92 protein-coding genes, 3 pseudogenes and 1 CRISPR repeat array are annotated in these 106,092 nt (G+C 72.4%); of the genes and pseudogenes, 62 read left to right on the top strand and 33 right to left on the bottom strand.

The window, feature by feature from the left end:
• From EDJALFJO_RS10715 to EDJALFJO_RS10705, 3 genes are all read right to left on the bottom strand, one after another.
• Nucleotides 1–951: site-specific integrase (locus tag EDJALFJO_RS10715; protein ID WP_088285000.1), on the bottom strand; the 951-nt coding region annotated here is incomplete at its 3' end.
• A 363-nt stretch (nucleotides 952–1,314) separates the two neighbouring features.
• Nucleotides 1,315–2,190 (bottom strand): helix-turn-helix domain containing protein, encoded by an 876-nt coding sequence (locus tag EDJALFJO_RS10710; protein ID WP_088284979.1) that lies wholly within the window; start codon nucleotides 2,188–2,190, stop codon nucleotides 1,315–1,317.
• Between the two features lie 223 nt (nucleotides 2,191–2,413).
• Nucleotides 2,414–4,210 (bottom strand): ParB N-terminal domain-containing protein, encoded by a 1,797-nt coding sequence (locus tag EDJALFJO_RS10705; RefSeq protein WP_143448476.1) that lies wholly within the window; start codon nucleotides 4,208–4,210, stop codon nucleotides 2,414–2,416.
• A 423-nt stretch (nucleotides 4,211–4,633) separates the two neighbouring features.
• On the opposite strand from EDJALFJO_RS10705, the gene EDJALFJO_RS10700 reads away from it, so the two are divergent.
• Nucleotides 4,634–5,674 carry an NAD-dependent epimerase/dehydratase family protein gene (locus tag EDJALFJO_RS10700; protein ID WP_088284976.1) on the top strand — a complete coding sequence of 347 codons (1,041 nt, stop codon included), beginning with the start codon at nucleotides 4,634–4,636 and terminating at the stop codon, nucleotides 5,672–5,674.
• Nucleotides 5,675–5,781: 107 nt separating this feature from the next.
• On the opposite strand, the gene EDJALFJO_RS10695 is transcribed toward EDJALFJO_RS10700, so the two are convergent.
• The 3 genes from EDJALFJO_RS10695 to EDJALFJO_RS10685 form a co-directional block, all read right to left on the bottom strand.
• Nucleotides 5,782–6,267: a hypothetical protein gene (locus EDJALFJO_RS10695; protein ID WP_143448475.1), complete on the bottom strand. Its 486-nt coding sequence runs from the start codon at nucleotides 6,265–6,267 to the stop codon at nucleotides 5,782–5,784.
• 107 nt (nucleotides 6,268–6,374) lie between these two features.
• Nucleotides 6,375–7,637, bottom strand: a complete 1,263-nt coding sequence (locus EDJALFJO_RS34935) for a hypothetical protein (protein ID WP_198950188.1) — start codon at nucleotides 7,635–7,637, stop codon at nucleotides 6,375–6,377.
• A 153-nt stretch (nucleotides 7,638–7,790) separates the two neighbouring features.
• On the bottom strand, nucleotides 7,791–8,168 hold the full coding sequence (locus EDJALFJO_RS10685) for a winged helix-turn-helix domain-containing protein (RefSeq protein WP_143448474.1): 378 nt from the start codon (nucleotides 8,166–8,168) through the stop codon (nucleotides 7,791–7,793).
• A 287-nt stretch (nucleotides 8,169–8,455) separates the two neighbouring features.
• On the opposite strand from EDJALFJO_RS10685, the gene EDJALFJO_RS10680 reads away from it, so the two are divergent.
• The 30 genes from EDJALFJO_RS10680 to EDJALFJO_RS10540 all read left to right on the top strand — a co-directional run bounded on the left by EDJALFJO_RS10680 (nucleotide 8,456) and on the right by EDJALFJO_RS10540 (nucleotide 36,294).
• Nucleotides 8,456–8,863: a hypothetical protein gene (locus EDJALFJO_RS10680; protein ID WP_088284970.1), complete on the top strand. Its 408-nt coding sequence runs from the start codon at nucleotides 8,456–8,458 to the stop codon at nucleotides 8,861–8,863.
• A 113-nt stretch (nucleotides 8,864–8,976) separates the two neighbouring features.
• Nucleotides 8,977–9,240 carry a WhiB family transcriptional regulator gene (locus EDJALFJO_RS10675; RefSeq protein WP_088284997.1) on the top strand — a complete coding sequence of 88 codons (264 nt, stop codon included), beginning with the start codon at nucleotides 8,977–8,979 and terminating at the stop codon, nucleotides 9,238–9,240.
• Nucleotides 9,237–9,569 (top strand): hypothetical protein, encoded by a 333-nt coding sequence (locus EDJALFJO_RS10670; protein ID WP_088284968.1) that lies wholly within the window; start codon nucleotides 9,237–9,239, stop codon nucleotides 9,567–9,569. The genes EDJALFJO_RS10675 and EDJALFJO_RS10670 overlap by 4 nt, the downstream gene beginning before the upstream one ends.
• A gap of 179 nt (nucleotides 9,570–9,748) precedes the next feature.
• On the top strand, nucleotides 9,749–9,961 hold the full coding sequence (locus tag EDJALFJO_RS33415) for a hypothetical protein (RefSeq protein ID WP_143448473.1): 213 nt from the start codon (nucleotides 9,749–9,751) through the stop codon (nucleotides 9,959–9,961).
• A complete protein-coding gene (locus tag EDJALFJO_RS33410) occupies nucleotides 9,958–10,203 on the top strand; it encodes a hypothetical protein (RefSeq protein WP_143448472.1) in 246 nt (81 codons plus the stop codon). Before EDJALFJO_RS33415 ends, EDJALFJO_RS33410 begins: the two co-directional genes overlap by 4 nt.
• Nucleotides 10,200–11,048 carry a hypothetical protein gene (locus tag EDJALFJO_RS10665; protein WP_143448471.1) on the top strand — a complete coding sequence of 283 codons (849 nt, stop codon included), beginning with the start codon at nucleotides 10,200–10,202 and terminating at the stop codon, nucleotides 11,046–11,048. The genes EDJALFJO_RS33410 and EDJALFJO_RS10665 overlap by 4 nt, the downstream gene beginning before the upstream one ends.
• On the top strand, nucleotides 11,045–12,091 hold the full coding sequence (locus EDJALFJO_RS10660) for a hypothetical protein (RefSeq protein WP_233149790.1): 1,047 nt from the start codon (nucleotides 11,045–11,047) through the stop codon (nucleotides 12,089–12,091). Before EDJALFJO_RS10665 ends, EDJALFJO_RS10660 begins: the two co-directional genes overlap by 4 nt.
• A gap of 307 nt (nucleotides 12,092–12,398) precedes the next feature.
• The gene (locus EDJALFJO_RS10655) at nucleotides 12,399–13,622 is read left to right on the top strand and encodes a hypothetical protein (RefSeq protein ID WP_143448470.1); all 1,224 of its coding nucleotides are present in this window, start codon (nucleotides 12,399–12,401) and stop codon (nucleotides 13,620–13,622) included.
• A gap of 238 nt (nucleotides 13,623–13,860) precedes the next feature.
• A complete protein-coding gene (locus EDJALFJO_RS10650) occupies nucleotides 13,861–14,217 on the top strand; it encodes a hypothetical protein (protein ID WP_088284960.1) in 357 nt (118 codons plus the stop codon).
• Between the two features lie 887 nt (nucleotides 14,218–15,104).
• Complete coding sequence (locus EDJALFJO_RS33405; RefSeq protein ID WP_143448469.1) at nucleotides 15,105–15,875, top strand: hypothetical protein; 771 nt, start codon at nucleotides 15,105–15,107, stop codon at nucleotides 15,873–15,875.
• Between the two features lie 150 nt (nucleotides 15,876–16,025).
• Complete coding sequence (locus EDJALFJO_RS10640) at nucleotides 16,026–16,382, top strand: hypothetical protein (protein WP_088284956.1); 357 nt, start codon at nucleotides 16,026–16,028, stop codon at nucleotides 16,380–16,382.
• 233 nt (nucleotides 16,383–16,615) lie between these two features.
• Nucleotides 16,616–18,721 (top strand): hypothetical protein, encoded by a 2,106-nt coding sequence (locus tag EDJALFJO_RS10635; protein ID WP_143448468.1) that lies wholly within the window; start codon nucleotides 16,616–16,618, stop codon nucleotides 18,719–18,721.
• 116 nt (nucleotides 18,722–18,837) lie between these two features.
• Complete coding sequence (locus EDJALFJO_RS10630) at nucleotides 18,838–19,080, top strand: hypothetical protein (RefSeq protein WP_143448467.1); 243 nt, start codon at nucleotides 18,838–18,840, stop codon at nucleotides 19,078–19,080.
• Nucleotides 19,081–20,214: 1,134 nt separating this feature from the next.
• Complete coding sequence (locus EDJALFJO_RS10620; RefSeq protein WP_088284948.1) at nucleotides 20,215–20,694, top strand: hypothetical protein; 480 nt, start codon at nucleotides 20,215–20,217, stop codon at nucleotides 20,692–20,694.
• A 220-nt stretch (nucleotides 20,695–20,914) separates the two neighbouring features.
• Nucleotides 20,915–22,210, top strand: a complete 1,296-nt coding sequence (locus tag EDJALFJO_RS34230; RefSeq protein ID WP_158220382.1) for a hypothetical protein — start codon at nucleotides 20,915–20,917, stop codon at nucleotides 22,208–22,210.
• 404 nt (nucleotides 22,211–22,614) lie between these two features.
• A complete protein-coding gene (locus EDJALFJO_RS10610; RefSeq protein WP_088284944.1) occupies nucleotides 22,615–23,517 on the top strand; it encodes a ParA family protein in 903 nt (300 codons plus the stop codon).
• On the top strand, nucleotides 23,514–24,110 hold the full coding sequence (locus EDJALFJO_RS33395) for a hypothetical protein (protein ID WP_143448466.1): 597 nt from the start codon (nucleotides 23,514–23,516) through the stop codon (nucleotides 24,108–24,110). The genes EDJALFJO_RS10610 and EDJALFJO_RS33395 overlap by 4 nt, the downstream gene beginning before the upstream one ends.
• 385 nt (nucleotides 24,111–24,495) lie before the next feature.
• Nucleotides 24,496–24,918: a hypothetical protein gene (locus tag EDJALFJO_RS10600; RefSeq protein ID WP_088284940.1), complete on the top strand. Its 423-nt coding sequence runs from the start codon at nucleotides 24,496–24,498 to the stop codon at nucleotides 24,916–24,918.
• Between the two features lie 680 nt (nucleotides 24,919–25,598).
• Nucleotides 25,599–25,802 (top strand): hypothetical protein, encoded by a 204-nt coding sequence (locus EDJALFJO_RS33390; RefSeq protein ID WP_143448464.1) that lies wholly within the window; start codon nucleotides 25,599–25,601, stop codon nucleotides 25,800–25,802.
• Between the two features lie 121 nt (nucleotides 25,803–25,923).
• On the top strand, nucleotides 25,924–26,478 hold the full coding sequence (locus EDJALFJO_RS10590; protein ID WP_088284936.1) for a hypothetical protein: 555 nt from the start codon (nucleotides 25,924–25,926) through the stop codon (nucleotides 26,476–26,478).
• 35 nt (nucleotides 26,479–26,513) lie between these two features.
• A complete protein-coding gene (locus EDJALFJO_RS10585; RefSeq protein ID WP_143448463.1) occupies nucleotides 26,514–27,506 on the top strand; it encodes a hypothetical protein in 993 nt (330 codons plus the stop codon).
• Nucleotides 27,507–27,565: 59 nt separating this feature from the next.
• A complete protein-coding gene (locus tag EDJALFJO_RS10580) occupies nucleotides 27,566–29,017 on the top strand; it encodes a CpaF family protein (RefSeq protein WP_369812514.1) in 1,452 nt (483 codons plus the stop codon).
• Nucleotides 29,017–30,048: a type II secretion system F family protein gene (locus tag EDJALFJO_RS10575; RefSeq protein WP_088284995.1), complete on the top strand. Its 1,032-nt coding sequence runs from the start codon at nucleotides 29,017–29,019 to the stop codon at nucleotides 30,046–30,048. The genes EDJALFJO_RS10580 and EDJALFJO_RS10575 overlap by 1 nt, the downstream gene beginning before the upstream one ends.
• Nucleotides 30,045–30,740: a hypothetical protein gene (locus EDJALFJO_RS10570; RefSeq protein WP_088284930.1), complete on the top strand. Its 696-nt coding sequence runs from the start codon at nucleotides 30,045–30,047 to the stop codon at nucleotides 30,738–30,740. Before EDJALFJO_RS10575 ends, EDJALFJO_RS10570 begins: the two co-directional genes overlap by 4 nt.
• Nucleotides 30,674–30,997 (top strand): hypothetical protein, encoded by a 324-nt coding sequence (locus EDJALFJO_RS10565; protein ID WP_088284928.1) that lies wholly within the window; start codon nucleotides 30,674–30,676, stop codon nucleotides 30,995–30,997. Before EDJALFJO_RS10570 ends, EDJALFJO_RS10565 begins: the two co-directional genes overlap by 67 nt.
• A gap of 60 nt (nucleotides 30,998–31,057) precedes the next feature.
• Nucleotides 31,058–31,264 carry a hypothetical protein gene (locus EDJALFJO_RS10560; protein WP_088284926.1) on the top strand — a complete coding sequence of 69 codons (207 nt, stop codon included), beginning with the start codon at nucleotides 31,058–31,060 and terminating at the stop codon, nucleotides 31,262–31,264.
• 68 nt (nucleotides 31,265–31,332) lie between these two features.
• Nucleotides 31,333–31,722, top strand: coding sequence for a TadE/TadG family type IV pilus assembly protein (locus tag EDJALFJO_RS10555; RefSeq protein ID WP_158220381.1), 390 nt, complete (start codon nucleotides 31,333–31,335; stop codon nucleotides 31,720–31,722).
• Between the two features lie 50 nt (nucleotides 31,723–31,772).
• On the top strand, nucleotides 31,773–32,177 hold the full coding sequence (locus tag EDJALFJO_RS10550) for a TadE family protein (protein WP_143448462.1): 405 nt from the start codon (nucleotides 31,773–31,775) through the stop codon (nucleotides 32,175–32,177).
• Between the two features lie 44 nt (nucleotides 32,178–32,221).
• Entirely contained in the window at nucleotides 32,222–32,659 is a 438-nt protein-coding gene (locus EDJALFJO_RS10545; protein ID WP_143448461.1) for a pilus assembly protein TadG-related protein, read from the top strand.
• A complete protein-coding gene (locus tag EDJALFJO_RS10540; protein WP_088284918.1) occupies nucleotides 32,659–36,294 on the top strand; it encodes a LysM peptidoglycan-binding domain-containing protein in 3,636 nt (1,211 codons plus the stop codon). Before EDJALFJO_RS10545 ends, EDJALFJO_RS10540 begins: the two co-directional genes overlap by 1 nt.
• 37 nt (nucleotides 36,295–36,331) lie before the next feature.
• Here the strand turns inward: EDJALFJO_RS10540 and EDJALFJO_RS10535 are convergent, their stop codons facing one another.
• Nucleotides 36,332–37,231, bottom strand: coding sequence for a helix-turn-helix transcriptional regulator (locus EDJALFJO_RS10535; RefSeq protein ID WP_088284916.1), 900 nt, complete (start codon nucleotides 37,229–37,231; stop codon nucleotides 36,332–36,334).
• Between the two features lie 456 nt (nucleotides 37,232–37,687).
• Here EDJALFJO_RS10535 and EDJALFJO_RS10530 point away from each other — a divergent pair, with 456 nt between their 5' ends.
• Genes EDJALFJO_RS10530 through EDJALFJO_RS10520 form a run of 3 tightly spaced genes read left to right on the top strand, consistent with a single transcriptional unit; the run spans nucleotide 37,688 to nucleotide 38,738 of the window.
• Nucleotides 37,688–38,029 carry a hypothetical protein gene (locus tag EDJALFJO_RS10530; RefSeq protein ID WP_088284914.1) on the top strand — a complete coding sequence of 114 codons (342 nt, stop codon included), beginning with the start codon at nucleotides 37,688–37,690 and terminating at the stop codon, nucleotides 38,027–38,029.
• 59 nt (nucleotides 38,030–38,088) lie between these two features.
• The gene (locus EDJALFJO_RS10525; protein WP_143448460.1) at nucleotides 38,089–38,343 is read left to right on the top strand and encodes a hypothetical protein; all 255 of its coding nucleotides are present in this window, start codon (nucleotides 38,089–38,091) and stop codon (nucleotides 38,341–38,343) included.
• Nucleotides 38,340–38,738 carry a hypothetical protein gene (locus EDJALFJO_RS10520; RefSeq protein ID WP_088284910.1) on the top strand — a complete coding sequence of 133 codons (399 nt, stop codon included), beginning with the start codon at nucleotides 38,340–38,342 and terminating at the stop codon, nucleotides 38,736–38,738. The genes EDJALFJO_RS10525 and EDJALFJO_RS10520 overlap by 4 nt, the downstream gene beginning before the upstream one ends.
• 230 nt (nucleotides 38,739–38,968) lie before the next feature.
• Here the strand turns inward: EDJALFJO_RS10520 and EDJALFJO_RS10515 are convergent.
• The 3 genes and pseudogenes from EDJALFJO_RS10515 to EDJALFJO_RS10510 all read right to left on the bottom strand — a co-directional run.
• Nucleotides 38,969–40,308, bottom strand: a pseudogene (locus EDJALFJO_RS10515) (transposase); the annotation flags it as partial.
• A 1-nt stretch (nucleotide 40,309) separates the two neighbouring features.
• Nucleotides 40,310–40,499, bottom strand: a pseudogene (locus tag EDJALFJO_RS35490) (transposase); the annotation flags it as partial.
• Between the two features lie 145 nt (nucleotides 40,500–40,644).
• Nucleotides 40,645–41,040 carry a hypothetical protein gene (locus EDJALFJO_RS10510; protein WP_088284907.1) on the bottom strand — a complete coding sequence of 132 codons (396 nt, stop codon included), beginning with the start codon at nucleotides 41,038–41,040 and terminating at the stop codon, nucleotides 40,645–40,647.
• Between the two features lie 648 nt (nucleotides 41,041–41,688).
• On the opposite strand from EDJALFJO_RS10510, the gene EDJALFJO_RS10505 reads away from it, so the two are divergent.
• The 9 genes from EDJALFJO_RS10505 (at nucleotide 41,689) to EDJALFJO_RS10465 (ending at nucleotide 51,526) form a co-directional block, all read left to right on the top strand.
• A complete protein-coding gene (locus tag EDJALFJO_RS10505; protein ID WP_143448458.1) occupies nucleotides 41,689–42,345 on the top strand; it encodes a hypothetical protein in 657 nt (218 codons plus the stop codon).
• Between the two features lie 414 nt (nucleotides 42,346–42,759).
• Nucleotides 42,760–43,893, top strand: coding sequence for a hypothetical protein (locus EDJALFJO_RS10500; RefSeq protein WP_143448457.1), 1,134 nt, complete (start codon nucleotides 42,760–42,762; stop codon nucleotides 43,891–43,893).
• On the top strand, nucleotides 43,890–44,201 hold the full coding sequence (locus EDJALFJO_RS10495) for a hypothetical protein (RefSeq protein WP_198950187.1): 312 nt from the start codon (nucleotides 43,890–43,892) through the stop codon (nucleotides 44,199–44,201). The genes EDJALFJO_RS10500 and EDJALFJO_RS10495 overlap by 4 nt, the downstream gene beginning before the upstream one ends.
• A gap of 4 nt (nucleotides 44,202–44,205) precedes the next feature.
• Nucleotides 44,206–45,192, top strand: coding sequence for a hypothetical protein (locus tag EDJALFJO_RS10490; protein WP_198950186.1), 987 nt, complete (start codon nucleotides 44,206–44,208; stop codon nucleotides 45,190–45,192).
• Nucleotides 45,189–46,712 carry a hypothetical protein gene (locus EDJALFJO_RS10485; protein ID WP_143448456.1) on the top strand — a complete coding sequence of 508 codons (1,524 nt, stop codon included), beginning with the start codon at nucleotides 45,189–45,191 and terminating at the stop codon, nucleotides 46,710–46,712. The genes EDJALFJO_RS10490 and EDJALFJO_RS10485 overlap by 4 nt, the downstream gene beginning before the upstream one ends.
• Nucleotides 46,709–48,229, top strand: coding sequence for an SCO6880 family protein (locus tag EDJALFJO_RS10480; RefSeq protein WP_198950185.1), 1,521 nt, complete (start codon nucleotides 46,709–46,711; stop codon nucleotides 48,227–48,229). Before EDJALFJO_RS10485 ends, EDJALFJO_RS10480 begins: the two co-directional genes overlap by 4 nt.
• 116 nt (nucleotides 48,230–48,345) lie before the next feature.
• Entirely contained in the window at nucleotides 48,346–48,693 is a 348-nt protein-coding gene (locus EDJALFJO_RS10475; RefSeq protein WP_143448455.1) for a hypothetical protein, read from the top strand.
• A 111-nt stretch (nucleotides 48,694–48,804) separates the two neighbouring features.
• Nucleotides 48,805–50,385 (top strand): ATP-binding protein, encoded by a 1,581-nt coding sequence (locus EDJALFJO_RS10470; RefSeq protein WP_088284897.1) that lies wholly within the window; start codon nucleotides 48,805–48,807, stop codon nucleotides 50,383–50,385.
• A gap of 1 nt (nucleotide 50,386) precedes the next feature.
• Entirely contained in the window at nucleotides 50,387–51,526 is a 1,140-nt protein-coding gene (locus EDJALFJO_RS10465) for a M23 family metallopeptidase (RefSeq protein WP_088284895.1), read from the top strand.
• A 49-nt stretch (nucleotides 51,527–51,575) separates the two neighbouring features.
• Here the strand turns inward: EDJALFJO_RS10465 and EDJALFJO_RS10460 are convergent, their stop codons facing one another.
• Complete coding sequence (locus EDJALFJO_RS10460; protein ID WP_088284893.1) at nucleotides 51,576–51,830, bottom strand: hypothetical protein; 255 nt, start codon at nucleotides 51,828–51,830, stop codon at nucleotides 51,576–51,578.
• A 471-nt stretch (nucleotides 51,831–52,301) separates the two neighbouring features.
• On the opposite strand from EDJALFJO_RS10460, the gene EDJALFJO_RS10455 reads away from it, so the two are divergent.
• Complete coding sequence (locus tag EDJALFJO_RS10455) at nucleotides 52,302–52,904, top strand: RNA polymerase sigma factor (RefSeq protein WP_158220379.1); 603 nt, start codon at nucleotides 52,302–52,304, stop codon at nucleotides 52,902–52,904.
• A gap of 103 nt (nucleotides 52,905–53,007) precedes the next feature.
• On the top strand, nucleotides 53,008–54,717 hold the full coding sequence (locus EDJALFJO_RS10450) for a hypothetical protein (RefSeq protein WP_143448454.1): 1,710 nt from the start codon (nucleotides 53,008–53,010) through the stop codon (nucleotides 54,715–54,717).
• An 85-nt stretch (nucleotides 54,718–54,802) separates the two neighbouring features.
• On the opposite strand, the gene EDJALFJO_RS10445 is transcribed toward EDJALFJO_RS10450, so the two are convergent.
• Nucleotides 54,803–55,096 carry a hypothetical protein gene (locus EDJALFJO_RS10445; protein ID WP_143448453.1) on the bottom strand — a complete coding sequence of 98 codons (294 nt, stop codon included), beginning with the start codon at nucleotides 55,094–55,096 and terminating at the stop codon, nucleotides 54,803–54,805.
• 409 nt (nucleotides 55,097–55,505) lie between these two features.
• On the opposite strand from EDJALFJO_RS10445, the gene EDJALFJO_RS10440 reads away from it, so the two are divergent.
• The 4 genes from EDJALFJO_RS10440 to EDJALFJO_RS36075 all read left to right on the top strand — a co-directional run bounded on the left by EDJALFJO_RS10440 (nucleotide 55,506) and on the right by EDJALFJO_RS36075 (nucleotide 60,107).
• Complete coding sequence (locus tag EDJALFJO_RS10440; protein ID WP_198950183.1) at nucleotides 55,506–57,542, top strand: type IV secretory system conjugative DNA transfer family protein; 2,037 nt, start codon at nucleotides 55,506–55,508, stop codon at nucleotides 57,540–57,542.
• The gene (locus EDJALFJO_RS10435; RefSeq protein ID WP_198950182.1) at nucleotides 57,539–58,108 is read left to right on the top strand and encodes a hypothetical protein; all 570 of its coding nucleotides are present in this window, start codon (nucleotides 57,539–57,541) and stop codon (nucleotides 58,106–58,108) included. The genes EDJALFJO_RS10440 and EDJALFJO_RS10435 overlap by 4 nt, the downstream gene beginning before the upstream one ends.
• A gap of 173 nt (nucleotides 58,109–58,281) precedes the next feature.
• Entirely contained in the window at nucleotides 58,282–58,692 is a 411-nt protein-coding gene (locus tag EDJALFJO_RS34220) for a hypothetical protein (protein WP_088284883.1), read from the top strand.
• Nucleotides 58,689–60,107 (top strand): hypothetical protein, encoded by a 1,419-nt coding sequence (locus EDJALFJO_RS36075; RefSeq protein WP_088284881.1) that lies wholly within the window; start codon nucleotides 58,689–58,691, stop codon nucleotides 60,105–60,107. Before EDJALFJO_RS34220 ends, EDJALFJO_RS36075 begins: the two co-directional genes overlap by 4 nt.
• 30 nt (nucleotides 60,108–60,137) lie before the next feature.
• Here EDJALFJO_RS36075 and EDJALFJO_RS10420 read toward each other — a convergent pair whose 3' ends face one another.
• Complete coding sequence (locus tag EDJALFJO_RS10420; RefSeq protein ID WP_143448451.1) at nucleotides 60,138–60,773, bottom strand: hypothetical protein; 636 nt, start codon at nucleotides 60,771–60,773, stop codon at nucleotides 60,138–60,140.
• Between the two features lie 275 nt (nucleotides 60,774–61,048).
• The gene (locus EDJALFJO_RS34215) at nucleotides 61,049–61,222 is read right to left on the bottom strand and encodes a hypothetical protein (RefSeq protein ID WP_158220378.1); all 174 of its coding nucleotides are present in this window, start codon (nucleotides 61,220–61,222) and stop codon (nucleotides 61,049–61,051) included.
• A gap of 1,002 nt (nucleotides 61,223–62,224) precedes the next feature.
• Here EDJALFJO_RS34215 and EDJALFJO_RS10415 point away from each other — a divergent pair.
• From EDJALFJO_RS10415 to EDJALFJO_RS10380, 8 genes and pseudogenes are all read left to right on the top strand, one after another.
• Nucleotides 62,225–63,391 carry a hypothetical protein gene (locus EDJALFJO_RS10415; protein ID WP_143448450.1) on the top strand — a complete coding sequence of 389 codons (1,167 nt, stop codon included), beginning with the start codon at nucleotides 62,225–62,227 and terminating at the stop codon, nucleotides 63,389–63,391.
• A gap of 67 nt (nucleotides 63,392–63,458) precedes the next feature.
• Entirely contained in the window at nucleotides 63,459–64,328 is an 870-nt protein-coding gene (locus EDJALFJO_RS10410) for a hypothetical protein (RefSeq protein WP_088284875.1), read from the top strand.
• Nucleotides 64,329–64,612: 284 nt separating this feature from the next.
• The gene (locus EDJALFJO_RS10405) at nucleotides 64,613–65,812 is read left to right on the top strand and encodes a type I-U CRISPR-associated protein Cas7 (RefSeq protein ID WP_088284873.1); all 1,200 of its coding nucleotides are present in this window, start codon (nucleotides 64,613–64,615) and stop codon (nucleotides 65,810–65,812) included.
• A gap of 1 nt (nucleotide 65,813) precedes the next feature.
• Nucleotides 65,814–67,424, top strand: coding sequence for a type I-U CRISPR-associated protein Csb2 (gene csb2 / locus EDJALFJO_RS10400; RefSeq protein WP_088284871.1), 1,611 nt, complete (start codon nucleotides 65,814–65,816; stop codon nucleotides 67,422–67,424).
• Nucleotides 67,421–70,489: a type I-U CRISPR-associated helicase/endonuclease Cas3 gene (locus tag EDJALFJO_RS10395; protein ID WP_088284869.1), complete on the top strand. Its 3,069-nt coding sequence runs from the start codon at nucleotides 67,421–67,423 to the stop codon at nucleotides 70,487–70,489. The genes csb2 and EDJALFJO_RS10395 overlap by 4 nt, the downstream gene beginning before the upstream one ends.
• Nucleotides 70,486–71,547 carry a hypothetical protein gene (locus tag EDJALFJO_RS10390; protein ID WP_088284867.1) on the top strand — a complete coding sequence of 354 codons (1,062 nt, stop codon included), beginning with the start codon at nucleotides 70,486–70,488 and terminating at the stop codon, nucleotides 71,545–71,547. The genes EDJALFJO_RS10395 and EDJALFJO_RS10390 overlap by 4 nt, the downstream gene beginning before the upstream one ends.
• A pseudogene (gene cas1 / locus EDJALFJO_RS36345) lies at nucleotides 71,486–72,955 on the top strand (CRISPR-associated endonuclease Cas1); the annotation flags it as partial. The gene EDJALFJO_RS10390 and the pseudogene cas1, both read left to right, overlap by 62 nt.
• Before the next feature lie 65 nt (nucleotides 72,956–73,020).
• A CRISPR array of direct repeats spans nucleotides 73,021–74,293; the repeat unit is 36 nt; unit sequence GTCGCCGTCCCTTCGGGGACGGCCCTTCATCGAGGC.
• A 280-nt stretch (nucleotides 74,294–74,573) separates the two neighbouring features.
• Nucleotides 74,574–75,653, top strand: coding sequence for a tyrosine-type recombinase/integrase (locus EDJALFJO_RS10380; protein WP_088284865.1), 1,080 nt, complete (start codon nucleotides 74,574–74,576; stop codon nucleotides 75,651–75,653).
• Nucleotides 75,654–75,809: 156 nt separating this feature from the next.
• Here EDJALFJO_RS10380 and EDJALFJO_RS34920 read toward each other — a convergent pair whose 3' ends face one another.
• The 5 genes from EDJALFJO_RS34920 to EDJALFJO_RS10350 form a co-directional block, all read right to left on the bottom strand.
• Complete coding sequence (locus EDJALFJO_RS34920; RefSeq protein ID WP_088284863.1) at nucleotides 75,810–76,661, bottom strand: response regulator transcription factor; 852 nt, start codon at nucleotides 76,659–76,661, stop codon at nucleotides 75,810–75,812.
• Between the two features lie 1,306 nt (nucleotides 76,662–77,967).
• Entirely contained in the window at nucleotides 77,968–78,540 is a 573-nt protein-coding gene (locus tag EDJALFJO_RS33375) for a hypothetical protein (RefSeq protein WP_143448449.1), read from the bottom strand.
• Nucleotides 78,541–79,169: 629 nt separating this feature from the next.
• A complete protein-coding gene (locus tag EDJALFJO_RS10365; RefSeq protein WP_088284859.1) occupies nucleotides 79,170–79,661 on the bottom strand; it encodes a nitroreductase family deazaflavin-dependent oxidoreductase in 492 nt (163 codons plus the stop codon).
• Between the two features lie 565 nt (nucleotides 79,662–80,226).
• Entirely contained in the window at nucleotides 80,227–80,706 is a 480-nt protein-coding gene (locus EDJALFJO_RS10355) for an isoprenylcysteine carboxylmethyltransferase family protein (protein ID WP_233149787.1), read from the bottom strand.
• Nucleotides 80,707–80,723: 17 nt separating this feature from the next.
• Entirely contained in the window at nucleotides 80,724–81,989 is a 1,266-nt protein-coding gene (locus EDJALFJO_RS10350) for an NAD(P)/FAD-dependent oxidoreductase (RefSeq protein ID WP_158220377.1), read from the bottom strand.
• Nucleotides 81,990–82,136: 147 nt separating this feature from the next.
• Between EDJALFJO_RS10350 and EDJALFJO_RS10345 the strand changes: the two genes are divergently transcribed.
• Entirely contained in the window at nucleotides 82,137–82,676 is a 540-nt protein-coding gene (locus EDJALFJO_RS10345) for a TetR/AcrR family transcriptional regulator (RefSeq protein ID WP_198950180.1), read from the top strand.
• 152 nt (nucleotides 82,677–82,828) lie between these two features.
• On the opposite strand, the gene EDJALFJO_RS10340 is transcribed toward EDJALFJO_RS10345, so the two are convergent.
• The 5 genes from EDJALFJO_RS10340 to EDJALFJO_RS10320 form a co-directional block, all read right to left on the bottom strand.
• Nucleotides 82,829–83,287 carry a hypothetical protein gene (locus EDJALFJO_RS10340; protein ID WP_088284849.1) on the bottom strand — a complete coding sequence of 153 codons (459 nt, stop codon included), beginning with the start codon at nucleotides 83,285–83,287 and terminating at the stop codon, nucleotides 82,829–82,831.
• A 175-nt stretch (nucleotides 83,288–83,462) separates the two neighbouring features.
• The gene (locus EDJALFJO_RS34915; protein WP_198950179.1) at nucleotides 83,463–84,425 is read right to left on the bottom strand and encodes a nitroreductase/quinone reductase family protein; all 963 of its coding nucleotides are present in this window, start codon (nucleotides 84,423–84,425) and stop codon (nucleotides 83,463–83,465) included.
• Nucleotides 84,422–85,450: a CoA-binding protein gene (locus EDJALFJO_RS10330; protein WP_198950178.1), complete on the bottom strand. Its 1,029-nt coding sequence runs from the start codon at nucleotides 85,448–85,450 to the stop codon at nucleotides 84,422–84,424. The genes EDJALFJO_RS34915 and EDJALFJO_RS10330 overlap by 4 nt, the downstream gene beginning before the upstream one ends.
• 111 nt (nucleotides 85,451–85,561) lie before the next feature.
• Nucleotides 85,562–86,197 carry a hypothetical protein gene (locus EDJALFJO_RS10325; protein WP_143448447.1) on the bottom strand — a complete coding sequence of 212 codons (636 nt, stop codon included), beginning with the start codon at nucleotides 86,195–86,197 and terminating at the stop codon, nucleotides 85,562–85,564.
• A 333-nt stretch (nucleotides 86,198–86,530) separates the two neighbouring features.
• Entirely contained in the window at nucleotides 86,531–87,154 is a 624-nt protein-coding gene (locus tag EDJALFJO_RS10320; RefSeq protein WP_369812513.1) for a TetR/AcrR family transcriptional regulator, read from the bottom strand.
• A 209-nt stretch (nucleotides 87,155–87,363) separates the two neighbouring features.
• On the opposite strand from EDJALFJO_RS10320, the gene EDJALFJO_RS10315 reads away from it, so the two are divergent.
• On the top strand, nucleotides 87,364–87,747 hold the full coding sequence (locus EDJALFJO_RS10315; RefSeq protein ID WP_143448446.1) for a DUF1761 domain-containing protein: 384 nt from the start codon (nucleotides 87,364–87,366) through the stop codon (nucleotides 87,745–87,747).
• Nucleotides 87,748–87,948: 201 nt separating this feature from the next.
• On the opposite strand, the gene EDJALFJO_RS10310 is transcribed toward EDJALFJO_RS10315, so the two are convergent.
• The 9 genes from EDJALFJO_RS10310 to EDJALFJO_RS10270 all read right to left on the bottom strand — a co-directional run bounded on the left by EDJALFJO_RS10310 (nucleotide 87,949) and on the right by EDJALFJO_RS10270 (nucleotide 102,252).
• Complete coding sequence (locus EDJALFJO_RS10310) at nucleotides 87,949–92,943, bottom strand: multicopper oxidase domain-containing protein (RefSeq protein WP_143448445.1); 4,995 nt, start codon at nucleotides 92,941–92,943, stop codon at nucleotides 87,949–87,951.
• A gap of 13 nt (nucleotides 92,944–92,956) precedes the next feature.
• Nucleotides 92,957–93,838: a DUF2182 domain-containing protein gene (locus tag EDJALFJO_RS10305; protein ID WP_088284839.1), complete on the bottom strand. Its 882-nt coding sequence runs from the start codon at nucleotides 93,836–93,838 to the stop codon at nucleotides 92,957–92,959.
• Nucleotides 93,835–94,578, bottom strand: coding sequence for a DUF1326 domain-containing protein (locus EDJALFJO_RS10300; protein WP_088284836.1), 744 nt, complete (start codon nucleotides 94,576–94,578; stop codon nucleotides 93,835–93,837). The genes EDJALFJO_RS10305 and EDJALFJO_RS10300 overlap by 4 nt, the downstream gene beginning before the upstream one ends.
• Before the next feature lie 11 nt (nucleotides 94,579–94,589).
• Nucleotides 94,590–96,338 carry a hypothetical protein gene (locus tag EDJALFJO_RS10295; protein WP_143448444.1) on the bottom strand — a complete coding sequence of 583 codons (1,749 nt, stop codon included), beginning with the start codon at nucleotides 96,336–96,338 and terminating at the stop codon, nucleotides 94,590–94,592.
• A 405-nt stretch (nucleotides 96,339–96,743) separates the two neighbouring features.
• Nucleotides 96,744–97,724 (bottom strand): ABC transporter substrate-binding protein, encoded by a 981-nt coding sequence (locus EDJALFJO_RS10290; RefSeq protein ID WP_088284832.1) that lies wholly within the window; start codon nucleotides 97,722–97,724, stop codon nucleotides 96,744–96,746.
• Nucleotides 97,725–97,774: 50 nt separating this feature from the next.
• On the bottom strand, nucleotides 97,775–98,374 hold the full coding sequence (locus tag EDJALFJO_RS10285; RefSeq protein WP_233149785.1) for an ATP/GTP-binding protein: 600 nt from the start codon (nucleotides 98,372–98,374) through the stop codon (nucleotides 97,775–97,777).
• Nucleotides 98,358–98,774: a DUF742 domain-containing protein gene (locus EDJALFJO_RS10280; RefSeq protein ID WP_198950177.1), complete on the bottom strand. Its 417-nt coding sequence runs from the start codon at nucleotides 98,772–98,774 to the stop codon at nucleotides 98,358–98,360. The genes EDJALFJO_RS10285 and EDJALFJO_RS10280 overlap by 17 nt, the downstream gene beginning before the upstream one ends.
• Nucleotides 98,771–99,193 (bottom strand): roadblock/LC7 domain-containing protein, encoded by a 423-nt coding sequence (locus EDJALFJO_RS10275; RefSeq protein WP_088284829.1) that lies wholly within the window; start codon nucleotides 99,191–99,193, stop codon nucleotides 98,771–98,773. The genes EDJALFJO_RS10280 and EDJALFJO_RS10275 overlap by 4 nt, the downstream gene beginning before the upstream one ends.
• A complete protein-coding gene (locus EDJALFJO_RS10270) occupies nucleotides 99,190–102,252 on the bottom strand; it encodes a nitrate- and nitrite sensing domain-containing protein (RefSeq protein WP_158220376.1) in 3,063 nt (1,020 codons plus the stop codon). Before EDJALFJO_RS10270 ends, EDJALFJO_RS10275 begins: the two co-directional genes overlap by 4 nt.
• Before the next feature lie 648 nt (nucleotides 102,253–102,900).
• Between EDJALFJO_RS10270 and EDJALFJO_RS10265 the strand changes: the two genes are divergently transcribed.
• The 3 genes from EDJALFJO_RS10265 to EDJALFJO_RS10255 all read left to right on the top strand — a co-directional run.
• Entirely contained in the window at nucleotides 102,901–104,136 is a 1,236-nt protein-coding gene (locus tag EDJALFJO_RS10265; RefSeq protein WP_369812512.1) for a glycosyltransferase, read from the top strand.
• Nucleotides 104,129–104,575, top strand: coding sequence for a hypothetical protein (locus EDJALFJO_RS10260; RefSeq protein WP_088284823.1), 447 nt, complete (start codon nucleotides 104,129–104,131; stop codon nucleotides 104,573–104,575). The genes EDJALFJO_RS10265 and EDJALFJO_RS10260 overlap by 8 nt, the downstream gene beginning before the upstream one ends.
• A 102-nt stretch (nucleotides 104,576–104,677) precedes the next feature.
• Nucleotides 104,678–106,092 (top strand): right-handed parallel beta-helix repeat-containing protein (locus EDJALFJO_RS10255; RefSeq protein ID WP_088284821.1); only part of this gene is annotated, 1,415 nt, incomplete at its 3' end.

Genomic DNA, 106,092 nt, shown 5'->3' with positions numbered 1-106,092 from the left:
GCAGGTGTAGATCGAGGTGGTCGAGGCATGGTTGTGGCCGACCTGCTCCTGGACGAACCGCGGATCCCAGCCGTCCTCGATCAGGTGGGTCACGTAGGAGCGGCGCAGCGAGTGGAAGTCGAGCCCCGGCTCCAGGCCGAGCGCATCGCGGTAGCCGGCGAGCCTGTGGTTGATCACCTCCAGCGCGACCCGGGCGCGGCGCTCCGAGGGCCAGGCCGCGGGATGGTCCTCGGCCCCGAACAGCGGCCGGACCTCGGTGAACCACTGCTCGAGCACCTCGACCGTCCACGGCCACACCGTCAACACGCTGCGCCGCTTCGGCGGTGAGCCGCGCTGGGCCTTGCCGTGTCTGACATAGACCACCCCGTACTCACCGAACTCCGCACCGTCGGGATTCGGCCCGAAGTCGGCAGCATCGAGCATCCGGGTCTCGTTACGACGCAGCCCGTACCCGTAGGCGACCTTGATCATCGTAGCGTCCCGGAACGCCGCCACCCAGCCCTTGCGGCCCAGCCGCCGCTTGAGCGCGACCTGCTCGTCTGCATGGTCGAACAACATCTGCAGCTCGACCCGGGTGAACGCCCGCTTGCTCGGCGCGGACTCGACCTCGGCCACATGCGCGGCCGCGTTCACCTCGTTGATCACCTGGATCGGGTGACTGCCGAACCGCCGCTCGCACTCACCCGCCCACCCGTAGGCCGGGTCGATCACGTAGCCGCAGAACCCGCGCAGAGAGACCTGGTAGCCGCGCACCGTGGACCGGCTGCAATGCCGGATCGCACGCAGGTCGGCAAACCACTCGTCGGCCAACTGCGCGGACCACTCCCACGGGAACGTGCCGCAGTGGTCGGCGAAGGCGCGGACCTGGTTAAGCCGGTTCCGGATCGTCACCACGGCCAGGTTGCGGGCCAGCATCTGGTTGCGCCAGCCGTCCAGCATCGCCTCGAACACCTGCTGCTCGGGGTGCAACAGCGCCACCCCGTCCAGCACCAGCACATGGCTCGCGACCGACGGTGCAACGCCCTTCCGGACCGTCAACAGACCCTCCCAGCCACTCGCAGTCACTGCGAGATTATCGCATCAGATGCGATGACCCGGAATCCCCGCAGGTCAACCTGGCACCCTCTGCTTCGCTGGAGCGGGGCACCCTCAGAGCTCCCCGCGAACGTTCACACTGACCGGCCGCTGACCTGCACCGATGCCGAGAATCAGGTCCGAACAACCGCCGTGACGTGATCGCATCAGATGCGATTCGACACGGTCACTGCCAGAGTGCAAGAGGTGTGTCGGTGCTGAGGTCGCAGGGCGGCCTGGTCAGGCGGTCGCGGACTTGCGGCGGGAGACGGTGCGGGCACTGGTTCGCAGGAGCAGCGCGATGCGGCGGTCGGACAGGCCTCGGGCGTGGAGCCTGCGGACTGCCTCGAGCTGCTCGACAAGGGTGAGCGTGACGGGTTCGCCAGCCATCGCGCGCTCGACAGCGACCTCGTCCACTGTGACGTCGCCGCCCGCCAGGTCGTCGTCGCCCGTCAGGTCGTCGGTGTCGTCGCTGTCGCCGGCAGGCCAGCCGAGTCGGTCGGTGACCGTCGCCGCTCGCGACCGGCGGCGGGGCTGGGGCGTGAGGCTGCGGAATAGGGCGACCACGGCGTCGGCGGTGCCAGCGGTCACGCGGGCACGGGCGAGGGTGGCGGCCAGGCTGGACGTGGTGCGGCCGAGCAGACGTGCGAGCACCGGCAGGGGGTGGCCGGCCTCGAGGAGGTCGGTGAGCAGGGCGTGTGTGCGGCCGGCCGGGACGAGGGCGCCGACGGCGGGCCGGGTGAGCGGGACGGCGAGGATCGCGGCGGCGGTCTCGGGGCGGATCCGCGCTGTGGGGGTGCCGGTGCGGCGGTCGCCGTAGACGAGCTGGCGGACGGTGCCGCTGCCGACCCCGGACAGGCCGACGATCCGATTGATGCCCACCCCGGCTGCTCGAAGGCGCTCGATGTGTCGGCGGGCCGGGGCAGCGTCGACGAAGGGCTGCCACCGCCCGTACGCGACGGCTCGGCGGCGGGCTGCGGCGTCGGCGCGGTTGGCCTCGCGGCAGTCGCTGCAGCGGCAGCGGTCGGCGACGTAAGCGGCGCGGGTGCCGTGCTGGTGGTGGGCCCGGGGGTGGTGGCAGGGCCGCCGGACGGCGTCGGGCGTGGGGTGCGTCATCGCTGCTCCTGGCGGTGACGGGGCTGTCACCACAGGGCAGGCACGGCGCGCTGCCGCACTCGGGCGTGCACTCGGGCGTGCACTCGGGCGTGCTCTCGGGCGTGCTCTCGGTCGTGCTCTCGGTCGTGCTGCGGAGCGTGTTGTCGGGGGTGGGTGTGAAGATGCGTGGACGGGGAGGGCGCCGTTTCGGGCGGCGCCCTCCCCGTCCACGTCTACCCGCGGGTCACTGCCCCGACGGCTCCCCCGGCTCGTCGTCGACGTCCGCGGTGTCGGCGGTGTCGGCGGTGTCGGCGGTGTCGGCCTTGTCGTCCGGTTCGGTCGTCGCGCCGCAGGCGAGGTGCTCGACGTCGCTGAGCCCGTAGCCGAGCCCGGCGATGTGCTGCAGGTACCGGGTGGTCCGGGAGTTGGCGTGCCGCCAGTCCTCGCGGCTGCTGGCGTCTTCGTAGGCCGCGAGGACAAGCACCAGGTGGATCACCTGGGCGCGGGCGTCGGTAACGGTCTTCAGGAGCGTCTGCAGCCGGTCGCTGCGGCCGTAGCTGGTGCCGCCGAGACCGAGCAGGTCAGCGGCCAGGTGGTTACCGCCGATGCTGGCGATCGTGTCGGCGTCATGGGCGGCCGCCACGGCCAAGAACGTGGCCGTCTGCTTCGGAGGGGTCTTCCTGGCGGACAGCGTCTTGAGCCAGGCGCGCCTGACCTTGGTCGATGACTCCCACGCGCGATTGTTAACGATCACGCTGCGGCGCTCCGCTCGGGCGACCTCGCGCTCGTCGTCCGTCATCTCGGCGGACGTCTTGCGCTGGCTGCTCTGGCCGCCATACCTGTAGCGGTCGTGGTGGCCGTGGGCGGCCGGGTCGGTGCAGATGTAGACCGGCCGGTACTGGTAGGACCCCCCGGTGTCCTCGTCCTCGACGTCGTCCTCGTCGTCCGTCTCGTCGTCCTCGTTGTCTGGGCCGGTGTCGCCGTCCTGCTCGCCGTTCTCCCCGGTGCTGGACGGCATCGCTGTCTCCGTGTCCGGCGCGTCGTCCTCGTCGTCCTCGTCGACCCACTGCCTGGCGACGTAGGCGGCGTGCCCCGGGCAGGTGGCGTGGCCCTCGACGGTCAGCGGCTCTCGGGTGTCCGGGTCGTCGGTGAGGGAGTCGAGGCGCTCGGCCTTGCCGGTCATCACGTCACGGCCGACGACGCGTAGGCCTGTAGCCGCAAGGGGCTGGGTGGCGGCGGCGATCGCTTCCTGCTCGTCGCGGTGGTCCCGGGCACGCTGAGCGACGTGGTCGAACCCGCCGGTCCTGGCGGCGGCGACCAGGGACTTGACGACGTCGACGTCCGCGTCGAACTCGGCGATCACTGCCGCCTGCTCCAATGTCAGGAACTCGTAGCGTGCGGTGGCGGCCTTGGCCAGGTCGGACCCGGTGACGGTCAGGGCGGCGTTGACCTCGGTGCGGGGCATCCGGGTCCGCTTGGTGATCTGTGCGGCGCTGACGCCGAACGCTGCGAGTTGGGCGACGACGTCCGCCCTTTCACTCGCTGAGAGCGCGGTCCTATGAGCATTTTCGGCGTATTGGGCGATGAGACGCCCGATCTGGGTGGCGTCGTCGTCTGCCTCGTCGGCAGCGACGATGACCGGCACCGTCGGGCGTCCGGCCTCGACGGCCGCCAGCGTGCGGCGGTGGCCGAGCCGCACGCGGATCGCGCCGTCGGTGGTGCGGACGGCGACGATGGGCTGCAGGACGCCGTGGTCGCGGATGCTGGCGACGAAGTCCTTGTCGAGGCGGGCGTCGTGCCGGATGTTGACGTCGACCAGCAGGGTGGTCGGGTCCAAGTCCTGCACCAAGGTGGTGACGGTGCTCGTGGTCGCAGCCATGACGGCTTCCCTCCTTGCCAGAAGCCGGCGGCAGCTCTGGTGAGCCGCGCTGGTCTTCCGTCTTCCGGCAGGACCAAGGAGCGGTGGCCTGACCGCAGGGCAAGGCTCGCGTAGCGACCGGCGAAGCCGGCTGGGCCTTGCCCTGCGGTCAGGCCACCGCACAGTGGGGAGGCCGGGAGACGGAAGACCAGCGTGAGCCGGTGAGATGTCGCGATGCCCAGCAAGGAGGGATGCTTCGGTCTCTCCACAGGGCAACGCCCTCGGCGTCGGGGCACCTGCGCGCGGTTGTAGCCCGTGCTTCCCAGGGTCGACCGCCGGATTGGCGGCACGTGGTCAGGAGGGGTCTCGATCCGCGAACAGTTCGTGCCACGTCGGCTTGGCTTGGCCCGGCGCCGCCTCCTTGTGGCTGCACCTCGTGCAGACGAGGAGCCATCGGCCGTACGCGTCGCGCTCGTTCGGCAGGTGCTTGAAGTCGCAGTCCTGGCGACAAATTGGGCATCGACGGTGCGTGTAGCGGGCACGACTCACGCCTCGGACGCTAGCTCGGACCGTGCCCGTTCGGGTCCGATCCCCGAGCATGGACCTATGCGACTGCTCGTTCTCGGCGGCACCGCCTTCGTTGGTCAGGCGGTCGTGACCGATGCCCTGGCTCGTGGCGTGAGTGTGACGACGTTCAACCGTGGACGCACGGGCGAGGACGTCATCGGGGTCCGACCTGTTCGCGGTGACCGGCTCCGCCCCGATGACATTGCTGCCTTGGTCGCGCAGGGCCCGTGGGATGCCGTCATCGACACTTCGGGGTACGTACCGCGCAACGTCCTCGCCGTTGCTCGTGCGCTCGAGCCGGTCACTGGGCATTGCGTCTTCGTCTCGACCGTCAGCGCCTACGCCGGATGGCCCAACGAGGCGCTCACCGAAGCTTCCTCTCTGTTGAAGTGCCCGCCTGACGCCGGCCCCGACTACGGCGTCGACGTCGAGGACGGACCGACCCGGTACGGCTACCAGAAGGCCGGATGCGAGGCGGCCGCGCTCGAGGTCTTCGGCAAGGATCGGGTCACCGTGCTCCGGCCGGGAGTCGTGCTCGGACCCCGGGAGTACGTCGGCCGGCTTCCGTGGTGGCTGCTGCGAATCGCAGCCGGTGGCACGGTTATCGCCCCAGGTGACCCGGAACGCCGGATCCAGCCCGTCGATGTCCGCGACCTGGCCACATTCGCGGTGACCGCCGCCGAACGGCCTCTCACCGGCGCCTTCAACGTCGCTGCGCCGCTGGAAGGGAGCACATTCGGTGGACTCCTCGCGGCGTGCGCTGCGGTGACAGGGTCGTCAGCGCAGACTGTCTGGGCACCGGACGACGTGCTCGCCGCTGCGGGTGTCCGGCAGTGGTCCGAGCTGCCGCTGTGGCGCACTGCCGCCGGCGTCTGGCGGGTTGATCCGGGGCAAGCGCAGCAGACGGGCCTGCGATGCCGGGACCTTGCCGACACGGTCGCTGACACCTGGCGATGGATGAGCAGCCACCCCTCGATCGCGCCGGCGACCAGTGAACGGGCCTCCGAGGTAGGACTCACGATCGAGCACGAGAGAGCGGTGCTTCGGCTATTGGGCCGGACCGTGGCCCCGCCGCTCTAGAGGCGACGTGTCGTGTAGCCGAGCCCGTGCAGCAGTCGCCGTTAGCGGCAGCCGCATAGCGATCCGGGGAGCGACCCGGCGTCCGCAGCGTGGGGGCCAGGGCACACCTACTGCCGGCGGTTCCACAGGCCGGTGCCGGCCAGAGAGTCCAGTACGGCCCGTTCAAGGTGTTCCGCTGCGCCCGTGGAGTTCTGCGCAGCCCAGCAGACCTCGAGCTCGGCGCGGTCGACCGCGGCCAAGGCCCAGTCGTTGACTGTCCACCTGGCGCCAGCGTCGACCGCGTCCGCCCGGGCCCGGACCCAGGTGGTGTCCTCAAGGGCACGGTCCATGCACGCCGCGCCGAGCCCGCTGTGCGGTGCCCTCCCGCGGGCGTACACCCCGAGCCGGCCCCTCAGACCGTGCCCGCTGCGCTCCCCCGCCATCCCGGCGTACACGACCTTCCTCGAGCCCCGCGAACGGGCCACGTACACGCCCGGGGACGTTGGTGCCTGCCTCACATCGCTCACGGTCAGCGGCACCCAATCGCTCCACTCGACCAGAGCGGCCCAGGGCTCGACGGCGTCCGGGGTTCCTCCTGGCAGGGCGGCGTTCACGACCGTCAGAGTAGATGCCCGGCAAAGATGGCTCCGGCGGACCTTGCGCCAACCGGGTCGGTGACCCGCGGGTCGGTCGGTCAATCCTCCTACGGCTGCAGTGGTTCCTAGACCGTCAGGCTTCCTGCGTCGACGCACCACGTTCGAGTCGCTTCGGCGATGGGGTGTCCCCCGTCGCCGTGTCCCCGCAGCTGGCGGCGGAGTCGCTGCATCCGGCTGGTGAGCGCGGCGCTGCGTTGCTGGGCAGGCAGCTGCAGCACGGGCACCAGCGTCTCCGCCGCACCTGTCAGGTCCCCCTGCATGACCAGCGCCGTTGCAAGGTCGAGCCGTGCGCCGGCGGCAAGGGCGACAGGCAGTGCGGCGAGCTCGTACGAGGCGAGCGTGCGGGCCACTGCAGCGGCGGCCCGCGCGCCGTCTCCCACCTCGAGCCAGGCCGCGCCGGCGCAGGCGTCGGCGCGAGCGGGTCCGAACGCGAACTCCCCGCCGATGTCGTCCTGGAGCTCGTCGTGGTCGTCACCGGAGCTCTCTGCCGAGCGTGCTGCCGCGGTCAGGGAGGCGGCGACCGCATCGGCGTCGCCGGCGACGGCGTGAGCCCGGGCAGCGATGTAGAGCAGCCTGACCCGCTGTGGGCCAGCGTCGACGGCCGCAAGGCCACCCTCGATCGCTCTCAAGGCAGCGGTTGTCTTGCCTGCCCAGAACGCCAGGGTGGCCCGGAGACCGAACGTCCATGCGACCAGAGAGGAGTGCCCGGCCAGGTCACCGAACTCGGTCGCGCTGCGAGCGAGTGTCCCGGCCGCCCGTGGCTGCCCGAGGTCGAAGGCCATGCTGCCCATGAGCGCCGCTGCTGCTCCGACGACCACGTGCAGGTCGCTGAGCTCACTTGGCCGGCGGGTTGCCTGGCGCAGTCCGACGGCCGTGTCGCGAACTGCCTTGATCTCCAGGAAGACCGCCGCCGGCGGATCGGCGTTGTAGCGATCGGCCACCTCGATCAGACGCGACCGAAGCAGCGACAACACGTGAGGCCCGACTCCGACGGTGTACTCGAGCGCGTCGGTGGAGACCTCGCGGGCGCTTCGCTCCACGAGGATGGCGTCTACGACCGCGGGTCGAGCCTGATCGCGACCGGCTGTGCTGCTCGCGGCGGCCACCCGCCGGTGAATGCCCGCAGGGGCGCGCGACAGCCGGGTGTCGAGCGCGGCTTGGTTCACCGGGCTCGGAGTCACGTCGGGGCTGGCGTGCCATCCGGCGACGGTGCGTGGCGCGACACCGAGCTCGGCGGCGAAGGCCTCGTTCGACAGACGCAGGGCCTTCTGCAGCGCCGTCGCGAGGGCGCCGGTCCAGGCCTCGATGGCCGGTGCATCGTCGTTCACGGACCTGCCTCCCCTCGTGGCGTCCGCCGGGTGTCGGTGCAGGGTCCTGGTGCAGTGTCGCTGCACCGGGACTGCATTGAGACTGCATCGGGACTGCACTGCTGCTTCATGGTGATCGCGTCGGCCGGCGGCTTGACTCGATGCTGTGGCAGATCACCGGTCGGTTGACTCCGGCGGCCCTTGGGACTCCAGGGTCGCCAGGAGTGGCACGACGTTGTCCCGCCACGTCTCGAGGGCCGCCAGACGGGCCTCGAGCTCACTGATGCGTTGGGTGTCGCGTTGCGCGTTGGGTAAGTCCGGCGAACTCTCCCCTGGGACAGCGAGGACGTACACGCCTCGCCCCGCAATGCTCTCGACGAGTCCCTCGTCTCGGAGGATGCGCACGACCGACGCCGCGGTCATCGACGCGATGCCGTGCTTCTCCTGGATCTCGGCGCGGGTGGGTAGCCGATCTCCGATCTTCAAGCGCCCGGCCCGGATGTCCGCCCTGATCTGGTCGGCGATCCGGCCCGAGACGGTCGTTGCCGCCATGGGCACAGCAAACCATGGCTGTTCGAATCTGCCTAGGCAGGGCTATTGACCCATAACCCTGACTATGGCTGACTAGTCATGCCTAGCCCAATTGGCCAGGCGGTCCCCGCCCGGTGTTACGAGCACCGGACGGGGACCTTGATCCAGACCGCGTTGGAGGTCAGGACCCGATGCAAACCATGCCAGCACCATCGTCGATCACCTCAGGACAGCTCTGGCGGCTCGCGGGCCCATCGCTCGGCGACCCCGTCCAGGTCCACCACTGGTGGCAATACGCGGTCCGAAGCGTGCACGAGCCCCGCACCATCGACGCGAGCTGCAACCCGCTCGCCGTCACCAACCTGCCCCGCGCCCTCGCCGAACTGTCCACGCGTGCCGAACGCAGCGACGTCGAGCAAGTCCTCCTGCGGCGGATGATCACCGTCAGCCCGGCCGAGCAGGTCACGACGTTTGGTGCATTCGACGCACCTCCGCTCCTGGACGCCGAGACGTCCTTGTGGGTCTACGGCCTGCAGATGGACGGCCGCATGCTGCCGGACCTCTTCGAGTCCGGGGAGCAGGCGTTCGCTCTCGTCCAGAGGGCACGCGGTCGGGAGCGGGTGCTTACGCGGCGGCCCGCCGAGCCGCACCTCGCCCGGTCCATCAAGTGCATCCGCCACGCAGCGTGGGTCTACCCCGCTGCAGTCGTCGCCTGACGCCTTCCGCGCCGCTGAGCGCGAGCCACAGTCGTCGACGGCTGACATGCCCCAAGGGGTTGGCCGACGCGGCGACCACTCGATACGACCTGAGAGGTCAGCCCATGCCCAGGATGGAACCCAAGGACTGGCGGCACGCCGCGGCGTGCCTGGACAAGGACCCGGAACTCTTCTTCCCGATCGGGAACACCGGCCCGGCGGTACTTCAGATCGACGAGGCCAAGGCCGTCTGCCGCAGCTGCGTCGTCGTCGAGACCTGCTTGAGGTGGGCACTCGACACCGCTCAGGACATCGGCGTCTGGGGCGGCCTGTCAGAGGATGAGCGACGTGCCCTGAGGCGTCGACCGAACCGTGGCAGCACGGGGGTGGCGGCGTGACCGCCCCGTCGCTCGAAGCCCTGGCTGGCCACGACCTCCGACCACACGCCTGGCGTTGCGGCGGCTGCGGGCGGGTCTACTGCATCTGCTCGCGGCACCCGGATCCTGACCTGTCTGCCCGCTACGAGACGCCGGCTGCGCTTGGGGACGACGTCGCGGCCGCGGTTGCGTTGCGAGACGCGTTGAGCGGGCTGCTCGTCCATCTCGACGCGTCGCAGTCCAGCGCGGCCGCGCGGCTTCTGGCTTGGTCGGACTCCTGGCCCGCCGCGCAGAAGGCTGCTCTGGCAGCGCTTTTGGCCGCGGCCCGCGCCGCCGGGGGTGTCCGATGAGGAGCTACGGCAACGGAGGGGCCGCTGTCGGCGGCCGCGTCGGGTGCGAGGTCCCCACGCAACCGTTCCAGCGGCCCACGTCCTGGCCCGTGCTGCAACGCGGCGAATCGACCGGCGTGCCATCGCTGTCGGGTCCGGGCCACCAGTCGCCGCCGGCGTTCTCGCTCGACGCTGCCGCTGTGCCTCGGCAGCGGGCACGCGGGGTCGCGCCCGCACGCAGCCGCAAGCAGACCAAGCAGGCCCTCGCCCGAGCCGCCTCCGTAGCGATCCTCAAGGCGCAAGGACAGCCCGTGCAGGCGATCGCCGAGCAGCTGGGCATCAGCCCGTACGCGGTCCGGCAGGCCGCAGCGCTGATCGTCCCGGCAGCGACCAGCGCTGGAGGTGCCCGATGACCGGGACACCCGCTGCCGGGGCGACACGTACACGGTCCGGCCTCGTCGTCTCCGCCGGCGACACCTTGCGTGGCGCACTCCCGATCGGTGGCAGGGAACGGCTCCAGACGGGCGCCCCGGTCCCGACCAGCCGGGCGAGCCGCGCCCTGCGGCGTCCCGCCGGGTACGTCGCCGCAGCTGTCGGCGCGCTCGTCGCCGGCGCGCCCCAGATCGTCGGGGCTCTCGAGGGGTGGCTTCGATGACCGCCGCCCACGATCCGCAGCAGGGCGTGTCCACATCCGGTGGGCTGACGGTCAACGTCTCCGCCCGGCCGGTTCCCGCAACTGCTCAACTGGCATCCCAGACAACGGGTCGGCCGGTGCCGCTGGTCGAGGTCGGCGGCCGCGCGGAGGACCTCACACAGTTGCTCCGCACCGTCACCGCTCTGGTGTCGGTGCCGGCCGCCGGCATCGCCGGGTTGCTGCTCTCCGGGCCTCAGGCCTGCGTGACCGCAGCAGGTGTGGCCGGCGCCGTTGCGTTATACGGCGAGCACGTCTCGCGGTACCCGCGCCGGCGGGTGCCCTCCCCCGCTGCTCGGGCAGCGCTGTGCGCGCACTGCGCTTCGACGCAGGTGGGTGTCGTGTCCGCCCGTAGCCGCCGGTTCCCGGCGCGCACCCTCCTGCGGGCTTGGTGCGGGGGTTGTTGGACGCGGCACGGCCGGGCCACACAGGTCGACGCCCTGTGGTGGCTGCCGGCCTCGTTCACCGGTACCTGGGACGCATTGGACGACGTCGTCGACGAGCTCCTGCCCGAGGTCTGTAGCAGCTGCGACGGCCAGCAGGGTCCGATCGAGTTCGCCGTCTGGGCCCAGGGCACGTCAGCCGCGGTCGCGGACCTGCTGTGCGCCTCATGCGCTCGGGTGTCGGCAGCCAGCCGCCGGGACGGGGAGCAGACGCCGGCGGCGGCGCCGCTGGGCGGTTTCGCCCGGACCGGGGACGAGCTGCTCGGCCTCGTCGAGGCGGCCCGCGTGGTCCGCCGGCCGATCTTCGACGTCGTCGACGGCGTAGACGTCGGTGCGGGCTTCGGTGGAGGCGGTGACTCGCGATGAGGGTCTCTTCGTTGGAGCGGTTGTTGGAGCGGTGGCTGGAGCCGTTCACCGACCGGTGGGTGCGCCCGAGGCGGCTGCAGCCGTGGCGGGACGCCGCCTGCCTGGCTGACCTCGGTGAGCTGACCGCCCGGTGGCTCGAGGGGAGTGTGCTCGAGCAGCCGGCGTACTACGGGCCGGTCGACGTCGACGAGGACATGGCTCCCGGTCTGACGGCGGCTCTGATCACCGCCAACCGGACCGGGCTGGTCACCGAGAACAGCCAGGCCGGCTGCGACGAGGTCGAGGACGACGGATCGACCTGGCGCCAGCTGGCGTGGGTGTCCGGGTGGGCCACGCCAGGCCTGGTGCAGTACCTCGCCAGTGCCGCCGAGAGCCGTGACGACGTCGAGGTCGTCGCGTTCACCCGGCTGCCGGACCACGAGAGCGCCGGCGCGGCCAGGGTCCGGACCGAGGACGAGCTGGTCGTGACGTGGTCCGACGGCCAGCCGTTCACCGTGGACGGCCCGCGGGGCCAGGGCGACTACCACTGGCTCTACGAGGGTCTGGTGCGTCCGTCGGCGCTGGCCGAGCTGGACGCCGCCGTCCAGGTCGCCGTCGTCGACCCGGTCCCGGGCCGCAACACGCTGTGGGACTGGCTGGAACGGACGCTGCGCCACGTTCACGCCTCACCGACCCCGGTCAGCGAGCATCTCGCCCCGCCGCGGCCGATGCCCGCCGCCACCAGCGGCCCGGACAGCGCACAGCCGGCACATCGCGGCCGTGGCACCGCCGCGGCGGTCTGCGAGTCGTGCCGACGTCGGCCCGCGACCGCCCAGGTCGCCGCGGACGGCGTGGCCCCGTTCGCTGTGTGCGGCGGCTGCGCTCCCCCGCGACCGGCGCAGCCATCCAGCACGCCGACGGCCGCACCCGCGAGGCCTGTGACGGCCGTGCCGGGGAGCCTGCGTCTGCCCCGGCAGGGCGCAGACGTCGTTCGGACGTCCTCCGGGCTCGCGGTCTCTACCGGGCGTCCCGCGGCCGGGTTCCACGGGCGGGGCCCTCGATGAGGCCGTCCTTGATTCCTGCCCCTCGCCGTCCGGTCGACGACGCCCGGCCACGGCCCCGCCCGGTCCCCCGACAGGGACCCGGTCCTGGCCAGCTGCCTGGAGGACTCCGATGACGACACTGACCACCCCCCTGGCTCCGGATCATGGGCCTGACCTCGGTCCTGATCTGGGCACTGCCCCCGACCCTGGTGCCCGGCCGATCCGCGTCCGGCCGGCTCCTCAGACCGAGCCCTTCGTTCGAAGCCGGCCGCTGCCGCAGCCGGTCCACCCGCTGTCCCCTGCAGGCACGCGTGGGCGCCTGGTGGACGTGACGACACGGGCCGGGGTCTCGGTGTCGGCCCCCGCGCACGAGGCCGGGGACCTACCGGACGGCGTCCTGCCGGTCGCGGGCCGCGACCTGACGCTGCTGGTGTCCGTGGTCGGATGCGCAGCGGCCTCGGAGGCCGCGTGGAACGTCGGCAGCGCGACGCTCAACCTGCTGCACCTGCCGTTGCCACTGGCGATCGGGTTCCCCCTGGTGCTCGAGGCGGCCGCGATCTCCTGCGCGGTGCAGGACCTGCGCGACCGCCGGCAGGGCATCCGGTCCCGGGCGCTGGCGGCCGGCACCTACCTGGGGCTGGCGGTCTCCGCGGCGGTCAATGCGGCGGTCGGCTGGGCCGGGCACGGCGTCGCCGGGCTGCTCGAAGTGCTGCCGCCGGTGGTGCTCGCCGGGCTGATCCACGTGCACGGGAACCGGGCGGTGCGGGCCTGGCAGTCCCGGGCGGTGCTGCGTCCGGCATGGCAGGCCGAGCAGCTGCGGCAGGCGCAGGTCGACTCGGCCGCCGAGGTGCTGCCGCTGCTGGCCGGCACCGACAAGCACGGCCAGGCGACCACCGACCTGCTCCGCCGACGCCTGGACTCGCGGACCCTGACCCCGGCAGGAGCACTCCTGGCCGCCGGGTGGCACGCCCGGCACCAGCGCGGCCTGACCGACGCCGAGCTGCGCCGCCTAGAGATCGTCGCCGCCACCGTCTGGCCCACCGGGGTGCCCACCGACCTGCCTGCTGTACTCCCTGCCGGGGCCGGCACCCCGATCCGGGCACGGCCCGGCACGAGCGCCCCGGCGGTGCGGCGTGCCCCGGCGGCCCGCGCCGGGGCGCTGACCTCAACGGCCCCCGGCAGTGCCGGGCCGGTACCTGCCCCGGCACAGCCCGGCACCCGGAGACCGGCATCCTCCGGCACCCAGAACCCGGCAGCCGGGGATGCCGCGGCACTCGCCGCCGCGGCGCAGGGTGCCGCGGCACTAGCCGCCGGGGCACCGGTGCTGGGTGAGGTCCGGCGGTCGGCGTCGGACGACGAGCTCGCGGCCTTGGTGGCACAGGCACTCACGGGCAACCCTCGCGCCGGCGAGGGCACTGTGCGGGCGCTGCTCGACCAGACCCCGCTCACGGCCCACTCGCGCCGGATCCGCGGCGCCCTGGCCGCTGCCCGCACTGCCTCTCCAACCGGGGCCGTCGCCGGCGCGGGGGTATCGGGAGGCACCGATGTCTGACAGTGCCCGCAGCTGCTCGACAGCGGCCCGGACTGGTCCCCTCCCCCATTGGGCTGCCGCTGTTGCGGCGACAGTTGCCCTGTCCACCGGTGCGTCCACTCGTCCAGTCCGCCGTCCGCTCTCCTGTCCACTTCGCCGTCCACTCATCGGCCCAACGCGCACGCACGTGCGCGCGTATCAAGCGGGCCCGCGGTGGACAAGTGGACGGTGGACGGCGCGTCGCCACCGAGGAGAGCACGTGACGAGCCCGTTGCGGCAGCAGGCCGCGTCCCGGATCCGGGCCGCCACCGCCCAGATCACTGCGACAGCCGAGGCACGGCTGGCCGACCTGTCGACCCCGGGACGGCGGACCCGGGCCCGCCGCGCCGCCGAGCAGGCCGCCCGACGAGAGGTCTGGGCGTGGCGGGCCGCCGAGATTGCCCGGGTCACCGCCGCGATCCGGGCTGAGACACGGGCCGCTGAGAACGAGGCCAGCCGCCGTCGCAGCCAGGCCCACCGCGCCGCGACCAGAGCCCGGGCCGCGAACGCCCGGATGGACCGACAGGCCCGGCACACCGAACGCGCCCTGTACGAGGAGCAGGAGAGATCGCTATGAGCGCCACGACCACCCCTGGCGCCGCCGGGCCGACCACCGGGCCGACGGCCGAGTCCGACGTGGGGCCCGGTGCCGGGGCAGACCCGACGGCCGCTACCGGTGCCGGTCTTGGTACCGGTGTTGGTGGCGGGGCCGTGGGCGCTGTCGCCCGGGGCGTCGGTGCCGTCGTCGACATCGTCTGGGAGGTCACCGAACTCCTGGCCGCCGCCGCCGCCGGGGCGCTCATCGGTGCGGCTGGCGCCGTGGTGCAGGTCTGGGTCGCCGACCGTCCACGCAGGCAGCGTGTCCGGCACCACCGTCGCCGGCGTTGGTGGGCCCGGGGCGGCTGGCGCCGGGCCGTGGTCGGAGCTGAGATCGTCGCGGTCTTCTCCGCGCTGGCCGCCCTGACCGCGCTGCGGGTCGTCGCGGCGACCGGCGTCATCGGTGCCGCGGGGGCCCGTGGTGCCCGCGCCGGATGGACCAGCCGCCGACCGTATGCGCGCTCCCGCACCCACGCCCGCCGCGAGAAGCGATGGGGCGCACCGAGCACCGCGCGCCCACCGATGGATCAGCCGCCGACGAGCGAGCCTCCGTCGGAGGGGGCGTCGGGCTGGTCGACGCGAGTCCGCGTCGACGTTGTCGAGGAGCCCGTCGATGTCGTCCAGGGCGACGTCGTCTGCGCCCACCGAGACCCGGACACGGACCAGGCCTGTTCGAGCGTGCTCCCCGCAGGCTGGTACGAGCCCGTGTGTCTGCAACACCTCCTCGCAGCCAGGAGGACAGAGACCTCGACGGGGCCGGCAGCCGGAGGACACGCGGCGGACCGAGACGACGTGGTCGTTGATGTCGAGGTCGTTGATGGCGGGGACACCAGCGAGATGGGCGAGAGCCCTCACAGCGGGGGTGCTGTGGGTGAGGACCAGACGCCTACGCGTCGCGCGGACGGCTGCCCGGAGACCGACTCCGATCGACGGTTCTTCGACCTACGTGACGCCGGCTACCGCGGCTGGATCGACCAGGACGGGTATCCGGTCGCGGAGCGCGGCACCGGGGACGGCGGGGCTGCGCGGCGGTTGACCGACGAGGAGGTCGCCGCAGCGGTCGCCGGCGGCGGTCACCACCCCGGGCCCCGGCTCGTCCCCGATGTCGGGTCTGACGGCTCCGAGAGCGAGGGCAGCGCGCACACGGCCGCTGGGCCTCCACAGTCCCCCGACGGCCACCCGGCCGGCGGGTCAGCAGAGCAGAACAACCAGCAGAACAACCAGGAGGCGCAGATGAACGACGCATCAGTGACAGCAACGCGCGGCGGCGAGCGAGTCGCGCAGGTGAGGACCAACGGCGGCACCCTCTCCTCGACCGGCCTGGGTGGGGAGCTCGCGCACGTCGACGACCTGGACAACGAGGCCGCGACGATGGCCGGGGTCATCGAGCAGGCGCAGGTCCTCGCCCAGACTCTGCAGACCTGGCAGCGGCAGCTGCCCGACAAGGCGGCCTCGGCTCTCGGCACGACGCGAGGCATCACGGCCGCGGTCACCGCGGTGCGGGAGGCCCCGTCAACGAGCCAGCTGCGCGAGGCGCTCACCGCGCTGCGCGAGGAGATCAAGCGCGGGCTGGAGGCCGGGGACCGGCTCGCTGCCGGCGGTGTCAGCGGCGAGGTCGCCGGCATCGTCCCCCGCTGACACCGGTAAGTCCCCGGGGTGGTCGTCCCGGAAGGCACCCGGGACGACCACCCGCCCAGCACACCAGATCAGAACAGATCAGCACACCAGCTCGGGACTCAGCCTCGGCCGACCGGTTCGAGGACCAGCGACACGAAGGGAACGAACGAGATGCAGGACACGATGACCCGGGGCGGCCGCGCTGACCTCGGCGGAGAGATCGTCACGGTCGCGGACCTGGACCGCCAGGCGGAGACCGCGAGCACCCTGCTCGAGCAGCTCGAGCTCATGACGCGGATCGCGCGGGACTGGGCGCAGGAGCTCCCGGATCGGCTGCGGGCCGCGACCTGGAGCGTGGAGGCGGTCACCGCGGCCGCCGCGCACGTCGCGGAGGCGGCGGAGGACCTGACGGCCCTGCAGGAGAACGTCACGGTCCTGCGGTCAGCGATCTCCGACGCCGAGCACGTCGGCGCCGACGCCAGCGCCGCACAGGCCGAGGGCCAGGCCGAGGGCCTGTTCAGGGACTGACCAGGCTCAAGAACTGACCGATCTGGGCGGTGACCCGATCGGGAGCCACCAGGTCCCTCTATGGGGTGGCGGGACTAGCCGCGCGGCTCGTCCCGCCACCCGGGGCCTGCTGGACGAACGGGCAACGACGAACGTGAAGGAGAGTGCGCGTGGCACGCCGCAGGTCCCGAGTCGCAGCGGGCGTCAACGCGTTGCGCCGTCATCGGCGTCGTCTGACGACGCGTGAGGGTGGGGTGCCCTCGCTCGGGCAGACGGTGGCGGTCGCCGTCCACGAGGCCACTCCTCGCACCATGAAGGGGCTGGCGGCGCAGGGCGCGGCGGTTGCCGCACTGTCGACGGTTTCGGCGTCGTGGCGGGCCCGGGCCGCGCTGATGCCGGTGGCGGCGACCTGCGCGGCGGCTGGGACGAGCGCGGTGTGGCCAGGGCAGACGGCGCTGGGCCTGGGGGCGCTGGCCGTCGCCGGTGTGGTCAGCAGCCGGTCAGGCCCCGCTGCCGCGACTGGGGCGGCGGCCGGAACGAGCGCAGTATGGACGGCACGGGACCTGCGGGCCTCGGGGCTGGCCCGGTGGGCCCTGGGTGGTCTGGCGTGGGTGGGAGCCGGTGCGCTCGGTGGGCACGAGGCGCTGGTGTGGTGGCAGGACGGCGCCCTGCTCGCTGCGCTGATCGCGCCGGGGGCGGCGACCTGGTGGCGGGCGTCGCGGCTGCCCGAGGTCGTCGACGTCGACCAGGGCCCGGCGCGGCCGCCGACGTTGCCGCCGCCCGCGCACGTCCTGCGGGAGGTGTTGACCACGATGACGTGGACCGAGGGGACCTGGCTGACCGGTGGTGCTGTCGTGGAGGTCCTGTCCCCCGCCGCCGGTGTCGCGGTCGCGCTCGTCGAGCTCCCGCACGGCACGCACTCGGCCCGGGCCGCGGGTGCCGACGTCCGGCTCGGCCTGGAAGCGGTGCTGTCCGCGGCCGGGCGGGCGATGCCCGGGCTGGGCGCACTGGACCCGAGCACCGTGCAGATCGAGCCCGTCGGGGTCGAGCACATGCGGGTCAGCGCGTCCTGGTCCCGGGCGCTGGATGCCGGTGCGCTGCCCTGGAAGCCTCCGGCAGACCTTGAGGTCGGGCGGGTGTGGCTCGGTCACGACGACGCCCGGGCGGACCTGGTCGTGCCGTCCTGGTACCGCGGCGACGACGGCAAGACGTCGGTGGTGCACGTCTGGGTGATCGGCCGCACCGGCGGCGGGAAGTCCACGACGATCCGGTCCTACCTCGCTCCCGGCATCGAGGCCGGGAACACGGCGTTGATCCTGCTCGACGGCAAGGGCGACTCCCTCGAGGACCTCGCGCCCTACTCCCTGACCGGGCACGTCGCCCGCGACGGCGACTCCTGGCGGCAGGGCGTCATCCTCGCCTACGCGATCATGGTCGCTCGCCAGCAGCGACTCGTCGCCGGCGACCCGTGGCGCGGGCCGACCCCTGCCGACCCGCTCATCGCCCTGATCATCGACGAGTGCGCGACCGTGGCCACAGGCCTGACCAAGGCCGAGATCAGGATGATCTGCGAGATCGGCCGGCTCGGTCGCTCGCTCGGCGTCATGACCCTGCAGTCCGGGCAGATCCCGCTCGTCGATAGCCTGATCGGCGGGTCCGAGTGGCGGTCCCAGGCGCGGCTGGTCATCGGGCACGGCGTCCAGGACAAGACCCACAACCACGTCGCGACACAGTCCGGCGCCGAGGACAGCGGTGAAGCGGTCTCGCTGCTGGGGCTGCCGATCGGCCGCGCGGCCGCGCTGTACGACGGGGTGGTCCTCAGCCGCCGCGCCAAGGTCGCCCTGATGACCGAGGCAGACCTGCAGCGGGTCGCCGCTGCGGAGCCTGCCGTCCTGCACCCCGGCGACCGCTCCCCCGAGGTCCAGGCGCTGCTCGAGCTGGCCGGCAGTTGGGCCAACAGCCGTCCCCAGTCCGTCGTCGACCTCGGCGATCTGCTCGCCGAGTGGGTCGACGTTGACCCATCACCAGTGGTCACCGACGCCCAGCCCGAGATCGGACCAAGGGACGCCAGCATCGACCTGACGACTCTTGACGGTCCGGAACCCTTGCGGAGCGGCACCCGCGTTCCTGCTCCTCGCGCGGCCGTCGCGCCTGCGCAGGACCGGGGCAAGATCCGAACGTGGATCCTGTCCCACCTCCTCGTCCACCACGGCCTGACCCGTTCCCAGCTGGTAGCGGCTGTCGAGGCAGCGGGGTGGTCACGCTCGGGCGCCTACAAGGCCATGAACGAGGTCCTCGACGACGGTGCTGTCATCGAGGAGGGCGGCCGACTGACTCCGGCCGCGCTGTGGCAGGCATGAGAGCCCTCGTGGCTCCGGGTGTCATCGGCCCGCGCGGGCGCATGTTTTGGATGCAATCTTTCGACACGCCGCCACGCGTCCAGAGTTTGCGTGCAAACAACCGGTTGGATCGCCGCATGGCTGCAATCAAGGGTCGTCGTCACCGCTCCGGCGTCAGTCAGGCCGTCGCGCTGCAGGTGCGCGTCCAGCCGGCTCAACGCGCGAAGGCGGAGACGGCAGCTGCGGCACTCGGGATCAGCGTGGCCGCATACATCGACCGGCTCCTCGCTGAGGAAGTCCTCGACGAGGCGGGCCGCCCCCTGTGGTGGACCCAGCCGGTGCCTGCTGACCAGGAGGAGTTGCCGCTGAAGAGCGCCTAGCCCTCTAGGACAACTGAACAAAACGAAGAGCCCGCCCTTGGCGGGGCGGGCTCCTCGACTCGCTTCAGCCTCACACGCGGATTTGGGTTTGGCCGCCTAGTCGCGTGAGTGGCTCTGACCGTCACGCCCTCTCGGGTGTGCTGGAGGTCTGCCTTGAGGGTAGCCGCGGCTACCGACAACGACCAGTCACCCCACGGATTTCGGCATGTCGATCCTCGACACACCGCTCCGAAGACGCCCCGCAGACCCAAGCGGCGGGGCCGGTTCGGGCCCCGGGGGCATCTGAAGCTCGTCGTCGGCCTCACCCTGCGAGCCCGGGAGCAGCACCCGCTGGTCCGGGCCGCCGCGGTCCCCGTCGGCTCCGTGCGCGCCGGCACCCAGACCGCGTGGCTGGACGCCGTCGAGGCTCACCCCGACTTCGCTGGGCTGCGAGTGGACGCCTGGGCCGCGGTCCTGGCGGTCGCGCGGTCGCTGGCCTGGCACGCCGACTGGCGCACGATGCTGTCGCGCCCCACCCACGCGGTCCTGGCCGAGCGCGCCGAGGTCAGCGTCCGGACTGTGGCGCGGGTCCGGGTACGTCTGCAGGCGGCGGGCCTGCTCGGCGTCGTGACCCCAGGAACGACCCGGGATTTGGTCGACCCCGACGCCGGCCCCTGCGCCCAGTGCTACGTCCTGACCGTCCCGGTGGCCCTGGCCGACCACAGCCCTATCGCAGGCCTCCCGCCGGCCGATGACGAGCAGTGTGACCAGCAGCCGCGTGAGCAGGCCGCGGCTGCTGGCTCCCTCGCTGTCCTTTCTCCTGTGGACGGAACTGTCATCCCCTCGAAGCCCACCTTTGGTGGGCTGGTTCAAGAAGCCCCCGCACGCGCGCGACGCGCCGGTGCACGTGCGCGCTCCGCGCGAGGGGCCGACTTAAGAACGACCTCGGATCAGCCGGCTGCTCACGACCACGTGCAGTCCAGTCCAAAGCAGGCTTTGGACGAGCACGGGCCGGCTTCCGGACGCTCTCAAGTTGATCATCCGGCTGGTCGTCCTGGACGTGGTGGTTCGATCGAGTCACGGCGTGATCGGTTGTCTGCGCTGGAGGCGGCTGCCCGTGGCCGGGGCGTGATCTGGCCGGCTGGTCGGCGGCCTGTGGACCGGGCGGAACGGACCGCGGCCGCGGCCGAAGCTCGCCGGGTCGACCCGGTGCTGCGCCGGGTGTCCACCGCTCACGTCGCCGCGCTGCTGCGGGACTGGCACCTGGCCGGCTGGACGCTCGCCGACGTCCGGACGGCCTTGCAGGTCCGCCCGGACGGCAGCCCCTGGCCGCACACGCTCACCGACCCCGCGGGCGACGTCCGCCACGTCCCCGGCTGGGTCCGGCACCGCCTCGCCTCCTGGCGGACCGACCCCACCGACCCCGCCTCTGCGCCGGCCCTCTCCCCCCGCCAACGCGCGACGGCGGCCGCCGACGCCGCACGCGCCGAGCACGCCCAGCTCCAGGTCGAGCTGGCGGCCATGGCGGCAGCCGCGGTTCCCCCCGCCCTCGCGATCCCGGACTGGGCCGAGCTCCGCGCCCGGCATAGCGCCCGGCTGCGAGAGGCACGGCGCCGCGTCGTCGACGCGCCCTAGACGCGTGCCCTAGACGGCCTCGGGCCCTCAGGGGCCGGGACCCTGCGCCGGGCCGCAGGGCGTCCAACTCCGCCCGGGTGTCCAACACCGCGTGTCCACGGACGAGTATTTCCGTCAATCAAAAAACGTATAACGTAGTAGACGTTAACGATAGACGCTAATATGAACGTAAGTAGTTGGGTGCCGGGACGCGGCAACAAGCGGAAGAGTGGTGGGCGTGATGAGTGAGCACGAGGGCGACGACTCGCGGGCCGGGGCGTCGGCGAGCACGACCGGCGCCAAAGCCGCAGCCACGCAGCCCCCCGCGCCCGCTGACCACGTCGACGTCCGGAACGGCGTCCTGGACGACGCGAGCAGCACGAACGCCGCGGGTGGTGCGGACCGGGGTGGGTGCCAGTTCCCCGGCGGCTGCTCGGTCCCGCTGCCTGCGCCCGCGCCGCGTGGCCGGCCCGCGCGGTACTGCGGCACGGTCGTCCTGGGGGTGCTCCACAACAGGGCCAATGCGCTCACCCGCCGTACCCAGTTGGCCAGGGCCGGCATCGACGCCGAGCGCGCCGTCAGCGAGCCGGTGACCGTGGCCCGGGCGTCGGCCGGCGACCTGGTGTCCAGGCTCGAGGTCGCCGTTCGGGAGCAGGCCGCGATCTCCGAGCGGCTGGTCGGTGAGCTGCGCACCATGGGCGACCCGGAGGCGTCCGCGGCGCAGGCCGCCGCCGCGACCGAGACCGCCCGTGCCGCCGCCGCCACCGCCCGCGCGGAAGCCGGCGCCGCGGCAGCTCGTGCCGAGCACGCTGAGGCCACCGCTGCGCAGGCCCTCGCCGACGCGGCCGACGCCGAGGCCGACGCAGCCGCTGCCGTGGAACGGGCCGACACCGCCCACGCAGAGACACTGGCCGCTGTCGCTGCCCTGACCGACGAGCGGACCGCGCACACCACCACGCGGGCTGCTCTCACCGCCGAGCTCGAGCAGGCGCACACCGCCATCGACCAGCAGACCGCTCGGGCAGAACGAGCCGAGGCCGAGCAGGACCGGCTGACCACCCAGACCCAGAGTCTCGCCGCCCAGCTCCACGACGCCCACGACACCGTCGACCAGCTCCGCGCGGAGCTGTCCCAAGAACGGGCCGCGGCCGCAGCCGCAGCCGCCCGGGCAGCGGCCGAGCTACGTGCAGCGCGCGACACCATCGCGGACCTCAGGCAGGACCTCACCTCTGCCCGGGCCCAGATCGAGTCTCTCCACGACCAGCTCCGCGCCGCCGACCAAGCCACCTCCGAGCAGTCCGCCCGTGCCAGCCGTGGTGAGGCCGACGTCAGCCGCCTCACCGCAGAGTTGGCGGCCCGCACCACAGAGCTTGCCGACAGCCGCGCCGCCATTGACGCCGTCCGGGCGGAACTGGCACAGGCGCGCACAGACGCCGCATCGGCGGCAGCGCGTTCAGCCGCGCAACTAGAGGCAGCCGAACGACGAGCCGAGACAGCCGAGGAACAGGCCGCAGACTTGCGCCGCGCGCGCGATTGATCGACACCGATTGGATCCCGCCAGAGGCCCGGAATCAGGACAGGACGTCCAGAGAGTCACACCGCGGCAGTTCAGGGGCGCAGCGTCGCACGTGAGGGCTCCTAGGGGCGGTTCCCCCGCCCGGCCAGTCCCCCGGCCGCAGGCACCGGCGCGGCCGGCGAGCAAATAAGGCTGTAAGGAAGTAGTAACAACACTGTAGGTAAGCAGTAAATCAATGTTAGACACGCTTCCCTACTACAGGGTGAACGCAGTAGAACCACTGGGCCTGTCGTAGGAGGGACGTGACACTTCAGCCGAAAGCACAACTGCTTCTCACCCAACTCCGACGTCCGTGCACCACGAATGCAGCTGCAAGTAGGCGATCCTGACGCAGTTGTTGCGTTGGTTCTGGCACGGTAGGTCACATGAATCGAAGCGTCGCTGTGGCCAACGGCAAGGGTGGGGTGGGCAAGACCTCCACCGCGTGCAACCTCGCGGGCCTGACGGCCGCAAGCGGGGCCCGGGTCCTCGTGATCGACAGCGACCCGCAGGGCCATGTCGCCCTCAACTTCGGCTACGACATCGAGCGACAGACCGACCAGGGCGCCTCGATGCTCAAGGCCGTACTGACCGGCGGCCTGCCGGACGTCACGAAGGACGTCCGGCCCAACCTCGACGTGATCTGGGGCGGCGAGCAGCTCGAGGAGCTGGCCATCCACTTGAACGTGCGCCGGATGTCTGGCCGTGGCGGCGCCGGCGCGTACTCCGAGACGATCAAGGCGATCGCGGCGCAGTACGACTTCGTGTTCGTCGACTGCCCGCCCGGCGGTCACATCCTTCAGGAGGGCGTCTTCGGCGCTGCCCGGTGGGTCCTGGTGCCGGCCAAGACAGACAAGGGGTCACTCGCGGGACTGCGCGACATCGCCCGCCGCTTCGACGTCGCCCACGAGATCAACCCCGACCTCGAGCTCCTCGGCGTCTTCCTCTTCGGAACCCAGTCATCGGCTCGGCGCGTGATCCGCGAGGCTCGCGCCGACATCCTCAAGGAGCTCGAAGGCCTCGACGACTCCATCGTGCTGACCTCCTTCATCCGCCAGGTAGAGGCCGCCGCACGGGACGAGCGCGAGATGGGCCTGCTGGCACACGAGCTCGAGGCAGCAGCAGAAGAGGCCGAGCCCTGGTACGTCCAGCGCCAGAACGGCAAGTCAGACGCCCTCGTCGTCGCCCGAAGCTCGAGCAGCCTCGCCGGGGACTACTCCGAACTGGCCCGCGAGGTCCACGACCGGATCGCCAAGGCCGAGGCACTGCTCGCGGGGACCTCGGCATGAGTGGCAGCCCCGCGGACCGCTTCCGTGGCGCGGCGACGAAGCGTGCGCTTGGGCTGACCGCACCCCCCACAGCAACTCCCGAGGACCAGCCCCCGCAGACTCCCTCGCTCCCGGTCACGGCAGGCGCCCCGGCCACCAGGCCACACATCGTTGACCCGCTCACCGCGGACCTCTTCACCGGGCCAGTTGCACAACCCGAACCCGCCTCGCCGCCGTCGCCTCCCCGGCAGAAGCGGCAGTCGAAGAAGGAGACATCACCCGCGCGGCGGACGAGGGTGCCCGTCTACGTGCCCGGCGCAGTGCACGCACGCCTCGCCGAACGCACGGCCGACAGCGGCGAGACGTACACAGCCGTCGTCCTCGACGCGGTCTCCGCCCACCACGGGACCCTGAAGACGCGGTACGAGGCTCGAAGCACAGGCCTCTTCGTGGGGAGCGGCCGGCGTCGGCGGACAGGAAAGGCAACGACGCAGATCCAGCTGCTGCTGCTCCCTGAGGACCTGGAGACACTGACCCGGCTTGTCGCCGAGTCGGGAGCGGACAACGCGTCGGTCTACGTCTCCGACGCACTCGACCTGTTCCTCGACGCCTAACCACATCCCCGGAGGCGAGGGTGTGTCGTCGTGCCACACACGTCGCAGTGAGGTCCAGCACTTAGGGCTTGACCGAGCACCACGACTCCCCGTTGACTACGCCAACGATCACCCGCGTGATCGGTCGCACGGCCCTGCGACCGATCACACGACGCTTGTGATCGGACTGTCGCCTGTCTGGGAAAGGATGCGAGTCGTGACTCGCCGGGGGAGTAGGGCCGCCTTCGTCGCCGCTATGTGCGGCGGCCTTCTGCTGACTGCATGCTCTGGCGGAAGCGAGCCACGCATCCAGCCAGCGCCGACCTCCACCACGCCGACCCAGACGTCGTCCCCGAGCGTGAGCCCATCTGTCGATCCGGCAGCTCAGCCGGCCCTTGACGCTTACATGGCGTTCTGGGACGCCGCGAACGATGCGCAGCGTGATCCTGCAACCTTCTCGAAGGACGAGGAGAGTGCGAAGGCGTTCACCTCCGTCGCCTTCGATCCGATCAGGATCGCGTACATCCAATACATCGCAGGCCTCGCCAATGAGAAGACGGCCTTCCGTGGTACCCCCGGTCGTCCTCGCGTCAAGGTGCAGTCGGTCGATCTGGCTGCCCAGCCCTACCCGATGGTCGTGCTGGCCGACTGCCCCACCCCCGAGCCAACCTGGCGCAAGTACCTGGTGAAAACCGGCGAGGTGGTCCCGGAGGCCAACGGCAGCGTGCCCCCGCCGTACAAGCTCACGGTTGAGGTCATCAAGGTTGACGGTCGCTGGGGTGCCTCCAAGGTCACCGCAGACAAGAGTCGGACATGCACCGCAGTCTGAAGCTGACGGCGGCCGTGATCGTGGCCTTCGTGGCGGTCGTTGTCCCAGCACACGGGGCACGGGCCGGAGGGCAGGCGGCTGACTGCGATCCCAGGACTGGAAAGTGCACGATCGAAGTCGTCACCCCTCCGACGCCGGGGACGGGGGGTGGCGGTGGCTCTGGAGGTAGGAACGAATGCCTGCGTGGCGGTACGCCGGTCTCCTGTACCTCTTCTGGCGGCACCTGGTCCAACCAGCTGCAGTGCTACCTCTCGCTCGCTAGCCCGCAGCCTCCGCTGACGGACCCGGTGTGGGCCGGGCATACAGATGGTGCCGTGTACTGGTGCACCACGAACCAAGGGCTCGCTCCGACATCCAGGCAGGTGTGGCTGGCGGCTCCCCCTGCCGGCCCGACTCCTGAGGAGCTTGCCCGGCGTGCCTTGGACTCCTTGACGATCCCGCGTCCGGTGATGCGGAGGTCGCCGTCTGAGTCGAACACCGATGCCGGGGTCCCGTACACGTGGGTGAACTTGTGGACCTGGGTCTGGACGGACCCGGCGTCGTGGACTCCGCTTTCGGCGCGCGCGGCGGCGGGCGCTGTCTGGGCGGAGGTGGCCGTCACCCCGGCCCAGTTGTCGTTCACGCCGGGGGACGGCAGTGCGGCTGTCGCCTGTCCTGGTCCTGGGCGACCTTGGCGGGAGGTGGACGGGAACGCGGCTCCTACGGCCGGTGGCTGCGGGTTCCGCTACGGGCGGGTCTCTGCGGCACCGGTGACGGCGACGCTGTCGATCGAGTGGACGGTGACCTGGCGCGGCTCTGGCGGTACCGGAGGGACGATGCCGGCGATGCAGTCGCAGGCGTCGTCGTCGTTCGTCGTCGAGCAGATCCAGGTTGTGACCCGGTGACGGAAGGAACTGTCCGGTGACTGCCATCGCAACGGCTACTGCCCCGCCCACGGCGCCGCCTGGTGTGCGGGCTGCTGCGTTGCCTACCAGGCAACGTCGGCCGGGTTGGGTGGCTCTGGGTGTGGCTCTGGTGGTGGGGTTTGCGGCGATCGGCGCGTACCTCTACACCGCGGCTGGGGCGAAGACCGCTGTGGTCGTTGTGGTCCGTGAGGTGCCCGAGGGCCGGCAGATCGTCCGGGCTGACCTGTCGACGGTCGCTGTGGCCGGTGGGGTGACAGCGATCGCGGGTTCGGGGTTGGAGTCGGTGGTCGGGCAGACCGCGGCGGTGCGGCTGTTGCCGAACATGCTGCTGCAGCGGTCGATGGTCACCTCCGGGGCGGTGCTCGCGGCAACGGAGGCCCAGGTCGGTGTGGTGGTGAAGCCGGGGCAGATCCCCGCGGACGGTCTTCGTCCCGGGGATGTCGTCGAGGTGGTGGCACTGCCGTCGGCGTCGTCGGCCAAGCCGGGCCCGCCGGAGCTGCTGGTGGAGCGTGCGCGGGTGTTCGCGGCGCGTGAGGACCCGAGCCAGCTCGGCGGGACGCTGCTGACCCTGGTGGTGCAGAAGACGCAGGCGGTCCCGGTGGCCGCGGCCAGCGGCGCGGGCCAGATCGCGCTGATCAAGGTCGCGGCGCAGTGATTGTCGCGGTCTGCGCCGACAAGGGGTCCCCTGGGGTGACGACGCTGGCGACGGCGTTGGGCATCGCGTGGCCGGGGGAGCGGATGCTGCTCGAGGCCGACTCGTCGGGCGGTGACCTCGCGTTCCGCGCGAAGCAGCCCTCTACCGGGCAGCTGCTGGCGGCCGACCCTGGGCTGCTGACGCTGGCTGCTGATGCCCGGACCGGTCTACCGGCTGCGGACCTCGCCCGGTACTGCCAGGCGACGGCGTGGGGGCTGCCGGTCGTGCCGGGCCCGGCGGGTGCGCAGGCCTACCAGCCGATGCGGGCCCTGTGGCCGGCCGTCGCGGGTGTCGCCGCGGCCTGGCCGGGGACGGTGATCGCGGACCTGGGCCGGTTCCAGCCGGGCAACCCGGCGGCGGCGTTGGCGCGGGCGGCGACCGCTGTGCTGGTGGTGACCCGGGTCAGTGTCGAGGACCTGTATCACCTGCGGGAGAGGGTGAACGAGCTCGCGCACACCCTCGGCGACCCGCGGCTGCAGCGGCATCCGGTGGCGGTCGTGGTGTCCGCGCCGCGCAAGGAGGCCGCGGCAGCGGTGCGTCAGGTGGCGCACATGCTGCAGGCGGGCGGGTCACCGATCCCGGTTGCCGGGTACGTTGCGACCGACCCAGTGTCGGCGGCTTCGCTGCGCGCCGGGGAGTTGCCCAAGCGGGGCGCGCGCAGCGATCTGCTCGCCAGTGCCGGTGAACTCGCGGCGACGCTCGGCAGCTGGTGGCCTGAGCTCATCGCGCTGTCCGCGTCGCCTGCTGCGGCGATCGCTGCTCCGGTGCTGACGCGGTCTGCGGCAGCGACTCCCACTGACGCAGGCACTGTGCCTGGGGCCTGGCCGCCGCCGTCCGGGGTCCCCGTCCCGGTCCCGCACGCCGCAGCGCCCCATTCGTCAGCGCCGCATTCGTCAGCACCGCGCTCGTCAGCACCGCCGGCCGCAGCGGTCGGTGTGGCCGACCACCCCCGTGCGTCTGCGGCTGGTCGGCATGAGGCGGCCCGGTGACGGCGCCGGCGTTGAACTACGGGCTGGTCCGCCGGTTGCAGGCGGAGGTCGCCGACCGGATGACCGCCACGAAGCAGCAGTACGAGCAGCAGGGTGTGGCTGCGCTGGCCTCGGCGGACGAGCGGCAGCTCGCGTTGAGCTTCGCCCGGGACGCCGTGCAGCGGTACATGCAGGAGCAGATCGCGGCCGGGCAGGAGCTCCCCGACGGGTCGTACGACGTGCGGCTCGTCGAGGCGATCGACGCCGCGATGTACGGGGCGGGTGCGCTGCAGGCGCTGCTGGACGACCCCGGTGTGGAGAACATCGACATCAACGGCTGCGACGAGGTCTGGGTGACCCGCGCGGACGGCAGCAAGGTCCGCGACCGGCCGGTCGCGGCCACGGACGAGGACCTGGTCGACATCGTCCGCAACCTCGGCGCCTACGCCGGGCTCAACGCCCGCCCGTTCACCCCGGCCACCCCCGAGCTGGACCTGCGACTGCCCGACGGCTCCCGACTGTCGGCGATCATGGTCGCCTCGGAACGGCCGTCGATCTCCATCCGCCGCAACCGGTTCCCGCAGATGTTCCTCGACGAGATCCCACCCCAGGCCCGAACCACCAACAGCCGAAACACCGGCCGCGGCGCCGACGACGGCAGCGGCAGCGGGGCGGGCAGGGCGACGACGCTGGTCGAGCTGGGCACGGTCGACGAGCAGCTCGCGGCGTTCCTGCGGGCTGCGGTCCTCGCCCGCTGCAACATCATGGTCGCCGGTGCCACCGACTCCGGCAAGACCACCCTGCTGCGGGCACTGATCAACTGCATCCCGCCGCACGAGCGGCTGATCACCGTCGAACGGGCCCTGGAGCTGGGGCTGCGCCGCCACCCCGAGCTGCACCCCGATGTGGTGGAGATGGAGGAGGTGCTCGGGTCTCCGGACAGTGCCGGCGGAACCGGTGGCGGGGTGAGCATCGGGCAGCTGGTGCGCCGGACCCGCCGGCAGAACCCGTCCCGGGTGATCGTCGGTGAGGTCCTGGGGTCGGAGGTCGTCGAGATGCTCTCGGCGATGAGCCAGGGCAACGACGGGTCCCTGTCGACGATCCACGCCCGGGACGCCGCCGACGTCTTCGGCCGGCTGGCGACTTACGCGGCACAGCACGAGGGCCTGTCCTTCGACGTCTCGCACTCCCTGATCGGCTCGACGCTGGACTTCGTCGTGTTCGTCCGCAAGAACCCCCGCGCCGGCGGCCGCCGCGCGGTGATGGAGGTCCTGGAGGTCACCGGCTCCGCCGACGGCCGGGTCACCCGGTCCCGGATCTTCACCGAAGGCCAGGACGGCGCCGCCGTCCGCGACATCGAGATCCCGATCAGCCGGCTGCGCAAGCTCGAGGAAGCCGGCTACAACGACGCCCCAGGCTGGACCCACACCAGCAACACGCACGCCAGCAACGGGTACGGCGGCAACACCTACCGCGCCGACGGGTATTCGGGCCGTGGGTACGCCGATGTCGGGTGGAGCGGGGGTCGCTGATGCCCGGCCTGCATCTGGGGGTGCTGGCGGCGGCGTTGTGCGCCGCGGGGGTCGCGGCCGGGCTGGTCCTGCTGGTCGCCGGGTTGCGTGGCCGCCCGGTCGACGCGGGCCGCCCGGACTCGCGGCCAGACGCTCGTGTTGTGCAGCGGCTGGGGCAGGCCCGGGCGTGGGTGTCGTCGCCGGCGGTGTCGGGCCGGTTCGCGCTCGGCGCCGTCGCCGGGGTGGCCACGGTGCTGTTCACCGGGTGGCCGGTGGCCGCTGCGGCGGTCGCGGTGCTGCTGGCGTTCTGGCCGCAGCTGTTCGGTGGCCGTAACGCCGAGCAGGGGCAGATCGCCCGGCTCGAGGCGCTGGTGGTGTGGACCGAGTCGCTGCGGGACACGATCGCCGCGCACGCCAGCCTGGAGCAGGCGATCCCGGCCAGCACCGCGACCTGCCCGCCGCTGATCCGTCCCGCGCTGAGTCGCCTCGCCGGGCAGATCCGCGCGCGGGCCCCGATGGACACCGCCCTGCTGGGTCTGGCCGCCGAGCTCGACGACCCGAGCGCCGACCTGGTGTGCGCCGCGCTGATCCTCAACGTCCGACGCCGCGGGGACCGGCTCGCCGAGGTCCTCGGCGGCCTGGCGGCCGCGGCCCGCGAAGAGCTCGACATGCGCCGCCGGGTGTCCGCCGGCCGCGCGGGACTGCGGCGCGGGGTCCAGATCGTGATCCTGATGACCGTCGTGTTCGCCGGGTTCCTCATCCTGTTCGGCGGCGACTACGTCAAGCCGTACGACACCCTCGCCGGGCAGATCGCCCTGCTCGTCGTGGTCGCCCTGTTCGCGACCGGCTTCGCGTGGATGCGCAAGCTCGCCGCCGACGACCCGGTCGCGGCGTTCCTCAACCGACCCGGCAGACCGGCCTGGACCGACCCCGCCGAGGTCCGGCTCGTCGCGTCCCTGACCGGCCTGTCCGCCGCCGCGGTGACCAGCCGGCTCGGCGCAGACCACTTGGCGGACCGCTCGGCGGGCGTCCACTCGGTGGGTGTGCGGTGATCGCCCTGGCGGTGGTCGGGGCCTGCCTGGGGGCGGTGGTCTTCGCGCTGATCTGGCGCCTGGCTGCGCCTCGCCCGTCGGCGTTGGTGCAGCTGGGCCAGTTCGACGCGCTCCACAGCCATCCCGGTAGCCAGCGCGCTGGGTACGACCGCCTGGCAGTCGGCCCGGCTGGCGCGATCGAGGCTGCGGGCCTGTCAGGTGCTCTGGGTCGTGCCGGGGCGTGGCTGACCACCGAGCTCGCCCGCCGCGGCATCACGTTCACCACCTTGCGGCAGGACCTCACCCTGACCGGGAACACCCTGGAGTGGGCGCTCGGGCGAAAGCTGCTCGCCGGTGTCGCCGGGTTCCTGCTCGTGGCCGCGACCGCCGTGGGACTGCAGGTCGCGACCAGCTGGTCACCGCCGTCCGGGGTGACCACCGTCCTGGCGCTCGGGGCCGGGGTCGCGTGCTCGTTCCTCACCGACCTGGAGGCCCGCCGGCACGCCGCGGCCCGCCGCCAGGAGTTCCGCCGCGCCCTGGGCGCCTACCTGGACCTGGTCGCCCTCGAGATGGCCGGCTCCGCCGCCCCCGCCGAGGCGCTGCCGAGGCGCTGCCGAACGCTGCCCGGGTCGGCGCCGGCTGGCCGATGGCCCTGCTGCGGGACACGTTGTGGCGGGCCAACCTGTCCGGCGTCGACCAGTGGGACGCCCTGACCGAGCTGGGTGAGCGGATCGGGGTCGCCGAGCTGCGTGACCTCGGCACCCTGGTCCGGCTCGTCGGTCGTGACGGCGCCCGGGTCCGGCAGACCCTGACCGCCCGGGCCGCCACGATGCGCCGACGCGAGCTCGCAGAAGCCGAAGGCCTGGCCGGTCAGAAGGACCAGTCGATGCGCCTGGCCCAGGTCCTCATCGGGTTCGGGTTCATCGTCTTCATCTCCTACCCCGCCATCGTCGCCGTATTGGCGTTCTGAAACACACCTGCCACCCAGGGGACCGCCCCTCACCCAGGTCCCTCGAAGAAGGAGAGACAGATGCTCGAGATCCAGATGGTGCGAGCCTGGCTCGCCACCACCCAGCAGAAGCTGCAGCGACGTGACCGTGACGGCGTCATCGAGGACCGCGGTGACATCGTCCAGACCGTCATCATCGTCGGACTGTTCGCCGCAGCCGCCATCCTCGTGGTCGGGATCCTCGTGGCCAAGGCGACCCAGGCAGCGAACAGCGTCAAGACCCAGTGACCTCTCGACGACGAGCAACCCGCTGGCCGCGAGCAACCTGCCAGCGGGCTACCTGCCGCCGGTGCGCAGTGCGGGGCGACGCGGGGTACTCGATCGTCGAGGCCGCGATCGTCCTGCCCGTCGTGGTGCTGCTCAGCATGCTCGTCGTCCAGTGGACCCTGATCTGGCACGGCCGTCACGTCGCCGAGGCCGCCGCCCAGACCGGACTGCGCACCGCCCGCGGCTACCAGGCCACTCCGGGCGCCGGCGAGCAGGCCGCCACCGGGTACCTGCGCGCGGTCGCACCGAACCTGCTCAGCGCCCCGTCCGTCGACGTCACCCGCACCCCCACCACCGCCACCGTCCGGGTCCACGCCCGGGTCCTGGCCGTCATCCCCGGCCTGTCCGCCGTCGTCTCCGGCGGCGTCGACGTCGAGGAGAGCGCCTCAGGACCCGTCGAGAGGTTCGTGGCTCCGTGATTCGGCCCAGACAGCGCGAGCAGCGCGCGGGCCGCTCGGATGACGGGTTGATGGCCCTGGAGATGGCGATCCTGGCGCCGCTGATCATCGTGATGCTGCTCGTCGTCGTCGCGTTCGGCCGGGTCACCCACGGCCGCGCGATGGTCGACCAGGCGGCCGCCGCGGCGGCCCGATCCGCGTCTCTGGCGGCCACCCCGGGGCAGGCATCCACCGTCGCCGGCCGGGACGCTCGGGAGACCCTTGCCGGCGCAGGGCTGTCCTGCGCCGGCGCCCGGGTCAGCCTCGATACCAGCGCCTTCCGGCCTGGGGGGCAGGTCACGGCCGACGTCACCTGCACCGTCGATTTGTCGAGCCTGGCGTTGGCCGGCGTGCCAGGGCGACTCACTCTCACGGCCTCCTCGACGGCACCCCTGGAGTCCTACCGCGACCTGTCCGGCGCCGGAGGTGCACCGTGACCCAGTGCCGTGTGCCCCAGGGCCGCACGCCCGCAGGTCGCGACTTGACGCGCGGCGGGGGAGCGGGGCGCCAGGACCGAGGGTCCGTCGCGCTCTACATGGCGCTGATCATGGTCGGGTTGCTGGTGATGGCCGGGCTGGTCATCGACGGTGGTGCCGCGATCGCTGCTCGGGCCCGGGCCGCCGACCTCGCCGAGCAGGCCTCCCGCGCCGGCGCAGACGCCCTGTCCCCGGCGTCACTGCGCGGCCCCAGCCCTGACGCCCTGGCCGTCGACCCGGTGGCGGCCCGGGCCGCGGCCACCCGGGTCCTGGCCCTGGCCGGCGCCACCGGAGAGATCCAGGTCAACGGCCTCGACGTCACTGTCACCGCGCACGTCCCCCGCCGCGCCGTGGTCCTGAGCGCGGTCGGTGTCAGTGACCTGACCGGGACCGCCGCAGCGACCGCGACCGTGCTGCACGGAACCACTACCGGAGGTCCCTGATGCCGCACTCCCAGCTGCTGCATTCCCAGCGGAGCCCCGCACGGTATCTGCGGGCGGCCGCCGCACTCGTCGTCCTGCTCGTCCTGGTCGTCGGGCTGCCGGTGGGCCTGGCCGCGACAGTCGGGAACCCGCTGCAGGCCTGGCCCGACCTGCGCGCCGGCGACCTGTCCGACACCGCGGTCGTCGCGGTCCTCGCCGCGGTCGCCTGGGTCGCCTGGGCACAGTTCGCCGTCGCCGTCCTCGCCGAGACCCTCTCCGTCCTGGCCGGGATCCGGCTGCCGGCCAGGCTGCCCGGGCTGTTCCCCAGCCAACGGCACCTGGCGCACCTGCTCGTCGTCGCCGCGTTCGTCATCGCCCCCCTGCACCTCGGGGCCCCGCCATCCGCCGCCTCGAGCAGCGCGCGGGGAGCGGCGGCCAGACCGACCGCAGTCGCCACCGCCCCCGCAACGTTCGTCGCTGCCGACCCCGCCGAGCAGACCGGCCCGCGCGGTACAGGGGCGGGCCAGGCCGTCGAGACCCGCCAGGCAGCGACGCGGCAGGCGGTCTACACGGTCAGCGACGACGGGCCCGGGACGTACTGGGACCTCGCCGAGCGGTTCCTCGGCGACGGCCTGCGGTGGCAGGAGATCTGGGACCTCAACAGCGGCCGCCGCCAGAGCGACGGCGCTGTGATGACCTCCCCGGATCTGCTGCGCCCCGGATGGACCGTCACCCTCCCCGCCGGCGCCGACCTCCCGCCCGGTGACGAGGCCGTCACCACGCCCGGAAGCGATGACAGCACCGGGACAGCGGGCACGCGAGACACCCCCGACACGGCCTCGGACGAGGTCACGGTCCGGCGTGGTGACACCCTGTCGGGGATCGCCGTCGAGCACGACGTCGCCGACTGGCACCGCCTCTGGCAGGAGAACCAGAACAGCCCCCAACCCGGCGGCCGCACCTTCACCGACCCCGACCTCATCCTGCCCGGCTGGACCATCGACCTCCCCGCAGCCCAACCCACGGCCGGCCGCCCGAGCACCCCCATCCAGAAGCCCGCACCCACCAACGACGGCAGGCAGAGCACAGCCCAGCCGGACCCGAGCACGTCACCGCCTTCGGCCCAAGCCCCGACCGTCGCCCCGACCGCCGCGCCCACGGCAGGCACGGAAGCCGCGCCCGAGACCGCGCCGAACCCTGCGACACGAGCCGATGACACGGATCGTGGTCGAGGCGCCGCCGCGTCGACGACCACCGGTGCAGGTGCGCCACAGGCCACGCCACCCCCCGACACCACCACCGTGACAGCGGGGGAGGAGTCGTCAGCAGACGCCGAGGCCCCGGCTGGTGACTTCTCGTTGGCCGCCACCTTGTTCGGGGCAGGAGGGCTCCTGCTGGCCGGGGTCAGCGCCGAAGCCCTGCGCCGTCACCGGCGCCGCCAGCAACGCCACCGTCGTCTCGGCAGGGCCATCGCCGCGACACCCCCGCAGCTGTCCGGCACCGAGCGGGCCGTCACCACGGGCGCCGGTGTTGCCGACGTCCGGTGGCTGAACGAAGCCCTGCGCGGCCTGGTCCACCTCCAGACGCCCGGCCCCGACAGCCCACCAGACGGATCACCGGATGCATCAGCGGCCGGGACTGAGCCGCGGGGATCGCTGCCGGACGTCGTCGCGGCCCGGCTGTCCGCCACCGAACTCGAACTCGTCCTCGCCGAGCCCCGACCTCAGGCGCCCGGCGCATGGACCGTCCACGCCGCAGGGACGCGATGGACCCTGGACCGCGGCGCTCCGACCGGTTTCGACCCGGCCGCCGCGGGCCGGCTGCTCGCGCCCTACCCGGCGCTGGCCTCTGTTGGGTACACCGCGGGCGGCGAGTACTGGCTGCTCGACCTGGAACGCGCCGGGTCTGTGGCCCTGACCGGCGACCCCGCACGCTGCCTGGACCTGGCCCGGTTCATCGCCGCCGAGCTCGCCCACAACACCTGGTCCGAGCAGCTCGCCGTCACCCTGGCCGGGTTCGGCGACGAGATCGCCGACCTCAACCCCGACCGGGTCACCGTCACCACCGACCCCGCAGCGGCCGTTACCCGGTCCTTGACCCAGCTCCGCAACGTCGCCTGGGCCCTGAAGTCCGCCGGCATCGACGTCCTGACAGGCCGCCTGCGCGACGTCGCAGCCGACCTGCTGTTCCCCCAGGTCGTCCTGCTCGCCGACCTCCACGACCCCGACCTCCTCGAGGAACTCGCCCCCCTACTCGCCGCCGTCCACGGCGGCCGAGACACCGGCCGAAGTGACGGCCCAGGCGACGGCCCAGGCGACGGCCGGGACTGTGGTGGTCATCGGACGGCGGCCGCGGTCGTCCTGACCGGCCGGTACCTGCCCACCAGCGACGCGGCCTGGCAGCTGCGCATCGACGCCGACGGCGCGCTCCACATCCCGGCCCTCGGCCTGGACCTGGTCGCCCAGCAGCTGCCCGCGCACGAGGCCGCCCAGCTCGCCCAGCTCCTCACCGTCGCAGCCCGCACCGACGACCGGCCGATGCCCGACGCACCCGGCGACGCCGGATGGCAGGGCTACGCCGACCTGGCCGGCGCGCCACGCCACGACATGTTGACCGATGCCGTGACCGCAACCGACCCCGGACCGGCCGGTGCGGCGAACGTCGAGCGGACCGCGCGGCAGGCCGGGGACGCGACCACCGGGTCGGTGCGCCCAGACCGGGTGCTGCCGCTGCCGCCGGCTGCGTACCTGGAGAGCACAGCCACCACCTGCGATGACCTGACGACCCTCGCTCCCGCCGTCGACGACACCGCCCGGCGACGGGTCGGCGACGCCGACCCGTCCCTCGATACCGATCTCGCCGACTGGAGGGCGCAGGACTGCCCCCGGCCCCGGCTGACCGTGCTGGGCCCGCTCACCGTGCGCGCCGGGGTCGACCTGCCCACCGAGAAGCACCGCCGCGCCTGGACCACCGAAGTCGTCGCCTATCTCGCCTGCCACCCCCGAGGCGTCACCGCCGAACAGCTCGGCGAGGACCTGTGGCCGACCGACCCCCGCGCGACCACCACCTCCAAGGTCCGCCAGGCCATCTACATGGTCCGCAAACGCCTCGGCACCGACCCCACCACCGGAACCGACTACGTCCCCACCGCCATCAACCCCACCGGCGGCCCCGGCCTCTACCGGATCGACGGACTCCTCGTCGACGCCGACCTGTTCCGCCGCCTGCGCCTACGCGGCGTCGCCCGCGGCGCCGACGGCATCACCGACCTACAGGCAGCCCTCGACCTCGTCACCGGACCACCCTTCGCCGACCGCCGGCCCAGCGGCTACGCCTGGCTCGCCGACGACCCCCTCGACCACACCTACACCGGCATGATCGTCGACGTCGCCCACGTCGTCGCCACCCACCACCTCGCCACCGGCCGCCCCGACCTGGCCGCCGCCGCCGCGCAGGTGGCCCTGGCTGCTGGCAGCACGGACGACGTCGCTCTTCTCGACCTCGTCGCCGCATGCGACGCCCAAGGCAACCGAGCCCAGGCCGATCGCCTCGTTGCGCGGATCCTCGCCAACCACGACGCCGAGGTCGAAGAGGATCTGCCGCCACGCACCGCGGAAGTCCTGCACCGGCGTCGGTGGCTTGACCGCGCCGGGTGACCGGCCGCTCAGTCGTTCGCTGCGTCGATCGAGGGTGTCAGCGCCGAGAGACGACGATCGGATCCGATTCCGTGAGATACGGCACCGGCCGCAGCGCTGGGTTGAACCCCGCCGCGACCAGGGTCTGCAACGCAAGGTGCCCTTCCTCGTCGACCTCGACCGCACGGATCTCGAACTTCGTTGCTCGGCTGGTGTCTGGGTCCCCGAACTGTGCCTGCGCGCAGATGTAGGTGATCCCGTCCTGGGTGCTGCAATCCCCTTGGGGGTTCGTCACCGGGCCGCCGACGAACTGCACGAGAATCCAGACGTGGTTGCCGACCGACGTCCCTGACCGGTGGATGACGACATCGTTCAGCATCGCCACTGTGCCGCCATCGGTCGGTTGCTCGATCGTCAGCGCCTCCTCGGTGGCCGGTGTCGTGGTCGCTGGCCCGGAGGACGACACGCTGGCCACGGCTGGCACCGTGGTGTCGGCGGTGGCACCGTCCTCCCTCAGCCCCCAGACCGCTGCTGCTCCGACGAGCCCGACCACGACCACGGCGACCAAGACCCTCGGGGACATCAGACGGGGCCGGCCGAGCGACGCGGGGGAGTCGGACGGGAGGTCGATCGCCGGACCGGGGTCGGCGGGGTCGGGTGCTGCCTGCGGCCCCGGCGCCTGGATCTCCGGGGCGATCGCTGCTCGGGTGGCGTGCCAGCGTTCGGTCCATTCGTCTACGTCGCCCCCGCACACCGCGACGTATGCCAGTGTCGTGTCCAGGGTCGGCAGGGAGGTTCCACCGGCTGCCTCGGCGAGCACGGACGACGAGCGGTGCGCCTTGCGCGCCATCGCCCCGTAGGTCGGCCCCCCGGCCTGCTGCCTCAGTTCGCGCAGCCTTTGCGCGAACGCCGCGACCGGCCCGTCCGCCGGGTCGATCTCGCGTTCTGGCCTGCCCACTCGTTGATCCTTCCCCCTGTGATGAGGGCGTTCACCATCGCACGGCCGCGCGGTCATCGGAGAGCCCTTCGGCTCTTCCCGCCGCCACGTCCTACCCATTGTTTGTCCGGCTCTACGACCGGATCCGGACAACCTCCTGCGCTGATACCCCTTCCTCCAAGGGACCGCCCGGAGACGGGTACGGACGATGTGTGAGGTGAGTCGACGTGGGATCCCACAACGAGTACCCGAACTGACGGAACGAGAGAACGAGGAGGTCGCAGTGGCCGACCTGAAGTGCGACAAGTGTTTCAAGCTGCTCCACGAGTGCCAGGTATGCCGTGGGTCCGGCGGGGTCTGCAGCGCATGCGACGGCACCGGGATGGTGTGCACCGACCACGACGGCTACTGGAAGCGCTGAGGCCCCTGAGATTGACGGACGACAGACCTGCCCGGACGACCGAGGAGACCAGCGCCATGACAGTCAACGACGAGACGCAGAAGCAGGACGAGTTCGCCGCCGCATTGCGCGCCCTGCGGCACGGGGACGGCTGGGAGGGCGACGTCTACGACGTCTACACCGTCATGAGGTCGCCCTTGCTGCGGGCCGATCAGTCGCCCGACATGCCCCGGGTGATCGCCTCGGCACTGGCCCGGGTCTACGAGGAGGGCAGGATGCGTTCGATGGAGCGCATGATCCCCCCGATGGTCCACATGACGCTGATCATCAAGGCGCTGGGGCGGGCCCAGGAGCTCTCCGGGCGTCCGGCGGCGATCGCGGAGGCACAGGCCGCATTCTCCAATCTGGTCCTGGGCTGAACAGGCAAGCTCCAACGCGAGCCGGACCACAACGGTAGGACTGCGGTAGGATCGGCGTTGTGACGGACAAGCATGTGAAGATGTCGATCACGGTCCCGCAGGCGGTCGCGGACCGGATCACCGCGGCGGTCGAGTCCGGTGCCTACCCGACGGCAAGCGCGGTGATCGCCGATGCTGTGGGGACCCGGTTGACGCCGAGGGAGACCCGCGTCGCGATCGACCGGCTGCGGGAGGGGCGTCCGATCGACGAGGACGCGATGGCGTTCTGGCGTGAGCGGCTCGCCCCGGAGAGCGCCCAGGCCGCTGCGTCGTGATCGGCGGGCGGGTCCTGGACTCCACCGCGGTTCGGGCGATCGCCTCCGGTGACAGCGAGTACGCCGCGGCGCTGCTGGCGGTCGCGACGGAGCTGGGGATCACTCTGGCGGTGCCGGCGACGTCGCTCGAGGAGGCCTGGCGGTGGTCGACGCCGGCCGAGCGTCCGTGGCTCGAGCTGCTCGCGCAGGCCTCCCCGGTGGTGGTCATCGACCTGGACGCCGCCGCGGCCCGGGAAACCGGCTTGCTGGCCTCGGTCGCCGGCCAGCCGCAGAGCGAACCCGCGACGGCGCAGTCGGTCGCGGTCTCGTTGCAGCGGGACTGGCCGGTGGTGACCCGCTACCCGGACGCCGTTCTGCTGCTGAGCAGCAAGGTGCGCACCGAGACCATCCCCTGACCGCGCCGCGGGTAACGGGCGACCAGCACACGGTCTAGGAGCCTGCTGAACAAGGCCTGCATCCGGGGGGCTTGGGCGGCGAGGAGGGGGCTCAAGGCCGTCTGGCGGCGGTCACGTCTCCTTGCGGAGCGGACACGAGCTCGCCCTCCTCGCCAGGTCGAGACTGCTCCTGATGCCTTTGGCGGGTCAAGAGCTCGGTCTCGTGATGGGTGGCGGTGGCCAGTCTGGGGCTATGCCAGGACCCACTGTTCTGCGTCGTGACGTAGGCCCAGGGCCAGGAGCCGGCGCAGGTTGAGGGCGGCGACACGGGTGTGCAGCCAGGTGTTGTTCTTGCTGATTCCGCGGAACGGGACGCGCCGGTTGCCGCGGGTGAGCCAGGCGATCGAGCGTTCGACCATCGGCCGGTGCTGGCGGTAGACGGCCAGGAAGTCGGGGTCGGCAGCTCGGGCGCGGTGCGCGCGTTGCAGGGCATCGTGCTCACCGACGTTGACCTTCCGACCACGGGGTGAGGTCGTGCAGCGGGATCGCAGCGGGCAGCCTTGGCAGGCGGCGCGGAAGTAGGCGGCCCGCCTGGAAGTCATCGCACGGACGATCCCGGCCGGGCAGGTCACGCTCCCGTACTGGCCGTCGGTCTCGTCGACAGTGAAGTCCGCGATGGTGAACCCGTTCTCGATCAACGACTTCAACGGCCAGGGCTTGATGACCGCGACATGTCCGACGGCGTCCAGGGCCGCCAGCATCGACCCGCTGCCGTACGCCGAGTCCGCCAGCACCTCCCACCGGTCCAACCCCTCGGCGGGCTCGGCGGGCTCGGCGGGCTCGGCGGGCTCGGCGGGCTCGGTGAGGCCGAGCAGTCGCTGGCCGACGGCGGCGTCGCTGCTGTCGGCGCCGGAGGCCTTGGTCAGCTCCGTGCCCAGGATCAGGCCGGTGTCGGGCTCGACGACGACGTGGGCCTTGAACCCGTCCTGGCGCCGGTGCTGGGTCTTGTGCGCGTGCCGGGCCTCGGGATCGACCGTGGAGATCACCCGGTCCGGGGCGGTCCGGCGCGCGATCCGCCACCGCCCGTCGGTCCCGTCCGAACCCTCGGCCGGCTCCACGTCCTGCCCCGCGACCAACGCCAGCAGTGCCACCGCCTGCGCCGCCTCACCCTCCAGGGCCTCGACCCCACCACGGCCCTGGAGTGCGTTGCTGAGCATGTCGGTGGGCATGTCGTTGACGGCGGCGAGCAGGGCGAGGGCGTCGTTGACCAACGCCGACACCAGGTCCTCACGGGCCTGCTCGTCATCCCACGCGATGTCCGGTTTCCCGGTGCGCGTGTAGTCGTAGCCGGTACAGACCGTCGTGACGAGGTCCCCAGCGCCGGGCACCACCCGCCCGACCCGGCGGACCGCGGCGATCAGCTGGGTCACGGTGTCCTGCCGCGCGACAGCGTCATCCAGCACCGTGGAGTCCAGCGCCCGCCGCGTCTTGCCGGCCAGCACCCCGGTCGCCGTGATCACGTCCCGGACCGCGTCGAAGATCCGGTTCGGGGCCTTCGAGGCCGCCAGCCGGGCCCGCCAGTACGTCAACGNTCCACCGCAGGTCGAACGTGACCGCCTCGACCGCCTCCCGGTCCGACAGCCCGTGCAACGTCTGCAGCACCAGCACCGAGGCGACCAGCTCGGGCGGCAGACTCGGCCGGCCCCGCCCGGACAGGAACAGGTCCTCGAACACCGACGCCGGAAACAGCTTGTTGCGGTGCTCGGCCAGGAACGCGAACACACTCCCCGCCGGCAGCAGATGCCCCGCCAACGACTCCACATCCAGCAGCTCACGCTGCCCATCACTCGCACCCTGCACAAGCCAAGCCTGACCCACCAGCCATGATCAACGAAGGACCCGGCTCGGCGTCTTGTTCAGCAGGCTCCTAGAGAGGAATCGACATGATCTCTTCGAGCTTCAGTACAAGTCCGTAGGCATTGGACCGCGGACCCACCTCAAACGTCAGCCATTCCTCGCGCGCGGGCTGAATTCTCAGCAGACCGTCGCCGCTCGGAAGAACCGTGATGAACGAGAGGTCGTCGGTGCCCCAAGGCCGCCCTCCCTGAGGAACGGACAGAACCACCTTCGTCAGCATGGTCGGATCGCGCCGGAGGTCGTCCTCGCCCCACAGCTCGGGATGCTTGAGCAGACCCCGTTCTGATGCGAAGACGAGGCGCTCGTCCGTCAGCGCCAGCAGACCGCGTATGCGATGTCCGTCCGACCGGCGGGAGACCACCTGGGCGACCTTGACACTCTGCGCATCTCTGAACGCGGCCCACATGTCGGCTGCTTCATCGTTCGTGGCCAGGCGCTGGATGAGTGCCTGAATTGCTCGCGCGGAGCGACGATCGCTAAGCCAACCCACTTGCTCGTACCCTCCGCGGCTGCTGCTCCGGCTCGGACGGAGTGTCCGCCCTGGTCCGGGCGGTCTACGGCCCCTGTGATTTGGCTGCGACTGCACCCGATGGTCTGCAGCATGCCCGGCTCGGATGAAGAGGCGGGTCGCGACGCGCCGTCTTGGTCAGCAGGGGGACGGCCTGGTGGTGACAGGTATCCGGAGGCGGTCCTGCTGCTGAGCAGCGCGGCGCATACCTGCCCCTGCTGGACTGTTCCAGCACCTGGCACCCAAGTCGGGCCGGAGCCGAGCCAGCGCCTCCGTCAGAGGTGTCACCGGGTGGGTTGATGACGCAGGTCAGCCGATTGTTGGCGGTTGGCGCGCTGACGCGATGACGGTCAGGTGACAGTGCTCGTGTGACGGGTCGGGGTACTCCTCCTCGGCAGCGTCGGTGACGTTCTGACGTCCCCGACGAGGAGTGCCGAGATGTTCCGTGACGACAACGTGGCTGGTAGCTGGACCGCTCTGGTGGACCGCCTGGACCGAGCCGGGACCCTCCTGCGATGGGCAGACGCCGAGTCAGCGCTGGCTGGCGTGGGCGGGGTCGAGGACCTGGCCCGGCTGACCGCCCGGGGCAGCGACCTGGACCGCTGCGACGAGGTGCTCGGCGGCCTGGTCCGCCGCGCGGCCGCGGATGGCGGGGACGACGCCGACGCCGTCCTGGTGCTGCTCCACCTGCTCGCGTCCGGGGTCGCCACGATGGTGGGCCGGCTGCGGGACCTGGACACCGCGGGGGACCTGGTGACCGTGGTGGTGGGGCAGTTGGCGGTGGAGATCCGGCAGTTCCCGTGGCAGCGCCGGCGCCGTGCGTATGCGTTGAGCCTGCTGCTCGACACCCGCCGTGCGGTGCTGCGCGAGCTCGGGGTCCGCCGCGGTGCCGCGGCGCGTGAGGTGCTCGTCGACGGCGACCTGTACTGGTGGGAGTCGACCCTGGACGCAGTGCCTGGCCCGGAGGAGCCCGGTGCGCTGGAGGAGCTCGCTGACTTCCTGATGTGGGCGACCCGCCGCCGGCTCGTGGACGCGGACGACGTCCGCCTCGCCTGGCAGCTCGAGCAGCTCCATGGGTACGGCCAGGGCGCCGGCGTCCGGGTGGCGCAGGCCTGGGGGGTCCACGAGCGCACGGCCCGGCGCCGGCAGGCCCGGACGCTGTCCGCGTTGAAGGCGGCCGCCGCCGAGTACGCGGCGGCCTGACCGTGACCGGGGCCGGCCAACCGCTGGTCACACGGCAAGGGGGCCAGGTCGGGTCCCTGCAGTCGACTGCACGCGGATGCCGGAATCCCGGCCGGCGGGTGCCCTGTGGGCGGTGAAGGCACCCCACAAGTCCCCGGAGAAGCCCATGGTCGAGTGCACCCTGCGTCAGGCACGACCACTGGCAGGACCGTCGGCAGATTCTGGTGGGCGAGCGGGCTGCTGGGGCCGGGCGGAGCTGGCCGCCGCCGTCCCGGCCCAGCCCCGGATCCAGGCGGCCGCCGGTGCAGCGCCTGGCCACGGGGCGACGTGGTCGCCCGCCTCAAGGCGGCAGGCGGGCGACCACGCGACCGCCGAGCGGAGTATCCGCGGACGGTCGATGCACGCCGCCACAGCACCGCGGCAAGGGTGCTCGCGGTGAGGACCACGACGGCGGGCCCTGGCGTCCGCGCGGCGTCACTGGCGGGCGCCGACGTCGACCCGTCGACCGGGTCCCTTCTGTCGATCGCCCAGCTACAGGCAGCCCTGCGCGCCCGGACCGCACCCCTGGCGCCAGTCCACGAGGACGAACGGCCGCCCGCCGTGATGCCCGCCGTGATGCCCGACGCGATCTACACCGTGGTGTCCGCGCCGGTGCCAGCCACGCAGTGGGTGGGGGAGCGGGCTGGTGTCACGGTGGCCGGCGGGCCGCATCCGGGGCCGCTTCCGGAGTGGCTCGCCGAGGTGCCGGGCTCGTTGCTGGTCGTCGGTGCCCATTCGGGTGCCGGGTCCTCCACCGTGGCGGTCGCCATCGCCGAGGCCGCATCCCGGCTCCCGGCTCCCGGCACCGCTGGTTCAGTCGTGCCGCCGGGGTCGGTGCACCTGGTGGATTGCTCGCCGGCTGCTCGGGAGGGCCTGGCGGGGGTGACCGATGCCGAGCTCGGGGTCGGCGCCTGTGGCCGGTGGCGCCACGGCCGGCGCGGCCGCCTCACCGTTTCTCGCCCGGTCGACGACCTGCCGGTGACCCCACCGGACACCGACGCCCCACTCTTCGGGGCGGCCGCGCGGGAGGATGTGCGGGAGACCGGGGTGACCGTCCTCGACCTCGGCTGCCACCTGGACGACCTCGCACGGGTACCGGCGGGGCCGGTGGTCGTGGTGTTCCGGCCGACGTTGCCGAGCCTGCAGCGCCTCGAGGTCACCCTGACCAGGCTGACCGCCCTCGGCGTGACCCCGCTCGGCCCTCGACCAGTCGTGGTGGCTGCTGTCGGGCCGGCCCGGTGGCCGCGCCAGGTCCGGGCCTGCGCCGGGCCGCTGCTCCAGCAAGCCCACCGCGCCGGCCTGGTTGTCACGGTCCCGCTGAACCGCCGCCTGGCCGTCGCCGGACTCGGCTCCGGCCCGTTGCCCCGCAAGGTCACCGCGACGGGCACCCGCCTGTGGCAGCTCGCCGGCACCGCAGCACGGTCGGCCCTTGTCCTCGAGCAGCCACTGCCCGTCCAGCCGGCCCGCCAGCCGCCGGCAGCGCAGGAACCGCTCTTCCCCTTCTTCTTCGACTCTCAGGAGCAGCAGTGACCAGCCCTCACCTCATAGCGACCCAGATGGCCACCCACGTGGCCGTCCGGGCGGCCGGGGCGTGCCCGACGGCGCCCTCGGCGCAGGTGCAGTCCTACGCCGACGACATCCTCGGCTGGGTCAAGTGGGGGGTGCTGGCCATCCTTGCGGTGAGCTTCTTCGCCTGCGTCGGGATGATCATCTGGGGTCGGGTCACCCACCACCCCAAGGGCGCCCGCCTCGGCTTCGACGGCCTGATGATCTGCCTGCTCGGTGCCGTCCTGTACGTCGCGGGGTACACCGTCATCACCGGCATCACGGGCTGCTGACCCGATGACCAACCGGACGAGCCAGCGGGACAGCACCGCGGAGGCAGCGGGCGCTGCCCACGGAACGGGCCTGCCGCGAGGCAGCACGGGCGGTGGGGGCAGGGCACTGCTCGGGGTCGCGGTCGTCGGCGTGCTGCTGATCCTGGTCGGGGCCGGGCTCACCCTCGCCCCGCTCCGCAGTGCTGCCGAGGCGCCGCCGCCCGATGCGCCAGGGACCGCGGCCGGCCCGACCGGTCCCGTCGACCCGGCCGCTTCGCCCCCGTCCGTGGCGACGTCGGCCTCGACCGTCGGCCGCCGAGTGCAGCAGCGGCAGGAGGAGGACGTGGTCGCGGCGCGGGTGATGCCGTCGCTGCCGCTGTCCTCGGCCACGCCTGGGCCGGTGAGTACCCGGGACCCCGGCCCCGTGATCGTCGTCCCCGACTGCCCCGACACCGGCCCGGCCGGCGTCCAGACCGGCTGCCCGCACACCCGGGCGGGCGCGTTGGCGCAGCTGATCGCGATCGACCGGGCCGCGCTGCAGTCCGGGACGATGGCCGGCGCCCGCGAGGTCATCGCCGCCTGGGCACTGCCCGGCGGCCCGACCACGACGTCCTGGTCGGGCGTCCACGCGATGGCCGCCCTGCTCAGCCCGACCCGCAGCGTCCAGGGCCTCACCGGCACATCCGCCGGCACATCGGACCGCACATCGCCAGGCACGTCGTCAGGTGCGGCGGCTGGGATGTCGGCGGTTCCGGTCGTCCTGACGCCGGTGATGGGCCTGTTCAAGGGGCACGTCGGGGACGACTTCGTCGTGCCCTGTGTCGGCTACGAGCTCGCGATCACCATCACCCGGACCGCCCGGGTCGGGGTCTCGGACTGCCAGCGGATGACCTGGGACGGCGACCGGTGGATGATCGGCGCCGGCCCGGAACCGGTCCAGGCACCGAACGTGTGGCCCGACACCGACGCAGCCATCGACGCCGGCTTCACCGACCTGGCCTGGCAGCCATGAGCCGCGCACTGATGAGAACCGTCGCGCCGGCGTTCGGTCCGTCGTTCAGCCCGTCGTCGAACCCGGTGACTGACCCGTTCGGGTGGGCTCTGGGCACGGCGGTCAATGGCGTCGCGGACACGCTGATCACGATCCTGTCGGGTGTCTGGCAGGCCGGGTTGTGGCTGCTCGAGCTCGCGTTCCGGCTCGTCGACGCGTTCACCACCCCGGACCTGACCGCGAACGGACCGATGGGGTACGTCCTGCCGATCACGTTGTGGCTGGGCGGGTTCGTCGCCGTGGTGATGTTCTTCGTCCAGCTCGGCCTGGCGCTGGTCCGTCGGGACGGGCAGAGCATCGGGCGGGTGTTCCTCGGCCTGGCCCAGTTCGCGATCGTGTGGGCGTCGTTCGTCGTCGTCGGCGCCGGGGTGGTCGCGGCCGCGTCCGGGCTGACCCACGGGATCCTGTCGGCCACCCTGGACGTCGACGTCCTGGCCTCCTGGGAGGGCTACCGCAGCTGGCCCCGCGAAGGCGTCGACGTCGCCAGCGCGTTCGTGCTGGCCATCACCTCCCTGCTGCTGCTCATCCCGGCTGCCTTCACCGATGTCCTGGTCGCCCTGGTCCGGGAGGCAGCACTGATTGTCCTGACTGCCGTCGCGCCGATCGCCGCGGCGGGGCTGCTGAGTGACGTGAGCCGGGCCTGGTTCTGGAAGTCGCTGCGCTGGTTCCTGTCCGCGGCGTTCATTGCCCCCGGCTCCGCGCTGGTCCTGGGGATCGGGGTCCGGGTCTCCAACGGCGTCATCGCCGGCGCCGGTGCCGCGACGACCACCGCCGTCGGCACCACCGAAGCGACCACGTCGACGGCGGCCGCGGTCGGCACCGGTGTCGTCGGCGCGGCCCTGGTCGCGGTCGCCGCGATCGCGCCGCTCACCCTGTTCCGGCTGATGTCGTTCGTCGAGCCCAGCACCGTGTCCGGGGCCGCCATGCGGCAGGCCTGGGCCGACTTCAGCAACCCCGGCCGCGCCGAAGCCAGCAGCGGCGGCGGGTCGGACGGTGCGGCCGCGGCCAGCGACGGCGCCGGCCGCGCCCAGGGCGAGGCCGCCGCGTCGACCGCGACCGAGTCCCGAGTCAGCAGCGCCCTGGGCATGTTCGGCCGCGGCATGCAGCTGACCACCTCGATCGCGAACCGGGCCGTCGACCTGAGCACCGACATCCTCGGCTCCGCCGGCGTCGGGCACCCCGGCTACTCGATGACCCCCGCCGACGAACGAGCCCTCCGCAGCTCCAGCGGTAACGGTGATGGAGGCGGCGAAGCAAACGGCACCGTCGACCCGGCGACGCCGTCCGGTCCCGCGCCCGGGACGCAGCCCGGGTCTCCCGGCGCCGGCGGCCCAGCCCCGTCCGGCCCGTCAGGGGCAGCAGGGGCGCCACCCGGATCGGCTCCTCCAAGTGGTGGGGCCGCAGGCGGCGGCGCCGGAGGCGCTGCAGGGGCCGGCGCGGGTGCTGGGGCCGCGGGCTCGGTGCCGGTGGTGGTCCCGTGAGCGCGGGAGAGCCGATCCGGTACGGCGGGTGGGGACCGGACCGGCAGACCTGGCTGCTCGGCCTGACCGGCGCCGCATGGACGGCGGTCGTTGCCGCCGGGCTGCCGCTGCTCGGGGCGGTCGGCGCGCACCGATGGACGGTCGCCGCCGGGTGGCTGGCGGTCTGGCTGTTCACCGTCGCCGGGGTCGCGGTCCCGGTCCGAGGCCGCCCGGGACTGACCTGGCTTCGTGACGTGACGATGAGAGGAGTCGGTGCAGCGATGGGGTGGACCAGATGGCAGTCCCGCGCAGCGACCGGCCACCCGGGCGACCACCCCGGCGACCATGGGCGGGCTGACCTGCCCGGGGTGCTGTCCGGGATCACCACCCACGACGGGCCACCGTTCGGGCCGCTGCAGACCCGGCACGCCCTCGTCCACGACACCGCCGCCGGGACGTGGGCGGTGGTCGCGCGGGTCTGGCACCCCGGGATCGGCCTGACCGAGACCGGGCACCGGGCCCGGATGGCCGCCGGCCTCGCCGAGCTCCTCGAGGGCGCCGCCACCGCCGAGCTCGTCAGCGTCCTCGCGCTGCAGGTCCGCACCCTGCCCGACGACGGCGCCGAACGCGCCGTCTGGCAACGCAACCACCTGCGCCCCGACGCCCCCGCCCTGTCCCGGCAGGTCAGCGACCAGCTCTCCGCGGCCGTGGTCGCCGCCGCCGTGCGGCACGAGACGTTCGTGACCGTCGTGGTCCCCGAGCAGCGGATCGCCCGCGCCTCCCGGCAGGCCGGCGGCGGCATCGACGGCCGGGCCAGGGTCCTGCACTCAGTGATGGCCGAAGTCGAGGCCCGCCTCGTCGACCAGATCGGCGCCACCGGCGTCGCCTGGCTCGACTCCCCGTCCCTGGCGGCCGCCATCCGCACCGGCTTCGCACCCGGCGAACGCGCCGCCCTCGTCGACGCCGCCCTCGGCGCCGGGCCACGACTGCCGATGGCCGCCGCCGGCCCCTCGTCCGCCCCATCGCCGGCGGCACGGCACTGGGTCCACGACGCCTGGTCCAGCGTCACCTGCACCGTGCTCCTGCCGGACAAGGGCGCCGTGATGGGCGCCCTCGCCCCGGTCCTGGCCCCCGCCCAGGCGGGGGAGCGGCGCTCGATGACCGTGTTCCTCGAACCCATCCCCGCCGGCAGAGCCGACCGGCTCGTCGGCCGCGAAGCCATCTCCGCCGGCACCGCCGCCGAACTGCGCACCCGGATGGGCTTCGCCACCCGCGCCGCACACCGCCGCGACGCCGCCCGCGTCGGCGACCACGACGCCCGCCTCGCCTCCGGCAAAGCCCTGGTCCGCACAGCGATCGCCGCCGCCACAACCGTCCCATCGACCTGGTCCATAGCCGAAGCCGGCCGCGGCCTCGAGGCCACCATCCGCGCCGCCGGGTTCACCCCACTACGCCTCGACCTCGCCCAGGACTCCGGGTTCGCCGCCGCCTGCATCCCCCTCGGGGTCGGGCTACCCCGCCGACGGGGCGGTCTGTGACGTCCCTCGGATGAACTCAGGCGCGGAAGCGCGGAAGACCTCCCCTGCTAAGGCCAGGAGGCGCCCCCGCCGACACCTTGGAGTGACCGGGTTGACGAAACGTGTGGAGGGCACTCATGGACCGCCTGTCCGAGGAAGACCGCCGCGGCCTTCCACATGCTGACTGGGCGCAGCTGCACTACGAGGGCATTGAACGTGACCCCTCACGGAGCGATGGGGAGATTCACCTCGACTTCCTCTACTTCGTGGCTCCCGGGACTCTGAACCCGGTCACCCGAGATGACGGGGAGGCCATCGTCGACGTTGTCGTCGCTGACGGCCGGCGAAGCCTCGCCTTCCGAGTTGCTCGCAGCGTCAAGGCAGGCTGCGTCGAGCACGCCGTTGTCGGTTGGGACGACAGGACGGCGGGCAGGCCCGTCGCCGATCTTGCCCGGCTGCTGAAGGACTGCCCCTCGGAAGGCTGAACGCGCTCCGGCGATGGCAGGCCCACTTTCGAGGTAGCTGCCTGAAATGAGGCGCGGGATCGACCTGACGCGGTGAACTCACCGTTCGCTGCCTATTCAGGGAGGTCCCAGATGCCCCGTCGGAGCACAGGTCGGGGAGTGCAGACACTGCTCACCGACTTCGGCCATGACCTGCCGACTGCAGCACCTGTGCCGGTCCGCGAGGTAGGCCTCGGTCCGGACGTCCAGGTCGTTGCGCGCCGCGGCGTACGCCTTGCGGGCGCAGGGTGGACGGCGGTCCCAGCACCTCTGGCGGCGTTCCGGATGACCTCGGAGCAGGTCGGCGGAGTCTGGCCGCTGATCCCCGCCGAAGGGCTGCCGCCGACCGGCGCGCTGGTCGGGATCGACTGGCTGTCTGGGGGAGCGTTCTACTGCGACCCGATCGGCTGGACCCTGCACAACACCGCCGGCGTCACCAACCCCAACATGATGATCTTCGGTGCGCCCGGGCGCGGGAAGTCCAGCGCCGTGAAGACCATCGCGTTGCGGCTGATGGCGTACGGCTACCGCACTCTGATCTTGGGTGACGTCAAGGACGAGTACGAGGGCCTGTGCCGGGCCCTCGGGGTGAGCCCGCATGCCGTCGGCCCTGGGCTGCCGGCGCGGATCAACCCGCTCGACTTCGGGCCGCTCGGCCGGGACTGGACCCACCTGGGCCGGGAGGAGGCGGCGCGGCGGGCGGCGATCGTGTTCGCCCGCTGGCTGCAGCTGCTCCGCGGGCTGGTTGGGTCGCAGAAGGTGCCGTTCGGGCCGACCGCCGAGTCCGCTGTCGGGCAGATCCTGCGTGACCTCACCGGGTACGCCACGGGTGCGACGTCCCTGACTGAGATCACCATCCCGCAGGTCTGGCAGGCGCTGTGTGACCCGACCCCGCAGCTCGTCACGGGGTGCCGGTACCGGTCCCGGCAGCACTTCCTCGACGACACCCGCGGCGTCCGGGACGCCCTCGGCGCTCTGGTCCACGGGCACCTGGGGGGCTTGTTTGACGCCCCGACCACAGTCAAGGTTGACTGGCGGGCACCGATCCAGTCGCTGTCCCTGTCCCGGCTCGAGCCGCTCGGCGACGAGGCCGTCGGGATCGCCCTGATGGCGCTGAACTCCTGGGGCCGCGCGATGACTGACGTCCCGCACCTGTCCGGGCACCAGCCATCTGGGCAGGTCGACCTGCGGGTCGTGGTCCGCGACGAGGCCTGGAAGCAGATGCGCCTGGGAGAGCAGGCCGTCGCCTCCCTGGACGCCGACCTGCGGCTGTCCCGCCGCGACGGCGCCATCCAGATCGTCGTGGCCCACAAACCCTCGGACATGCTCACCGTCGGCGACGCCGGCTCGGCTGCGGTCGCGATCGCCAAGGAACTGCTCCACCTTTGCTCCACCAAGGTCCTCCTCGGCCAGGACGAGGCGATCGGCGACGAGCTGTCCGGGCTGCTCGGCCTGACCCCGATGGCCTCCGGGATCGTCACCGGCTGGGCCACCGGCGGCCGCGGCCGCGCCCTATGGGTGGTCGGCAGCCGCCAGTTCCAGGTCAGCGGCATCCTCACCGCCACCGAGACCGCCCTCACCGACACCAACAACGCCATCACCCCATCCGCGCCACGCGGCCTGTCGCCCGTCGTCCCGTCCGACGACTCCGCTGCCGGTGCGGCGTCACGCTGACGTGCGCACCGGAACCAAGGTCGGGCTGGCCGCCCTCGCGGCGGTCGTCCTGCTCGCCGCGCCGCTGCTGCTCGTCGTCACCGTGATCGCCGCGACCGTCGCCGCCGCAGTACCCCAGGTGTGCCTGCCGGGCGGCATCAGCGCCGGCGGCGCCGTCGAGGAGATGCTCGACGGGCTCTCAACGAACCCCCGGGTTCGGGCACAGCAATGGGCGAACGCCGCCGCGGTGGTCGCCCAAGGGAGGGCGGACGGCGTCCCGGTGCGGGGCCTGGTGATCGCGGTGATGACCGCGCGGCAGGAGTCGAGCCTGATCAACGTCGCCTACGGCGACATCGCGGGCCCGGACTCGCGTGGCCTGTTCCAGCAACGCGACCCGTGGGGCCCGCTCGCCGTCCGGATGACTCCGCGCGGCGCCGCGCACCTGTTCTTCACCGGCGGCCGGGCGCCGGGCACACCCGGGCTGCTGGACCTGCCCGGCTGGACGTCGATGCCGCTGTGGCAGGCCGCGAACCGAGTGCAGCGCAGTGCCTTCCCCACCGCGTACGCACGCTGGCAGACCCTCGCCACCACGATGGTCGCCACACTCCTCGAGCCGGCGACCTCCCCCGCTCCGCCGAACAGCCCGGACGCCGGCCTCGATGCGCAGCCCGTGGTCGACCCGGCCGGGCTCGTCTGCACGACCGGACCCGTCCCCGGCGAGGCCGGGGCGGTGGTCGGAGCCGGCGGCTGGGTCTCGCCGCTGGCCGCGGGCCGGTACATCCTGTCCAGCCCGTTCGGGATGCGCACGCTCGAGGGTTTGCGCCGCCTGCACGCCGGCCAAGACCTTGCCGTCCCGGTCGGCACCCCGGTCCACGCCGCGGCTGCGGGCACCGTCGTCTTCGCCGGCAACGCCTCCGGCTACGGCTACCTCGTCACCATCCAGCACCCCGACGGCGTGAGCACCCGGTACGCGCACCTGTCGGTGATCCGTGCGCGACCAGGGCCGGTCGAGGCCGGTGTGGTCATAGGGCTGAGCGGCGGCGCCCGCGGGGCTCCCGGGGCTGGGCACAGCACCGGCCCGCACCTGCACTTTGAGGTCCGCCGGGGGACCACACCCATCGACCCCGTGCCATGGATGCGCGCGCACGGTGCATGGTTGTAGGAGTTGCAGCCGGTCTCAGCTCAGACACCGCGGTAGGTGGTACCCGGTCTCATGATGACGATCCACCTGGCGCCGGCGCGGACTGCCTGATCTGGGTGATGCGCCCCTTCGTCAGGCCGATCTCGACGGCAACAGCGCTCATCGTCATGCCCCGCTCCCGCGCCGCGCGCTCGATCGCGACCTTGCGCAAGCGGGCGAGCTCGACGGACCGCTGCTGGTAGGTGCCGATGAGTTCGGTGGCCAAGCGCGCCTGGACAAGTGGGTCCTGCTCGGCGCGTACTGCCGCGAACTCATCGTTGTCCACTCCACCAAGTTTAGGTCCCTCGACCGACATGGTCGACGTCGCCGGACGCCACGTGGCGGTTCAGATAGTCCTTGCCGGGGTGCGAGATGACGCTACTGGGGGGCGGCCCCATGGCCAAGCACGTGATCTGCGGCGGGAACGTGTCGGATGCTCACACGTAGCGGTTCACGGATGACGGCGCAGGGCGCGGTCCACGTCCCCTGGCTATGGGAACGATCACCAATCTGTCGAGGTGACTGCACAGACGAGGGTGGGGCGGTGCTCGTATGTCATGAGCGAGGGCAAAGGCGGGGGCTCCACCCACGCGCGTGACATGCAAGGCGGCGTTGTTGTGTTCCGGCCGTCCGGCGCCTCGAGATCGGAGCGCCGTGCGGAGACGACTTCGTAACCGTTTCGTACGTGCATGGAGGGAGTACCGCAGTGGGCCTGCAAGGACCTCGCGAGAACGGTCGAGCAGACGGTCTCGGGAAGTTGAACGAACTGCAGGACGTCGCCGAGTTCATCCGGCACGCCGACCCCGTCTTCCGTCGGGTGGTCACGCGCTGGACCGCCGGGGACGTGGCGACGGCGGACGACGTCGTGCAGGAGACCTGGATCAAGTTGCAGCAGCACTGGTCATCCATCAACCGCAACCGTGTGGGCTGGTGCTTCAGGATCGCGCGGCGCGAGCTTGCTCGCGCGGCCAAGCGTGATGTGCGAAGGCGCGATGGAGAGCTGAGATCGGTAGAGGCGTCTGACGGGGCGGAGGCCCGCCAGCAGGACGAGGAATGCTGCAGAAGGGACGAACTGATGCAGATGCTCGGCAGGCTCCCTGCTCGTCAGCGTGCCGTACTCACGCTGGACCTGGAAGACCGGCCCGACGGTGAAATCGCAAGAACGCTGAGGATGCTGCCCTCGACGGTGCGTAGCACCCGTCGAGATGCCCTGAAGAGCGCGAAAAGGGTGCTGGAGGAACTCCGGGCCGAAGCGGTGCCCGGTAAGACAACCCAACAGCCGGAGGACGCGTCGTCGCGACCCGGCACAACACCGGAAGGAGGACCGCTGACCAAGCCTCGTCCAGGTCCGGGTCGTTGAGGTGTCTTGGGCAGACACACAAGTCGACTGGCGCGCTCCGCGGCACCAACCGAGAAGCGCGCCTGACGCACGTACCGGACCTGAGGATTCGTATGGAGGAGAAGTGACTCGCGAAGGACCGAAGTTCATCCTTACGCTCGTCGGCGCATGGCTCGGGGACCCCCGACCGCGTCGACCGCGCGGCGCCGGCGGCGACACCATCGCAAGGCGGGCCGCAGCCCGTTTCCGTGGCACTCCAAGGAAGAACGTCAACCTCATCCCTCTCGAGGGCATGCAGGAACTGCGTGACTTGGCCACCAAGTCGGCCGAGAACCTCGCGGACTGCTTCGCACAGGAGGTCGACGTCGAGCAGGTCATCAAGGACACCGCCAGAATCGCGGAGGAGCGCAACCTTCGACGCAAGCGGCAGCGATTCTCAATTGTTGCTGGCCTGGCCGCACTCACAGGCGCGATCTTCTTCGCGTTCCTGACGGGTCCCTGGCCCGTGTCGTCGACATCGAAAGCGTCCATCAGCAACTTCGTGCAACTCGGTGCGGCGGCGTTCGGAGCCACTATCTGCTGGACGATCGCGTTCCAGAAGCGTCGACGCGGCGACGGAATCAGGCACCGCATGCGCAGCGAGGTTGCCGCGTGGGTGCTGTTTGGTGCCGCATGTGCCGCCTGGGCGACTGGTCAGTCGATCTGGACTTGGTTGGAGCTGAGGGGAGGTGAGCAGGCACCGTTCCCATCCTGGGCAGACGCAGGATTCGCTCCGGCGGCCTTGTTCACCTTCGCCGGACTGATGCTCTACCCGACGGCCCTACCAAAACTCACCACTCGCTGGCGCGGGTCGGTCTGGCTCATCGAGGCAGCACTCGGGGGCGTCGTCCTTTGCTGTGCAGGCTGGGTCTTCCTCGTGGAGCCCGCCATGGGCGGGCTCTTCGGGTGGCCCGCAGTCCTGGCGGCCTTCTACCCACTCGCAGATCTGGTCAACGGCGCCGTTGCGGTGGTGGCGGTTGCCCGTGCAGCCCGAAACCTCAACCCGCTCGTCCTGCTGGCGGCCGGCATCGCAGCCTGGTCGTGCGCTGACATCGCGTTCCTGGTCTTGCAGCACACCGGGGCGTATGCCACAGCGGACCAATGGGTCGACACCGCCTGGGTCCTCGGCTTCCTCACCATCGGGGTGGCGGGCATGGCGCCGTCTGACTACCAGATCACCTCAAACCCCGGCAGGTTCAAGGAGATCGCGAATACCTTGCCGGTCCTGGCCGTCGGGACAGTCACGATCGCCGGCATCTATCGCTGGTGGGCGACCGCTGGCAGCATCGGGCCAGTCGTACTGCTGTCAGCGGTCTTGGTGGCTCTGCTCCTGCTGTTGCAGACCCGTTTCCTGTCCGAACGTGTCCGCGAGTACGACGATGCACTGCCTCGTCTGACTCAGTACTTCTCGGCAACGCAGCCCACTGGTGCATCCGCCGACGCTGCAGTCTCCCCGGTCATCGACGCGGTGGCGGACAACGTCGCCCCTCCTTCTCGCCCGACGGCGGCAGCCGCTCCTTCGTCGTGCTCGGTCCCGACCCGGGCGGAGATCCATGACCTGGTCTATCGGCTCGAACGGCAGCGGCGGCTTGCAGACGGCCGCGAAGGCATCGAAAGTGACGGCACGGACGACAACCCCAACGACAGCACGGACAACCGGTCAGAAGACCCGAGCGGCTTGTGGCACCTATGGCTCACCGTCACCGCCGGCCGCGGCTCTCCACCCGAGGCGGGTCCCGACCAGTCCTCGATACCTACCGCAACTGGGCGACCGGTCGACTCTTCAAGCCGATGACCTACACCAACGGGGCCGGGGTACTTGACGTACCCCGGCCCCACGCGCGGTCCACCTACAGGGAGGGGATCCCGCTCCGTTGCGTTCAGTGATTGTCACCGTCGCCGGTGTCGTCCGCTCCGGCTTCCTTGCTGTCATCCTGCCCGGCAGGGCCCTCACGCCCATCCTGCTCCCGGCGGGTCACCAAGTACGTCACCACAGCCACGAGCACTGCAACCTCCGACACGACCGTCAGCACGACGGAGTGCGTTGCCGTGTACATGGCGACCATGCTGGCCACCACGGTGTTCACCTGCAGCGCTAGCGACGAAGACGGCTGACCGTCCTTGCCCTGCGGTCTGCGGTCCCTACGACCACGACCGTCCTTCGACTTCGCCATCACTCGATACCTCTCTTACCGCACAGTCACCGACGCTCTGTACGAGCGCTGACGGCGGGGTGACAGTGCAGCCTTGCCTTCCCAGGGGTGGGTGACTCAAAGCACGCGTCCCCGGCTGCACGACGCGACGACCCGCCCAGGCCAACTGTCGTTGTCGCCGAACGGATCCGAGGGCCCTCGGGGGCGGTTGCTTGTCGGTCTCGGGGCAGGCACCAGCCTGCCCCGGGTCTTCGGCCGGTTCGAGCACATAGGTCGCGGGCCCGGCCCTCTGCAGCGTGCTGTCCGGATCACTAGTTCTGCCGTACCTGAGCAGGAGACCGATAACGCTGAGGGGGAGGGGCGGATGTCTGGCTACGGTTCACCGCGGCATGATCCGCGGCCGTGGGGAGGCACATGGGAGTTGCCACTGGTGGTGCTCATCGTCGCCGTGTCCGGCTTCGGGACGGCGGCGCTGGCCGGGCAGGGGATCGCGGCCGCGGTCACCGGCGGCGGCTGGGTCTGGCCGTCCGGGGAGGGATCGGCCGGCCGGGGCGTGGCCGGTCTGCTCACCGGCCATCCGGGTACGGGGCTGACCCTGGAGCAGGCGAAGAGGCTCCCGGCGGCCTGGGTCGTCTACGCCGGCGTCGCCGTCGCCGAGGTGGTGATGGTGGCGCTGAGCGCGGGCGCGGTGCTGTTCGCGCGGCGGTGGTGGCTGCCGAACGACCCGCGGCGTGGGCTGGCGTCTCGGGCGCAGGCTGCCGAGGTGCTCGGCGCCGGTCGGCTGCGCAGGGAACGCGCCGTCATGCGCCCAGACCTGTTCCCCGCACGCGGCGCCCGCCCGCCCCTGACGGCTCGACTGCCTCCGGCGTCAGGAGCGCTGCGCCGGGATCCGACACAGCTGGGGTGGCGGCTGGGCCGGTCCCGGGCACCGCACGGTGTCGACCTGTGGGTGCGGTACGACCGCACGACCGGGGTGTTCGGTGCCCAGGGGTCGGGCAAGACCCTGGACATCCTCGCGCCGGCGCTGCTCGCGCACCCGGGGGCGGCGATCGTCACGCTGACGAAGGCGGAGGACCTGCTGCTGACGGTGGGGCGGCGGCGTGGGGTGGGGCCGGTGGCGGTGCTGGACCCGTTCGGGTCCGCGCCGGGCCTGCCGGAGCTGGTCTGGGACCCGGTCGCGGGGTGTGTGGACCCGAAGGTCGCCGAGCGGCGGGCGAAGGCCTTCTCCGCCGGGACGGTGACGGGGTCGGTGAGTGGTGGCCGCGCGGATGCCGCGGCCCGCTTCTACGCGGCGGAGACCGCGAAGGTGCTGCAGGGGTTCCTGCACGCCGCGGCCCTGACCGGCCGCACGTTGGATGACGTCCTGGCGTGGGTCGCGGACCCGGCGGCCGCGGAGCAGCCGATGGAGATCCTGCGGGTGCACCCGCACGCGGCCAGGTTCTGGGACGGGCTGCTGGCCGGGGCGCTGACCGGGTCGGCGGACACGGTGGGGAACACGGTGACGACGGTGCAGCAGGCGATGGGCCTGTTCTTCCAGCCCGAGATCCGGGCCCGCTGCGTCCCCGGCCCGGGGCGCCCGGCGACCGACCTGCGGGCCCTGGTCGCGAACGGTGGGACGGCGTACTTGCTGGGCCGTGAGGACCCGTACGCGTCGGCGTCGCCGCTGCTGACCGCGGTCGCCGAGGACGTCCTGGACACCGCGTTGCGGGCGGCGACGACGTCGGTGCACGGCCGGTTGACGCCGCCGTTCCTGGCTTGCCTGGACGAGCTGCCCTCGACGGCGCCGCTGCCGACGTTGCGGGTCCGGATGGCCAACGAACGCGCCCTGGGGTTGTCGTTCCTGTACGCGACGCAGACCTGGCGCCAACTCGTCGTCGCGTACGGGGAGGACGAGGCCCGCAGCCTGTTCGGGCTGACGAACAACGTCGTCGTGTTCGGTGGCGGTAAGGACGTCCACTTCGCCCGCGAGGTCTCCGACCTCGTCGGCGCTACCCGGGTCTCGCGGCAGACCGTCAGCGACGGCCCCGGAGGGGTCGGGACCTCCCGGGCCGGGGAGGACGCCGTCATCCTGCGCCCCGAGCAGATCCGGATGCTCCCCGAACGCCAGGCTCTGGTCATCGCCGAGAACGCCCCACCGGTCATCGCCGGCCTCCGCCGCTGTGTCGACGGTGCTGCGGGGAAGGTGCTGCTCGCCGAGCAGGCCGCCGCCCGCGCCGAGGTCGCCGCCGCCCGCTCGGCCGAGCAGGACCTGGGTGAGCGGACCAGCGCCGCCGTCGACTACTCCCGCCGCCACCGCCTCTCGCCCTCCGACCGTGACCGCAGTGACGACCCGTCCAGCAACCAGTCCAGCCACCGGTCCGGCGAACACCTCGAGCTGGGCAGCCCGGTGAGCCCACTCGTCGACGATCCGGTCGGCGATCCGGTCGGCGTCGAGCGGCCGGTGCGGGTCCCGGGGAGGGCGTGGTGATCCTGCTGCCGTTCCCGCGGCCGCCGGTCGCGGTCGCCGAGGCGCTCAACGACCTGGCGATCGTTCGCAGCGGGGACGACGACGCGATCGCCGAGCTGGTCGGATCCCAGGGCCCGGCCGCCGTCCACGGCCTGCCCCGCCCCTGGGACCCGACGACCTGCTCGATCGAGCTGCGCGAGCACCTGTGGGAGTGGCTCGACGAGGTCGCCGGCTGGGTCAACCACGAGTACGCCTGGCGGTCCACTTCGCTGATCCCGCCGTGCTGGCCCCGTCACCCGCACCTGGCCCGCGAGCTCCCGGTCCTGGCGTGCCTGCGCGCGGCGGCGGGGGAGTCCCTGGCCCCGGACCTGATCGAGGACTGGCACCGGTACGCCCTGCCGCACTTCCTGGACCGGATGCTGTCTCGCCTCGGTGACGCCGGCTGCCGCAACGGCCACACCGACTGGCCCGCCGCCGGCCGCTACGACCATTACACCGACGACCCCGCGGTGACCGCCCGCCTCGAGGCCTTCTACGCCGACACCCACCCACCAGCCCGGCTGCGGATCACCGGAACCCACCCCTGACCACCCCGGCAACCCGAGAAGTCGGGCGGCGACTCGTCCACAGGGCGCGTTCTCGTCCCACTGTCCACAGGTTCGACGACGGGCCAGGGTCCGGCCGCCCGTCCAGCAGACGCTGGGAGCACCAGCCCGCCCGACCGTCGGCGGGCTCCACCGACGGTGAAGGAGCACTCACGATGTTCACCCCCCAGATGTGGCCCGAGACCCCCAGCCGCCTGCGGGCCCGCGCCGTCCTGGTGCACGCCGTCCAGGACCCCGCCCTCGACCTGGACGCCCAGCTCGCCGCCCTGAGCGCCATCGGCGAGCTCCAGGACTACATCCCGCACGGGTACCTTCTGGCCCCCGTCGACCCGATGCCCGGCACGCTCACCGACGCGTTCGCGCTCCTCGCCGCGGCCGCTCATGAAGACGTACGGCCGGACGACGACCTGTCACGGCTGAACGGGAGTGCAGACGCCGACAGCGGAAGGGGCGCAGAGGCCACGGTCAGGGACCGGCTCGCCGTTGGGCTGGCAGCCGCACACCTGCGCCGCTGGGTGGCATCGACACCATCCGGCGCCGCGGAGCCTGCTGGGCCGGGCCGATGACCTCGACCGCGGAACGCCTCGCGGCCGCTGCCGCCGCGCTCGTCGAGGTCATCGCTACCGGGCACCAGGACATGACCGACCCGCGTGACCTTGTCATCACCGCCCAGGCGCGCGACCAGGCCCTGGCCTGCCTGACGGTGTCGCACCGGTACCTGTTCGCCGGCCTTGGGCACACCGTCGACCTGACCGCCCAGGACTTCATCCGGCACCCGATGCTCGGCCTGGGGGAGGCACTGCGCAAGCGACCGGCCACCGGGCTGGCCGGGCCCTCACCCACCGACATCGCCCTCGACCCGCCGAGCCACCCCACCGCCCGCGCCTGGGCGGCCCTGGCCCGCGAGCTCGACGCCGCAACGGTCGAGATCACCCGAGCTCGACCCGACAACCCGTCCTGGGCCTGGCAGTGGGCCGGCCTCGCCCCCCAACGACCCGATGGTCAACCACCGGCCGGATCCCCGAACGTCGCCTGGGGCCTGGCCGCCGACCTCTGCGCTCTCGCAGCCGGCGTCGCCGCCGCCGACCACGACCTCGCCGTCGCCCTCCATCAAGGCGGCGATCAGTTCGCGGCCGCCCACCGAGCCCTGGCCGACCAGAGCCTCACCGACCTTCAGACCGTGGCCGGCATCGCCCAGCGGATCGCCGAGGCCGGCCCGCTCCCCGAGGACTACCACCTGCCCGTAGCGGCACCCGGCCTGCAGCCGTTGATCCCGACCACGACCGCCGACCTGGCGCCCGCGCTGCACCGGGCCGGCGAGCTCGCGCTGAACGGGCCGCCCCTGACCGTGCCACAGCACTTCGCCCTCGCCGCCGCCGCAGCGACCTGCTCTGCCGCCCTCGCGCGCGCAACGCCCGGCGCCTTGGAGTCCCCGCTGCTGGAGCTGGCGCACGCGGCCAAGAACTACGCCATGGTCTGGGGCAGCTCGAAGCTCTTCGCTCTAGAGGCCGGGTCCTGGGCACCCGCTGAGCAGGTCCGAGCGGTCAACGCCTTCCTCAGCACCTCTACGCGCAGCGGCCGGCTGGACCGCTCCACCGCCGTCCAGACCGACCTCGTCGCTGCCGCTCGGCAACTACCCAGACTGCTCCAGGCCGCCGCCGGCAACGTGCGGCTCGCCATTCAAACCAATGCCTACCTCGCTGTTGACCACGTCGGTGACCCCCGCCGACTCATCGTCGGCCGAATCGCCGTCCACCCGGAACGACGGCGTTACCAGCGTGCCGCTGACCAGGTGACTACGGTCGCGGAGGAGGCGCGCCTCCGGATGAAGCCACTGCCATCTTCGGCATCCCGGGTGACGTCTGCCCTGGCGCGCGACCTCTTGACGGCTGCTGCCCAGTCAACAAGCCGACCGGCTCACCCGGCGCTACCCCCACCGGTCTTACGCCCGCTCCCTGCACGTCGGATCAGCCGCTCTTGACCCGCCGCCGGTACCGGGCTGACGGTGATGTCAGTCCGAGACCAGGGTCCTCAGTGTGTAGGTATAGCCGAGCACCTGGGAGAACTCGCCGTCGTAGGTCGACCCGCACGGCACGCCGGGTTCGGGGTCGCTGATCGTGCGGCAGTCCGCCGACTCGTAGAAGTCGACATCCGTCGCGAACGTCGTGGCGTCAATCGGCGTGCCGTCCCAGGTGAAGGACGTTGCGCCCTGTCCGGTGAGCTCGATGGTCTTCTCGTCGAAGGGGACGTAGCCGGTGAAGGTCGACCGCTGCCGGGTGACGACGAGCTGCGCGCGCAGCACTTGCGCACCGTCAGGGACGTCGTACACGAAATGGGTCGGCGGAGTGTCGTCAGATGCGTAGCTGACCAGGTAGGCGTTGCTCGGCACGCCGTCCACCGGCCGCTTCGCGATCGACAGGACGGTCAGGTCGTAGTGGTCAGGTGTCACAGGCTGCGTCAGCCAGTGAGCGGTTTGCCCCACGCCGGCCGGTCCCGGCGCTCCTTGCGGGCCGGGGGCGCCCTTCGCGCCCGCGGCGCCGTCCGGGCCTGCCGGCCCGGGTGGGCCCTGGATGGTGATGACGCGCCAGCGGAACCGGGAGTCCGACGGCGTCTGCGCGCACAGCAGGGTCTGTGTGTCGGTCTGCATAACTGCGCCCTTGGGGGAGCATGCCTTGCCAGGCGCAGGTGCTGCGACCGCGCCGGGGGCGAATGCAATCGCCGCAGCCAGGCCGCCGGCTCCGAGAACAGCTCCCACACCCATGTACCCCAGACGCGTCACCAATGGCATAGGCGCGACGCTACTCACCGAGCCCAGGTCGTGTGGCTGGGACAGCCCGCCGCCTCGGCCGTGAACGATCCCAAGCCTGTCGCGGACCTCGCGCAGAGCCGGGTCGACGGGACCCGCTGCGCTATCACGTCCGGTCAGCCGCCGGGCGGCTGCCAGTGCTGTGCGATCGAGACGGGCGCTGCCGGCCGCCGACCACCTCGAGTGAGGCGAACGACCAACCACACGAAGCCGATGATCACGGCGGCAATGACGGCGAGGAAGAGCAGCAGCATGATCAGTTGAGCCGGATGATCGAGCAGACGAAGCAACCGAACCCCCTCTGGTGATGCCAGCCATGGATCCCCCAGCGGCCGACGGTGCCCGCACACTATTTCGCACACGTGCCGGCAGTGGGTGCTCTCGACCGGTGACGCGCCGCCGATCCAGGCAGGCGCTGCTGCGGCTGGCCCAGGTCAGCGACCAGTACGCCATCGTCTCGGCCACCTCGACGCTGTTCTCGGTCGGCCCCGGATCCGCCTCACCCGGAAAGCAGGTCGGGGCCGTGAACGGGTTCCTGGTCTCCGACGCCACCGGCCGGCACACCGGGCAGCCCACCGTGACCGGGCCGGCCGCCGCACGCGCCGTCGCCCAGCTGCCCTCCCTGGCGACGGCCCTGGCGCTGAACCTCAGCCGCGGTATCAGCGAGGAGACGTTCCTGGCCACCGACCGGATCGCTACCTGCCCGCCGCCCGGCCCATCTCGGCCCACCCCGACCGGCTCCCGCTACGAACAGGCCAGGCGACCTCCTGCTCGCCATGGCTACTCGGACCCGCGCAGCCCTGGCACCGACGGACGCCATCCACGCCAACCCCGTCCTCGCCAACCTTGCCCTGCGCCCGCCCGCTGCGCCGTCCCGTCACGGCCATGGCTGGGAGGGTCAGCGGCTGCGCGGACCTCGCGGTCGGTGCCCCGGGCGCCCGTGAGNTCCCCGACACGGCACCCACCCGGCCGGCCCACCCCGCGCTCCCACCGCCCGTCCTGCGCCCCGCACCTGGCCGCAGCCGCTGACCCTCCCAGCCATGGCCGTGACGGGACGGCGCAGCGGGCGGGCGCGACGACGGCTGCGCGGACCTCGCGGTCGGTGCCCCGGGCGCCCGTGAGGCGCGGGCCAGAGGGCGTCGTACGAGGTGTCACTTCGGAGAGTTTGCTTGGAACGTGACGTTGCGTGGTCCCGACAATCTTTACTTTCAGTGAAACTTGCCTATGATGACCGATTGCGGGGTTCCTGCAATTGTTACGTGGGCGCAAGTTTGCATGAGAGGTGGATCGTCGTGAGCGGCGGTCAGGAGCAGCAACTGCTGGAGCAGGGACTGGACCGGGTCCGGCAGATCCTCGGCCCGGACTGGAAGATCACCGAGTACAACGTCGGGATGCCGCAGCCGTCCAATCTGCCTCGCTCGGTGGCGCCGGACGCGGTCCTGAACCATGTCGTCACGGTGGAGTCTCAGGGGGCGCGGATGACGTGTCCGGTGCTTGTGGAGGTCACGACCGACCCGACGCCGGCGGCGATCTCCCGCTCGCTGGCGCCTCGGCTGGACCTGATGCTGCGCCTGACCGGTGACGCCGCGGTGCTGGTGATCGCGCCCTGGTTGAGTCCTCGCGCCCGCAAGGTCCTGGAGGATCTCGGGTACGGCTACCTCGACCTGACCGGGAACACATGGCTGCGGCTGCCTCGCCTCGGCGTGCACGTCCAGACGGTGGGGGAGCAGCGTGACCCGAACCCCTCGAAGGGGACGTGGCGGCAGCAGCTGCGCGGGGACAAGGCCGGTCGGCTGGTCCGGGTGCTCGCCGATGTGCGGCCGCCCTACCGCGGCACCGACCTCGGGAAGGCGTCCGGTCTGAGCCTGGGGTACATCTCCCGGCTGCTCGACGCGCTGGAGGACCAGCGACTTATCCGACGGGACAACCGTGCCGTCGTCTGGGTCGACTGGGCTGGTCTGCTGCGGGAGCGCGCGGGCTCCTACGGCCTGCTCAAGGGCCATCCTCCGGTCCCGATGGTCGCCCAGCGCGGCGTCGACCACGTCCTGGCCCAGCTACACATGGACCGATGGGACGAGGAGGACCACGGCCGGGTCGCGGTCACCGGCTCGGCGGCGGCGGCCAAGGTCGCTCCGCTGGCCGTGGGTGGGCAGCTGATGGTTCACCTGGAGGAGGTCACCGACGATGCCCTGCAGGCGCTGCGGCGCCCTCTGGGGTTGCTGCCGGCGGAGTCGGGTGCTGACGTGCTGCTGCTGCGCTCGACCGGGTCGGAGGCGTTGCTCGGTCGCCGCCTGGTCGACGGTGTCCCGCACGTCGCGTACAGCCAGCTGGTGCTGGACTGCCTCGGCGGGCCCGGGCGGCTCCCCGCCGAAGGGGAGGCGGTGCTGGAGCACCTGCAGTCGCTGGACGAGGGCTGGCGGCTGACGAGCCTGGGGGAGTGGGCCGAGGACCGGCGTTGAGGACCGACGCTGGGGATCGGCATTAGGCTGCTGGCTGCCACGGGAGACAACGAGCGGGAGTGACGGGGTGTCCAGGGTTCCGGTCGGGGTCGACCAGCAGATCCTCTACGTCGCTGCGCGTCGGGTTCTGCTCGACGCGCTCACGGCCCTGTACGACCACCGTGACGCCCTGATCCTGGTCGGCGCCCAGGCCGTCTACATCCACGCCGCGGACGCCGAGCTCGGCGTCGCCGCGTTCACCTCGGACGGCGACCTGGTCATCGACCCGGCCCTCCTCGGCGAGGATCCCCTCGTCGACGAGGCGATGAGCCGGGCAGGGTTCGCACGCAACATCAGCGGCGACCGCGGCAACCCGGGCCTGTGGTGGAAGCAGCAGACCCTGAACGAGCAGCCCGTCAACATTGAGGTGGACCTGCTCGTCCCGCACTCCCTGACCGACGACGGCAGGGGCCGTCGCAGCGCCAACATCCCACCGCACCCACGAGGCACCTTCCTGCGCGTGCCCGGCCTCGAGGCCACCGTCGTCGACAACACAGTGATGACGCTGCCGAGCCTCGAGCCCGACATCGACTCCCGGTCCGTCGAGACCCGGGTCGCCGGGCCCACCGCGCTGCTCATCGCCAAGGCCATCAAGGTGTCCGAACGGCTCGCGGACGCGGAACGCCGGCCCGGTCGCAGCGTCGACAAGGACGCCGGCGACATCGTGGCGCTGATGATGACCGCCGATGTCGAGACTGTCGCGGCCACCATGAACCGGCTTCTGGGTGACCCGCGCGCCGGCGACGCTACGCGCACCGGTCTCGATGCGCTGCACCGCCTGTTCGGGTCCCCGCGCACCGACGGCGTCGAGATGGCCGTCCGCGCGCTGTCGGCTGTACCCGGGGTCAGCCCGGCCGCGCTGGCGCCGGCGTTCATGGCCCAGCTACCGCAACTGTGACGGGCCCGTCGTAGCCCTGGACGCCGGGCGCTCACCCAGCGAGACATGGAAGCGGGGGTCGCCGTCTCCCGTGGTGACGGCGACCCTGCTCGCCTCATCCGGCAGCTCACACTCGTCTGCCGTTGGTGTGGCGCAGGGGGGAGGGTCGTGCCGTGGTTGCACGGAGGCCCGCGCCCTGACATCCACGATTCGGGGAGCGGCCGCAGAGTGTCGGACCGTGTGCGTAACGTCATCGTGGTTGGCCTGGATGGGGGCGTCGGTCCTCAGCAGCGAAGGAGTGGACAGTGACGGGTCTGGATCTCGACGTGCTGGTGGCGGCCGCGTCGACGGGTGGGCCGACGTGCCTGACGTCGGTGACCGAGTTGGAGCCGGCTGGCGGTCCGCAGGCGAGCGTGGCGCCAGCGAAGTTCGCGGTGCGGGGACGGGACGAGGGGGCGTACGCGTACGAGAAGCGGTACCTCGACGGGGTGTCGGCGCAGGCGGTGGTGATCGACTCGAAGCAGAGTCAACTGAACCGGGCTGAGCAGGCGTTGCAGCATGCGATCGAGGACGGGCACCCGGTGCTGTCACGGTTGCCGCGGGTGCTGCTGCGGTACGAGCGCAACGGCCAGGTGGAGGAGTACTCCGACCTGACGTTGCCGCACCGGGTGTTCGACGGCCATCTGAGGGCGGGCACGGTCGACGGGGCACCGGTGACGCAGCTGCCGCAGTACCGGGCGATCCGGGACGCGAGCCCGGCGAACGCGCGGGCGTTGCTGGATGCCTCACCGGTGAGCCTGGTGTTCGGCAGCTGGGACTCCTCGCGGGCGGCTCGGCAGGGGCGCTGGCGCAGTGTGCTGGTCGGGGAGATCGTCGGGTTCTGCGCCGATGACCGGACGGCGCTCAAGGGTGGGGCCCGAACCGACCCGGTCGGGATGCAGGTGCTGCTCAGCGAGGCGACGTTGAAGGAGCTGGCGGTCAGCCAGCAGGGCGAGCTGAGCCACAAGCTGTTCGACAAGATCTCCAAGACCAAGGGCGGCAAGCCGGTCTCCGCATCGCCATTGGGGCTGGGTGGGATTCCGCCGACCCTGGAGGCGCTGGCCGGGGTGGCGTGTCACCGGATCGTCCGGTCGCACGTGTTGAGCTTCGCGACGTTGCGGCAGATCCGGTTCGGGGCTGGTGAGGCCGGGGACGTGGCATGCCGGGCGCTGCTGTCGGCCTTGGCGCTGAACGCGTTGGCCAGGTCGGACGCCGAGCTGGTGCTGCGGGCGAACTGCGATCTTCGGGAGGCGGCACCGACCGAGCTGCAGGTCGACCAGCGTGGTGGCCGGTCGATGACGCTGGAGCCGTTGACCATCGAGGCCGCGGACGAGCTACTCGCGGCGGCTCTCGAGCGGGCTGGGCAGGCTGCCGGGGTGGTGTGGTCCGGGCCGGTGCTCGAGGTGGCCGGCAACCCCGCGATCGTCGCGGGGGCCGTGGAGGACGACACGGAGAGCAAGTCCTGAGATGACGTTCACGATCACAGCGGAACTGCCGTTGGGGACCTACCGCGGGGCGGCGGCGGACGGCCGGGTCGAGGCGGTCCCGTCGGTGTCGCGGCTGTACTCGGCGTTGTTGTCCGCGGCCGGGCTGGGGCCGCGAGCACAGTCGACCGGTGATGCGCTGACGGTCGCCGACTCGGACGCGCAGGCGTTGCGGTGGCTCGAGGAGAACCCTCCGGACGAGGTGCACATCCCGCCGTTGACGGTCAACGGGGGCCGGGTCGTGGCGTACCGCGACGACGGAACCTTGAAGAAGTCGAAGGCGTCACTAGCCACGAGGAAGCTCGGGAAGACACCTGACGTCAGCGTCGCGGTCGCCGGCCGGTTCACCTGGACGTGGACCCAGCAGCCGCCGCCGGCGGTCGCGCAGACCCTGACGGAACTCTGCCCGGACGTGCCCTACCTGGGGACCTCAGAGTCCCCGGTCCGGCTGCGCGCGAGCGGGGCACCGGGGGCCGGGGGCGAGGCGCTCCCGGCGGCCACGCACCGCCTCGACCCCGACGCCGGGTTGTTCACCCCTGGCGGTTGGGATCTGGAGCTGCCGGTGCCGGGACGGCTCGACGAGCTCACGGCCTCGCACCGGGCGGCCACGGGGACGCCGCCGTCGGTGGCTCGGGACAAGTACGGCACCGACGAGGGTTCGACGTCTGCGGTCCCGACCCGGGAGGCGGTGGCGTTGGCCCGGTACGCGCCGGTCTCCGAGGTGCTCGCTGACGTGCCGTGGCCGCAGGTGATGCTGGTGCCGATCACCCCGGCGCAGGAGCCGGCGCGCGGCGGGATCGGGGAGCGGGACCGGGTGCGGTCCGCGGTCGCGGTGCATCGGGCGTTGATCCGGATCATCGGGGACGGCGCACCACCGCTGGTCACCGGCGCGTACCCGAAGGGGTTGCGGCCGCCGACGAACCGGATCGCGGTGCACTTCCTGGACGCCTCGATGCCGGTCGATCTGCCTTCTGGTGGGGACATGTGGCTGGCGTTGATGATCCCGGCCGGGGCGCGGCCCTCGGACCTGGAGGTGCTGGCCGCAGCGGCGGACGGGTTGACCTCGTTCCGGACCTCGGCGACCACCGGGTACACGGTGAGCGGCCCGGCCCGGACCGTGTCGGGTGCCATGCTGTGGCGCGACCGCCCGACCGGCACACTGCGGCTGTGGCGGACCGCCTCGCCGGCGATCCCAGACATCCGCGGGCTCCAGGGCGGGTGGACGTTCGCGGACACGGCGCTGCTGTCGTTGGGGTTCGTCGTCCGCGACCAGCTCGGGCGGGTCCCCGGACGCCGCGACGAGTTGTACCGCAACCTGGTCGCCCGCGTCGGTGACGGGCATGCGGTGGTGCTCGATGCGTCCCCGGTGCGGACCAGCCGGGTGCAGGACTACGTCCACAAGGTCAACGACCACGCCGTCATCCGCCCCTACCGGGCCACTGTCTCGCTGGGCGACGTGGTCCCGGACCGTTGCGTGCTGGCGCTCGGGCAGAGCCGCCACCTCGGCGGCGGGCTCCTCGTCCCGGTCGACGTTCCCGAGGGCACCGCCCTGGCCGACGTCCTGCACGGCACGACCCAGGGGGGTCCTCGATGAGCGCGAGCCCTCTGGTCCGGGCGGACTTCGGGGACTTCTTCGCCGCGCTGCACGACGGGGCGGCGCCGTTCGCATGGCAGGTCCGCCTGCTCGACACCGTTCTGGACGGTGGGCGGTGGCCGGACCAGGTGGTGGCCCCGACGGGTGCCGGCAAGACCGCCGTCATCGACGTGCACGTCTTCGCCCAGGCGTTGACCGCCGGCGATCCGGTCGCCGCCCGCCCACCGCGGCGGCTGGCCCTGGTCGTCGGGCGCCGGGTGCTCGTCGACGACCAGTACGAGTACGCCAGGACTCTGGCCGACCGGCTGGTCGCACCCGAGGACCGGGTGCTGGCCGCGGTCGCGGACCGGCTGTGGCGGATGCGGGATCCCGACGCCCACTCCAACACAGCCGCCAACACAGCAGCAGACGCCGATGCCGATGCGACCGGCGACCTGGCCGTGACCGGGGTCCGCGGCCGCGGGGAGGTCTCTCCGCTGGTGCTGGGCCGGCTGCGCGGAGGTACCCCGCCGTCTCGGGTGTGGCGTGACCATGTCGGGGCCGCGGCGGTGATCTGTGCGACGCCGGAGATGTGGGGCAGTCGGGTGCTGTTCCGCGGCTACGGCTCGGACCGGCGGGCCTGGCCCCGGGAGGCCGGGTTGCTGGCCGTCGACTCGGTCGTCGTCGTCGACGAGGCGCACCTGGCCCGTCAGTTGCTGGTCACCGCGCGGCGGGTCGCTGACCTGGTTCGGGTCGCCGACGAGCCGGTGCCGTGGCGGCCGCTGCAGGTCGTCGAGACCACCGCCACCCCGGCCGTTGCCGGACCCGGCGCCACCCCCGGGGGAGAGGGGCTGCTCGCGGTCGGGGTGGACCCGCCGGACCTGGACGCCGCCCCGGTCCTGGCGGACCGGTTGACCCGGCCCAAGCCGGTGCGTGTGCTGTCTGTGGCCGGCTGGGACTCCAAGCAGGACAAGGCCCGCCGCCTGGTGGTGACCCGGATCGCCGATGCCGTCGAGGAGCTGCTGGTCGAGGACCTGCTGCCTGGCCCGACTGGCACCGAGGGCGCGACGAGCGACGGCGTCGAGGTCAGCACCGCCTCGGCGGTCACTCACACGGTGGGCTGCTTCGTGAACACCGTGCGGCGGGCGGTCGAGGTCAGCGCCGAGCTGGGCGGCCGCAGCCGGGATGGGCGTCCGCTGCGGGTGGTGACGGTCTGCGGGCAGACCCGCCCCTACGACCTGGACCGGCTCCGGCAGCTCTACCCCGGGCTACTCACCCCGGCCGGCAACCACGATGTCGACGTCATCGTGTCCACCCAGAGCCTCGAGGTCGGTGTCGACCTCGACCTGGCCGGGCTGGTCACCGAGCTCGCCCCGGGCAGCGCGCTGGCCCAGCGTGCCGGGCGGGTCAACCGACGCGGCCTTCGCACGGCCGGCCCGGTCGTGGTGATCGCACCGGACCAGGACCCGACGGCGGACACCCGGTCCGGCCCGTACCTGGGTCCTGACCTGGCCGCGGCCCTGACCTGGGTCCGGGAGCGAGCCGTTACCGACGCCGGGATGGCGCCCTGGGCGCTGCGGGACACGCCGCCACCGACACCGGCCGGCCGCCGGATCCTGCTGCAGCGTCCCGAACTGTTCGACGCGTGGCACTGGGCCCGGACCAGCGACGACCTGGCCGCCGAACCTGAGCTCGCGCTCTGGCTGGAGGAAGATTTCGACTCCGACACCACGGTCGGGTTCATCGTCCGGGACGCCCTGCCGGTGCAGGGCGACGACGCGGTCCGGCTCCTGAACGACCTGCCGGTCCAACGCCACGAGGTGTTCCCGGTGCCCTACCGGACGGCGCTGGCCACCCTGGCCCGCCCCACGGGAGCGGGCCAGACGGCGACACCGGTCACGGTGCGGGTCAGCGGCCAGGACACCACGGTGCTCACCTGGCGCACCGACCCGTCCGACCCGGACCGGGAGGTGCCGCAGCTGCGCCCGGGCGACGTCGTCGTGCTCGACTCGGGCACTGCGGTGTTCGCCGCCTCACCGGACCCCGCCCGGTTCACCCCGCCGGTCGTACGTCCCATGGCCGGTGAGGACGACGGTCCGGTCCCGGCCCGCACCGCCGACGACGTGCTGACAGGCCAGGCCGACCTCACCGGCTGGCCCCGACGCCAGACCGGCAACGTCGTGCTGCGCATCGAGGCCGGGGTCGCCGACCTCGACGAGCACCGGTTCGCGCTGCTGGCCAAGCCCCTGGCCGAGATCCTCGACGACCCGGACGCCGCCAGGCAGGCCACCGAGCAGCTGGTGGCGGACTGGCTCACCCACGACGCACCCGAGGCGTGGGCGATGGCCCCGGCCGCCCAGACCCTGCTGCGCGGACACCCCAAGCACAGCGAGGTCGTCGTCCACCGCGACGACGACGCGACGGTCCGTCGGGTGCTGGTCCGTGACCGCCGCCGAGCCGGCGCCGAAGAACACCTGCGGCAGACCTGGACCCCCACCGGCACCACCGTGACCCTGACCGCGCACCAGCACGACGTCGCGCAACGGGTCACCCGGATCGCCACCGACCTGGACGTGCCGGCCGCTGTGGTCAACGCCCTGCAGCACGCCGCCGTCCACCACGACGACGGCAAGCAGGACCCCCGGTTCCAGGTTCGCCTCGGCGCGACCGACCCCGACCAGCTGCTGGCCAAGAGCTCTGCCGCCACCACGGCCACGCAAGCCCGATCCAACGAACGGGCCTGCGGCCTGCCCGCCGGCTGGCGGCACGAACAACTGTCCGTGCTGCACGCCTGGACACCGCTGCACGAGGCCGCAGAGCACGACCTCGACCCGCTGCTAGCCGCCCGGCTCGTCGGCACCAGCCACGGCCACGGCCGGACCGGGTTCCCGCACACCACCGCCGACCTTCTCCTCGACTCCCACGGCACCGACGCCCTGACCGAGACATCCCGGGAGCTGTTCGACACCGGCGGCTGGGACGACCTCGTCGAGCGCACCCACCGCCGGTACGGGCTCTGGGGATGCGCCTACCTCGAAGCCGTCCTGCGGGCTGCCGACGGCCAGATCTCCCAGGAGGGACGATGACCACCCTCACCATCGCCGGCGCCGATGTGCGCACGCTGTTCAGCCACCTCGCGCTCTACGGCCTCGCAGCCATCGTCGAAGACGCCGGAACCGTCAGCACCCGGCTGAGGTGGACCCCCGGCATGCAGCCCCGACCCTGCCTCGACACTGGTAGCGCAGACCTCGACGACCTGGTTCGGATCGTCCACGACCACGCCCGGCGGCACGCCGCCGACACCGGCTGGGTCGCCGCAGATCTCGAGCTGGGGGGCACGCCGCGGGGTCTGATGAGCCCGCGGATCTCCGTCATCGGCGACAGCGAGGACGAATGGCTGATTCTCCGAGCGGCCCGGCACGGCGCACTCGATCACCTCACGGCGGATCGCGCGTTGCTCGACCTACGCTTCCTGCAGGCGCTCGGTGAGCCTGCGTATTGGGCGCGTGATCTGAGGAAGCCAGGCGACAAGAGTTGGCTGCAGGACAATGGGGCGAGCCGGCTGGAGATGCAGTCGAGAAACTCAGGCGCGGAGTTCGTCCGGAACAAGTTGCGCAAGCTGGCCCAAGCCGTCGCCGTCCGTGATCACATCGGGGTTCGCGCCGGCTTGGCCGGAGAACGCATTGCTGACGAGATCGGCGGGATCAAGCCAGGCTCGCGGACCCCGACCGGCCTGGCCAACCCTGGGCCGACCGATAATGCCTTGGCCTGGTGCGCGCTGTGGGGGATCTCCCAGTTCCCCCAGACCCCTCGAGTCGGGTCCGACAACCCGCCCGCAGCGGCCACCACATGTCACTTCGGCCGTGTTCATGCGGAGTGGTTCTACACGCCGGTCTGGACCGTGCCGTGGACGTCCAGCCGGCTGCGGACCGTCCTGGCCTCCCGGCAGCTGCAGACCGCCGCGACCGCCGGGCTCCCACCACGGTGGGCGGCCGCCGAACCACAGATCGCGGCGGCCCGGGCGTGGCTGGCGGCGCGTGGGGTGGTTGGCGTCATTCGCTTCCAGATCGATCAGGTCAGCGATGGAAAGGCAGCCGAGCCCCGAGCAATGCGTGGTGACGTCCTGCCGGTCGAGGCGCTGTGAAGCTGTGACCGGCATCGTCAGACAGAGCGTGGACGACCCGGCGACCAGTTTGCTCCCCATCAGCCTGGTTGCCCACCACGTGTTCTGCCCCCGCCGCGCATGGCTCGAAGCAATGGGCGAGAGCACCGACACCCAGCAGATGGCCGTCGGGATCCAAGCTCATGCCGCGAGCGACGACCCAGCGGCCTCACGGCCGAACTGCCTGCGGGCGGTCGACGTCGCCAGCGCCGAACTCGGAGTCGTTGGGCGCTGCGACGCCGTCGAGATCGACGACTCAGGTGCGGTCACCGTCGTCGAGTACAAGGCCACCCCGGTCCGACGCAAGGCCGAGGTCACCGAACCGATGGTCGTCCAACTCGCTCTGCTCGCCGCGGCTCTGGCCGAGACCGGCACGCCGGTCACCGGGGCCGCCGTTCATTTCACCGAGCACCGAACCCGGGTCGCCGTCCAGATCGGGCCCCCGGAGCTCGAGCGCGCCCGCCGGCACCGCAGCGACCTCGCCGCCCTGCTCGACGCCGGCACAGCACCCCCGCCACTCGAGGACGACCCACGGTGCACCCGATGCTCACACGCAGGTGTCTGCCTGCCCGACGAGCGCGCGCTGGCACCGGTCCACCGCAGGGTGCTGGTCGCCGACCCGGACTCCCAGGTCCTGCACCTGGCAACCCCTGGATCCCGGGCCTCGCTGCGCGCCGGCCGGATCCGGGTTACCCACCACGGCGAGGACGTCGGCAGCGTCCCCCTCGAACGGGTCCTGGCGGTGGTCGCCCACGGCAACATCGACCTCAGCGGGGCCCTGATCCGCGAGCTGTTGTGGCGTCGGTCCCCGGTGGTCTGGTGCTCCAGCGCAGGTCGCGTCATCGGGTGGGCCGCCTCCGCGCAGACCCCGAACGGCGGTCCCCGGGTCCGGCAGCACGTCGCGTCCGACCGCGGCCATCTCGACCTGGCCAGGGCCTTCGTCACGGCGAAGATCTGCAACCAGGCGACCCTGCTGCGTCGGCACGGCGACGCCCCCGACACCGTTCAGGCACTGCGAGACCTGCAGCGAAGGGCGTCCAGCGCACCCTCGCTCCCCGAACTGTTCGGGATCGAGGGGGACGCCGCTGCCCGCTACTTCGCGCAGTTCGACACCATGCTCAACGACCGCGCCCGCGCCGAGGACATCATCTTCAGCACGCGGGACCGGCGACCGGCGAACGACCCGCTCAACGCCGCCCTGAACCTCTGCTACGGCCTGCTGCTCGCAGACGTGATCCGGGCCGTGGTGGCCTGCGGGCTCGATCCGCACGCGGGGTTCCTGCACTCCAGCGGCCGCAACAAGCCAGCCCTCGCCCTCGACCTGTGCGAAGAGTTCCGAGCCCCGGTCGCCGACTCCGTCGTCCTGAGCGTCTTCAACAACGCCGAACTCAAGAGTGCGGACTTCTCCCGCGTCACCGGCAACGCACGGCTTCGACCCGACGGCCGCAACCGAGGGTCGCCGTCCCTTCGGGGACGGCCCTTCATCGAGGCGAGGACTTCGCCCTTCCGAGCGCCCTCCCGGGCGGGGGCGGTCGCCGTCCCTTCGGGGACGGCCCTTCATCGAGGCCTGCAGCCCAACCCGACCGAGGGTGCCGCGACCCGCGTCGCCGTCCCTTCGGGGACGGCCCTTCATCGAGGCGCCCCGCCCCTGGCGTGGGACGACGACACCATCGACGGTCGCCGTCCCTTCGGGGACGGCCCTTCATCGAGGCTTGATGAACGTCCCGTACCAGTAGGTGCTGGCCTCGGGTCGCCGTCCCTTCGGGGACGGCCCTTCATCGAGGCACGCCGAACCGCACCGTCGTGGCTCCCGGGTTGTCCAGGTCGCCGTCCCTTCGGGGACGGCCCTTCATCGAGGCCAGCTCAACCGAGAAGTGGAGTACCTCCGTGACGACACCGTCGCCGTCCCTTCGGGGACGGCCCTTCATCGAGGCCGGGACAACGACCTCGAGCTGCGGGCGCGCGCCATGGTCGCCGTCCCTTCGGGGACGGCCCTTCATCGAGGCACGACGTACCACGACGCGTCCGTGAGGTTGTTCGTCGTCGCCGTCCCTTCGGGGACGGCCCTTCATCGAGGCCGCACGGGCGCGTCGCTGCTCTCCCAGACGCCCGTCGGTCGCCGTCCCTTCGGGGACGGCCCTTCATCGAGGCGGCGAGACCTACTCGAGCCCGACGTTCGAGGTCCGGAGTCGCCGTCCCTTCGGGGACGGCCCCTTCATCGAGGCGGGACATGAGATGTACCGGGGTCGGCTGGCTATCCCGAGTCGCCGTCCCTTCGGGGACACCTTCATCGAGGCCAGGCTGCGGCCCGCCAGTCGGGCGGCTGGCGCTTCAGTCGCCGTCCCTTCGGGGACGGCCCTTCATCGAGGCACGCGCAGGACGAACCACTTGTCATCCCCGGTCTCGGTCGCCGTCCCTTCGGGGACGGCCCTTCATCGAGGCGCCGTCGCCGGGCGCGGGCGGGACCGGCATCGCGGTCGCCGTCCCTTCGGGGACGGCCCTTCATCGAGGCCCGAGGGACGGGGTTCGCCTGCGCGATCGCCTGCCAGGTCGCCGTCCCTTCGGGACGGCCCTTCATCGAGGCCAGACGAGCCGGTCGGCCCGGATCTGCGGGACGTCGGGTCGCCGTCCCTTCGGGGACGGCCCTTCATCGAGGCCGGGCAGAGGTGGACCTGCCGCTGGGTGTGACCGCGTCGCCGTCCCTTCGGGGACGGCCCTTCATCGAGGCGAGGCGAGGCGAGGCGAGGCGAAGAAGCCTGATGGCCAGGCAAGCGCGTCGCGTGTCGCCGTCCCCTTCGGTCTGCCGGTCGCCGTGCAGGGCTTCGTTGCGCCGACAGCGTCGGTGCTGCCTCGCGCCCACGAGAGGACCCGCCAAGCGCGTGTCCGGGAGGACGCCCCATGAGGCCGCCATGCCCCCCCTTGAGACCCTGCGACACCAAGGCTGTTGTCTAGGACTATCGTCCGGGATAATGCACGGAATCCCGGGTGATAGCACTTAGGCTTTCACCGTGGACAAGCCCTCGGAGATTGCGCCCGACGACGACGCTGCGGGGTCCGTCCCGTCGATCGAGAGCAGGGGGGAGGCGGCGTCCTCGCCGGGTGAGGTCGACCTCGCCGGCCCGGCAATCGCGCAGCTGCCGGAGGGCGAGGCGCGGTACGCGCGGGCCGCTCGGGCCGCGAACACGCTGCGCGGCTACCGCTCGGACTGGCGTGAGTTCAGCACCTGGTGCCGCCGGCACGACCTCGAGCCGATGCCCGCCGCTCCCTCGGCGCTGACCGCCTACCTGACCGCCCTCGCCATGGCCGGCGCCGGCGTCGGGACGATGAGCCGGCGCCTGTCGTCCATCCGGTTCGCGCACGCCGCCCGCGATCTGCCCGACCCCACCGCCACCTCCCGGGTCCAGACCGTCTGGGAAGGCATCCGCCGCGTCCACGGGGCGCCGCCCGACCAGGCCAAGCCGCTGATGCCGCCCGAGCTGCTCGACGTCCTGGACGCCTGCCCCAGCACCCGGACCTGGAAGACCCGCGGCCGCCCCGCCGAACCCGACCTCGCCGGCGCCCGCGACCGCGCCCTGCTCCTGGTCGGCTTCGTCGCCGCGCTACGCCGCAGCGAGCTGGTCGCCCTCGACGTCGAGGACGTCGCCGAGCACGCCAACGGGCTGGTGCTGACCCTGAACCGGTCCAAGACCAACCAGACCGGCGAACAGCCCGAGCTCGTCGTCCTTCCCCGCGCCGGGAACCCCGACCGCTGCCCCGTCACCGCCCTGCAGACCTGGACCGAGCTCGCCGGGATCACGACCGGGCCACTCTTCCGGGCGGTGGCCAAGAGCAACCGCGTCGGCGACCGGGCGCTGCACCCGGAGTCCGTCAACGACCTCGTCCAGGCCGCCGTCGCGCGGGCCGGGTTGCCCGTCGGGTACAGCGCGCACAGCCTGCGCGCCGGGTTCGTCACCTACGCCCACCTGCGCGGCGCCTCGGACCGGGCCATCGCCCATCAGACCCGACATCGATCCCTGGCCAGCCTCGGCGCCTACGTCCGCATCGAGCACGCCTGGACCGACAATGCGGCTACCACCCTCGGGTTATGACCCGGAACGGAACCCGTGGCACGAGTAGACGTGGGTGTGTCTCCGGGCCGGCGTTCCCGAGGAGGACCACGTTCGGTCAACCCTGGCCTCCGCTGCACAGCAACGGAGGCGGTCCGAGGGTGGGCGTTCGGGACTTGTCGGCCGTTGGTCCCGTAGTCAGCAGGCAGACGTGAAGCCTGTCAGGCGCCAGCTTCCGCGGCTGGGAGCGGCAAGGACGGCGGTGTGCTCGTTCCAGTTGGTGAAGTGCTCGAACCGGATGGTTCCGTCGGACCGTACGCGGTACTCGGTGTAGGGACGCCTGGGGCTGGCGACATCCAGCGCGCTGACGTCTTGGGAGGCGAGGAACGACCGGAGAGCTTCTGCGGCTGTCGGGAACGCCCGCTGGGAGTAGCGGACGGTTGGGGTGGCCTGTTCCATCCCCGCGTTCTGGTCCGAACACAAGATCGACTGTGTGGCCGGGACCGGCCCGGCGACGTCGTGGGTGGGACCGATCAGGGGGTCGAGATCGCCCACCCTGCGCGCCAGCGTCAGCAGCAGCTCGAACTCCTTGCGGGACAGATCGACCACGACCCCGTCAAGCAGAACCGACCTGCTCTGGGCATCGATGCTCAGTCCGCCGACGACGATCGGCCCCGCGGGTTCGCCCGCCGCACCCGACCGGCGCAGCACGGCACGGATCCGGGCGTCGAGATGGTCCGCGCCGAACGGCTTGACGACGAAGTCGTCCGCCCCCGCGTCCAGCGCTGCGACGACGTCGGAGCCGTTCTCGCGGGCGGTGATGATGACCGGGACAGTGGTGACCGAGCGCAGCATCGGCAGCACTCGCAGGCCGTCGACGTCGGGCAGGCCGAGGTCGAGCAGCACCACGTCCGGGGCGTCGTCCAGCACCGCCTGCAGGCCCGGCATCCCAGCCCCGCGAGATCGCACGGTGTGCCCACGATCGGTCAACGCCCGGGTCAGCGCAGAGCTGACCCCCGGGTCGTCCTCCACGATCAGGATCACTGCCACAGCGATGGACCGTACACCGATAGCCCCCAGTAGATGCACGACTGAGCGCCGCCCGACCCGCGACGACGAACGCTGCCCGGGCCAGCATGGCCGACTCCGCGAATTCGTTGCCACACTTGAGGTCTCGCAACAGTCAAGCGCGGGTCATGGCGAGGTAAACCCTGGCCAGGAACCTCGTGTGGAGCCTTGGAGCGCTCGACCGGTTCCAGACTCTGGGCCGCAGTCGCCCGTCGAGAACCGCTTCGCCTCATGGCATCACTCCCAGGCACGTCACGCGATTCCGGACCGGGCGTGGGCGGGGCATCGGTGGGTGACAAGAAGGTCACCTGAGGCACCGCGCCGGCGCGACCGCGTAGCCTTGCGTCGATGGCGCGGGCAGAGGTGCCCGCGCCGTCCCCTGGCAGGGCTCCCGGCCGCTCCCCCCGTGGCGGCCGGGAGCCCCCAGCAGTGGCCCCGACGGACCGGATGCACCTGGACCTACATACGTCCAAACTCCGGCGTCGCCGGCTGTCGTGCCAGACGCTGCAGCCACAGGCGCGAAGCCGGCGGTCGCAGGGGCCCGATGCGGGCCCGGCGTGCACGATCGCGGACACGCCGATTGTTGCGAGTGGTGGCCGATGTGCGGCTTGACGATCGGTTCGGTGATGTGGAGGTCCTGCCGATCTCGGGGTTGTTCCCGCCCGCGGGGCGATCAGGCTCAGGACGTCACGCTCGGTCAGGGTCGATGCGGCCAGATCCACCTCCGCCCTTCGGGACGGCGTCCGGCGCCGGTGTGCGCAGGGGACGTCCCAGCGGGGCTGAGGCGATCACCGCGCCCTCTTGGGCGGCCAGCCGGACGGCGCGCGCAGCAGGTCGTCTCCGTCCCGTCCTTGAGGCGGGACCCCGCAGGCGCCGGCCCGCACAAGGTCGATCACGTACGCGTCGTGATCGAACGTCGTCAAGGCGATGACGGGGACCTCGGGCAGCCCGGTTGCTGGTTCCCCGACGACCGACCGTCACATCGTCCGCGAAAGCCGAGCGGGGCCCGGATCCACTGCCTACCGAGGTTGGTCGTCGACGAGAAACCTCCGCAGTGGCGCTGGTTCGACTCTCACAGTGCCTGGGACTCTCACAGCGCCTGGACCACAGGCAGGGGCGTCCGCACCACCCAGCGGCCGACGTCGAGTAGGCCTGGCGCCGATCCGGCCGCGCTCAAGATGCAGACACGCTCGCGCCTCCCGACCAGCCCGACGCCGGGCGCGCCAGCGTGTCGCTGTCACGGCACGCTGGCGCCCACAGCTGCGCACGCTGCACCGGGCGGTGTCGGTCACGGCTGCCAGAGCAGGGTGCACCAGATCTCGTTGTTGGCGCCGATGCCACAGTCCGCCGCTTCACCGGAACGGATCTTCGTCCACACGCCCTTCTGGCGCCAGTGCCACGATCCCAGCCGGCTGAACCGCTCGTGGTAGCCCTCCAGGTTGAACGTGAAGGCGTCAACGTCGACCCCGCTGAAGTTCCCGCCTACGTTTCCCCCGGTCAAGGGCTTCTGGTCGCAGTAGGCGAGCAGAGAGTGGGCTGTGGCGCCGCCGTCCCAGTTCCAGACGTCGCACAGGCCGGTGGAAGGTCTGGTGGCGCTGAGGTAGGTCGTGTAATGCATGGTTCGGCCGGTTCGGTTGTTGACCGCGCCGCAGAGTATCCCGCCGCTGCAACCGGCAGCTGCAGCGGGCGTCGCGACCGCTAGTGCCAGGCCGGCCAGGACGAGACCAGCCGTACAGAGCGTTAGCGCTTGCCGCTTGCGAGACTTTGATCCGTTCATCAGTCGCTCCCTCAGATTGGTGACCCGGGACCGGACTACCTCGACATTCGCCGGCCACAGCCGCTCGCGCTTGCCGATCCCCACGACGCTTGCCGATCCCCTCGACGGCGAGCCGGGCGAACCCGGATCAGATGCATCGACCATACGCTAGCGAATGGTGTACATACGGGAGCGTATTGTGCCGCTGGTAGAAGTGCAACCAGTCCGAAGGAGATGACCCAGGCCGGTCGGGTGGATACCCCGCCTTGGTCCATGGCCTGCGAAGTGTGGATGAGATCGAGGCCTGATCGAGGGCTCTCGGCGGCGAGGCGTTCCTGCATGGGCACTCATCCGGTGCCGTCCTCGCCATGCACGCGGCATGGACGCTGGGGGCAGAAGGTCCGTGGCCTGAATGATGTACGACGCACCCCGGGGTTCAGGACGCAACCGAGTGGGAGGAGTGTGCGGTGCTCCGCACGCGGGGTGCAGCTTCTGCTCGACAAGGGTTGGAATGCGGACGCGACGCGGCGATTCCGCACCGGCATCGGGCGGCAGGCTGGTTCGTAGCCCTGCTGCCGCTGCTCCCGGGCCGCCCAACCTCCTCCAGGCTCTGCCGCCGGCGTGCCGGTCTCCGATGGTCTTGCGGCGGTCGCCGGAAGCGGTCGCCGGAAGCGGTCGCCGGGAGCGACTCGCGGTCCGATCGGCGTCGGCTCTTGACCGTTGGGTCGCTACGTCTACGGCGAGTTCGCGGCGGTGTGCAGGCGCACGCATTCCTGGGCGCCGAACAGGCGCAGCGCCATTCTTACGCCGGGCGGGAAGTCTTGGATCGCCTCGGCGAGCGGAACGACCTTGGGTCGATCCACGGGATGCGTCTGCCCGTCGTGGACCAGGACGGCCGAACCGGCGGCGAGCAGGTTCTTCATCCAGTCGGTGTTCGCCCCGTAGGTTAAGGCGATCACGAACCCTCCTACGCCGGCGACAGCGGTTACGGGTGTCTCGTAGAGGCTTCCGGAGCTGCGACCCTTGTGCCGCAGGATGGCCGCGATCGAGCCGGGCTGGCCGGCCGTCTTCAGTAGCCGTGGGTTGCTGACGTCGCGGGCGAACCGGCGGACCGTGTCGAGGACGGGCGGGTACTTGCGGCGCAGGCCCCACAGGAGCACCCCGGCTGCGAGTGCGACCAGCAGCAGGAGCGCGCTCAGCGCAGCTACGACCCATCCTCCGAACATGGCTCTCCTCCGTCGGTCGTTCCCACCGAATCAGTCTGGTCGGTCACACGCTTCCCGGTCGGGCATGCCCGATCTCGTCAACCGGTCAACCACGCCGCCGAGCCGAGGTCGGTGGGACCTTCATGGCCCACAAGAGGGCTGGGGGCGGTCGCTTCACGATGCGTCGCACTGTCACAGTTCATTCGTTTGTGATGTGACGGTCCACGGATGCTCGAACATCAAGGCCCGCGGGCTTCGCGGAGCGACCGGGTGCCGTGTAGTTGACGGGCAGGGTGTACGGCGAGCCGGACGCGGTGATGAACAGGTCGTTGCGTCTCGGTCCGCCGCAGGTGAGGTTGGAGGCCGGTCTCGGGGCAGGTGCTGTTCGCCGAGCACGGTGGTGTCGGGGTCGAGGCAGTGGAGGCCCGTCGTGGGCGGCGGCCCAGAGTCGGCCTCGGTCGTCGAATCCACTCGTCGCCGTTCGTGGGCCGCAACCGCTGGTCGAGTACCTCGAACCGCGACCTGACGCAGCACCGGACCGAGGTCGGCTCGGCGCTGCTCGCGCGACGTCCCCCAATGGGCTTCTTCATGGCCTGCCTCCTGGGGCTCGGGGCAGCCAGCCTGGGGTACGGCTGCGGTACTGCTGGTACTGGGCGCCGAAGCGCGCGCCCAGGTTGGGTTCCTCGTACCAGTGGGCGAACGCGGCCATCGCCAGGGCGGCGAGCACGGTGTAGGCCAGTAGGGGCAGGCTGGCGAACAGCAGGGTCTGCCCGAGCAGGAGCGCGTCGACGCACAGGTACATCGGGTTGCGGACGTACCGGTACAGACCGCGGACGACGAGGTGCCGCGTGGGAGCGACCGGGGCTGGGGTTCCGATGCCTTGCACGGCGAACCGGGTGAACTCGGCCACCAGGGACGTGAGGGCGGCGGCGATCAGTGCCACCCCGGCGGCCTGGGCCCCGACCCACCAGGTCGGCATGGGCGGGACCTGCCAGCCGGTGATCCACCGCGGCATCATCCCGGCCACGGTTCCGGGGGCAAGGAACAGGAAGACGAGGGTGCCCAAGGCCGCTCTGCCCCGGTTCATGACGCCCGCCGCCGCGGGCCGCCGACTCGCGGTGGGCCGGGATCCCTGAGATGGCCGGCAGCTCGGATGAGCCCGGTCGCCCCGATGCCGCGGACGGCGCCCCAGGGGGTCATCGAGTCCTGCCAGGGGGCGGTGCCGGTGAAGGCTGCGACGAAGGCTGCGGCCCGGTCCGGGTCGTCGGCGACCACGGACAGCAGCGCACGTTGGGCACGGTTCAGGGGCGCCAGTGCGGCCAGCCGGGCGGTGCCGTCGAAGACGCCGCGCAGGGCCCGGTCCCGGTCCCGCCAGGCCGACCGCAGTGCGGCGGCCAGGCGGTCCCGGTCGTGGCCGGCGCCGATCACCGCTCGGGCGAGGCGGTCGGCGTCGCGCAGCGCGTGGGTGATGCCTTGCGCGGTGACCGGATCCATCACCGCGGCGGCGTCGCCGGCCAGCGCCCAGCCCGGCCCGCAGGGCGTGGTGAGGCGGTGCGGCAGGTCGGGCGTGGTGCGGATCCGCTCCACGATCCGGGCGCCTCGCAGTCGTTCCCCGAGGTCCCCGGCCCTGCTCGCCGCTGCGGCGAGACCGGCCCGGACGTCGCGGCGGTACTGCTCGAAACCCTGGCGGGGTTGGGACAGGAAGACCACGCTCAGGCCGTCATTGGTGGGGAAGGCGGCCGCTGCCAGGCCGGGCCTGGTGTACAAGCGGGCGGTCCCGCCCAGGTCCACCCCGGACCAGTAGGCGTAGGAGGCGAACGTCTGCGGTGACCGGGTCCGGTAGCTGCGGGCACCGACCAGGGCGGCCACGGTGGAGTGCTTGCCGTCGGCGCCGACCACCAGGGCCGCATCCTCCCGGGCCGCGGCACCCGAGCGTCCATGGCCGACGACCCCGACCACGCGACCGCCGGACCGCTGCAGGCCGGTGACCGTGAACCCCTCGCGCACCTCGGCCCCCGCCGCCCGTGCCGCCTCGACGAGCGCCGCGTCCAACAGGTAGCGCCGTGGACTGCAGACCGCGCCCACCGTCCCCAGCGAGGGAAAGTCGGCCGCCAGCAGCACGCCGTCCAGGTCGAACTCGGCCCGGTGAGCGGGCGGTGTCCCGGCCGCGAGCAGCGGTGCCAGCACCCCCCACTGCTCGAGCAGGGCGACGCCCGGCACCTGCACCTGATGGGAGGACACCGCATCGCTGGGGAACCGGGCGCGGTCCAGCAGCAGCACCCGCAACCCGGCCCGGGCCATCAGCATCGCCGTGGCCGCACCCGCGACCCTGGCACCGACAACGATCACGTCATACGCCGATGAACCCATGTTGCGCTCCGTCGCTCATCCAACATACGTGTACGTATGTTAGCCATGCGGTAGGGTATGCACATGGTGAGATCGTCAGCAAGCCCCCGACGCCGACTGGACCGCAAGGACTGGGCGGAAGCGGCGTTGGCGGCCCTGTCGCGGGGCGGTCTGGCCGCCGTGGCCGTCGAGCCGATCGCGCAGCGGCTCGCGACCACCAAGGGCAGCTTCTACCACCACTTCGACAACCGCGACGACCTGATCGCCGCCGCCCTCGAGCTGTGGGAGCAGCGGCACACCGTGCAGGTCAACGCCGAGGTCGACGCCGCCACCGAGGACCCCCGCGAACGGCTACGGCTGGTGACACGACGGGCGGTCCGCATGGCCGAGACCGACCCGGTCGGGCTCACCCTGCTGGCCAGCGCCGACAACCCCTTGGTGGCACCGGTTCTCCAACGGGTCACCGCCGCCCGGCTGGACTACCTGGCCCGCCTCTACCGCCGCCTCGGCCACCCGCCGGCCACCGCCCGGCGCCACGCCCTGCTCGCCTACAGCGCCTACCTCGGCCACGTCCAGCTGGCCCACTCCACCCCCGACGTCCTGCCCCGCACCCAGGCCGCCCGACACGCCTACCTCGACCTGGTCCTGGCCGCCCTCGACCCGTCACCCGCGGAACCCAGGCCGTGATCTGGGCGGTGGCGACGTGATGTCCCTTACGGTTGCCCTCGACGAGGCGACCGGGTGGACAGAGTCAAACGTACGCCGACGTATGCCAACCGTATGAGAGCGCATGTCATAGCGAGTCGGAGTGCAACCAGCGGCGTGAACGTCGGGTTCGGTCAGGATGTCGGCGGTGGCGCCTCTGCGGGTGGTGTGGCGGGGCCCTCTGCTGTCCCGGTTGACGGGAGGGGTCGGTGCGTCTCGGCGTGTCGGCGACTTCGGTACAGGAGCACGGCATAGGCCACGGCCACCAGGACGTTCTCCGCCGCCGATCCCCACCGCAACCGGTGAAAGGTGTCCATCGCCCCGGGCGCCAGCAGGAGCGCCTGCGTGGCCACCCCGACGGCGAAGAACATGGACGCAGCAGCGGCCACCCTGACCGCCGACGCGTCGCTCACGCGGGAGGCGCCCAACTGGATCAGCGCGAGCGTGGCGTAGCTGATCCCCAGCACCCGCACCGCGTCCATCGCGTTGGCCGGGGCCCCGGCCGCCAGGTAGAACGTGGTCGGGCTGTGGAGGTTGAGTCCCGCCCGGACCAGGAACACCGCGCCGTTGACCGCCAGGACGACCCGAAGCACTCCCAACCCCGGGCGGCCGCTCATCGTCGCGGCCCGTCGTCGTGGCCCGTCCATCGAGGCGGCCCGTCGTCGTGGTGAGTCGAACGTCGCGGCCACCGACCGTGGGGGGGTTGCCCCTCTGCCGACGCTCTCCACGGCCTCTGGATCCGGTTGGCGGTGGCCGTGACGTTCGGCGTCATGGCCGCGGGACTGGTTCGAGCCCGTCCAGGAAGGTGAACCAGGTGACGTGGTCGGTCATGTGGTGTGCCTCGGCCAGGTCGTGCAGCTGCGCGTGCAGCTGTGGGTTCGGGTCCGCGTACAGGGTCATCTCGTGGTCGTCGGCGTACCGTTCGAACATGGTCTGCAGGGCGGGGGCGATGTGGTGGCGGTGCTCGGCCAGCGCCGCTGGGCCGGTGTAGGCCTCCCGGACCTCGCACGCGGTGCCGTCGTCGCGCAGGAACCAGTCGTAGCGCAGTGTGCCGGTGTCCAGCTCGCGGGTCAGCCGGATGCATTCGCCGGCCTGCCGCCTGAAACCGTCGAGCTGGCCGGGGCGCACACTCAGGTGGGCGCTGAGCTCCACAGGCGCCCGCGCGTAGCCCTGACCGGCCGGCTGTGACGGATGCTCCGCCGGAGTGGCGGGGGCGATCATGAATGCCGGGTACTGGTCGGCGATCCGGTCGAACTCCTCCAGTGGCGCGCGCCGGTCGACCGGGATGTGCGGGCGCGCGCCGGGGGCCGCGTCCAGGTAGGCACGCAGGATCGGTGCCCGGTCGGCGGGCGCCACCTCGACCAGCCGGACCTGCTCGGCGCCGTGCCGGCGCAGCACACCCTGACCGTCGGCCGCGCGCACGTTCTGGACCCAGTTCGCGTCCTCGCCGAGCATCGACACCAGGTAGCGGCCGCCATCATGCTCTGCCACCACGACAGGGAACGCGATGGTCTTACCGGTGCGGCGGCCTCGGACCTCCAGGGTCATCGCGTTGCCGGGTGAGAACCAGCCGGCGGCGAACACGAACGCCCAGAGCCGGTTCAACCCTCTGGCCAGCCGCTGCGGCCGGCCGCCCCGGTAGAGCCAGCGCTTGACCCCGTACAGCCGTTGGGTCCACCCGCGCCGCCCGCCCATCGTCTGCGGTGCCTGTTCCGTGGGGTGCCGGCTCATCGGTCTCCCCCTCCACCCGGTCCACGGTCGACCTGCCCGCCGGTCAGGTCAGGCGCCTGACTCGCCTGTCCTGGCCCCTGTCCTGGACCTCCACCGGTGATCGCTTCGGCGCCGGCCTCGACGCGGCGGGGGGCCTTGCCGGTCGCGGTGGCCATCCGACGGAGCAGCTGGTGGCCCGGGTCGCCGGTCGGGTCGAACATCAGGGGGCAGCCGCCGTCGATGACCATCACGCCGTGATCACGTCCGTATCGGGTGGCATCGTCCGAGACGCTGCCGGCACCGTACAGCCGATGCATCCAGACCAGGCCGATGCCGAGCTCGACGCACTGCTCGACCGTGGCCGGGGCCGCAGCCGGACTCGTGCCGATCACCACCGCGCCGACCCCGCCCGGGATCGAACCAAGGTCGGGGTAGCAGGGGTCGCCCTCCACCCGTTCGGCGTTCGGGTTGACCGCGAACACGTCATACCCGCGCTCACGCAACCGCTGGTAGACCGCGTTCGCGCCGTGCCCTGCCGGGGTCCGCGAGACCCCGGTCACCGCGACCCGCTTCACGGCCAGAAACCGTGCGGCCGCCTCGCGCTGGCCCACGGTCCCCGCTCCACCGGCGCGGCCCGCCCGGCCGTCGCGGGTGGTCGAGCCCGCGGGCCTGGTAGGCCGAGGCTGCATCGGCCGTCCCTGGTGGAGCAGCCGGCTCAACACCAGGCCCCACCCGATGACGCCCACACCGACCAGCAGGTGCAGGACCTGGATCGTCCAGTGCCAGCCGCCGGTCAGCAGATCCTCCTGGGCACCACCCAGCACCACCGCCGCCAGACCCCACGCGACGGCCGATCCCACCACGGCGATCGAGACCCGCGACGCGACCGCGACCACCGCAAGCGTCCACAGCGAGAACACCAGCACGAACGCCAGCCCGCCATGGATCCCGATCAACCAGTCGGCCCGACCGGTCCAGACCAGCAGGCCCAGCAGCAGAGTGAGCACACCCGACCCGATCAGGGCGACCCGGGCAGCGGCGGCCACCACAGTGACCCGCGCAGACCACGCAGTGTGGTGCCTGTCCCGAGCAGTGGTATTCACGCACCGACCTCCTCGATCTTGTTCTGCAGCTGCCCGGCAGCGTCCGGACGTCCGTCAGCCGCCGCGGTCGTGGCTGCCGCCCGACGTGAAGTCGCCGGGGGTGAAGTCGCCGGGGGTGAAGTCGCCGGTGGCGAGCCGGGCGCCTGCCGCGACCAACCATCCGGCGAACAACACCGCAGACGTCGCCGTCAGGCCGGGGCCGATCAGCCATGGATACGCCCCGACGACCTCGCCCAGTGCGACGGCTACGCCAAGCGCGACGACGGCCCTCCCGTACGGGGTGTTCCGCATCGCCACAGCGAGCAGGGTCACGGCGACGCCGAAGAGCAGGGCGACCGCGTGCAGACCGCCGTAGTACAGCGAGACCACCACCTGCAGCGTCGCCGGGTCGTTCGGCTCGATGCCGTACACGGGGTAGGCGAGACGGCCGTGGACGACCGTCAACGTCATCAGCACCGGGATGACCGCCGCGACCAGTCCGCACCCCCAAGCCGCCGCGCGGGGATGCAAACCCGCCAGGCTGAAGTAGAGGCCGATCACGCCCGGGATCAGCAGGACGACACCGAAGAACAGGACCTCGTTGGTCAACGCCAACCAGGATGTCTGCGTCGACCGCCACACCAGCAGCTCCGCACCATCAGGGGGCTCACCGACCCTCAGGTCGAGCAGCCCCTTGACCAGGAACAGCATCCCACTCAGCGCAAGCGCCACGCCCTCGAGCCGGTACCGCGGCCGACTCGGACGCGCTCGCGACGACAGGTCCCGTCTCACCCCCGAACTCGGCTCGAAAGGGGCGAACAACCGCTCGAAGAGCATTCATGATCACCTGCCACCTCCCTCGCCACCCGCCGACCAGATCCCCCGGTGCTACGACAGGGTGGATCGGCGCGTTCCCGTTCACCGTCGCCCACGAGCGGATCGTCGGGACCGGGCCATTCGTCCCGACGCGGGCGACCCGGGCGACCCCGGGCGACCTGGGCGACCTGGGCGATCCGGGCGACCCGGTGGGGACCGCCGCGACCGTCAGCGCGCTAGTTCTTGGGGTTGGTTCTGGGGTTGGGCGAAGCGGGCGAGGAAGGAGTCGACCGCCTGGCGGCCGATGCTTTCGAGTGCGTCGGACGGGCAGGTAGCCGTTCCGCCAGTGAGGGTGAGGCGATTCAGTGGGGCGGCGAGGGCGAGCCAGGTGAGCTGCTCGGCGGCCACGCCGGCGTCGGCAGAAGCGATCACGCCGTGCTCCATCAAGGTCTCCAGGGTCCGGCCGAGGGCGCGCACGTTCGCCTCCCAGCTGCCGTTGAGGTAAGCGTTCGCGACCTGCGGGGTGCGGGTGGCTTCAGCCGCGACCAGGGTGCGCATCCGCAGCACGGCGGGGCTGAGAACCGCCGCCTGCAGTGCGGCGGTGAACCGCATGAGCGCCGCCCTGACGTCTGCGCCGCCGCTCAGCGCGTCCTGCTCGAGAGCGTCGAGGTGGGGGCGCATGGCGTCGCGACCGCGACGGACCCAGTCGGTGACGACCGCGGCGTACAGGTCCTGCTTGGACGGGTACCGCGCATACAAGGACTTCTTCGAGATCCGCGACCGCCGCGCCACTGCCTCCATCGTGGCGCCGGCGTACCCATGGGTGAGGAACTCCTCGCGGGCCTCGTCCAGCAGTTCGACACCTGACCTGCCGGGCGGGCGGCCGCGGCGTGGCCCTGCGGACGGTGACGGACTCGGCGGTCCGGGTGCGGGGAACGTCGCGGGCTGCCCGCCCTCGTCGCGCCTACCGGCCATTCCGCCAATTTAGTACTTGACGGTACTTGTCGCAAGAACCTACCTTCGATTTAAGAACGGATCAGTATCCAAAGGGAGTGGTCGTCATGGTCGCGCTCGGTCTCATCATCGCCAGCATCGTCGCGTTCCTGCTCAGCTTCATGTACTACAGCGTGGCCCCCACCAATCCTTCCGGGCCCCAGTCGCCGGCGCGCGACTCTTCGGCCCGCCCCGAGGCCTGGCGGATTGCCGCGGAACTGTTGCGCAGCGCCCTGGTCGCAGGCCTCATGACCGGCCTGCTGAGCGCCGCAGCGTGGGACGGCGCCGGCGCCGGCGCCGTCCTGGGAACCGCACTGTGGACGCTACCCGTGGTTCTCCTGGCCGGCTCCGTCCTCTGGGAGGCGGTCCCTGCGGCAACCGCCACCGTTCACGCAGGCGACTGGCTGATCAAGCTGGTGGCTATCGGCGCTATCGTCGGTGCCTTCGGCTGACCCGCATCCGGGCGGGACGCGCCGTCCGCTGGTGATCCCCGACCGACCCGGGTGTGAGGCGCGCTGCACTGGACTCCTGCGGTTGTGCTCCCGAGCCTGGCAGGAGGCGTGCCGGCCCGGGACGCGGCCGTGGCGGGCCGGACTATCCCCGTCATCCACCAGGACAGCACGGACGCAGTCGATCGACGCGGGCGCGTTCACTCACTGAACGGGTGTCCTTCCGCCGGCCAAGAATATGATCTTCGTGAGTCTCATCCACACTGACCGGAGGCCCGCTCCCACCGCCGATCGCAGATCTCGGTCCGACGGGGTCATCGGTCCGGGACCGGGGACGTCGGGCTCGACCCGCAGGATGCCCCACACCCCTTGTGGGACGGCCCACCGGAAGGCGCCGCTGCGGTAGGCGTGGTCGCCGTGCTCGCGGGCCTGCATCTCCAGGGTGTGGACGCTGCCGGCGGTGAGCCCGGAGAGCGAGCCGACCCACGGGCCCGTCGTCCGGGCGTTTCCGTCGCGCCGCGCGAGCCACGGTGCGGCGTCCCAGGCCTGCCCGTGCACGGTGAACGTGTGGTTGCGCGGCTTGTCGGCCGCACAGACGAGGCGCAGCCAGAGCGTGTCCCCGACCGTGGCGTGCCAGACCGGGGTCGACGGTTCCGGGTCCGCGAGCACGGTGCGCGGGTGCACCGGGGCGACCCGGTAGTTGATCCCCTTCTGGCCGGCGTCCTCGGGGTCGTCGCCGACGACGGTGTCGCGGACCGGCGAGTCCGGGTCACCGGCGACGAAGTGCCGAAGACCGTCCTGGACGACGAGCACCTGCTCGTTCGCGACGACGTCCGCCCTGTCGGCGCCGCCGTCGACGACGCGGGCCGTCGGCACGAGGAGCGCCGACGTGCCGTCCCACCGCTCGCGCAGCGTCCGCGGGTGGACGGGGGTGACGTCGCCGGGCTCGACGACGAGGGCGCCGACGAGACCGTGGTGACGGTGGTTGCGGACGTCGGCGACGTCCCGCAGGAGGCAGACCTGGCCGGGGCCGTCGGCGTGCCCGGCCGGCGCGAGGTCCTCGTCGGCGAACCACCAGTACTCCCGCACGTTCGGGGCCTCGTGCCCGCCCGGGTGCTCCCCGCCCTCTGCGCCGTGCCCGCGCAGCACCACGTCGCCGTAGTCGACGTGACCGGCGTGACCGCCGTGCCCGTCGGGGAACACGTCGCGCTCGCCGGCCCGCACGCCGACGGTGCCGTCGTGGTTGGCGCCCACGTGGGCGCCGTCGTCGCTCACGACGTCGAGGAGCAGCAGTCCCGGGTGCAGCGACACCCGCGGGGTCACCGTGCGCTCGTCGGGGTAGCCCAGGTCGTCCGTGTGCTCCAGCGGCAGCCTCGGCGGGCTCGGCTCGACCCCGAACCGGGGCAGGTCCCGGCGTTGGTCGTCGAGGGCCTCGTCGAGCACCTCGTTGACGAGCGTGATGTGCACCCACTCCCCGCGCCGCGCCCGCAGCACGAGGGGCTCGACGACCGCCGTCTCCGGGACGACGGCCTGCACGCAGCCCCGCGGCCGGCCCGGGACGTCCCCGACCGGCTCCACCCCCTCGGCGACGAGGAAGGCCAGACCCCAGGGGTCGGTGAGGCGGTGGCCGTCGTACTCGTGCTCGACGCGGCGGGCCGCGACGACGAACTCGCGCACCGGCGCGCTCCACCTGCCGTGGTCGTCACGGTGGGGGCGCGGCGGGAGCCCGTACCGGCGCTGCAGGCCGGGCCGGGCCGGCCCGTCGTCCGGGGCATCCACCGACGGCAGCGGCGGCAGCACCTGGAACGCGCGGGGTCCCGGGTCCAGCACGCGCACGAGCCCCCAGCAGCCCAGCCACAGGTCGTCGAGCGCCGCGAACTGCCACAGGTGGTCGCCCGGGCCGTGGTGCCCGCCGGTCAACGGGTCGAGGTCGAGCGTGAAGGCCTCGGAGATGCCCACGGTCTGCTGGTCGACGAGCGTCGAGTCCGGGGCGTGCCACTCCTTGCGCCAGCGCAGCCCGTGCGCCGAGAAGCTGTGCTGCTCCTCGTGCGAGCCCTGGATGAGCCGGATCCGCAGCCGCTCGCCGGCGTAGGTCCGCACGACGGGGGTGTCCGGCTCGCCCCGGCCGCTGCTGAACCACTGCGACGGGTCGTCACCGCGGGCGGTGAGCGGGCTGCTGCGGTAGTTGACGCCCATCGAGCCGGGGTCGTCGTCCCCGCCGAGCTCGTGGGGCGGGTTCAGCGGGCGGCCGTCGCCGTCGTACAGCGGGACGAAGTCACCCACCGCCAGGCATGCCTCCCGGTAGGCGACGTAGCCGGTCCCGCCGGTGCCGTCGCCGCCCGCGGTGCCGGCGGGGTCACGCGGCGCGAGGACGACGGCCTCCGTGCCGGACCACGCGACCTCCTCCTGGTCGGGCCGGAGCCACTGCGCCCCAGGGGGTTCGGCGACCAGCGCGGCGAACAGGCCGTGCTTCTGCCGGTAGTTCGCGAGCAGGTGGTCGTGGAAGAAGCACGGCCCGAACTCCTCGTCGACGACCCACCGGTGCAGTCCGACGTTCCCGGGCAGCCGTCCCGGCTCGTCCGGGTCGACGGCCTCGGCGCAGCTCGCCCCGGACAGGTAGTTCCAGCCGGTGGAGGACCCGTCCGCGGCGAGGACGTCGAACTTCACGAGGTGCACGTGGAGCCCGCACTCCACCGGCGGGGTCGTCGGGTCGAAGTCGTCCGCGGGGATCGTCCCGAGCCTGTTGTGCAGCCGCAGCTCGACGACGTCCCCGTGGTTCGCGCGCGGGAAGAACGGCTCGACCCCGTGCAGCACGACCGGGTGCTGCACACGCTCGTCGGTGCGCAGCCGGCCGTCGCCGTCGAGCGGTGTCGTGCTCGCCGCGGTGATCCGGTAGTGGTGGCCGTGGGCGTCGTGCCACCCGAGGCCGTTGTACTCGACGTCCGACTGCGCCACCTCGACGTCGTAGCACACGACGCGCGGCGGCGGCAGCCCGGCCTGGGCGTTCCAGCGGACGGCGTCGCCGTCGAGGTCGACGAAGACGGCGCCGGAGCGGGCCCGGTCCCGTGCACCGGACGGCATCGCGGCCAGCTCGAGGTCCGAGTGCGCGGACATCCGCAGGAGCCGGCGGCGACCGCCGACGTGCGCGTCGACGACCGCGGGCGGCGGCGGCGACTTCTGCGGGAAGCGGGCGTCGACGAACCACGGGAAGCCGGGCACCTCGGCCGTCGGCCGCTGCGGACGGCGCCCCGGCAGCGGCACCAGCGGCTGCGTCGGGGTTCCGTCGGGCAGTGCCCGCGAGCCGTCGACAAGGGTGTCGAAGCTGCGCCACAGACCCCACATCCCGTGGTGGAAGTGCGGGTAGAGGTGGCAGTGCCAGATGACGTCGCCGAAGAGGTGCTGACGGCTTCCCGAGCCGTAGAGCGGGTCGATGGTCACCGCGGTCTGCGGCCCGATGGTGATCGAGTCGAGGAGCTGGGAGCCGCGCGGCTCGCCCTCGCGCCAGACGGAGGGCTCGGCCGTGTCCTGCGGGACTGCGCGCCACTGGTGCACGTGAAGGTGGAAGACGTGCGTCTCCTTGACGCCCGCGTGGATCACCCGGACCCGCGCGGGGTCGCCGCGGTAGGCGCGGAAGACCGGCGTCACCGGGTCGCCGAACAACCACGAGCTGTGGTGCTGCTCCTCGCCGGCAACCCGGTCGAGGAACTCACCGTGCGGCGTCCGCGCCGTCCGGAACACCTCGGCGAGGGTGTCGTCGACCTCGACGGCGACCGCGGTCTGGTCCACCTCGGGCGCCCCTGCCCGCCACGGCGGTACCGGGGTCCGGGCGGTGCGCTCGGCGTACCGGCGCATCCGGTGCGGCAGCCGGTTGGGCATCGGCTCGGCCCGGTACGACAGGGGCATGACCGTGTGCTCGCCGACGAGGTGCAGCCCGCTGCGGATCTCCGGCTCGTCGTGGATGAACACCGTGAACTCACGGTGCCCGGGCATCCGGCCGCTGCGCCGGGCCGCGTGGTGCAGGTCGACGTAGTCCCGGTCCTCCGGGTCGCCCGGCCCGTCGTCCGGCCCGTCGTCCGGCCCGTCGTCCGGCAGGAGGTCGTCGGGCAGGAGGACGTCGACGTACGGCCCGTCCGCGTAGGCGGTCCCGGTGAGCACCTCGCCGGTCTCCGGGTCGCGCCACACCGCGCCGGCCGGCTCGACGACGAACGCGGCGAACAGCCCGTGGGCGTTCGTCCCGGCCTCGGTGCCCCGGACGTCCCCGAGGTCGTTGACCGGCCACGCACCCTCGTGCGGGCAGGCCCAGTGGAAGGTCGCGGACGTGTCCGGGGCGACGAGGGAGGACGGGTTGGCGCCGACGTGCGCGCCGTCCGCGACCCGCACCCCGCCGACCGGTCCGCTGCCCTGGACGTGCAGGCCGACGTCGCGACCCTCGACGGAGTTCTCGAACCGGACCACGACCTCGTCGCCGAGGCCCGCCCGCAGCACGAGCGGCCGCACGACCGGCAGCGGGCGCAGCACGTTGACCCGGTCGTACCGGTGGGCCCGACCGCCGTCGGTGCCGGGCCGGTGGTCGTTGAGCAGGAGCCGCCGCACCTGGTCGGCGCTGAGGCAGCCGCTCCGCGCGGCGAGCACGTCGGCGTCGAAGAGGTCGTCGACGCGGCTCAGCCGCGCCTCGACCGCCCGGCCGAGGTCGGCGAGCGCGCGCTGCCACAGCAGGCGCCAGCCGGCCCGGACGGCCGGGTCGGGGTGCAGCTGCAGGACGGTCCCGTCGGTGAGCTCGTCGAGCGCCGCGACGAGCTCGTCCACGGTCGCGAAGAGGTTCTGCCGGACCTCGGCGGCCCGGGGCGACCCGGCCCGCTCGACCGCACCGCCTTCACCGCCGTCCCCGCGGGCGAGCACGTCCGCCTCACCGCCGAGGTCGTGGAGCAGCCACCGGTCCTCGGCGGGGCCCTCGGCGAGGCGGCCGACCATCTGCTCGTAGCGCCACAGTCCGTCGACGACGAGCTGGACCAGCTGGCGGCGGCGGTGCAGCCGGGGCAGTGCGCGGTCGTCGTCCTCCCACCGATCGCGGGCCCAGTCCAGCAGGGGCACGTAGGCGCGCAGCGTGTAGAGCAGGCCGTCGGGGTCGTGGTCGCCGTCGGCGGTGTAGACGATCGGGAAGGACGTCGCGACGACGTCGTAGTCCAGGGTGCGGGTCATCTGCGGCATCCCCTCAGCGCAGGGCGTTCGACGTGGTCGTCCACGAGGGCAGGAGGTCGGCCGGCAGCAGGCCGGCCGCCAGGAGCGCGGTGCCGAGCACCAGCGCGAGCGCCCCCACGGGGCGCACGAGGAGCCGTCCGCGCGGTGCCAGCCGCTCGACCGCCATGAGCGTCGCGAGGAGGACCATGAGCGGCAGCGCCGCGACGCCGACGGCGAACGACACGGCCATCAGCGCCCAGCAGCAGCCGGCGCACGAGAGCGCGTACGCGCCGGCGACCGTGGCCGACTCGACGGCGGCGGGGCGCTGACCGCGCCAGTGCGCGACCGCGAAGCCGCGCGGGCTCCGGCACGCCCGCAGGCACGCGTTCTTCAACGGGCTGAACTGGTAGAGCCCGGCCGCCACGAGGACGGCGCCGGGGACGGCGGCCGGGTGCGTGCCGAGCCACGCGACCCGTCCTGCCACGACGTGGAGGGCGACGTCACCGGCGACGAGGCCGACGCCGACGACGACCCACACCGCGACGAACGCTCCGGCCCCGGCTGCGAGCGCCGGACGCCGGCCCGGGTGGCGGGCGAGCAGGCCCCGGAGCACGAGCAGCATCGGCAGCGCCGGGGGCAGCATCATCGCGACGACCATGACCGTCCAGCCGAGCAGCACGGTCCCCGTCGCGGCCACGGGGCCTGCGGCCTCGGGACGCACGAGCCAGGAGGCGCCGGCGCCGGCCGCGGGGTCGCCGATCAGCCCGCCGACGACGGGTCCCAGCGCGTGGTGGTCGAGCGCCGGCCCGTGACCGGCCGCGGACAGCGCGAGAGCCGCCCACGCGGCGGCGGCCGCCACGACGACCGCGAGCGCGAGACCACGCGGTGGCGCGACGGCCACGCGCGCGGTGCTCACCCCTCCTCCGCCGGTGGGACCGGTCGGGCCCCGAGGGGCTCGACGAGCTCGTCGTCCTGCTCCGGGGCCTCGAGCCGGCCCGAGTCGTCCCGTTGCACGTACCGGAACCGGCCACGCATGCCCGAGCGGCCGCTGACCTCGACGTACCCGCCCGCCAGCGCTCCGACCGTGATCTCCAGCCGGCCCCCGAGCTGGCTCTCGACCGGCTCGTCGCCGATCCCGAGCTCCGAGGCCAACGCGGTGTGCCGCAGCGTCATCGCGGGGCCGCCGTCGAACCCCCGGGGCCCGCCCGTGGAGCGGACGTAGGCAGGTGCGTCGGCCGCGACCGGGTGCACCGTCAGCGTCCAACCCGTGCTGCCGGCGTCCTGCGCCGGGTCGAGCGAGATCCGGGCCCGTTCCCGGGCGAGCACCTCGCCGCTGACGGCGGCGAGGTCGGCGAGAGGGCCGCCGAGACCGCCGGAGAAGGCCGCGCCCAGCAGGGCGACCTGGGCGTCGTCGGCCGCCTCGTCGACGAAGACCACGGTCGCGGACGACGCGGTGCGCCGGTTGCCGAGGTGGGTCGTCACGGCGACGACCCGCAGGCCTGCGACGTCGAGGCCGTCCACGACCGAGCCCGCGTCGAGCGTCCAGGCGAACAGGCCGGTGCAGTGCCCGTCGTCGGGCTCGTCGTCGACCCAGCACGGGCACACGACGTAGCAGTCGCACGCCTCGATGAAGTCTCCGCTCAGCAGGTAGTCCATGGCTCCCCCGTTCAGCTGCGCACGGTGACGGCAGCCGTCACGGCCCCGCCACGGCTCGACACGACGTCAACGGTGCGGCCCGGCACCGGGCGCGGTCTGCCGTCGCCGGCGACGAGCGTGAGCCGCACGTCCCACGCACCGGTCGCGTCGACGAGCGCGGACCCCAGGTCGCCACCCTCGTACGTCACGGTGACGGTGTCCGGCGCCACCCCGGTCGCCGTCCCGCGGACCCGCCAGCGCCCGGACGCCGTCCGGAACTGGGCCCCGGAGACCAGGAGTGCGTCCGTGCTCACCCCGACGGTGACGTCCGCGGTCGCAGCCGGGCCGCCGGGTCCCGAGACGGTGAGCCGGAACGTCACCGGGCCACCGGCCGCGGGCATGACGAACGTGGCGCGGTCGGTGGCGGCACCGCTGACGGCACCGACGTCCGCGCCTGCCGTCTGCGTCCAGGCGAACGCCGTGGCCCCGGTGCTCGCGCTGCCGTCCAGCACCACGGTGGCACCGGGGACGGCGACCGGTTCGGCGGCGACGCGGGCGGCCGGGGCCGGCTGCGGCGCCGGCGGCGACGGCGGACCGGTCACCGTGACGTCCCGCTGCCCGACGCCGCCGGGCCCCGCAGCGCCCGGCCGCGACGACGTGACGGTCACCCGGGCGGGCGGCGCGTCGAGCGTCACCGTCGCGGACCCGGCCGCCAGCGCGCCGATGCCGTCGGACGCCGTGAGCACGGGCGGGACCGCGAGGTCGGACGAGGCCGCCTCGACGGTGAGGGTGCGTGCCGCGATGTCGTACTCGGCGCGGGTGACCACCACGGCGTCGGTCACGGCGGCGGGTGTCGTGCTGGGCGGCTCGTCGCCGACGTTGACGACGAGCACCTCGGCCGGTACCGCGGTGCCCGCGTCGAGGCGACCGAAGTACCGCCCGCCCGTGGCACGCAGCGCGATGCGGGACGGCGCACCGCCGGCGTCGACGACGGCTTCGACCGCCTGGCCCGGCTCGGACCCGGCGACGACGTCGACGACGACCGCACCGGCAGCGTCGCGGCTGTAGACGGCGCGGGCGACGTCCACCCCGACGACCGTGGCGCGCTTTCCCTGCACGGTGAACAACGCCGTCTCGACGACGTCGGAGCCCGGCCCGCCGACGCCCGGGCCGCGGACCCGGAAGACGTTGGTACCGAAAGGGCTCCCGGTCACCGTGTGCTCGGTGGCACCGTCCCCGACGTAGCCCGCCGGCGCCTCCGTCTCGCCAGGCGCCAACTCGGCCCCGGATGTCCAGCGCAGGAACGGGCCGACCTCGGAGGACAGCGCGCCGTCGAACCCGAGCGGCACGGCCCCGACGTCGTCGGTGACGAAGACGCGGCCCCGGCCGTCCGCCCGCAACGACCCGGTCTCGCCGAACGGGTGCGTCACGACGTAGTCGGCACCCGGGACACCGCCGTCGATGCGGACGCGCAGCCGGCCGAAGACCATCTGCTGACCGGGCGCGACGTCACCGGTCCCACCGAAGGCCGCCTCGAGGGCCAGGACGAGCCGGGCCCGACCGGGGACGTCCCCGCCGAGGACGGTGAGCCTCGCGTCCGCGAGCCAGTAGAAGGACTCGTCGGGGAAGTCCGCGGCGAACGGCGCCGGTGCCGGGGCCGCGGGGACGTCCCCGATCGCCGGCAGGAACGGGTCCGCCCGGTCCAGCCCCAGCTCGAGGAGCAGCCCGGTCGAGTCCTTGAACCACAGCGGGAACGAGGTGACGGGATGGCGTGGCCCCACGGCCACGAGATGATCGGTGTTTCGCTGCACGGAGGCTCCCCCGAACCCTGGTCGCACGGCGCGCCCCGGCCGCCCGCGCGGCCCGCCTCGATGTGAGGAGCGCCGCACAAGGGTCCAGATACGCCCGATCTTGACCCATGATCGGAGCAGCCACCGGGACGGTCAAGTGCCTAGACCTGGGACCTGGGTCCTGGGTCCTGGGACCTGGTCCATCGCTGACTTCAAACCCTGGGACGTTCCGTTCAGCACACCCGCCGTCCGTGACCATCGGCGGCCGGGCTGCCTGACACCGCCGCGGGCGTCGGCACCGCCGCCGTCCTGAGGACCTCGAGAGCGGCGGGACGACGGCACACCGACTGCAGCACGACGGCCCTGTCCTGTGCCGCCCGGGCGGCTACCGGGCGGTCACTGCGCCGCAGGCAGCCACTTCTTCCACACCTTGGGGTGGTCGTCGAGCCAGGCCTTGGCGGCCTCGTCCGGCGGCGTCCCCGCGTTGATGGCCCGGGCGACCTCGTTCTGGTCGGCGTCCGTCCACTGGAAGTTCTTGATGAGCTCGGCGGCCGGGCTGCCGGACTGGGCGAACTTCCGGTTCATGATCTTGTCGAGGTCGAAGGGCTGGTAGTCGCACGCGACAGTCTTCGGGTCGGCGTCGCAGCCGGGGGTGTACGGCGGCAGGGTCACGTGCGCGAGCGGGAGCTCGGAGAGCAGCCACTGCGGGGAGTAGAAGTAGCCCAGCAGCGGGGTCTTGTCCCGCTCGGCGGCCCGGAACGCCTTGATGAGCGCGTCCTCGCTGCCGGCGTAGACGACGGTGAAGTCGAGCCCGAGGTTGCGCAGCAGCGGGCCGTCGTTCGTCACGAACGTCGGGTCGCCGCCGAGGAACTGGCCCTTGCCCTTGGAGTCCTCGGTCTTGAACAGCGGCGTGTACTTCTTGAGGTTGCGCGAGTCGGTGATGTCGGGGTAGGTCTTCGCCATCCACGGCGGCACGTACCAGCCGATGACGCCCTTGTTGCCGGTCAGCCCGCCCTCGACGATGAGGCGCTCGTCGTCGATGTACTTCTTCTTGAGCTCGTCGTGGCCCCAGTTCTCGACGATCGCGTCGGTGCTCCCGGCGGCGACCTGCTTCCACGAGTCGTCCTCGGCGGCCTTGCGGATCTTCACCGTGCAGCCGAGCTCGTTGACCGCGAGGTACCGGATCACGGCGAGGTTCGCGTCGTACCCGAGCCAGGCGTTCGACGCGAGCGTCACGGTGCCGCACGTCGTCGGGGTCACGCCGGGCGCGGGGGCGACCGCGGGGGCCTGCCCGCCGCACGCGCCGAGCGTGAGGGCGGCCGCGGCGACCGGGACGAGCCGGGCGGCCGCGCGGCGCAGCAGGGTGGGTCGTGGCATGGCGGGTATCCCTCTCCTGGGGCTGGTGCGGGCGTCCACGGGCGGCCGGGTCACAGCCGGGCCATGGGTTCGGCGGCCTCGGCGAGCCGGCGCGTGATGAGTTCCTCGACGAGCGAGATGAGGACGGACTTCACCGACTCCCGGTTGCGCGCGTCGCAGCGCACCATCGGGATGTCGGCGGGCAGCTGGAGCGCCTCGCGGACCTCGTCGAGCCCGAAGGCGGACTCGTCGGGGAACTGGTTGACGGCGACGATGAACGGCAGCCCGCGCTCCTCGAAGAAGTCGATCGAGGTGAAGCAGTCCTCGATCCGGCGGGTGTCGACGAGGACGACGGCACCGAGCGCTCCGTGGACGAGGTCGTCCCAGAGGAACGTGTACCGGGTCTGCCCGGGCGTGCCGAACAGGTACAGCCGCAGCCCCTCGTCGAGGCTGATCCGGCCGAAGTCGAGGGCGACGGTCGTCGTGTGCTTCTCCGGCGTCGCGTCGATGCGGTCGACCCCGGACGAGGCCTCGGTCATGTCGGCCTCGGTGAGCAGCGGCTCGACCTCGGAGACAGCGGCCACGAACGTCGTCTTCCCGACGCCGAAGCCGCCGCTCACGACGATCTTCACCGACACCATCGGTGCCGGGTGGTCAGAGGGCGCGGACACGATCACGGATCCTTTCGAGCAGTCCCAACGAGATCTCCTCCACCTGGACCACGGTCACCGTGCCGCTGTCGACGAGGTCGCCGACGAGCACCCGGACGACGCCGATCGGCTGGGCGAGGGCGACGGCGAGCTCGGCGAGGGAGGTCGGCCGCTCTGTCAGCTCGACGATCCGCCGGGCCTCGAAGCGCAGCGTCCCGAGCGGGACGCCTGGTACCGAGCGGACGAGGGACTCGATGCGCAGGTCCTCGCGGCTCGTCCGGGTCCGCCCGCCGGTGAGGAGGAACGGGCGGATGAGCAGGTCGTCGACGGCACCGTCGTGCGCGCCGTCGTCCGGACCGTCCGGCGAGGTCGAGAGGTGGCGCGGCGGGCCCGTCCCGGGCTGCTGCTCCGGCGGGCTCACGGGCGCAGCTGCCGCCGTGACGCCGCGATCAGCTCAGGCGTCAGCAGCGGCCCGAACCGCTTGGCGAGGGAGCCGATCTCGTAGCCGATGAGGCCGACGTCGCAGGCCCCCTCGGCGACGACACCGAGGCAGCTGCCGTCGGCGATGACCGACACGAGGAGGAACCCGCGGGTCATCTCGATCATGATGAGCTCGAGCCCGAGGAAGTCGTAGCGCCGCGACGCGCTGCGCCCCAGGCTCGCCAGGCTCGACACGATGACCGCGAGGTGGTCCGCGTCGTTGCGCTCCAGCCCGTCGGAGGCCGCGATGAGCAGGCCGTCCGAGGAGACCGTGACGGCTTCCCGGACCCCGGCGGTCTCCCGCACGAAGTTCCCGAGGAGCCACCCGAACTGCTGGTCGGCGTGGGCACCGATGGTCATGACCTCTCCTCCGTCTGGGTGCCTGCCACCCGGTGGTGCTTGGGGACGACCGGCATCGCGTCGCCGCCTTCCGGGGCGTCCGGTGTCGTGTCCTCGAACCCGCGCTGCATCCCGGACCGCAGTGCCGAGAAGCGGTTCCCGAGCCGGCCCGGGGCCGACTCCTCGATCGGCCCCTGCAGCACCGGCGGCCCGGCCGGCGGCGCGACGGGGTACGAACGCGATCCACCTGACCCCGGAACGCCCGGAACCGGCGTCGCCCGTGTACTCCCCGGAACCCGCACCCGCAGGCCGTTTCGGGTCCGCAGGTCCGACGCCCGCCCAGACGCACCCACACCCGGCGCGACCGCAGGTGGGACCACAGGTGGGACCACAGGTGGGACCGCGGACTCAACAGGGACCCCAGGCACCCCAGGGATGCTGTCCTGGCGGGCAACTGCACTGCGGCGCAAAACGCTCGACGGGGGCAGCGGGCTCGACGGCGGCACCGGCGCCCCCTGCTCCGGAGCCCTTCGCGCCGCGGCGGGTGCCGGCGGGCTCGTAGGCGCCTGCATCACCGCGGGCACCGGCTGGGCTGGTGATGGCGGGACTGGTGATAGCGCCGGGGCTGTCGGGGAGGTGGGGGTCGGTAGAGCGGGGGCGGTCGTCGCGGGGACGTTGAAGATGCTGCTGGGCGGATGCGCCGCGGCAGGGTCGGTCCGGACCGTGGGCACGGCTCGGCCGGCGGGCTGCACGGCGGGTTTCGCTGCCGGGTCCGCGATCGGGCCGGTGCCCGCGTCGCGCGCGGGGACTGTCATGGGGGCAGCCGCATGGGCAGCCGCAGGGGCAGCCGCATCGTCCTGGATGTCGACGACGACCCGGTCGTCGCTGTACCGGTCCCCGGCGGGCGGGGTCGCGTGCGCACCGGACGCCGCGGGCACCTGGCGCGCCGCGGCGGCGGCCTCCTCGTGCCGCTCCCGGACGGCCGTGAGGTCCACGGGGCCGGTGACGGTGGCGGTCACGGTCACCGGCACGCTGCGCGGCGCCTCGCGCGCGCCGCGGCCGTGGTCGGTCGCGCTGACGACCTGCCCGGACTCGATCTGGCCGGGCCGCACGAGCAGCGCGTCCGGGATGTGGATGCGGGCCGTGACACCGGTGACGGGCGACGGCAGGAGCTCGACCCGGACGCCCGCCTGCTCGGCGAGGCGGCCGACGACGTAGTGCCCGAGGAACCGCGACGGGGTCACCATGAAGTCGCCCTCGCCGCGCAGGCGCCCGTTGGCGTCCTCGAGGTCCTCGGCGCTCATCCCGATGCCCTGGTCGACGACGGCGATGAGGTAGTCGTCGCCGAGCTGGCGACCGACGACCTCGACCTCGCAGTCCGGTGGGGAGAAGCGCAGCCCGTTCTCGATGAGCTCGGAGAGCAGGTGCGAGAGGGAGCCGATGACCGCGCCCGAGACGAGCGTCTCGTCGACACGGCGCAGCGCGACCCGGCGGTAGTCCTCGACCTCGGAGACCGCGGCCCGCATGACGTCCGCGATCGGTGCGGGCGTCGTCCACTGGCCCGGGCTCTGCGCACCGGTGAGCACGAGCAGGCTCGAGGCGTTGCGTCGCATCCGGGTCGCGAGGTGGTCGAGCTCGAAGAGGTTCGCCAGCCCGGTCGGGTCCATCTCCTCCTTCTCGAGGTTGGAGATGAACCGCAGCTGCTTGCGCACGAGGTTCTGGTTGCGCCGTCCGAGGTTCGTCAGCGCCTCGAGCGTCGCGCGCCGCTGCATCGCCTGCTCGACGGCCAGCCGGTAGGCCGCCTCCTGCAGGTGGTTCAGGGCCGAGACGACGGACCGGATCTCCGCGCTCGCCCGGCGCGGGGCGGCGACGGGCGCGGGCCGCGGCGGTGCCGGCTCGGCCGAGCCGCTGCCTGGGTCGAAGGCCCGCAGTCGCAGCATCGCGGCCGGCAGCCGCTCGTCCGCGACAGTCTCGGCCTCGGCGGCCAGGTCGGCGAGCGGGCGGCTCACCGCCAGCGAGGCGAGGACGGCGAGGTAGATCGAGCCGCCGACGCACAGGAGGACGACGACGAGCAGGCCGCCGAGCCGCAGCGTCGCCTCCCGCTGGAGCTCGAACGCCCGCAGCCGGATCGTCGACCCCACGTGCTCGCGCAGGGTGCCCATGTCGTCGAGGACGGTCGTGTGCGCCGACCACCAGGACTGCGGGTTCACGACGACGGGCCGGCCGTCGGCCGCGAGGACCGCGACGCCCTCGAAGTAGTCGACGACGCGGCCGGCCCCGGTGTCGAGGAGGTAGCGCGCGGACGCCGTCTCCTGCGTACCGGCGACCGCGAAGTAGCGCTTCCAGGCGTTCGCCTTCGCGGCGCGCATCTCGGCGAAGGTGACGAACTCGCCGCGGCGGAAGCCACCGGCGGAGAAGACACCGGAGAGGAACGCGCGTTCCTGGGCGGTCGCCTCGGCGGCGTCCTGCAGGGCGGTCAGCACCGCGACTCCGGCGGCGAGCTCGGTGTCGCCGACCTCGGACAGGCCCAGGTCGAGCTGGGTCAGGCCGGCGATGCGGTCGGTGTAGAACGTGAAGGTCGCCTGCCGCGCGGCCGCCCCCGAGTCGGTCGCGGAGCGCACCGGCCCGAGGCCGTCGAGCGACCGGAGCGCACCGCGCACCCGCGCCTCGACGTCACCGGAGCCGGCGACGAGCGCCGCGAGCTCGCGGCGCTGGCTGTCGACGGCCGCCCGGACCCGGGTCAGCTCGTTCGTGAAGCTCTCGTTGCCGCCGAGGACGAGGGAGGCGACGCCACGCTCGTCCTGGAGGACCCCGACGAGCGACTGGACGCCGAGGGCGATCCCGACCGAGCGCGACGTCGTCTGCGACTCGCGGTAGTCCCGGACGGGCTGCGCGGCGACGAGCGCGAGGAGGAGGACGACCGCGGCGAGCGGCAGCGCGAGGATCCGGGCCATCCGCCCTCGCATCGTCCGGGCCCGGCGCCGGGGTCGTTCGCGGCCGGCCCCGTCGGGCGGGTCCGCACGCTCCTCGACGTCGATCGCGATCGTGCTCGCAACCTTGCTTGCGACTCGCTGACCCACCGCGGGGTCTCCCTTCGGCCACCGGTCTCGGACACGACGCCCGCCGGGCTGCGCGTGGACGCATCCCGCGCCGCCGGGGCTGCGACCCTGCGCGCTGCCGGCAGCCTGGTTGATCACCTGGATCGGGACGCGACCGCCCGGCGAACCGGACGACCCGCGACCAGCCCGACGTTGGCTCACCGACCGTTCGATCCTCACCGGCTGCCGGATTGCCGCAAGCTGCACCATGCTGGCACGGAGCCCCAGTCGTCACGGGCGGATTGCAAGAGCATGAGCCTGGCTTGACCTCCCTTTGAACGCCGCTCCCGAGCTCGCCGCCCGATTTTGCGTGGTCCCGATGCGGCCCGACGTATCGTGATCGACCGGGTGCGGACCGGTGCCATGGCCTCGCCATGGCGTCCGCCGGTGGAAGTGCTGGTGAACGGATGGTGAACGCGTTGGGGTCCGCGCAGCGGCTCCCTAGCGTCGGTGGGGAATGACCTCGGCCACGGCGACGGGAGCGATGGCGCTCTGCGCACGGCTGCTCCGGGGACTCGGCACACGGTTCTCGGGGAGCAGGAACCCATGACGGCCTATCTCGGCTTCGACCCGACCTCCGCGGTCTCCGGACTGCTCGGCAACCTCGCCGACTCCAGCTGGCGGGAGTGGATGCCGCTCGGGGTGGCGGGCGTCCTCGTGTGGGGCCTGTGGCTCTACCGGTGGACCCTGTCCCGCGGCTACCGACCGACGCTCAACACGTTCCGCACCACGACGTCCGTCGTCGTGCCCTCGTTCCGCGAGGACGTCGACGTGCTCCTCGCGTGCCTGACGACGTGGCTGGACCAGGACCCCTCCGAGGTCATCGTCGTGCCCGACCTCGCCGACACGGCCGTCATCGACGGGCTGTCGCGGGTCCGGGACCCGCGGCTGCGGGTCATCCCCTTCGAGCACCGCGGCAAGCGCTCGGCCCTGGGCGTCGGGATCCGGGCCGCCCGGGGCGAGGTGCTCGTCCTCACCGACTCCGACACCCGTTGGGAGCCGGGCCTTCTCGAGGCCGTCCAGATGCCGTTCGCGGACATCACCGTCGGCGCGGTGTCGACGAAGCAGAACGTCTACCAGCGGTGGTCGAGCATCTGGCGGGTCGTCGCCGACTGGATCATCGACCTGCGCTACTACGACTACGTGCCCGCCATGGCCCGCCGCGGCGGGGTCATCTGCGTATCCGGCCGGACGGCGGCCTACCGGCGCAGCGTCGTCATGAGCGTCCTGCCGAACCTCGAGCACGAGTTCTTCCTCGGCAAGCGCTGCGTCGCCGGGGACGACGGCCGGCTCACCTGGCTCGTCCTGGCGAGCGGCTACCGGACGACGTACCAGGGCAACGCCCGCGCCCTGTCGATGTTCCCGACCTCCTTCCGGGCCTTCTGCAAGCAGCGGGTCCGCTGGAGCAGGAACTCCTACCGCACCTACCTGACGGCGGCCTGGCAGGGCTGGCTCTGGCGGGTCCCGTTCATCTCGAAGGTGACCGTGCTGCAGATCCTCCTCACGCCGCTGACCATGGGCATGGCCCTGGGGTACCTCGTGGGCTCGCGGAGCGAGGCGACCTGGGCCTCGGCGGGGCTGGCCGCCGCCTGGCTCATGGGCGGCCGGCTCGTGCGCAGTGCGTCCCACCTCGTGCGGCGCCCGCTCGACCTGTTCCTCCTGCCGCTCGTGACGCTCGTCGTCATCTTCGTCTCCCTGCCCATCAAGGCCAACGCCCTGGTGACCATGAACAAGCAGGGCTGGCTGACCCGGGCGGCGGACCGTCAGGGCGCCGACGGGCAGACCTTCGACACCCTGGCCCCCGAGCTGCCCGCCGCGCCGGTGCGGCGCCCGGCCGCCGCGTTCACCGGAGCCGGTCGTGCGTGACACCCGCCGCGCCCGGCGGTCCCTCGTCGCCACCGTCGTGCTGGCCTGCGCAGCCACCAGCATGGTCGTGTCCGCCGGCGGCGCCGGCGCCGCTCCGCACGTCTTGCGCGGCACCGGCACCGAGAGCGGCTCCCCCTCCGCCGCAACGACTCCGGGGGCGTCCACGACGGACGACGAGACGGCCGGCTCCGAGGCACCCGGCACCGTCTCGCCGGAGGCCTCCGAGCGGCTCGCAGACCTGGTGTCCGCCGAGGACGAGCGGCTCGTCGACATCAAGGTCGCCGTGACGTCGCTCGGCGGGTCGACGCCGACGGTGCCGTACCGGGTGCGGTCGGCCGGCGGCTACACGCTGGTCCTCACGGCGCGCCGCTCGCCGTACACGATCAACGACCTGCGCCGGCTCGCTCCGCAGACGTTCGTGCTGCTCGAGGACGGCTAGTACCTGCTGCGCGAGCACCTGCTCGTCGACGCCGGCGCGACGCTGTCCCTGGCGCCCCAGAAGGCGACGACGATCCGGCTGGCGAGCAGCGGGCGGGGCTTCGTGTCGATCGTCAACGACGGGGGCCGCCTGCGGCTGCTCGGGCGGGCGTCGGCGCCGCTGACGATCACGAGCTGGGACGAGACCCTGCGCCGGGTGGACCCGCGGACGGCGGACGGCCGGGCGTACATCCGCTCCCGCGGGCAGACCGTCGTCCGGCACGCGACGGTGACGGACCTGGGCTTCTGGAGCGGCCGCACCGGTGGTCTGTCGATCTCCTTCCCCGACCGGCCGCAGACCGGGGCCGACATCGACGTCGCCGACACCCGCGCCCGCACCCCCGGGTCGACGAGCACCAACCGGCTGACGACGGTCCTCCCGACGGGCGGGCTGCCGGCCGAGGAGACGTCGCTCGAGGCGGTCGGTGCCGAGGTGTCCGACACGGTCGTCGAGGGCAACGCGTTCGGCCTGTTCGTGTCCGCGGCCTCCGGCGTGACGATCACGAACGTCACGATCCGGCGGTCGGGCGTGAGCGGCCTCGTGCTGCACCGTAGCGTGACGAGCGCCCAGGTGCAGCAGGTCCGCGTGGAGGGGTCCGCGCTCGACGGCGTCGTCGTGACCAAGGGCGTCGAGGGGACGACCCTGAGCCAGGTGGAGGCGCGCGGGAACGGGCGCGACGGCATCCGGATCGACGGCTCCCCGCTGGCGTCCGGCCCCTCGGCGTCCGGCCAGTCGATGCGCAGCTTCGGCGGCAACGTCGTCGCGACGTCGACCGTCGCCGACAACGGCCGCACCGGGATCCGGGTCGTCGGCGGCACGAACGTGCGGGTCATCACGAACTCGGTGACCGGTGGGCCGCAGGGCATCGTCGTCGACGAGGGTGCCACCGCGGTGGTCGTCGAGGGCAACCGCGTCGGCGGTGCCGCGACGAACGGCATCCACGTCCGGGACGCCGCGGGCGTGGAGGTCCGCGGCAACGCGGTCGACGGCTCGCCGACGGGGCTGCGGCTCAGCGACGCCCGGGCCGTCGTCGCGGACAACACCGTCGCCGGTGCCACGCTGCACGCGGTGACGCTCGTCGGTGCGGTCACCGGGACGTCGGTGACCGACAACCGGCTCGCCGGCTCCGGGACCAGCGCGGTCGACGTCGTCCGGGCGACGCCGGGCGCAGACCCCGTCGTCGGCAAGAACGACCTGTCGGGCTGGGAGGTGACCCTGACGAAGGACTCCCTGCTGTCGACGGTGATGCACCCGATGACCCTGCTGTGGATCGGGATCGGGGTCCTCATGCTGCTCACGCGGCCGCTCGGCAAGCGCCGCACCGGGATGCCCACCCCCTACCCGACAGGGCCGTCGTCCCCGGCGAGCATCGCGGACATCGAGGACGCGCAGCGACGTGCCCTCGAGGCGGCCGGCGTCCTCGCACCTCCCGCTGCACCCACCCCCGCCCCGGCACGCCCGACGCCGGCGCCACCCGC

Source organism: Kineosporia sp. A_224 (assembly GCF_002198655.1).
Classification (GTDB): domain Bacteria; phylum Actinomycetota; class Actinomycetes; order Actinomycetales; family Kineosporiaceae; genus R-H-3.
This window is presented reverse-complemented; position numbering and strand designations above follow the sequence as displayed.

Excerpts from the sequence above, each read along its gene's own strand:
- EDJALFJO_RS10290 (WP_088284832.1), bottom strand. The coding sequence starts at position 97,724 with ATGCCACGACCCACCCTGCTGCGCCGCGCGGCCGCCCGGCTCGTCCCG.
- EDJALFJO_RS34220 (WP_088284883.1), top strand. The coding sequence starts at position 58,282 with ATGTTCACCCCCCAGATGTGGCCCGAGACCCCCAGCCGCCTGCGGGCC.
- EDJALFJO_RS10315 (WP_143448446.1), top strand. The coding sequence starts at position 87,364 with ATGGTCGCGCTCGGTCTCATCATCGCCAGCATCGTCGCGTTCCTGCTC.
- EDJALFJO_RS10640 (WP_088284956.1), top strand. The coding sequence starts at position 16,026 with ATGCAGGACACGATGACCCGGGGCGGCCGCGCTGACCTCGGCGGAGAG.
- EDJALFJO_RS10665 (WP_143448471.1), top strand. The coding sequence starts at position 10,200 with ATGACCGCCGCCCACGATCCGCAGCAGGGCGTGTCCACATCCGGTGGG.
- EDJALFJO_RS10630 (WP_143448467.1), top strand. The coding sequence starts at position 18,838 with ATGGCTGCAATCAAGGGTCGTCGTCACCGCTCCGGCGTCAGTCAGGCC.
- EDJALFJO_RS10675 (WP_088284997.1), top strand. The coding sequence starts at position 8,977 with ATGGAACCCAAGGACTGGCGGCACGCCGCGGCGTGCCTGGACAAGGAC.
- EDJALFJO_RS10560 (WP_088284926.1), top strand. The coding sequence starts at position 31,058 with ATGCTCGAGATCCAGATGGTGCGAGCCTGGCTCGCCACCACCCAGCAG.
- EDJALFJO_RS36075 (WP_088284881.1), top strand. The coding sequence starts at position 58,689 with ATGACCTCGACCGCGGAACGCCTCGCGGCCGCTGCCGCCGCGCTCGTC.
- EDJALFJO_RS10265 (WP_369812512.1), top strand. The coding sequence starts at position 102,901 with ATGCCGCTCGGGGTGGCGGGCGTCCTCGTGTGGGGCCTGTGGCTCTAC.
- EDJALFJO_RS10470 (WP_088284897.1), top strand. The coding sequence starts at position 48,805 with ATGCCCCGTCGGAGCACAGGTCGGGGAGTGCAGACACTGCTCACCGAC.
- csb2 (WP_088284871.1), top strand. The coding sequence starts at position 65,814 with ATGACGTTCACGATCACAGCGGAACTGCCGTTGGGGACCTACCGCGGG.
- EDJALFJO_RS10565 (WP_088284928.1), top strand. The coding sequence starts at position 30,674 with ATGGCCCTGCTGCGGGACACGTTGTGGCGGGCCAACCTGTCCGGCGTC.
- EDJALFJO_RS10275 (WP_088284829.1), bottom strand. The coding sequence starts at position 99,193 with ATGACCATCGGTGCCCACGCCGACCAGCAGTTCGGGTGGCTCCTCGGG.
- EDJALFJO_RS10530 (WP_088284914.1), top strand. The coding sequence starts at position 37,688 with ATGACAGTCAACGACGAGACGCAGAAGCAGGACGAGTTCGCCGCCGCA.
- EDJALFJO_RS34915 (WP_198950179.1), bottom strand. The coding sequence starts at position 84,425 with ATGAGCCGGCACCCCACGGAACAGGCACCGCAGACGATGGGCGGGCGG.
- EDJALFJO_RS10300 (WP_088284836.1), bottom strand. The coding sequence starts at position 94,578 with ATGGACTACCTGCTGAGCGGAGACTTCATCGAGGCGTGCGACTGCTAC.
- EDJALFJO_RS10660 (WP_233149790.1), top strand. The coding sequence starts at position 11,045 with ATGAGGGTCTCTTCGTTGGAGCGGTTGTTGGAGCGGTGGCTGGAGCCG.
- EDJALFJO_RS10395 (WP_088284869.1), top strand. The coding sequence starts at position 67,421 with ATGAGCGCGAGCCCTCTGGTCCGGGCGGACTTCGGGGACTTCTTCGCC.
- EDJALFJO_RS33395 (WP_143448466.1), top strand. The coding sequence starts at position 23,514 with ATGAGTGGCAGCCCCGCGGACCGCTTCCGTGGCGCGGCGACGAAGCGT.
- EDJALFJO_RS10550 (WP_143448462.1), top strand. The coding sequence starts at position 31,773 with ATGGCCCTGGAGATGGCGATCCTGGCGCCGCTGATCATCGTGATGCTG.
- EDJALFJO_RS10485 (WP_143448456.1), top strand. The coding sequence starts at position 45,189 with ATGAGCCGCGCACTGATGAGAACCGTCGCGCCGGCGTTCGGTCCGTCG.
- EDJALFJO_RS33410 (WP_143448472.1), top strand. The coding sequence starts at position 9,958 with ATGACCGGGACACCCGCTGCCGGGGCGACACGTACACGGTCCGGCCTC.
- EDJALFJO_RS10310 (WP_143448445.1), bottom strand. The coding sequence starts at position 92,943 with ATGACCCGCACCCTGGACTACGACGTCGTCGCGACGTCCTTCCCGATC.
- EDJALFJO_RS10390 (WP_088284867.1), top strand. The coding sequence starts at position 70,486 with ATGACCACCCTCACCATCGCCGGCGCCGATGTGCGCACGCTGTTCAGC.
- EDJALFJO_RS10365 (WP_088284859.1), bottom strand. The coding sequence starts at position 79,661 with ATGTTCGGAGGATGGGTCGTAGCTGCGCTGAGCGCGCTCCTGCTGCTG.
- EDJALFJO_RS34230 (WP_158220382.1), top strand. The coding sequence starts at position 20,915 with ATGAGTGAGCACGAGGGCGACGACTCGCGGGCCGGGGCGTCGGCGAGC.
- EDJALFJO_RS10685 (WP_143448474.1), bottom strand. The coding sequence starts at position 8,168 with ATGGCGGCAACGACCGTCTCGGGCCGGATCGCCGACCAGATCAGGGCG.
- EDJALFJO_RS10510 (WP_088284907.1), bottom strand. The coding sequence starts at position 41,040 with ATGTGGGCCGCGTTCAGAGATGCGCAGAGTGTCAAGGTCGCCCAGGTG.
- EDJALFJO_RS10575 (WP_088284995.1), top strand. The coding sequence starts at position 29,017 with ATGCCCGGCCTGCATCTGGGGGTGCTGGCGGCGGCGTTGTGCGCCGCG.
- EDJALFJO_RS10420 (WP_143448451.1), bottom strand. The coding sequence starts at position 60,773 with ATGCAGACCGACACACAGACCCTGCTGTGCGCGCAGACGCCGTCGGAC.
- EDJALFJO_RS10710 (WP_088284979.1), bottom strand. The coding sequence starts at position 2,190 with ATGACGCACCCCACGCCCGACGCCGTCCGGCGGCCCTGCCACCACCCC.
- EDJALFJO_RS10325 (WP_143448447.1), bottom strand. The coding sequence starts at position 86,197 with ATGCTGTTCCTGGTCAAGGGGCTGCTCGACCTGAGGGTCGGTGAGCCC.
- EDJALFJO_RS10445 (WP_143448453.1), bottom strand. The coding sequence starts at position 55,096 with ATGGCGAAGTCGAAGGACGGTCGTGGTCGTAGGGACCGCAGACCGCAG.
- EDJALFJO_RS10490 (WP_198950186.1), top strand. The coding sequence starts at position 44,206 with ATGACCAACCGGACGAGCCAGCGGGACAGCACCGCGGAGGCAGCGGGC.
- EDJALFJO_RS10700 (WP_088284976.1), top strand. The coding sequence starts at position 4,634 with ATGCGACTGCTCGTTCTCGGCGGCACCGCCTTCGTTGGTCAGGCGGTC.
- EDJALFJO_RS10600 (WP_088284940.1), top strand. The coding sequence starts at position 24,496 with ATGGCGTTCTGGGACGCCGCGAACGATGCGCAGCGTGATCCTGCAACC.
- EDJALFJO_RS10580 (WP_369812514.1), top strand. The coding sequence starts at position 27,566 with ATGACCGCCACGAAGCAGCAGTACGAGCAGCAGGGTGTGGCTGCGCTG.
- EDJALFJO_RS10475 (WP_143448455.1), top strand. The coding sequence starts at position 48,346 with ATGGACCGCCTGTCCGAGGAAGACCGCCGCGGCCTTCCACATGCTGAC.
- EDJALFJO_RS10610 (WP_088284944.1), top strand. The coding sequence starts at position 22,615 with ATGAATCGAAGCGTCGCTGTGGCCAACGGCAAGGGTGGGGTGGGCAAG.
- EDJALFJO_RS10540 (WP_088284918.1), top strand. The coding sequence starts at position 32,659 with ATGCCGCACTCCCAGCTGCTGCATTCCCAGCGGAGCCCCGCACGGTAT.